The sequence below is a fragment of the Aquimarina sp. genome, from assembly GCF_977115655.1.
Map to the genome: position 1 here is coordinate 1 of NZ_CDSBKO010000015.1, position 93,949 is coordinate 93,949.

Annotated in this window: 84 protein-coding genes and 1 tRNA gene; 31 read left to right on the forward strand and 54 right to left on the reverse strand. The window is 33.2% G+C overall.

Features of this window, described 5'->3' with window-relative positions:
- Positions 1–163 precede the first annotated feature (163 nt).
- From ACZIYX_RS08320 to ACZIYX_RS08335, 4 genes are all read right to left on the reverse strand, one after another.
- Positions 164–1,174 carry a 4-hydroxyproline epimerase gene (locus ACZIYX_RS08320; RefSeq protein ID WP_462681754.1) on the reverse strand — a complete coding sequence of 337 codons (1,011 nt, stop codon included), beginning with the start codon at positions 1,172–1,174 and terminating at the stop codon, positions 164–166.
- Complete coding sequence (locus tag ACZIYX_RS08325) at positions 1,155–2,909, reverse strand: DUF885 domain-containing protein (protein ID WP_462681755.1); 1,755 nt, start codon at positions 2,907–2,909, stop codon at positions 1,155–1,157. The genes ACZIYX_RS08320 and ACZIYX_RS08325 overlap by 20 nt, the downstream gene beginning before the upstream one ends.
- An 89-nt stretch (positions 2,910–2,998) precedes the next feature.
- Positions 2,999–4,582, reverse strand: coding sequence for an aldehyde dehydrogenase (NADP(+)) (locus ACZIYX_RS08330; protein WP_462681756.1), 1,584 nt, complete (start codon positions 4,580–4,582; stop codon positions 2,999–3,001).
- Positions 4,583–4,754: 172 nt separating this feature from the next.
- Positions 4,755–5,684 (reverse strand): dihydrodipicolinate synthase family protein, encoded by a 930-nt coding sequence (locus ACZIYX_RS08335; RefSeq protein WP_462681757.1) that lies wholly within the window; start codon positions 5,682–5,684, stop codon positions 4,755–4,757.
- Positions 5,685–5,906: 222 nt separating this feature from the next.
- Here ACZIYX_RS08335 and ACZIYX_RS08340 point away from each other — a divergent pair, with 222 nt between their 5' ends.
- Positions 5,907–6,767 (forward strand): AraC family transcriptional regulator, encoded by an 861-nt coding sequence (locus ACZIYX_RS08340; RefSeq protein ID WP_462681758.1) that lies wholly within the window; start codon positions 5,907–5,909, stop codon positions 6,765–6,767.
- A 45-nt stretch (positions 6,768–6,812) separates the two neighbouring features.
- Here the strand turns inward: ACZIYX_RS08340 and ACZIYX_RS08345 are convergent, their stop codons facing one another.
- The 4 genes from ACZIYX_RS08345 to ACZIYX_RS08360 form a co-directional block, all read right to left on the reverse strand.
- On the reverse strand, positions 6,813–8,024 hold the full coding sequence (locus ACZIYX_RS08345; protein WP_462681759.1) for a phytanoyl-CoA dioxygenase family protein: 1,212 nt from the start codon (positions 8,022–8,024) through the stop codon (positions 6,813–6,815).
- A gap of 155 nt (positions 8,025–8,179) precedes the next feature.
- A complete protein-coding gene (locus tag ACZIYX_RS08350) occupies positions 8,180–8,656 on the reverse strand; it encodes a DinB family protein (RefSeq protein ID WP_462681760.1) in 477 nt (158 codons plus the stop codon).
- 81 nt (positions 8,657–8,737) lie between these two features.
- Positions 8,738–9,496 carry a LytR/AlgR family response regulator transcription factor gene (locus ACZIYX_RS08355; protein ID WP_462681761.1) on the reverse strand — a complete coding sequence of 253 codons (759 nt, stop codon included), beginning with the start codon at positions 9,494–9,496 and terminating at the stop codon, positions 8,738–8,740.
- Entirely contained in the window at positions 9,486–11,444 is a 1,959-nt protein-coding gene (locus ACZIYX_RS08360; protein WP_462681762.1) for a sensor histidine kinase, read from the reverse strand. The genes ACZIYX_RS08355 and ACZIYX_RS08360 overlap by 11 nt, the downstream gene beginning before the upstream one ends.
- A 593-nt stretch (positions 11,445–12,037) precedes the next feature.
- On the opposite strand from ACZIYX_RS08360, the gene ACZIYX_RS08365 reads away from it, so the two are divergent.
- Positions 12,038–12,325 carry a hypothetical protein gene (locus ACZIYX_RS08365; protein WP_462681763.1) on the forward strand — a complete coding sequence of 96 codons (288 nt, stop codon included), beginning with the start codon at positions 12,038–12,040 and terminating at the stop codon, positions 12,323–12,325.
- A gap of 196 nt (positions 12,326–12,521) precedes the next feature.
- On the opposite strand, the gene ACZIYX_RS08370 is transcribed toward ACZIYX_RS08365, so the two are convergent.
- From ACZIYX_RS08370 to ACZIYX_RS08425, 12 genes are all read right to left on the reverse strand, one after another.
- On the reverse strand, positions 12,522–13,070 hold the full coding sequence (locus tag ACZIYX_RS08370) for a DinB family protein (protein ID WP_462681764.1): 549 nt from the start codon (positions 13,068–13,070) through the stop codon (positions 12,522–12,524).
- 51 nt (positions 13,071–13,121) lie between these two features.
- The gene (locus ACZIYX_RS08375; RefSeq protein WP_462681765.1) at positions 13,122–13,658 is read right to left on the reverse strand and encodes a Crp/Fnr family transcriptional regulator; all 537 of its coding nucleotides are present in this window, start codon (positions 13,656–13,658) and stop codon (positions 13,122–13,124) included.
- Between the two features lie 30 nt (positions 13,659–13,688).
- Complete coding sequence (locus ACZIYX_RS08380) at positions 13,689–14,654, reverse strand: T9SS type B sorting domain-containing protein (protein ID WP_462681766.1); 966 nt, start codon at positions 14,652–14,654, stop codon at positions 13,689–13,691.
- Between the two features lie 356 nt (positions 14,655–15,010).
- Positions 15,011–16,780, reverse strand: coding sequence for a MutS-related protein (locus tag ACZIYX_RS08385; RefSeq protein WP_462681767.1), 1,770 nt, complete (start codon positions 16,778–16,780; stop codon positions 15,011–15,013).
- Positions 16,781–16,896: 116 nt separating this feature from the next.
- The gene (locus ACZIYX_RS08390; protein WP_462681768.1) at positions 16,897–17,253 is read right to left on the reverse strand and encodes an MmcQ/YjbR family DNA-binding protein; all 357 of its coding nucleotides are present in this window, start codon (positions 17,251–17,253) and stop codon (positions 16,897–16,899) included.
- Positions 17,254–17,256: 3 nt separating this feature from the next.
- Positions 17,257–17,664 (reverse strand): GNAT family N-acetyltransferase, encoded by a 408-nt coding sequence (locus ACZIYX_RS08395; protein WP_462681769.1) that lies wholly within the window; start codon positions 17,662–17,664, stop codon positions 17,257–17,259.
- A 6-nt stretch (positions 17,665–17,670) separates the two neighbouring features.
- Positions 17,671–18,288, reverse strand: a complete 618-nt coding sequence (locus ACZIYX_RS08400) for a DUF4230 domain-containing protein (protein WP_462681770.1) — start codon at positions 18,286–18,288, stop codon at positions 17,671–17,673.
- Between the two features lies 1 nt (position 18,289).
- Positions 18,290–18,646, reverse strand: coding sequence for a DUF4260 domain-containing protein (locus ACZIYX_RS08405; protein WP_462681771.1), 357 nt, complete (start codon positions 18,644–18,646; stop codon positions 18,290–18,292).
- A 2-nt stretch (positions 18,647–18,648) separates the two neighbouring features.
- Positions 18,649–19,395 (reverse strand): cyclase family protein, encoded by a 747-nt coding sequence (locus tag ACZIYX_RS08410; protein ID WP_462681772.1) that lies wholly within the window; start codon positions 19,393–19,395, stop codon positions 18,649–18,651.
- Between the two features lie 102 nt (positions 19,396–19,497).
- A complete protein-coding gene (hemW, locus tag ACZIYX_RS08415; protein ID WP_462681834.1) occupies positions 19,498–20,634 on the reverse strand; it encodes a radical SAM family heme chaperone HemW in 1,137 nt (378 codons plus the stop codon).
- A 24-nt stretch (positions 20,635–20,658) separates the two neighbouring features.
- Positions 20,659–21,216: a crossover junction endodeoxyribonuclease RuvC gene (ruvC, locus tag ACZIYX_RS08420; RefSeq protein WP_462681773.1), complete on the reverse strand. Its 558-nt coding sequence runs from the start codon at positions 21,214–21,216 to the stop codon at positions 20,659–20,661.
- Positions 21,217–21,265: 49 nt separating this feature from the next.
- Positions 21,266–21,745, reverse strand: coding sequence for a hypothetical protein (locus ACZIYX_RS08425; RefSeq protein WP_462681774.1), 480 nt, complete (start codon positions 21,743–21,745; stop codon positions 21,266–21,268).
- Positions 21,746–21,997: 252 nt separating this feature from the next.
- Here ACZIYX_RS08425 and ACZIYX_RS08430 point away from each other — a divergent pair, with 252 nt between their 5' ends.
- Positions 21,998–22,390 (forward strand): hypothetical protein, encoded by a 393-nt coding sequence (locus ACZIYX_RS08430; RefSeq protein ID WP_462681775.1) that lies wholly within the window; start codon positions 21,998–22,000, stop codon positions 22,388–22,390.
- A 147-nt stretch (positions 22,391–22,537) separates the two neighbouring features.
- Here the strand turns inward: ACZIYX_RS08430 and ACZIYX_RS08435 are convergent, their stop codons facing one another.
- The 3 genes from ACZIYX_RS08435 to ACZIYX_RS08445 form a co-directional block, all read right to left on the reverse strand.
- A complete protein-coding gene (locus tag ACZIYX_RS08435) occupies positions 22,538–24,250 on the reverse strand; it encodes a M56 family metallopeptidase (RefSeq protein ID WP_462681776.1) in 1,713 nt (570 codons plus the stop codon).
- A 5-nt stretch (positions 24,251–24,255) separates the two neighbouring features.
- Positions 24,256–24,615, reverse strand: a complete 360-nt coding sequence (locus ACZIYX_RS08440) for a BlaI/MecI/CopY family transcriptional regulator (protein ID WP_462681777.1) — start codon at positions 24,613–24,615, stop codon at positions 24,256–24,258.
- A 300-nt stretch (positions 24,616–24,915) separates the two neighbouring features.
- The gene (locus tag ACZIYX_RS08445; RefSeq protein WP_462681778.1) at positions 24,916–25,365 is read right to left on the reverse strand and encodes a hypothetical protein; all 450 of its coding nucleotides are present in this window, start codon (positions 25,363–25,365) and stop codon (positions 24,916–24,918) included.
- Positions 25,366–25,535: 170 nt separating this feature from the next.
- Here ACZIYX_RS08445 and ACZIYX_RS08450 point away from each other — a divergent pair, with 170 nt between their 5' ends.
- The 3 genes from ACZIYX_RS08450 (at position 25,536) to ACZIYX_RS08460 (ending at position 28,915) form a co-directional block, all read left to right on the forward strand.
- Positions 25,536–26,036, forward strand: a complete 501-nt coding sequence (locus tag ACZIYX_RS08450; protein ID WP_462681779.1) for a DUF456 domain-containing protein — start codon at positions 25,536–25,538, stop codon at positions 26,034–26,036.
- 539 nt (positions 26,037–26,575) lie between these two features.
- Complete coding sequence (locus ACZIYX_RS08455; RefSeq protein WP_462681780.1) at positions 26,576–27,652, forward strand: helix-turn-helix domain-containing protein; 1,077 nt, start codon at positions 26,576–26,578, stop codon at positions 27,650–27,652.
- 402 nt (positions 27,653–28,054) lie between these two features.
- Entirely contained in the window at positions 28,055–28,915 is an 861-nt protein-coding gene (locus tag ACZIYX_RS08460) for a helix-turn-helix domain-containing protein (protein WP_462681781.1), read from the forward strand.
- A gap of 218 nt (positions 28,916–29,133) precedes the next feature.
- Here ACZIYX_RS08460 and ACZIYX_RS08465 read toward each other — a convergent pair whose 3' ends face one another.
- A complete protein-coding gene (locus ACZIYX_RS08465) occupies positions 29,134–31,992 on the reverse strand; it encodes a M4 family metallopeptidase (protein ID WP_462681782.1) in 2,859 nt (952 codons plus the stop codon).
- A gap of 494 nt (positions 31,993–32,486) precedes the next feature.
- Between ACZIYX_RS08465 and ACZIYX_RS08470 the strand changes: the two genes are divergently transcribed.
- A complete protein-coding gene (locus tag ACZIYX_RS08470; RefSeq protein ID WP_462681783.1) occupies positions 32,487–33,188 on the forward strand; it encodes a hypothetical protein in 702 nt (233 codons plus the stop codon).
- A gap of 419 nt (positions 33,189–33,607) precedes the next feature.
- Here the strand turns inward: ACZIYX_RS08470 and ACZIYX_RS08475 are convergent.
- From ACZIYX_RS08475 to ACZIYX_RS08495, 5 genes are all read right to left on the reverse strand, one after another.
- Positions 33,608–33,681: transfer RNA gene (locus ACZIYX_RS08475), tRNA-Asp, on the reverse strand.
- Positions 33,682–33,767: 86 nt separating this feature from the next.
- The gene (locus ACZIYX_RS08480; protein WP_462681784.1) at positions 33,768–34,697 is read right to left on the reverse strand and encodes a DUF58 domain-containing protein; all 930 of its coding nucleotides are present in this window, start codon (positions 34,695–34,697) and stop codon (positions 33,768–33,770) included.
- 293 nt (positions 34,698–34,990) lie between these two features.
- Positions 34,991–35,308 carry a thioredoxin gene (gene trxA / locus ACZIYX_RS08485; protein WP_462681785.1) on the reverse strand — a complete coding sequence of 106 codons (318 nt, stop codon included), beginning with the start codon at positions 35,306–35,308 and terminating at the stop codon, positions 34,991–34,993.
- A 255-nt stretch (positions 35,309–35,563) separates the two neighbouring features.
- A complete protein-coding gene (gene dnaE, locus ACZIYX_RS08490; RefSeq protein ID WP_462681786.1) occupies positions 35,564–39,949 on the reverse strand; it encodes a DNA polymerase III subunit alpha in 4,386 nt (1,461 codons plus the stop codon).
- Between the two features lie 307 nt (positions 39,950–40,256).
- Positions 40,257–41,096, reverse strand: a complete 840-nt coding sequence (locus ACZIYX_RS08495) for a DUF6252 domain-containing protein (RefSeq protein WP_462681787.1) — start codon at positions 41,094–41,096, stop codon at positions 40,257–40,259.
- Positions 41,097–41,535: 439 nt separating this feature from the next.
- Between ACZIYX_RS08495 and ACZIYX_RS08500 the strand changes: the two genes are divergently transcribed.
- The 3 genes from ACZIYX_RS08500 to ACZIYX_RS08510 are packed head-to-tail and all read left to right on the forward strand — an operon-like array spanning position 41,536 to position 43,363.
- On the forward strand, positions 41,536–42,054 hold the full coding sequence (locus ACZIYX_RS08500) for a 30S ribosomal protein S16 (RefSeq protein ID WP_462681788.1): 519 nt from the start codon (positions 41,536–41,538) through the stop codon (positions 42,052–42,054).
- A 14-nt stretch (positions 42,055–42,068) separates the two neighbouring features.
- Complete coding sequence (gene rimM / locus ACZIYX_RS08505; RefSeq protein WP_462681789.1) at positions 42,069–42,593, forward strand: ribosome maturation factor RimM; 525 nt, start codon at positions 42,069–42,071, stop codon at positions 42,591–42,593.
- 56 nt (positions 42,594–42,649) lie between these two features.
- Complete coding sequence (locus tag ACZIYX_RS08510) at positions 42,650–43,363, forward strand: tRNA1(Val) (adenine(37)-N6)-methyltransferase (protein ID WP_462681790.1); 714 nt, start codon at positions 42,650–42,652, stop codon at positions 43,361–43,363.
- A 142-nt stretch (positions 43,364–43,505) separates the two neighbouring features.
- Here the strand turns inward: ACZIYX_RS08510 and ACZIYX_RS08515 are convergent, their stop codons facing one another.
- Positions 43,506–43,820, reverse strand: a complete 315-nt coding sequence (locus ACZIYX_RS08515; RefSeq protein ID WP_462681791.1) for a hypothetical protein — start codon at positions 43,818–43,820, stop codon at positions 43,506–43,508.
- Between the two features lie 623 nt (positions 43,821–44,443).
- On the opposite strand from ACZIYX_RS08515, the gene ACZIYX_RS08520 reads away from it, so the two are divergent.
- Positions 44,444–45,622, forward strand: coding sequence for an acyl-CoA dehydrogenase family protein (locus ACZIYX_RS08520; protein ID WP_462681792.1), 1,179 nt, complete (start codon positions 44,444–44,446; stop codon positions 45,620–45,622).
- 215 nt (positions 45,623–45,837) lie between these two features.
- On the opposite strand, the gene ACZIYX_RS08525 is transcribed toward ACZIYX_RS08520, so the two are convergent.
- Positions 45,838–46,077, reverse strand: a complete 240-nt coding sequence (locus tag ACZIYX_RS08525) for a hypothetical protein (RefSeq protein WP_462681793.1) — start codon at positions 46,075–46,077, stop codon at positions 45,838–45,840.
- Between the two features lie 340 nt (positions 46,078–46,417).
- Between ACZIYX_RS08525 and ACZIYX_RS08530 the strand changes: the two genes are divergently transcribed.
- A complete protein-coding gene (locus ACZIYX_RS08530) occupies positions 46,418–47,002 on the forward strand; it encodes a hypothetical protein (RefSeq protein WP_462681794.1) in 585 nt (194 codons plus the stop codon).
- Between the two features lie 156 nt (positions 47,003–47,158).
- Here ACZIYX_RS08530 and ACZIYX_RS08535 read toward each other — a convergent pair whose 3' ends face one another.
- Both ACZIYX_RS08535 and ACZIYX_RS08540 read right to left on the reverse strand, forming a co-directional pair.
- Entirely contained in the window at positions 47,159–47,911 is a 753-nt protein-coding gene (locus ACZIYX_RS08535; RefSeq protein ID WP_462681795.1) for a hypothetical protein, read from the reverse strand.
- 4 nt (positions 47,912–47,915) lie between these two features.
- Entirely contained in the window at positions 47,916–48,500 is a 585-nt protein-coding gene (locus tag ACZIYX_RS08540) for an RNA polymerase sigma factor (RefSeq protein WP_462681796.1), read from the reverse strand.
- 989 nt (positions 48,501–49,489) lie between these two features.
- Between ACZIYX_RS08540 and ACZIYX_RS08545 the strand changes: the two genes are divergently transcribed.
- The 5 genes from ACZIYX_RS08545 to ACZIYX_RS08565 all read left to right on the forward strand — a co-directional run bounded on the left by ACZIYX_RS08545 (position 49,490) and on the right by ACZIYX_RS08565 (position 57,148).
- Complete coding sequence (locus tag ACZIYX_RS08545) at positions 49,490–52,993, forward strand: tetratricopeptide repeat protein (RefSeq protein WP_462681797.1); 3,504 nt, start codon at positions 49,490–49,492, stop codon at positions 52,991–52,993.
- Between the two features lie 612 nt (positions 52,994–53,605).
- Positions 53,606–54,283, forward strand: a complete 678-nt coding sequence (locus tag ACZIYX_RS08550; RefSeq protein ID WP_462681798.1) for a glycerophosphodiester phosphodiesterase — start codon at positions 53,606–53,608, stop codon at positions 54,281–54,283.
- Positions 54,280–55,494, forward strand: coding sequence for a BaiN/RdsA family NAD(P)/FAD-dependent oxidoreductase (locus ACZIYX_RS08555; protein ID WP_462681835.1), 1,215 nt, complete (start codon positions 54,280–54,282; stop codon positions 55,492–55,494). Before ACZIYX_RS08550 ends, ACZIYX_RS08555 begins: the two co-directional genes overlap by 4 nt.
- Before the next feature lie 232 nt (positions 55,495–55,726).
- Complete coding sequence (locus tag ACZIYX_RS08560; protein WP_462681799.1) at positions 55,727–56,281, forward strand: DUF1697 domain-containing protein; 555 nt, start codon at positions 55,727–55,729, stop codon at positions 56,279–56,281.
- Between the two features lie 78 nt (positions 56,282–56,359).
- Positions 56,360–57,148 carry a hypothetical protein gene (locus ACZIYX_RS08565; protein WP_462681800.1) on the forward strand — a complete coding sequence of 263 codons (789 nt, stop codon included), beginning with the start codon at positions 56,360–56,362 and terminating at the stop codon, positions 57,146–57,148.
- A 301-nt stretch (positions 57,149–57,449) separates the two neighbouring features.
- Here ACZIYX_RS08565 and ACZIYX_RS08570 read toward each other — a convergent pair whose 3' ends face one another.
- Together ACZIYX_RS08570 and ACZIYX_RS08575 are read right to left on the reverse strand one after the other, a co-directional pair.
- Positions 57,450–58,019 carry a TetR/AcrR family transcriptional regulator gene (locus ACZIYX_RS08570; protein WP_462681801.1) on the reverse strand — a complete coding sequence of 190 codons (570 nt, stop codon included), beginning with the start codon at positions 58,017–58,019 and terminating at the stop codon, positions 57,450–57,452.
- A 27-nt stretch (positions 58,020–58,046) separates the two neighbouring features.
- A complete protein-coding gene (locus ACZIYX_RS08575) occupies positions 58,047–58,520 on the reverse strand; it encodes a TspO/MBR family protein (RefSeq protein WP_462681802.1) in 474 nt (157 codons plus the stop codon).
- A 99-nt stretch (positions 58,521–58,619) separates the two neighbouring features.
- Between ACZIYX_RS08575 and ACZIYX_RS08580 the strand changes: the two genes are divergently transcribed.
- The 3 genes from ACZIYX_RS08580 to ACZIYX_RS08590 are packed head-to-tail and all read left to right on the forward strand — an operon-like array spanning position 58,620 to position 61,610.
- Positions 58,620–59,705, forward strand: coding sequence for a diphosphomevalonate decarboxylase (locus ACZIYX_RS08580; protein WP_462681803.1), 1,086 nt, complete (start codon positions 58,620–58,622; stop codon positions 59,703–59,705).
- A gap of 45 nt (positions 59,706–59,750) precedes the next feature.
- The gene (locus ACZIYX_RS08585) at positions 59,751–60,686 is read left to right on the forward strand and encodes a mevalonate kinase family protein (protein ID WP_462681804.1); all 936 of its coding nucleotides are present in this window, start codon (positions 59,751–59,753) and stop codon (positions 60,684–60,686) included.
- Between the two features lie 15 nt (positions 60,687–60,701).
- Positions 60,702–61,610, forward strand: a complete 909-nt coding sequence (locus ACZIYX_RS08590) for a geranylgeranylglycerol-phosphate geranylgeranyltransferase (protein WP_462681805.1) — start codon at positions 60,702–60,704, stop codon at positions 61,608–61,610.
- Between the two features lie 55 nt (positions 61,611–61,665).
- On the opposite strand, the gene ACZIYX_RS08595 is transcribed toward ACZIYX_RS08590, so the two are convergent.
- Positions 61,666–62,019, reverse strand: coding sequence for a hypothetical protein (locus ACZIYX_RS08595; RefSeq protein WP_462681806.1), 354 nt, complete (start codon positions 62,017–62,019; stop codon positions 61,666–61,668).
- A gap of 535 nt (positions 62,020–62,554) precedes the next feature.
- On the opposite strand from ACZIYX_RS08595, the gene ACZIYX_RS08600 reads away from it, so the two are divergent.
- Together ACZIYX_RS08600 and ACZIYX_RS08605 are read left to right on the forward strand one after the other, a co-directional pair.
- A complete protein-coding gene (locus tag ACZIYX_RS08600; protein ID WP_462681807.1) occupies positions 62,555–63,511 on the forward strand; it encodes a carbon-nitrogen hydrolase family protein in 957 nt (318 codons plus the stop codon).
- Positions 63,512–63,559: 48 nt separating this feature from the next.
- Positions 63,560–64,474 (forward strand): pseudouridine synthase, encoded by a 915-nt coding sequence (locus tag ACZIYX_RS08605; RefSeq protein ID WP_462681808.1) that lies wholly within the window; start codon positions 63,560–63,562, stop codon positions 64,472–64,474.
- A gap of 732 nt (positions 64,475–65,206) precedes the next feature.
- On the opposite strand, the gene ACZIYX_RS08610 is transcribed toward ACZIYX_RS08605, so the two are convergent.
- From ACZIYX_RS08610 to ACZIYX_RS08630, 5 genes are all read right to left on the reverse strand, one after another.
- Positions 65,207–66,031, reverse strand: a complete 825-nt coding sequence (locus ACZIYX_RS08610) for an alpha/beta hydrolase (RefSeq protein WP_462681809.1) — start codon at positions 66,029–66,031, stop codon at positions 65,207–65,209.
- A 189-nt stretch (positions 66,032–66,220) separates the two neighbouring features.
- A complete protein-coding gene (locus ACZIYX_RS08615) occupies positions 66,221–67,411 on the reverse strand; it encodes a mannosyltransferase (RefSeq protein ID WP_462681810.1) in 1,191 nt (396 codons plus the stop codon).
- On the reverse strand, positions 67,411–68,883 hold the full coding sequence (locus tag ACZIYX_RS08620; protein ID WP_462681811.1) for a cellulose synthase family protein: 1,473 nt from the start codon (positions 68,881–68,883) through the stop codon (positions 67,411–67,413). The genes ACZIYX_RS08615 and ACZIYX_RS08620 overlap by 1 nt, the downstream gene beginning before the upstream one ends.
- Entirely contained in the window at positions 68,884–69,576 is a 693-nt protein-coding gene (locus tag ACZIYX_RS08625; protein ID WP_462681812.1) for a glycosyltransferase family 2 protein, read from the reverse strand.
- Positions 69,577–70,059 (reverse strand): toxin-antitoxin system YwqK family antitoxin, encoded by a 483-nt coding sequence (locus ACZIYX_RS08630; RefSeq protein ID WP_462681813.1) that lies wholly within the window; start codon positions 70,057–70,059, stop codon positions 69,577–69,579.
- Positions 70,060–70,267: 208 nt separating this feature from the next.
- Between ACZIYX_RS08630 and ACZIYX_RS08635 the strand changes: the two genes are divergently transcribed.
- Positions 70,268–71,533 (forward strand): sensor histidine kinase, encoded by a 1,266-nt coding sequence (locus tag ACZIYX_RS08635; RefSeq protein ID WP_462681814.1) that lies wholly within the window; start codon positions 70,268–70,270, stop codon positions 71,531–71,533.
- Positions 71,534–71,624: 91 nt separating this feature from the next.
- Here ACZIYX_RS08635 and ACZIYX_RS08640 read toward each other — a convergent pair whose 3' ends face one another.
- Positions 71,625–73,223 (reverse strand): 4Fe-4S binding protein, encoded by a 1,599-nt coding sequence (locus ACZIYX_RS08640; RefSeq protein ID WP_462681815.1) that lies wholly within the window; start codon positions 73,221–73,223, stop codon positions 71,625–71,627.
- Between the two features lie 59 nt (positions 73,224–73,282).
- Positions 73,283–74,584, reverse strand: coding sequence for an NAD(P)/FAD-dependent oxidoreductase (locus ACZIYX_RS08645; protein ID WP_462681816.1), 1,302 nt, complete (start codon positions 74,582–74,584; stop codon positions 73,283–73,285).
- 278 nt (positions 74,585–74,862) lie between these two features.
- On the opposite strand from ACZIYX_RS08645, the gene ACZIYX_RS08650 reads away from it, so the two are divergent.
- Genes ACZIYX_RS08650 through ACZIYX_RS08665 form a run of 4 tightly spaced genes read left to right on the forward strand, consistent with a single transcriptional unit; the run spans position 74,863 to position 78,862 of the window.
- Entirely contained in the window at positions 74,863–75,579 is a 717-nt protein-coding gene (locus ACZIYX_RS08650; protein WP_462681817.1) for a DUF547 domain-containing protein, read from the forward strand.
- Between the two features lie 57 nt (positions 75,580–75,636).
- Positions 75,637–76,554, forward strand: coding sequence for a hypothetical protein (locus tag ACZIYX_RS08655; protein WP_462681818.1), 918 nt, complete (start codon positions 75,637–75,639; stop codon positions 76,552–76,554).
- Between the two features lie 50 nt (positions 76,555–76,604).
- Positions 76,605–77,606: a glycoside hydrolase family 113 gene (locus tag ACZIYX_RS08660; RefSeq protein WP_462681819.1), complete on the forward strand. Its 1,002-nt coding sequence runs from the start codon at positions 76,605–76,607 to the stop codon at positions 77,604–77,606.
- On the forward strand, positions 77,603–78,862 hold the full coding sequence (locus tag ACZIYX_RS08665) for a POTRA domain-containing protein (protein ID WP_462681820.1): 1,260 nt from the start codon (positions 77,603–77,605) through the stop codon (positions 78,860–78,862). The genes ACZIYX_RS08660 and ACZIYX_RS08665 overlap by 4 nt, the downstream gene beginning before the upstream one ends.
- A 570-nt stretch (positions 78,863–79,432) precedes the next feature.
- Here ACZIYX_RS08665 and ACZIYX_RS08670 read toward each other — a convergent pair.
- Positions 79,433–79,855, reverse strand: coding sequence for a MoaF-related domain-containing protein (locus tag ACZIYX_RS08670; protein ID WP_462681821.1), 423 nt, complete (start codon positions 79,853–79,855; stop codon positions 79,433–79,435).
- Positions 79,856–80,305: 450 nt separating this feature from the next.
- Between ACZIYX_RS08670 and ACZIYX_RS08675 the strand changes: the two genes are divergently transcribed.
- The gene (locus ACZIYX_RS08675) at positions 80,306–80,473 is read left to right on the forward strand and encodes a hypothetical protein (protein WP_462681836.1); all 168 of its coding nucleotides are present in this window, start codon (positions 80,306–80,308) and stop codon (positions 80,471–80,473) included.
- 113 nt (positions 80,474–80,586) lie between these two features.
- Positions 80,587–80,862 carry a group II intron maturase-specific domain-containing protein gene (locus tag ACZIYX_RS08680; RefSeq protein WP_462681837.1) on the forward strand — a complete coding sequence of 92 codons (276 nt, stop codon included), beginning with the start codon at positions 80,587–80,589 and terminating at the stop codon, positions 80,860–80,862.
- Positions 80,863–81,147: 285 nt separating this feature from the next.
- On the opposite strand, the gene ACZIYX_RS08685 is transcribed toward ACZIYX_RS08680, so the two are convergent.
- The 10 genes from ACZIYX_RS08685 to ACZIYX_RS08730 form a co-directional block, all read right to left on the reverse strand.
- The gene (locus tag ACZIYX_RS08685; protein ID WP_462681822.1) at positions 81,148–82,551 is read right to left on the reverse strand and encodes a Fic family protein; all 1,404 of its coding nucleotides are present in this window, start codon (positions 82,549–82,551) and stop codon (positions 81,148–81,150) included.
- 513 nt (positions 82,552–83,064) lie between these two features.
- The gene (locus tag ACZIYX_RS08690; RefSeq protein WP_462681823.1) at positions 83,065–83,775 is read right to left on the reverse strand and encodes a TIGR04283 family arsenosugar biosynthesis glycosyltransferase; all 711 of its coding nucleotides are present in this window, start codon (positions 83,773–83,775) and stop codon (positions 83,065–83,067) included.
- Positions 83,776–83,808: 33 nt separating this feature from the next.
- Entirely contained in the window at positions 83,809–84,522 is a 714-nt protein-coding gene (locus ACZIYX_RS08695) for a DUF547 domain-containing protein (protein WP_462681824.1), read from the reverse strand.
- A 402-nt stretch (positions 84,523–84,924) separates the two neighbouring features.
- Positions 84,925–85,812, reverse strand: a complete 888-nt coding sequence (locus ACZIYX_RS08700) for a DUF547 domain-containing protein (protein WP_462681825.1) — start codon at positions 85,810–85,812, stop codon at positions 84,925–84,927.
- A gap of 216 nt (positions 85,813–86,028) precedes the next feature.
- Entirely contained in the window at positions 86,029–86,997 is a 969-nt protein-coding gene (arsM, locus tag ACZIYX_RS08705; RefSeq protein ID WP_462681826.1) for an arsenosugar biosynthesis arsenite methyltransferase ArsM, read from the reverse strand.
- A gap of 57 nt (positions 86,998–87,054) precedes the next feature.
- Positions 87,055–87,867 carry a purine-nucleoside phosphorylase gene (locus ACZIYX_RS08710; RefSeq protein ID WP_462681827.1) on the reverse strand — a complete coding sequence of 271 codons (813 nt, stop codon included), beginning with the start codon at positions 87,865–87,867 and terminating at the stop codon, positions 87,055–87,057.
- Positions 87,864–88,484 (reverse strand): TIGR04282 family arsenosugar biosynthesis glycosyltransferase, encoded by a 621-nt coding sequence (locus ACZIYX_RS08715; RefSeq protein WP_462681828.1) that lies wholly within the window; start codon positions 88,482–88,484, stop codon positions 87,864–87,866. The genes ACZIYX_RS08710 and ACZIYX_RS08715 overlap by 4 nt, the downstream gene beginning before the upstream one ends.
- Positions 88,481–88,978 carry a rhodanese-like domain-containing protein gene (locus ACZIYX_RS08720; RefSeq protein WP_462681829.1) on the reverse strand — a complete coding sequence of 166 codons (498 nt, stop codon included), beginning with the start codon at positions 88,976–88,978 and terminating at the stop codon, positions 88,481–88,483. The genes ACZIYX_RS08715 and ACZIYX_RS08720 overlap by 4 nt, the downstream gene beginning before the upstream one ends.
- An 18-nt stretch (positions 88,979–88,996) precedes the next feature.
- Positions 88,997–90,058 (reverse strand): arsenosugar biosynthesis radical SAM (seleno)protein ArsS, encoded by a 1,062-nt coding sequence (gene arsS, locus ACZIYX_RS08725; RefSeq protein ID WP_462681830.1) that lies wholly within the window; start codon positions 90,056–90,058, stop codon positions 88,997–88,999.
- A 124-nt stretch (positions 90,059–90,182) separates the two neighbouring features.
- Entirely contained in the window at positions 90,183–90,518 is a 336-nt protein-coding gene (locus tag ACZIYX_RS08730; RefSeq protein WP_462681831.1) for an arsenosugar biosynthesis-associated peroxidase-like protein, read from the reverse strand.
- 270 nt (positions 90,519–90,788) lie between these two features.
- On the opposite strand from ACZIYX_RS08730, the gene ACZIYX_RS08735 reads away from it, so the two are divergent.
- Together ACZIYX_RS08735 and ACZIYX_RS08740 are read left to right on the forward strand one after the other, a co-directional pair.
- Positions 90,789–91,799 (forward strand): LacI family DNA-binding transcriptional regulator, encoded by a 1,011-nt coding sequence (locus ACZIYX_RS08735; protein WP_462681832.1) that lies wholly within the window; start codon positions 90,789–90,791, stop codon positions 91,797–91,799.
- 135 nt (positions 91,800–91,934) lie between these two features.
- Complete coding sequence (locus ACZIYX_RS08740; RefSeq protein ID WP_462681833.1) at positions 91,935–93,638, forward strand: glycerol-3-phosphate dehydrogenase/oxidase; 1,704 nt, start codon at positions 91,935–91,937, stop codon at positions 93,636–93,638.
- Positions 93,639–93,949: the final 311 nt, after the last annotated feature.

The following is a 93,949-nucleotide window of genomic DNA, read 5'->3' on the forward strand; positions in this document are numbered from 1 at the left end:
TTTAAGTTATTGAATCTTTCCTTCCTTCTTTCATTAGATCATTAAATCCTTTTTTTCTTTAAGTTATTGAATCTTTCCTTCCTTCTTTCATTAGATCATTAAATCCTTTTTTCCTTCTTTCATTAAATCCTTTTTTCTTTAAATCATGTCCTGCAAACAATATCTAAATAACCTGAAAACCATGTGCATAAGGGTCATCATCTTCGTCTATGATAATAGTATTATACCCATACACCTTTGCCCATCCCTGTATACTTGGTATTATGGCTTTTATACCGGCTAATTCTGTTTCTTCTTCAATTCTACCTATAAATGTACTGCCTATATAACTTTCATGAATAAATTCCTCTCCTTTTTTTAGTTTTCCTTTGGCATGTAGTTGCGCAATTCTGGCAGAAGTTCCTGTTCCGCATGGAGAGCGATCAATAGCTTTATCTCCATAAAAAACCGCATTTCTGCCAGAAGAGGAGGGATCGATTGGATCTCCTGTCCACAGTATATGCGTTACATTTTTGATGGTATCGTTTTCTGGGTGTATAAAAGTATTTGGATACTTTTGCCCAATACGTTCCCTTACTACCTGAGAGTATTGTATTAATTTACTTGCAGTATAATTGTGTACCCCGCTAAAGTTTTTTTGCGGATCAATGATTGCATAAAAATTACCACCATAAGCAACATCAAAAGTAAGCTCTCCCAGTTCCGGGCAATCTATAGTCAATCCTTCTGCTGCCAGATAAGATTTTACGTTTTTAAGTTTTACCCAATCCACTTTTTTACCAGTTTGTTGGTACTCTATTTCTACCAGACCTGCGGGGGCTTCCATTCTAATTCTACCCGGGGTTTTTGGTACGACTAATTCTTCTTCGATAGCGATGGTTATTGTTCCTATAGTGCCATGACCACACATGGGTAAACAACCGGAGGTTTCTATAAATAATATAGCAAAATCATTATCGGGATGATGGGGTTCAAAAAGAAAACTACCACTCATCATATCGTGTCCCCGGGGTTCAAACATTAATCCTTTTCTGATCCAATCATATTCGGCAAGAAAATGCTGCCGTTTTTCACTCATTGTTTTTCCAACCAGATTGGGTCTTCCTGTGGTAACTACCCGTACCGGGTTTCCACAGGTATGTGCATCAATACATTTATAGAGATTTCTTGCCATTTTTTGTCTTTTCAATATATCTGTTAATTCTATTTTCTAAAATAGAAAGTGTTACGGTTCCTTGTTCTAAGATTGTTTCATGAAACTCTCTGATGTCAAATTTATCTTTTAGCTCTGTTTCTGCTTTTTTACGAAGCTCTCTTATTTTTAATTCTCCGATTTTATAAGATAAAGCTTGACCGGGCCAAGAAATATACCGGTCTGTTTCTGTATGTATTTCATGTATGGATAATGCGGTATTGGATGCCATAAATTCGATAACCTGTTCTCTGGTCCAGTTTTTGGCATGAATACCGGTATCCACAACTAATCTGCAGGCTCGCCACATTTCATAGGTTAATTTTCCAAAATGCTCATAAGGAGTAGTATACATCCCCATTTCTTCTGCCAAAAATTCTGAATATAATCCCCAGCCTTCTCCATAAGCAGACAAGTACAAATCTTTTCTAAATTGAGGTATGCTATCCCCAAGCTCGTTATTTAAACTGCCTTGCAGGTGATGCCCGGGTACGGCCTCATGTACGGTTAGTGCGGGTAATGTGTATAGCATTCTGCTTGGTAAATCATACGTGTTTACCCAATAATAACCGGGTTCTGTACTATTAGCTTCTGTATCTATGTACCTGCCACTGGTATATTTTGGAGCAATAGCATCAGGAACAGCGGCTACGCCATACGGTTTTCTTGGTAGTGTTTTAAAAAAACGGGGGAGCTGCTCATCTGCTCTTTTTGCTATATCCCTGGCAATCCTAAGTAATTCTTGGGGGGTTTTTGCATAAAATTGTTTATCGGTACGCAAAAATGTAAAAAAGTCAGAGAAACTGCCTTCAAAATTTAGATCTTCTATGACTTGTTCCATTTGTGCCTTTATTCGGGCAACTTCTTTTAAACCTATGTTATGAATATCTTCTGCGGTATATTTTGTACTTGTAGTATAAAAGTCTATTCTGTTTTGATAGTATGCTTTACCATTAGGGGTTTTGGATATTCCCAGAGTAGTTCTGGTCTTAGGGAGATATTCTGTTTCAAAAAATGTTTTTATGGTTTTAAACTCAGGAATAACTTTGTTTTTAATAACTTCCTTTGCTGCATGTAGTATAGAATCTTTTTGATTTTGATTTAAGGATTGTGGTAGATTTTTAAAGGGAGAATAGAAATAACTTTCTTCTGCATTTTCAACAATATGATCGTTATAAGTAGATTCATATCCATTAAAAATAACTCTGGGTTGCGAAACTCCTTTTTCAAGACCTTCTCGCAAATTTTTATAATGTTGCTCTGCAAATTCTGGTATTGCATCAAGAGTGTTCAGGTACTCTTTGACCTGTGTGTAATTAGTAAGCGGTTTAACAATGTAATTAAGATTGTTATGAAATCCAGAATCGGATAGCAGGGGATTTAAATAGCTTTCGAAAGTATAAAAATCGCTGCTTTGTTGTAAAGTGAATTTTAATAACTCCAGAGATATTTTATCTGTTTCTTTAAGCAGGGTGGTATCAATATTTTTAAGTTCTGTTATTTTTTCTTGTGCAAACTCTGCTTCTTTTTTAAAATATGCTTTGGTAAAAAGTCCAAGAGGGTATATTTTTTTATCATAGCCTTCTCTTTCTTCAATTTCAGTTATGATAGTATGTAATTTGGCTTCTTCAGGGATGTTCTTTATTTCTTGTTTGGGATTGTTACAACTACTATTAATAAACAAAAATAGTATCCCTGAAATTTTTAAAATTTTCATATCACATACATATTATAAATACCAGTTCTTATATCATTTGACTATAAAAGAATAAGAACTGGTATATTTTTGAGGATTAAGATAGAAAATTATATTTTTTTATCGGTATGTTTACCGTCTATTACTCTCAAAATCCCTAATGGATTTTCATTTTTAAGTTGGTCTGGCAATAAGTCATTAGGCCAGCTTTGATAACTAAAGGGGCGCACCCATCGTTTGATTGCATGAATACCAACTGCGGTAAACCTGCTGTCTGTAGAGGCAGGATATGGTCCCCCGTGTAACATAGCAGAGCATACTTCTACCCCTGTAGGAACACCATTAAAGATAATACGCCCAACTCTGTTTTGAAGGGCATTTATGATATTGTCTAATTTGGAATAATCAGATTTTTCAGCCAGAATGGTTCCTGTTAATTGCCCTTCCAGATTATTGATTATTTCTACAAGCTCTGCTTCGTCTTTACTTTTTACCACTAGCGAAAATGGACCAAAAACTTCTTGGTGCATTTTTGGGTTTGTTAAAAAATCAGCTCCAGAAACTGCCGAAATCTGAGTTGGAGCATAATTAGGTTCTACTTTTTCTTGTATAGCAGCAACTACTTCTACTCCGGATTGTTCTGATACAGAAGCTCTGTTCTTTATAAAATCTTTTTTGATATTTGGGTGCAGCATACATTGGGGGTCAATGGCGGTGGTTTTTTGACCCAGATCTTTGATAAAGTTTCTGGTTTCAGGACTATCTATAGTAAGTATAAGTCCGGGGCTAGTACAAAATTGACCTGTTCCCATTGTAATTGATCCTGCATATATGCCGGCTATCTCATTAGCCCTTTTAGCAATAGCTGCCGGAGTAATAATAACAGGGTTGATACTACCCATTTCTGCAAATACAGGAATTGGTTCTTCCCTGCTTGCAGCAAGGTTAAATAAGGCTCTTCCTCCTGTAATACTACCTGTAAATCCAACAGCTTTTACTTTTGGGTGTTTTACCAGGGCACTGCCAACAACTCTACCGCTTCCTGCAATATTAGAAAATACCCCATTAGGCATTCCTGTTTTTTGTGCAGCTTTAATAATGGCTGAAGCAACCAGTTCTCCTGTCCCGGCATGCATAGAATGTGATTTTACAATTACAGGGCACCCTGAAGCTAATGCGCTTGCCGTGTCTCCACCGGCGGTTGAATATGCCAAAGGAAAATTACTTGCAGCAAATACAACTACAGGACCCAACGGGATATTGGTTTTTCTAATATCTGGTTTGGGTGCTGGTTCCCGATTTATATTTTCTGTGTCGATTATATTTTCTCTCCAAGCGTCATCAAAAACTAATTCTGCAAAGGATCTTAATTGAAATATTGTTCTTCCCCTTTCGCCTATAGCTCTTCCTTCTGGCAATCCGGATTCTGTACAGTACATTTTGATTAATTCGTCATCAAGTGCCAGAATTTCGTCTGCTATTGCATTTAAAAATTTTGCTCTTTTGACTCCCGAAATATTTCGGTACTCTTTAAAAGCCTGATCGGCTAATGATACTGCTTCATCTACTTCTTCAAGAGTTGCTTCATAAAAATCACAGTCATTCTCTGTATTAAGTTTCGGATTGAATGTTCTATGAGAAACAGTTCCTGATGCGGATAATTTATTTCCTATATAGTTTTTGCCTGTTATCATGGTTTTTAAATGATTTAATTCCTCATCGAGGGTTTTAATTCTCCAGAGCTTGCTTCAAAAACGAAATATGCTTTTGAAAACATATCCGGTTAGCATGCTACGAGGTTATTGATTATAAAATGAGTACTTGTAAAAATACATAATGTATAACATTATGTATTGTGTTTAACATTTAATTTGTTACCACATTAAGTTCTTTGTAATCGGGCAAAACAGGTCTTGTTTCCAAGCCTTTTTTAATAATATCCAAAACTCTTTTACGTTCTTCGCCAACAAGAGGTAATCTTGGGGCGCGAACATTTTCTGTACCTATACCAGTAGCTACTTCTGCCAGTTTTATATTTTGTACTAATTTGGCATTTATGTCTAACTCTAGTAGTGGTAAAAACCAACGATAAATAGCTATAGCTTCTTTAATTCTTCCTGCTTTTTGAAGTTCATAGATTGCCACGGTTTCTGCCGGAAAAGCATCTACCAGCCCTGCAACCCATCCATCTGCACCCATTATTAAGCTTTCAAGTGCTAATGTATCTACACCGCTAAGAATTTTTAACCGATCCCCAAATCTGTTTTTAATTCGGGTAACGTTAGAAATATCTCTGGTAGATTCTTTTACAGCCTGTATATTGTCCAGTTTTAGCAACTCTTCAAACATATCCAGGGTAACTTCAATTTTATAATCTACAGGGTTGTTATATACCATTATTGGCAGGTCTGTACTTTGGGCAACTTCTTTAAAATATACCAAAGTTTCATAATCTCCTGCGTTATATCGCATAGGAGGGAGCATCATTAAACCGCTTGCACCATCTTCTTTTGCTTTTTGAGCGGCTTCTATAGCTCCTTTTGTGGTTTGTTCGGCAATATTGATAATAACCGGAACTTTGTTTTTAACGATGTCTACCGTGGTTCTTACCAAAATCCTTTTTTCGTCATCACTTAATGTACTGGCTTCTCCCAGGGTTCCTCCAAGTATAATGCCATGAACACCTGCTTCTAATTGTGCATCGATGTTAACTTCGAACATTTTTAAGTCTAAAGTATCTTCTTTTGTGAACTTTGTGGTCACTGCGGGCATTACACCTTTCCAATCTATTGTCATAATGATTTTTTTTTGCCAAAGATATTAGTAAACCCATGAAAGGGATATTGCAAAATTATCCAATACTGATACAATATTACCCTACATTAGTATCTTCTGATTATAAAATGAATAATATTGGTTATTTTCGATGCAGTAAAATAGCTAAGGGTGTATTTTACTTATATAAGTCAGGCATACAAATTTGATATATAAATAAACAGTTAAACAAAATGTGTATTGATGAAAGTTTTGCCTTTTAAAATACCTAAAACATCTACAGATACACTTATCGTTCAGGAGGATAGGGGTTTGATGTTTTATGATACTCTTCATCAGCATGAAGAGATTCAAATGTCTCTTATTGTTTCTGGAGAGGGGAGTTTGATAGTTGGGGATACTATTACAAATTATAAAGGAGGAGATATTTTGGTCTTTGGCAGTAAGGTTCCCCATGTTTTAAAAAGTGTTGCCTCTACTACGGATTCTTATATGATTTCTGTTTTTTTTACAGAAAAATCTTTTGGTTCCGGTTTTTTCGAACTTTCTGAGTTTAATGATATCTCTGATTTTTTTAATAGTTTATCTTATGGTGTTAGAGCTGTTTCTAAAAAGGAAGAATTAAAGGCACAATTTTTAGCAATTCAAAAAAAGAAATACCGGTTAGATCGTTTTGTGATATTTCTACAAATTTTAAAACTTTTTAGTAAAGCAGAGATACAGACGATATCGTCGTCTATTACCAGAAAAAAATATACCGATAATGAAGGAAAACGAATGGCTACTGTTTTTCAGTTTGTGATGAACAATTTTTATCGCGATATGAGTTTGCAGGAGGTATCTGGTATAGCCAGTATGACTCCCAATGCTTTTTGCAGGTATTTTAAACAGCGTACCAACAAGACTTTTTTTCAGTTTTTGACAGAGGTACGAATAGAGAACGCTTGCAGGATTATTTCTAAAAGACCAGATATTTCTATTACCGAAGTATCTTTTGAAAGTGGTTTTAAAAACCTTTCTAATTTTAACAGAAAGTTTAAATCTATTAAGGGAATTACCCCATCTAAGTACAGAAAAAAACTACAGGAATCTAATCTTGTTTAATCTTTGAATTGATGGTTAATTTGGGATAACTAAGTGTGATCGGTTTTATTTTGCAGGGTATTTTGCTATATTATTATTGGTTTTTGGGTGTTTTGGGTTACCACAAACAGGAATAGATGGTTCTTTGGTGATACTGTACGGCAGGTTGCCTTTTTTGGTGGGTAATTTTGAAATGGTTTCGTGCTTAAATATATGAACGTCTGATCGGGTATATCTTCCTGCCAAAGCTAAACGCACACAATCCTTTGATGTATTTGCATAAGATGCATGTGTGTTTAAAGAAGTAAAGATGATTGCTTCTCCTGCTTTCATTTCCAGATCTCTAACGATAACATTCTCAAAAAGGGAAGGAACTTCTTTTTTTATTTTTTCAAATACCAATTGTGCTTTTTTGAAATTACCAGTGGTATACCATATAGTTTTTAGGGATTTGATAATTTCAGAATAGGATAGCGACATTAAGTATCCAAAGAGATCATTTTGGATATTGGTAACAATCCTTTCAAAACGCCCATCTTTAAATGACCCTTCGATCATTCGTAAACATCCTGTTTCTTTGTTGGTATCTCTAAGTGCAATCCAGACAGATAATTGTGCTATTGCAGGGTGTGTAGGGGTGGTTGGTTCTAATTTTGGTTTTGCATCAGACTCTCTAAAAGTGCCTGTTTGATGCCAAAATGTCCCTTCTTGACCTGGTTTTTTTTCAAAAAATTGAGATCTCCAGCATAATATATCATCTCCCAAAATACTTTGTAAAGGTTGTGCTATTTTGGGATGAACCAAAACATCCCAAATCTTTCGGTATTTTGATCCCTGAAAAAATCCCAGATAATTAATAGAATAATCACCAGATGCTTTTAAAGAGTTTAAAATATCGTCCCCAAAAGCAGTGGTTTTATGAAAATGATTTTGAAAAAGAGTATCACTTTCATTAGCCAGATTTTCTGCCTCGTTTGTTGTTAATACTCTAAACGGGCCATGAATACCACTTTTTAAAAATTGTTGTATTTCTAATTCTGTAAGATAGTTTTCTCCAAACCCCTCTTTTCGTTTATTTCCTAAAGCATCAAAATTGCCTAAATTTTCATCGGTATTTGCCAATAAATCAAAACTGTTATTAAATACAGCTCTAACAGGTTTAAAAACAAACTTTAGGATTGTTATTGTAATGGCAGTACAATGTGTTTTTATAATTTGCAGGGTACTTAATTTTGTTCTTGCCCAGTAACTATTAAGGCTTTCATAGCAATCTGTCATATTAATATTTTATGTTTTTAATCTCTGATTGAAGGTTTGATTCTCGAAGGCTTGCTTCAAAAAAGAAATATAGTTTCGAAAGCATATCTGGCGAACTTACTACGAGGTTGTTTATTTTAACCTTCATTATAAGGTGAACTATTCAATCCATCCTTTTATTTTTCAGATTGTAATACCATTTTTTTAATTAAAGTAATTTGTCCTAAATGATAGTAACTGTGTTCTATCATTGCCTCGATATTTCTTTGGTATGTCCCATATTTTTTGTCTACAAATACTTTATCTAAATCTTCGTCGGGCATATCTTCAATACTATCCGCAAATTTTTCAGCATTATTCCACATAATATTTAGTAACTCTTCCCAATTTTTTTGTGAGGTAACAGGCGGCATATCAAAGCTGTATTTGTCCCTAATTTCCAGTGTACCTCCTTCAAACACGTTCAAAATACCGGCAATATAATAGTTGATATGAAAAGTAAGTGCTGCAATGGTGTTTAAAGATTCTATTTTGGTTGTTGCCTGACACCAGGTTATGTTGGTTAATTGATCCTTGTAATTAGTGTTGGCAATCCATACGCCATTTAAAATTACTTCTCTAAATCTATTTGCTATTTGTTTTGTTCGTTTCATGCTTTACTTTTTTATACAACAAAGGTGCAGGATAATGTGTTTGATATCTGCTATTCAATTTTTTTGGCAAGTAAAATATGGTTATAAAATATTTATTTTTTGGTACAAATCTTTTTTAAGGTTTTTAGAAATAGGTAAAGAATCATTATTAAGCATTACTACAGACCCTCCTTGTTCTTTACACAGGTAACTTACATGGTTTATATTGATTAGGTATGATTTATGGATTCTTGTAAAACCATAATCGCTTAATTTTTCTTCAAAATATTTGAGGTTTTTAGAAATAACTATTTCTTTTTTATCTTTTAATATAAAACTAGTATAATTTCGATTGCTCAAACAATATATAATAGAGTCTATGTCTATAACGTGTATTCCTTTAGAATCGGTAACAGATATTTTTGTTTTTATAGAGTTTATTTTTTTTTGAAAATCATTGTTTTCAATAATATTGATATTTCTTTTTTGTAAGTAAACTTTTTTTGATACTCTTATTACCGTTTTTATAAGTTTTTGTATTTCAATAGGTTTAAGGATGTAGTCAAATGCTTCATATTCATATCCTTTGATAGCATATTTATCATGAGCAGATACAAAAACAATTTCAAAAGGGATACTGTCCAGGGCATTAAGAATTTCAAAAGCTGTAAATTCTCCCATCTTGATATCCATAAATACCAAATCAGGGGACTGTTCGGATAATATATTGATAACCGATTTTTTATCATTAGCTTCTCCTATAATTTTTACTTGAGGGCAATAGCTCTCTAATAAAAGACGAATGTTCTCTCTGTCTTTTTTTGCATCGTCAAAGATTACACAACTTAATTTATTTCTCATATAGATTTAGATTGCTAATTATTGGTAATGTAACCTCAATTTTTGTGCCTTTTGATTTTCCTGAAGCAGGTGTGAGGTCGGTGATATTGATTTTGGCGTTTTTATATCCTAGTCGTTTTAAAATCATTAACCTTTCATTGGTGTTTTTGGTTGCAATAGAAAGGTGTTTTTGGTTAAAAGCTTTTTCTTTTTTATGGTTTATTCCTACACCATTATCTTTTATTTCGCAGTACACTGCGTTTTTGTCCTTTTTAAAGCTGATTTCTAACTTTTTATCCTTATCAGAATTTGTAAGCCCGTGAATGATTGCATTTTCTACAAAGGGTTGTATAATCATAGAAGGGATCATAGGATTGGTTTCAGTTAATTTAGAGTCAATAGTATAGCTTACTTCAATAGTATTGTCTAATTTTTCTAGTTCTAATTTGATATACGATTGGATGATTTTTAATTCATCTTTAAAACTGATATATACACTATTCGAATTATATAAAACATTTCTGATCAGTAATGATAATTCTGTCATATAATCATTTGCTTTTAGGTGCTCTTTTTTTAAGATAAAATTTTGTAATGTACTAAAAGAGTTAAACAAAAAATGAGGGTTCATGATAGCTCTTAGGGACTGTAACCTCATAAATGCCAGTTTATTCTCCAGCTTATAAAATTTCACTTTATTAGAGTGATTTCTAAGAATAATAAGGATGGTTGCTATCAACATAATGATACTAAGTATATAAAAGGAAAGTTGGGAATTAAAAACAGAGTTTTCCATTTCTTGATTCTTAAGTATCGATGCAGATAATTTTTTTTCCTTTTTTTTTAATTGTTTATTGATTTCTAAAACAGCTAATTTTTTTTTGAGTTTTTCATTGTGTAATATTGGATAAAAATGTTTGTAACTATCTAATAAACCAATTAGTTTTTCTTTTTCCCCAGTTTTTTTATACACCGTGTGTAAATCATTTAAAGTCAATAAAATATCCTCTGGGGCAGCTTCTTTTTGAAACTCTATTAATGCATTTTCATAATATTTTGCGGATTTAGAATAATCTGATAATTGAAAATAAATGGTCCCCATAGTATGAAGGATGGCACCATAATCATTTCGATAAAGCTCTATTTTATCAAAGTCTATATTTTTTTGCATTATCTCTAAAGCTTTTACAGGCATATTTTTTTCTACATAATACCATGCAATATTGTTGTGCAAGGAAAAATCATCAGCCTTGATTTTGTCTTGAGAATATGATTTTGCTTTCTGTAAATAATATAAAGAAGAGTCTGATGAAAAATAATTACTTAAGTTAATATATATGGATTTTCGAGATAAAGAGTCTACAGGCTTTGTCATCTTTAGTGCTTCTAGAAGCTTTTTTTTTGCAGAATCAAATTCTCCTATAGAATGAAGGAAAATTGATTTTGATATATGGATATCAATTATACTAAGCGTATCTTTTATTGTTTTTGAAAACAAATGCATGTCCTCATAAATTAGAAAGGCTTTTAAGTAGTGATACTTTCTTTTTTCTAAATCTGCGGAAATTAATTTTAGCCTGATGTAACAACTGGTATCTTTTTTTTGTTTACATAGCCCCATTAAATAACGGTTTATTTTTTCGGCTTTATCATATTCTTTTAAGCGGGCTCTGTAAATAAATTCCATTCGATATATTATTTTTTTAATGGATTGAAAATCATTATAATTTTTAGATAATTCGAGTGCCTTTTCTAAAGTGCTTGCCGTTTTTAAAAAGTCCTTGTTCTCTTCAAAAATCGATGCTTGGTTTTGTAAAAGCTGAACAGAATCAACAGCAGAGAAAGGAATTTTAAAAGAAGTATTATTGATCTCTTTTTGTGCATGGGTTTGTAGTATCCCAAACACAAAGAGCAAAAAGCTTATTCGTATACCACGATTAAGGATGGGGGAGATTAATCTTGTGTGCAAAATAATAAGGATTAGGTTTTTTGAGTATATAATTTGAAAGTCTTATAAAATTGAATTTTACATATATTATACGGAAGTTAGGTTATACTTTTAATATTTATGATTTTTTAAAATGGGTTTTATATAAACAGCAACAATTTTTTTCTTGAAAATAGATTAAATATTTTAAGGGTTTGTGATTACTATGTAAAATTTTGACAGATGTTACTTTAAATAAATATTCAAAAGAAAAAATAAGAAATTACTTTTACTTACCATAACAATACGTTTATGTTTTCTGTAATTTAACTTTTTATAAAGGATTTAACTCTTCGGGAAGATCTGGAAATTATTGGTTTTCAATAATCTGGTGTATTAATTATTTTTTAGTTGCAAAGCTTGGTATATTTTAATCCTTTATAGGGATTTAATCCCGGGGTTTGCCTTTTTGATGTTGATTTTTCTTTTAAATAAGCTTTTTTTGAAAATAAACATCTTTCTCATACAATCTGATATGCTTAATGTACGATTCTATATGCCTTTTGTACAAACGACATGATTGTTTTTTTGTTGTTTCTATACTTTAGCACCATTATTAATCTAAAAAAAACAATATGAAAACCAAACTTTTAACATTCGTTATGGCTGTAGCTTTTACAACAATAGCACAAGCCGATTGCACATTAACTACTGATTGTGATACAAGAACATATCAAGTAGACAGTATTAGTGTTAATAATGACGGAAAAACTATTACTGTTAAGGATGGAACAGGAAATGTAATTGATTCTTTTAGTTGTGAAGGAAGTAGCGTTAGTTCTAGCTGCTCATCAGGACCTGGAGGAGATTATGATTTCTGTGATACATTGCCAGACTTCTTAAAACCATTTTTTGGCTGCTAATATAGAGGCAAATTAATTTTTTCAAACATCTATTGATATCTTAATCAATAGATGTTTGTACATATATAAAATGACCAATGATAGTTTTTGATATCTTGTTTGGTCATAAATAATATCCCCATCCACAGATTTTCTTATTTATCTGAAGTAAAAGGAAATGATTTTTAGCAGTTAATTTCATTTAAGAAATTGTAGATTAATGATAATGCAGTATTTTATTTGCCTGTACTATATGTCTTTCATTATGATAAATAATAACCCTAAAGGTGTCGCCTAACTTTAATTTTATCCATTTAGAAATGCTTATGGAAGTTTTAATTGTATTTAGATTTTTATCTTTTGCGATGTTTAACAACTCTAAAGTTTTTTGCTGTTGTTGAATAAACCGATCGATATGGGTTTTATTTAAAACACTGTGAATAGGGTTTTTGTCTTTAAAAGTTTTCATTGTATTTAATTTTTCTTTTGGAAGCATGCTTTTTGCGAAGTAGTTCCCCAAAAAACCAGAAGTAAATATGGTAGCACTTTCAGTAGTAGAAGTTTCCATTCTTTTTTCTATTTCCAGAAGATAAAAATCTCCATATAAATTTAAATGCTCAAGACACTCTAAAATACTCCAACTCTCTGGGCTATTTCTTTTGTTTAGTGTAGCTATGGGTAGCAGATTAAATTTTTCTGCCTCCATTATGTTTTGTTTCGTTCTTTCTATTAAATTCTGAAGTAAATCTTTGGATGCTATTTTCATTGTTTTTTTTACAAATCTCTACATTTTAGCACATTAAAACATTGATTGAAATTAAGATTTTTTGATTCTTGAAAGTGTTTCCGGAGTCATTCTTAAATAGGATGCGATATATTTATTTGGTATTTCCTGAAAGAGTTGAGGGCTGCGTTGTAAAACCCGATAATATCTCTCTATGGGCGAATTGGTTAAGAGATCCCGTTCTCTTTCCATTTGCTGTATAACAAAATTTTCTAAAATTTTGTTCCATAGTTGTATATTTTCTGGCGAAGAGTTTATGAGTTTCATATACTCAGTTTTGTCAATTACTTTTAGCGTCGTTTTTTTTAGGGCTTGTATGTACAAATCTGTTGGGCTTTCTTGTATAAAAGAATCCAGAGCGGCGATAAGATTATCCTTATATCCAAACCGAATGATCTGTTCTTCGGACTTATCTACAATATAAATCCGTAAGCTGCCTTCTGTAACCAAATAGAGATTGGTATCTATGTTTCCTTTTAACGTTAGGTATTCGTTTCGATGTAACTTTAATTCACTACTCCACAAATTTTGCCTGCTTATTTGATCAATTAGATTTACAATTGGATGCATAAATAGAAAGTCTATAATGAGACAATAGTATTACAGTTTATAACAAGCTGGATTTTCTTCTGAATCCGTATCACTATTATAGCCATTAGTACTATCAAATTGTGTAGAGAAAGTACAATCCTGAAAATTATACATATTTATAGTTGGATTGGAACTATCACATGGTAAAGAGCATACAGATCCTTTAAATACTTCTGAAATATTATCTTTTGAGGTTACTGTTATTTCATAGTTAAAAGATTTTGCAACTATTCTGTCAGACACTTTTCCATCAAACCCATTTTCAGGGATTATATTACTAATATCATTCTTTAAAAATAAAGTTTCTCCTGTGTATTTATCAAACACTAAAAATTTATTAATCTTTAAAATATTAGAATCCGTAGATATCTGAAAAAAATCATTAATACCATCATTATCCGGAGTAAATGCTGTTGGAATGTATACTCTTCCTATTCCTAGTTTTGTATTTACAGGATCTGAAATGCAACAATTATTAGGAAATTGATTTCTTTCATCATAATCATCATCCTCCTTAGAAGTAGCTATAAAAGATATTGAAGATATTGTTAATAAGGAGTATGTAGCCAGCTTTTTCATTATATGACTGTTTAGTATAATCTCAAATTTTTTAACATTATCCAGTACATACTTTGTTAAAGGGATAACTAAAAAAGCTATGAAATCTGTATAATCAATTACTCTATTGATTTTAAATATTCCTATTTCATTAAAATAATTTATGAAAGGCTGTGAAAAGGCAGATTTCCAAAAAATAAAAAATGATACTGAAATCATAATTGCTTTTTTTGTGTTGAAAGGAAAAATGAACTTTAAAAACATAGGAAGTATTAATATACCTGCAAAATCTGATATTTTTCCAGTTATCCAGTTTCCAAAAATTGATTTTAAAACATGGTCATTGATAATTAGAATAACTAAGCCTATTACAAATACATAATTAAATATGTATTTTGTTTTTATCTCATTTCTCATTTTGTTTTTTTCGTATTTCTGATCAATTATATGAGTAGTCAAATTTACAGCTATTCTTTATTTTAAAATTAATAACACAAGAAAATGACATTCTTTTTTAAAAATAATAGATGTTTTTACCCTTTATGATAATCAATAGTATTGCATCTGGAAAGCTATAAAATCATCAAAAATTGAGAGTGCCTTTTTTAGTTTCTTTACAGATGTTATGCTTCCTAAGTATAACTTTATACTCCCCGTATAAGATATAGTTATCCCAGACTAAAAGTGATGGGTAAAGATGCGAGGAGGTCAAAAGTATCAAGTAGTTTCATCTTCTCTCACAAAATATTTTGTAGTATGCAAGATAGTATGTGTTACACAATCCCCATCTTTTTTAATAAAAACGAGGCATTCATGTTCTGGCAAACTCCATCCTTAAATTTATAGTCAAAATATAGTTCGTCGTTTATGATTTGTGCATCAAAAAAGCGGTTTTTTACTTGTGGTAGTTCTGTCGCTATTTCGCAAAGGCTTAAGTCGTGTGTTGCAATAATACCTGTTGCCTTGGCTTTAACCATTTTTTCTACAAACTTGCGGGATCCTTCTGCTTTATCTTTACTGTTGGTGCCTTTTAGGATCTCGTCCAGAATGATAAAATATTCATCGGTTTCCAGAGCGGTCACAATCTTTTTAAGTTGTGTTAATTCTGAAAAGAAATACGAGGCATCATCACTTAATGAATCTGACGTTCGCATACTGCTTATTAATTTAACAGGTCGATACTCACATCTGGTTGCGCAGATTGGTAATCCTATATTAGATAGTACAATTTGCAGGGCTACGGTGCGTAAAAAAGTACTTTTACCTGCCATATTAGCTCCTGTAATGATTAAAAATTGTTCTTTGTCGATAACCATATCATTATCTACTCTTTTGGCAGGATTAAGCATAGGGTGCCCTAATTGTTTTGCATTAAGTATGGTCGTGTTTTTGGTTATGGTTGGATATATATACTTGGGATTATTAAAAGCAAAATTGCCCAAAGAGTTATAGGCATCAAAAAAAGCAATTACCTCGAACCACTGTGCTACTTTATCGTGATTTTTGGTAATCCATTTTTCTATGCGGTAGCTTTGCAATAGATCCCAAAGGAACAATCCGTTGGCAAGAACTCCAAACAGCATATTGTTGCGTTGATCAAAAGCATTAAGGATGTCTGCAAATTGTTTTAGGATTAAGGAAGCTTTTTGTTTTTGGTCAATAACCAATTGTTGTTTTTCTTGTAATAGAGCAGCTTCAAATTTGGTGTTCTCTATTTTGTCTACGAGCTTGTAATATTGCTCAAAAGTATCTTTTGCCTGATTAGAGTTGCTGTATAAGGTGTTGATTTTTTTAAGTTGTGTTCCTGTAACACCAAGTCCAACAAAAAACCAGATTACGAACATATTAAAGGTAATAATTTCGACAAATAGCAATACTAATAGTAGTACTGAGATAGCAGAGACTATAGCAGGTAATATGCGCATGATTTTTGGTATCACCATAGTGTAGTTTTGCAGCCATTTTTGAATTACTGAAACAGAAGTGCTTACTTCTGCCAAAGAAGCAATGGCACTAAACTCTTGTCGCCACTTTGGTAGTATCGACATGTTTTTTATAGCCTCTTGCTTTTTCTCGATAGTATCGATAGTATTTGCGGTTAGTATTTTTGCCAGTTTATTTTTTCCTGCCAAGGTAGTTGTACGGTTGGTGTATTGAAAAAAAGAATGCTCCCCAAACAGATCGATATCGTGGCTATAAAAATGGGTTGGATCGGTATACTCACTGCCAGAGGATAATTTGCTTATATCGCCTTTAAAAACATCCAGTTCTAATTGATTGATGTTTAAAAGCTTTTCTAGCTTGTTTTTGATATAGGTAAGGTTAGAATGCCGGGTGACCAAATAAATAAAACCTATAGCTCCAATAACAATACTGCCAATAATAATCTGAGTATTAGGATATCCATAATATACCCCTGCGATTATGGCAAGAAAAACAGATAGTCGTATACTACTAGAAATTGCAAGTTGTTTTTTTACTTTTTTTAAAGATTGGCTATGTATTAAAATTTGGCTTTTATAAAACTCTTGTGGATTGTTCATATATGTCGTCGAAAAAACAGAGATTTTTATGTAGATAAAACGATTGTCTGCTTACAGAAGGTTTTTGTCTGCAAATTTGCCTTAAAAAAGGTTATGTTATTTCTGTTTTTTTAATTTTAAAGGTTATCTAATTCTTGTTTTAATTTTTTAGTTAGACCATTTACAATTAAGTCGTAAGAGTGGTCTATCAATTCCTGTTTAAGATTAGTCGATAAACTTCCGGAAAAGTTAACAGTATTCCAATGTTTTTTATTCATGTGGTATCCGGGAGCAACTTCGGGATGAGATTCTCTAAGTTCCAGAGCGCGATCCGGATCACATTTTAAATTTACACTAAAAGGGGTTTTTTCTAGCCCTGTTAAAGCAAACATTTTACCCATTACTTTAAAAACAAGCGTGCTTTTATCAAAAGGAAATCCTTCTGTAACTCCTTTTTTGGACAAGCAATATTCTCTAAACGTTTCTATATCCATTTTTTAATTAGTTATAAGTTTTACCATAATCTTGCCAGGGTCGGGGAGGGCTGTAAAACCAAATTGAGCGTATAGTTTGTGAGCGTCACTGGTTGCCAGCATCCATCTGCTAATATTTTGTAAATCCGGATGCTCCATAATGGCTTTCATTAACCGTTTAGCATATCCGTTTCCTCGTTGTTCTTCTATAATAAATACATCCATCAAATATCCAAATACGGCATAATCTGTTAATACTCTTGCAAAGCCAATTTGTTTGCTGTCCAGATATATCCCGAAACACACCGAATGTTCGATAGTGGTTTTTATTTGTTCTTTAGTTCTTCCTGTTGCCCAATATGAGCGGGTTAAAAATTCATGGATAAAGTCGATATCTAATTTTTCTTTATCGGTAGAAATAACTATACTCATTGTTCTTTATTCTAACTTTTTAATATCGGTATTATTGTTGTTCAAATATAAAGCAGAATAGTCTAATTGCCATCCTATAGATTCTGCAAGCGTTTCCATAAGGGAGATAGCGTCCAGGGCTTCTTTTTTTGCAGATTCCATTAATCCGCTTTGCGGAACTTTATCTTTGATAAATTGTTTAGCTTCTATATTGATTTCTGTAAGGTCGCCAGAGGTAAAAGGGTTTAACCAACCTTCTTTTTTATCATAAAATTTAAAATCGGTTTCTATGGTAAGAAGCGTTGGTTGTGGAAATTGACTAATGATAATCTTTTTGTTTTTTATATCACTTTCTATATTTATTTTAGAAAGGTCAAAGCCTACATGTGCTTTAGCATCGATTAGGATAAGTGCTTTTTTTCTTCCGGTTAGTAGTTTAAAAAATTTGTCTTTTACACTTTCGTAGTGGTAGATTTCTGCAAAATCCCCTTCGACAGTAACCAGTTTACAAACCCTTTTTATTTTTTCCATAAGAACAACGGATTGTATTTTTACAGAGGATTTGTTTTTTGCGGCATTAAATTTTGCAAAAATAAAGTAGGCAAGGATACAACCTGCGATAAGACCAATAAATAATAACTCCATTCTAATTCTTTTTTCCTAGATGTCCTAAGTGTGTAAATTTAAAACCTTTTTCGTATTTTAAACCATATCCAAAAATTCTATCGAACGAAGCGTGCGAAAAAAGCAGGATTCCTGCTAGTTGCAGCATTGTATTCGTATAAAAACCCCCGATACCATATATAGCAATTGCAAGTCCTTTATGATGAAATATGTTATAGAGTAATGCTCCTGCTTTAGAATTAACCAGATACCCTAGCATGCCAATGTCGGGGGCGAGAAACAGAGCTAAAAATAACCACCAAGGATAGGGTAATGCGCTGTATAGATATATTCCTAATACCAACATTGCAATTTCTTCTAATTGTAGTGTTGTTTTCATTTTTATAGTATTTTATATAAGATTGGTTTGCTGGGCGAAGCATCATTTTCAAACGAAGCAATTTGTAAATTAAGCAGGTACATGCCATCTGTGATGGTGTTTTTTACATAAATCATTTCTGTGATGGTTGCTTGATGGCGGGTTGCTTGCGGGTAGTTCCAGAAGGCTTTATGTGCTACTAGTTTCCCTTCATCTTTTTCTTTGTCTACCGATGGCAGGTCGATAAGCAGGTGTTTGACCCCTAATGTCCTGATGTAAACAGCGGCTTCTTCTGTAAGATATGGCCAATTGGTATGGGAGTATTGGGTATTGTTTTTTTCTTCGGTATTGGGTAGTGTTCTTATTATCAATGCTTCAGGCGAGGCAGAGGTTACTGCCGTTGCAATATGTTGTTTGGTGATGATGGTGTCTTCTCCTTGTTTTTGCGGGGTTACTGAAATGACTTCGGCAATAAAAAAAAACTGTGTTAGTGCGTTATTAATACTATAAAACTCTGGGGTAATGTGTCCGACACATTCTGTATGAGTGCCATGCCCATGGGGATTAAAGTATATGTTGTTAAAATTGGTAGAAGCTCCTTTGGATACTTTTCCTACCCATTTGCCATCGGTAACGGGTTCGATATTGGGTGCGCCGATATACCATGCGTTTACATTGTTTTTGGATGCTCTTAAAAGGATAGATATATCTAATGGTTTAGAAAGATCTACGGTATAGGATGTATGGTTGTGTGTTATGGTTGTAATCATAGTGTTTTGCGTTAGGGATAGAAGTGATATCCTTTTTTGTTTTTGTAAAAAACAAGAAAGATATAACGGATAGCCCGCTCGAACGCCCTAATTATTTATAAATCACCCTAAATTTAGTAAGAAAAGATCACTTGCTATACCATCGCTTAAAAACTTTCCTTTTTTGGTTACCAACAGGGTGTTGTTATCTATATATAACAGGTGTTGCTCTATGTGTTTTTTGGCTTGCTGCAGGAGGTAATCTGTATGTTTTTTACCAAACTCTTTTTCTACTTTTTGTAAAGATACTCCCCACTGAGTTCGCAGTCCGGTCATAATATATTCATTATATCTATCGGTAATGGTTAAGGTTTCTGTTTCACTGGGCAATTTGTTTTGTTGTAGTGCTTTTATATATTTTGTGTTATTGTTTATATTCCAACTTCTTTGGGATCCGTTATAGGAATGTGCAGATGGCCCGATGCCCAGATAGCTTTTTCCTTGCCAGTATGCGGTATTGTTTTTACTATAAAATCCGGGTTTTCCAAAATTAGAGAGTTCGTAATGCTCAAAACCATTGTTTTCTAACATCTCTATCAGGATTTCGAAATGTTTTTGAGCCAGATCATCGTTTACGGGGGCGATTTTTCCTTTTTCAATTAGTTTTGGCAATGCGGTGTTTGGCTCAACGGTAAGTGCGTAACAGGAGATATGGGGTACTCCAAAATCCAAAGCGGTTTGTATGTTTTGTTTCCATGCATCGATAGACATATTGGGGATCCCGTAAATTAAATCTATGGATATGTTATCAAAATATTGTGTTGCCAATGCCAGGCTTTCTTTTGCTTCTTCGGCATTATGAGCGCGGTTCATTATTTTAAGATCTTCTTCAAAAAAAGATTGTATGCCTATACTTAACCGGTTGATGTTGCTTTTGGCTAGTTGTTCTGTTTTTTGTTTGGTAAGATCATCGGGGTTGGCTTCGATAGTAATTTCTGCCTCTTTTGCAACCGTATAATGTGTATAAATAATATCGATAATATGTTGTAGCTCTTGTATAGATAATACAGATGGTGTGCCGCCACCAAAGTATATGGTTTGTATGGGCTCGCCTGTATGGATCTCTGGTTGGCGAAGTATGATTTCGTTACAAATTGCAGCTACCATTTGTTCTTTTTTCTGCATAGAGGTAGAAAAATGAAAATCGCAATAGTGACAAGCTTGCTTACAAAAAGGAATATGTATATAGATACCGCTGATGTTGTTAAGGTTTTGGAGTTATAGTTATTTTTTCACTCGTTTTTCATTTTGTTGTACAAAGGCAGCCCAACCGGTATAACTTTTGCCTACAATATCTGCACGACCCATATTATAAAAATGACATACGGCAGCTGCAAGCCCATCGGTAGAATCCAGATTTTTTGGTAACGTTTTGAGTTGTAAAAGGCTTTGTAACATTTTTGCAACCTGCTCTTTACTGGCATTACCATTACCGGTGATTGCCATTTTTATTTTTTTTGGGGAATACTCGGTTATAGGTATTTCCCGACTAAGCCCTGCCGCCATTGCTACTCCTTGTGCCCGACCTAGTTTTAGCATAGATTGCACGTTTTTACCAAAAAAAGGAGCTTCTATAGCTATTTCATCCGGGTGATAGGTGTCTATAAGCTCTATGGTTCGCTCAAAAATGAGTTTTAATTTTAAGTAATGATCGTCATATTTACTTAATTGTAGCTCGTTTAATTGTAAGAAATACATTTTTTTCTTCTGGACTTTGATAAGTCCAAATCCCATAATGGTTGTTCCCGGGTCGATCCCTAATATAATTTTTTCGTTTTCCAATGAGATATAGGATTTTTACAAAACTACGTAATTAAGAATAAGTAATGATCTATTCGGCATGTATAACCAAAGGAAGTTTGTATAATGTGGTAACAGGAGTGCTTCGGGTATGTGCTGGTTTAACATTTGGCAAAGAGGTAATGCTTTTTTTTAGTGTATCTTTTAAATCAGGGATTTGTTCTAGAATTTTAGATGGTAAACTGAAGTCTTCGAGGGTGATTTTACCGTCTTTAGTAATAAGCAATGGTATCCAAATAGTATCTTTAATGGTTTCTTTTACGGTAACAGGGTGTTCTGTAAGATATGTGTATATGTGTTGGGTAATGGTTTGTTGAAAGCAAGATTCCAGCTCTTCGGTAGACTTTTCTTTACACAGATCAAATAAGGGGGGTTGCTCTACTTCGTTCCAATTAAGTTTTTCCAGACTTTCTTTTATAATGTCTTTTTTGTTCTCTTTTTTGAGTACAAAATTATCGCATGAGAATAACGTAAAAACCAAGAAGCCTATGTACCAATTTTTTACATTCATTATCCGTATAACTTTTTTGGATAGCCAAACTACATAAAATTTTTAAGAGAACGAAGTATTCGTTGTATTCGCAGATAATAAAAGATCTTTAAATCCGGGGTCGAATATTAAAAGTGCTTTTCATTTTATTTTTTTGAGGTTTTCAGGATATATTGGTTTTAGTGTTTTTTTAACATAATCTGTTTAGGGCAATTTGTTTCGAGCCTGTTGTATGTGATATAAATGTTTAACAAATAAAACAAAAACACACAAATGAAAAGTTTTTCAAAAATTTTAATTGCATCGGTAGTATTTGCAGGAGTATCTTTAACCTCATTAAACGCACAGTGCACGGTAACTACTCCATGTGGTGAGTACACGGTACCAAATTGTGTACAATCCACATCAAAAATAGTTGTTTCTGGTAATTCAACAGCTACAACCAGTTCTAGTTCGTCTGCTGTTTCTGTTTCTTCATCAACATCTAATGGGGTAACTACAACACAGATTTATGTAAATGGAAAACTGTATAAAAATGTTACCTGTGAGGCAAAAGAAAGCGCACCTATTGCAATAAAACCATTGAAACTTCCAAGTTTTAGAGACTTTTTTAAAGGATTTTCGTTCCCTTCATTCCCTTCTTTTTCATCATTTTTATCTTTTTAGCTAAGTTTTTTTGAAAGGTTTCTATCACTTATTGATAAGTGATAGAAACTGCAAAAAAAAGAGTTCGATACAGGATGTATCGAACTCTTTTATGTTTTAACCCGGATTATAAAGTTTTTGTTTTTATGGGTATGAACGAGTATTTTGTTATTCTATCATAAATGCTATTGGTAAAAAGTATTTAACAGCTACTCGTTTACCCTGATGTTCTCCCGGAATCATTTGCGGCATAGATAGCACTACTCTTTTTGCTTCTTGTTCTAATTCTGGTGCAGATCCTTTTGCCTCTGCCTCTATAATTTTACCGGTATTGTCAATCTTAAAACTAACATCGATTTTATTGATTCCTTTTTGAGCAAAGTCCTTAGTTGCTTTTACATTAAAATTGGTATTTATAAATTTTTTGATCTCATTAGAGACACACTCTTTTCGTTGTGAATTATCTGTTATGTCTTTACAATTAATAGTGGTTGGAACTTTATCTATTTTTGTAAAAGGAATTTCAATAAGACTAAGATCTTTGTTTTTAGAAAGATCTTTATCAATAGATAGTCTGTATGAAGGTACATTTACCCCTTTTTTTGTGGTTACGGTATGCATGTCCAGAATATGTTCACTAACCTCAGATATGTTTTCATTTTTAAAGTAAGCTGTACATACACCATTTACTGTTTTTTCGGCGTAATTTTCTCCATAGGTTATGTGTAAATTATATTTGTCCTCGGGAATATTTTTGATTTTATATACTTTATTAGGGGTTAAATGTATTGTTCGAACAGTTTTTGAGGTTTTTACAGATACTAAATTTATGATTGCTTCAAAATTTTTGTCTGATGTAATTTGTATGAAATTCTCCAGATTTTTATCGTATTCAGAATTTTTATTAGGACATTCTGGTTCCTCACTACTTACTGTTGATAAATTGTTTTTTACTTTTTTGTTTTCGAAATTATTAATTTCAGATATGATTTCTGATTTTGATGTTTCATTACAAGAAGTATATGTTAATATACCAATAAGTAAAGGCAAGATTAGCAGGTATTTTAATTTTGAAATACCTTTGGATTTGTCTTTTTGTAACATAAGTATTCGTTTTTTGATTAATGAATAATTGAAAAATTGATTGATGAATTTTATTTTTTCAGTGCCAAAAACGGTATTTAACAACTGCTCGTAATATTTTTTTTTGCCTATTATTTTAATGCTTTTTGCGTCTGCGATAAATTCGTGTACTATCTGTATTCTGGATTGATACACATAGATTAAGGGATTAAACCAAAAAAATATTTTAAGAAACTCAAACCATAAAAGGTCATAAGAGTGTTTTTCGCGCAGATGAACAATTTCGTGCATAATAACTTGTTCTTTTTCCAGATCGGTTAATTGATCTCCAAGGTACATGGTGTTCAAAAAAGAGAAGGCATCTTTACTGTTAGATAAAATGTATGTTTTGTAATTATAATTATAAGTATAGATAGCGTCTTTTTTAAGAGTTTTAATAGCGATGATTTTTCTTATAAATAGAATAAGCATAGTTATGGCTCCAAGGCTATACAATACTGCTCCCCAATGGATATCCTTATTTTGGGTAGATGGATATAATAAAAATAAACTCTCTAAAAATGTTTCAGATGCTATTGGTTGTTCTATAAATACCGTTGGCAGGTTAATTATGTACTCATTTGGGATACTTTTTCGAATACTTTCTATTTTTATAAAAGGTAAAAAAAAAGAAAAGGCAGAGGTAAAAAGCAAGTATAGCCTGTTTAAAGAAAAGAAAGTATCTTTTTTATGCAGCAAGTCATAAGCTGCTAAAAATAACATTTGAAAAATGATAATATGAAGTATATACTGCATCATAAAAACTAATTTTCTTTATCTAATTCTTTTAAAATATTTTCCAGATCTTTAATATCCATATCATTTTTTTTAACAAAAAAGGATACCATGTTTCTAAAAGATCCATTAAAATAATTATTGACTAGTTTGTTAAGTGACTGGTTGCTGTATTCTTCTTTTTTTACCAAAGGAAAATATATATATCCTTTTCCTTCTTTGCGGTGGGATACAAATTTTTTGGTTTCTAGAATCCTTATAATAGTAGAAATAGTGTTATAAGCAGGTTTTGGGTCAGGCATTTGTTCTATTACAGAAGCTACATTGGCTTCTTGTAGCTGCCATAATTGCTGCATTACTTCTTCTTCGGCTTTTGTAAGTTGTTTCATATATATTGTAACTAAATAATTAGTTTAAACTAATTATTTAGTTATAAAATTTATTATTTCTTACTTTAAAGCTAAAAATGAATTGTTTAGGTTTAATACCATTTTAACTTTGAAATAGCACTAATAAATTATTTCTTTTTCATCTGTTCTTCATTAAAAAAGATAACCGTAACTACAGTTATGCTTGATACCAGATCAAGTCTGGTACAAGCTTTTTGCCTTGAATACTTAAAAAATAAATTCAATTTCTATACGCTCTATTTCAAAGTTAAAATGGTATAAGAAAGTAATGATTAAAAATTAATCATTACCTGTTATTCTTTTTTGAGAGGACAGATCTATTTCTATAGCGTCAACCTGAAATGTAATAGGAAGGGTATATGTGTCTTCAAAAATTTCATTTTCATTGCCAGAAATATTCATTGTAGGGATAGTATACGGAAAAGATTGCAGGACTCTTATGGCTTCTAGTTCTAATTCTAAAGAAGATGCTTTTGCTTGTATATCTGTTATATTACCTGCTTCATTAACGTTAAATCTGGTATAAATTCGATTAGTTCCGGGTTTTGCATATATTGCTATTGCTTCAACATTATAATTTGCATCTACAAATTCTTGTATTACCGTAGTAATACAATTTTTTCTAATACGCTCGTTTGTTTCTTTATTACATTTTAGTGTAGTAGAGGTTCCTTGAGAATAAGATACAAAACAGATCATTAATCCGAATAATACTAAAAAATATCGCATAATTTTGGGGTAGCTTTAAACTATGTTTTGGTTTATTTGTATTTGCGGTTGCAAATAAAAGAAATAAAAACAATCTTGATAAATGACAGGGGAATTAATAACCTAAAGTTATGGTTAATTCATGTTATCGTAACAAACACGAAACATTTGCGTCATATAGGTAAAAAGGCATGGACATTGCATTAATGGTTATAGGGTTTTTATTTTGCCTCCTAGGCATATTAGGAAGTTTTCTTCCTGTATTGCCAGGACCATTTACTTCGTGGATAGGATTGCTTATTCTTCATTTTACAGATGCGATTCCTCAAAACTGGATGTTTTTAGGGATTACCTTGGCAATATCTATTGTGGTTTGGGTCTTGGATTATATCGTTCCTGCCATAGGTACAAAACGATTTGGAGGCACAAAATATGGTATGATAGGCAGCTCGATTGGTCTTGTTATTGGTATTATATTTATGGGGCCTTTAGGGATCATTATTGGTCCTTTTATTGGTGCTTTTTTAGGAGAGCTTATAAAAGATAGCAGGGAGTCTTCAAAGGCATTAAAAGCAGCTTTTGGTTCGTTTATAGGTTTTTTGGCGGGTACTTTTCTTAAATTTATTGTTTCTATTGGTTTTGTGGTGTTTTATATTATTAAAGTATGGGAAAATTGGGGGCAATTGTTTTAATCTTTTATTAAGAGAGCCAATACTAATTTTATTTTCTAATACATAAAACGGATTACAATATTTTACTGTAATTATATTTCAGCTTAACTCAATATAAGTCCTGTTCTTGATACCAGATCAAGTTTGGTACAAGTATTTTGCCTTAATCTTCAAAAAATAATTTAATCGTACATCATCAAAAAATTAAATTGGATAATTCCCGGAGACTTGTTTTGAAAACAAAATATATTTTTGAAAATACAATCCAAGCTTACCTTAATACTGATTTTCTAACATTATAATACCGTTTTTAATATATGGGTACGTTTTTTTGTTTATAGAAATTTTCCTGTTCTTTCTATAAAGTTTTTTTCCTTAAAACAAGTAAATTCTTTGTCAAGAGTGTTATAAGCCTATCTTTTTGCATAATAATATTTATATATACAGGTTATTTATATGGTATGTGCAGAAACTATGTTGTGAGTTTTGTTGCATACTTGGTATAAAATTTGTGAAAAAAATAGGTATTTTGCAAAAACACACACAAAACTCAACTTTTTATGGATACGATATTTGTTTTCTACTTAGCCTTGGGGATACAATCCCTGATAGTTGCTTTAATTTTACTTTTTTATAAATCTAAAAAACAAAAGGTAAATAAATATTTAGGTTTTTTTTTCATTTTTCTTAGTATTGAGTTATTCAGTTATACTTTAATGCAAGATGTTGATCCATATATAGCATCATATAACCCTTTTAGGTTTAATTTTTTGAATATGGTTTTTATTTATCTCTATGCTATAAAGACTTCGGGTATTGAAATCAGGAACAAGTATTGGTATTATATTCCGGGCATACTAGAGTTCTGTATTTTGTCCTTGTTTTTTATTAAAGTAAATGAAACCCCGGATTTAGTATATTCTTATAATAGCATAATGTTTTTGTACTCTTATATAATTTCTTGCTCAATTTTTATTGTGTATATGTGTATCAAAACACTATTGGTTATTAGAAGCCATACTACTTTTTTGCCCTTTTTTTATACGGATACAAAATATAAATCTTTGTTATGGTTAACTATATTCTGTATTGTATTTATTGCTTATCATATAATAGCAGTATTGTCTGTGATCGTTTTACCGGATACTACATATATAACAACGGCATCTGATAGTTTATCTTTATTGTTGTTATATTATTTTACCATAGGAAGTTTGATGCAAATCAATATTGTTAACATCACGTCCAAAAGCAAGGTAGAATCATCAAAACGTAAACAAGAAGAAAATAAGGAAATCTATAAACGGGTTTCTAAAGCAATAGAGCAATGTATGTTAGGGGAAAAAGCTTTTTTGGATCCGGATATGACGTTAAAAGCTTTTGCGAAAAAAGTGGGAGAACCGAGCCGTCTTATTTCTAAAACTATTAATGAGATGGAGTATAAAAACTTTAACATGTACCTTAATCACTATAGAGTTGAAGAATTTAAAATGCTTATAGAATCAGGGAAATATCAAAAATACAGCAATACGGCATTAGCTAAGGAGGCCGGATTTAATTCGAGAGCTTCTTTTTATAAAAACTTTAAAGATATTGCAGGGATTTCTCCTTCAGATTATTTTGAGAGTTTAAATTAGGGCACCCGTTAGGCTTCATAGCGGCATTAAAGTGCTTCTAAAAATAATATTGATCAATATATCGTGCATTCTTTCGTTTAATGTACAAGGCATAAATGTGAAAAAAAACAAAAAAGCATATATATTTAGGAGTTTTTTAACTTTAGAAAATCATTTTTTAACGCATCAATATTTTTACTTTTTATAATGGATACTTTATATATATTCTATTTGGCTTTAGGAATACAATCCTTGATTGTTGCCTTGATTTTATTTTTTTATAAATCCAAAAAACCAAAAATAAATAGGTATCTGGGGTTTTTCTTTGCTTCTATTTGTGTTGAATTGTTGAGTTTTGTGTTGTTGTGGGATATGGAAGAAACAATTAAGAGTTATAATCCCTTCTCCTTCAATTTTTTGAATATGGTTTTCATTTTTTTTTATGTTACAAAGACTACCGGTATTGAGATTAAAAATAAATATAGCTACTATATCCCGGCAATATTTGAGTTTTGTGTGTTTTCTGTAATCTTTATTAAGGTATTTAGAAGCCCTAATATTATACTTCCTATAGAATATGAATTGCTTTTACTTTTTGATTTATTTTCTTCTGTTATTTTTATACTTTATATGTGTGCAAGAACGATACTGGTTGTCAAAGATCATAATAAGTTTTTGCCTTTTTTTTATACAGATGTAAAATATAAATCTTTAGTATGGATGACTATATTTTGTGTAGTATTTATTGTTTACCATTTAATTGCATTAGGCACTATGATCACTTCGTTTCAAGGGGATAATATACGATTTGTGCTTGATGGTCTTGGTTTGTTGCTGCTGTATTATTGTACCATAGGAAGTTTGATGCAAATTAACATTGTTAATATAACATCAGAAAAGGAAGTAAAGTTATCCAAACGCAAACAAGAAGAAAATAAGGAAATTTATGAGCGGGTTTCCAAAGCAATAGAACGATGTATGGTAGAGGAAAAAGCTTTTCTGGACCCGGATATGACGTTAAAAACTTTTGCAAAAAGAGTGGGAGAGTCGAGCCGTCTTATTTCTAAAGCTATCAATAAGATGGAGTATAAAAACTTTAACATGTATCTTAATCATTACAGAGTTGAAGAATTTAAAATGCTTATAGAATCAGAGAAATATCAAAAATACAGCAATACGGCATTAGCTAAGGAGGCTGGATTTAATTCGAGAGCTTCTTTTTATAAAAACTTTAAAGATGTTGTAGGGATCTCTCCTTCAGATTATTTGGAGAGTTTAAATTAGGATGCTATCTAATTTTAAAGAGAGTTGGCGATAGGTTATAGAATATAGATTCATGGCCGTTTTTGATGTTCTTATTTTAAATTTTTAGGGTATCTGGGATAATTTATTAAGGAATTAAAATAAAACCGCCCGGGAAAATATTCCCAAGCGGTTTCTTTCTGCTAAAGTCTAAGTTGAGTTAGAGAGTTAGCTTAAATATTAACTACACAAATAACTTACTATTTAATAATCACCTTTTTCACATCTTGATTTCCTCTCTTCACAAAGTAAATTCCAGGATTTAATCTCGATACATCTACCTTTACGGTATTGTTTCCTAAAGTTGATTTCACTTCTTGGTTATATACTATTTCTCCTAGTATATTAACAATTCTGATCTCAGAAACAGTATCTAAAGAATTAAAAGATATGTTAAGATCGTTTGATGCTGGATTTGGATATACATTAAATCCAGTAGAGTTTCCTGACACATTTCTGAATGCTGAAGCAAAAAAGAAAGAATCACAAGAACCAATAACTACCCAACCTGAAGCGGTTAACTGGTATATGGTACCAAAATATTTTACTTTGGCTCCAATAGTGTAGTTGCCTCCCGGTTGATACTCCGGAATGGTATCACAGTTATTGCCATTTGTGTCTTCTAGTGTGGTAAAACTTATTACAGCAGAGTAAGGTGCATCTACCTGATTACCACCAGTCGCTCCACATCGGCCAAGTTGTTTCCAGCCAGAGCTTGTTCTCTCAAATAAATATCCCTGGTACGTAACTTTATCACCTACTTGGTATGGATTACCTGCCTGATGTGCTGGTACCCCGGCACAAGGATCTGTACCACCGTCTGTAGAACAGGTGTATTTTACTCGCGCTTCATATTTGGTGTTTGCTGCTAAGCCTGTTAGGTTAGTAGTAACTCCAGAAACTGTAGAAGCTGTATATGAAGCATCTGCGGCTTTTTTATACTCAAAAGTATAGTTGGATACACCACTTACACCTGTCCAGCTTACTGTTGCAGAGTTTATGGTAATGTTAGATGAGTTAACGCCTGTAACAGCATTACAATTACCGCCACCATCTGTTGCAGTAGTAAATTTTACTATAGTTGAGTATGGCGCAGTTTCACCATTGGTACAAGCATATTTTAAACGTACTTCGTATGCAGTATTTTCTGTTAACCCGTCTAATGTTTTGCTGGTACCTGTTACAGAAGATGCTGTATAAGATGCATCTGCAGCTTTTTTGTACTCAAAAGTGTATGTAGAGATACCTGTAACGGCATTCCAGTTAATTGTAGCACCGTTTTTAGTAACATTAGATGTTGCTACCCCACTTACAGCAGAGCAATCACCGCCGCCGCCACAGTTGGCATTACCGGTAAACTTAGCACCAACACCTACAGCATTCATAGCGTTAGTTACAACTTTTATTTCACAAGAATTGGCACCGTATAAATCTTTAGCGGCATTAATTACTGCATTTCGGGCATCAGCGTATTTCGAACTTCTTGTTAAATAATTCGTTAGAGAGCGATATGCAATTTTTCCTGCTTTTTCGATACCAATACCTTCTACATCATAATTAGTTCCGCTATCATTAGATCCTTTTGCTCCTTGAGATACGATATAGAACCAATGGTTCATTACACCACTGTTGGTATGCACTCCTCCATTATCTGCAGAACCTTGTGAAGTTGGTGCCCAGTTGGTACCATTATACGTATCAGGTTGTCTATGCAGTTTAGGGTTAGAAAGGTCTCTTTTTAGTTTTGAATCTTCGTGTTTATCGGCTAATTTCCAAACCTTAGCATCTACTACTTTGTTAAAGGTATAATACTCTACCAAAGACCCAAATATATCACTATACGATTCATTAAGCGCTCCGGATTCTCCTTGATATACCATGGCTCCGGATTCCTGAGTAACACCATGTGTCATCTCATGACCTACAACATCTAATGGGGTAATAGGTGAGCCTTGAAAATAATCCTTAGGATTTCCATAATGCATCCAGGTACCAGACCAAAAAGCATTATCATTAGCATGTCGTCCGCCTCCGTTTACATATATGTTAATATTGCTTCCTCTATTGTCATAACTAGAACGGTTAAACTCGTTTTTAAACATATCCCAGGTTTTCTCTGCTCCCCAATATGCAGCTGTTCTGTAGTTTTGCGCTCCACCAATTCTAAAATCTTTAGTTTGGCTAGAGTAAATTGGAGAACCTGTAGGCTCAATAGCTGATCCTTGAAAATTTACTCTAATTTCTGCCCCCTGCATATCATACAAAGCAAGCTTTCTATCACCAGATTGTCTCATTTCAAAACGGTTGCCATTTTGTGTAACCGTAATGTTTTGAGGACCATAGAACCCTGTGTCTGTAGTGCCATCTACATGGTGTATTTTTTCCTCAATAAAAAGAATATCGCCATTTGAGGCATCTACAAAAACTTCTTTACGCCCAAAAGGCTCTACAGAATACATGTCGAATTTGTATGCTAATCTCAATGCATCGGCATTCATTGCATTGTTTTTAGTGATGTATACCAACTCTCCTTCATCACCAACTTTTTCGCCTCTGAAGGTTTCGTTTTTAGTTCTGGGAACTCTGGCTTCCCAAACATATTGCTTAGCTTTTATTACATCTTTTGCTTTTTGTAATGCCTGGGCAGAAGATAAACTACTGCTTTTTGCAAAAGATTTAGCAGGAGTTGCTGTAAACCACTCTCCGTTGGCAGAAGTTACCTGCCCGTTTTTAACGTGGATCAAATACATAGAACTCTCTACAGGAATCCCATTAATAGATTGTTGTAAGCGGTAATGTGTAAACCCTAACTCATCTTTGATAACATCTGAAACAATAACCCCTTGTCCTGATACTGTACCAAAGTGTTCTGTCATAAAATTTTCTGGAGAAGAAAAAGATGAAGATTTTTTGGCTATATTTTGAGTAGCTTCAAAATCGATAGCTCTTGGAGCCATTCCGTTGCCTCCGTTTTGAATAATGTTATACTTTTCTTGCCCATAAGAAGAAAGTATAAACATCATTGTTAATAAAATTAAACTGTTTAATTTTTTTTTCATGATTGTTGATTTTGTGTTTATTTAAGTCAACGAAAGTATCCAGAACAAGCAGAGAATTCAAGGAATACCTGTCTTAAATCATGATTAAGACGGCTTACACGTAGTTTTGAGACGGTTTAATCGCTTGTTTTTTAGGTGTATAAGTGTTTTGTGTAAATAACCTGAATTATAGAGTGTTTTTATAACGAAAAGATTGCCTGAACTTAAAGTGTTGGCTTTTTTTTAATAGAAATAAGAGTGTTGCACAAGTTTTTATAATTTCTCACTAGTATTTTTGTGTAATAATTAATAAGTCAAAATGTAATGTGTTGATTTTTAGAGATATTGAATGGTGCTTTTTTTTTGAATATTTTGAGTGTTAATTGAGGTGAAACCACATTAAATTGTAGAGACAAATAAGTAGCTTTAAATATGAATTTATAACTCTTTAAAAGGCATAAAAAGATTTATGCCAAAGAAAAATTAACCAACAATTTATATTAAACATAGCTATTATGAAAACAACATTCAGAGAAAAGTATTTTAATTACTTACCAAAATTGGCATTATTTATTTTTGTTTTTATTACTTCGTGCCAGTCAAATGTAGATGACGAACTATATGAACCAAATAAAGAAGTATCAAAAACCGCGAGTGGGGCAAATAGAGATATAAAACTTAAGTTTTATTTAGGAGACCGGGGTATAGGGAATGATATAGGGAATGTTGAAGCTCCAGGATGGGTTGCCGATAAACAAAATCAGTGGTCAGAATGGGGAGGAGATTCAGATAACTATGATCCAGATTGGATTGTGTTAGAGTTATTGACCAGAACAGTGAAAAATCTGAAGAATCTAGATTTTAGAATAGCTATCCAATTATCAGATGGAGGAAGTTCTGGAAATGGAGCTGGTAGGGTTAGATATACTCCATGGGCTAGTCAAGGGGGAGGATGGTCTTCTTGGGCAACAGATTCAGACTCCTATGATTTTGATGCTGTTCGGTTTAAGATAGAAACAAGACCATTTAATGGTTTGACTGTAGAAGACGTTCGATTTGGAGTACAATTAACCGATAATGGAACTAATTCTTCACATAAAGGAGTTGCTAAGTATACACCATGGTTATCACAAGGAGGAGGCTCTACAGGTTATGCAGGAGATTCAGACTTTTATGATCCAGATGCTATTAGAGTTAAATTAGATATTATTAGGTAACCATAGATTAGAGATATCTTTATTATAGAATATGTTGTATCATTCCATAAAATTGAGTTATAAATCATATTGGTCATAGATTTTTTCGATCAACTAAACTATATAAAAAAGATAGCACTAAAATCAATAATCTCAAAGCAAGCTCAGGAGGTATACTTCTGAAAATATATATCTAAGTAAAAATCTGGTAATGAGTATCTTAATAAGGGATTCGAAATAAAGAATTGAGTTAAAAAATGTAAAGACCTTTCATAAATTTGGAGGGTCTTTTTTATAATCATTAAAAAAAGCCTCTCCAAATTTATGGAAAAGCTTCTCATCGGTTTTCTACAAAACCATCCCGAATATGCTCGGGAACAACACAACATTTTCTTGCTAAAAAAAAGCTTCAATATACATTGAAGCTTTTAGCAATTTTGCGGTCTGGACGGGACTCGAACCCGCGACCCCCTGCGTGACAGGCAGGTATTCTAACCAACTGAACTACCAGACCAAGGCCGTATTGCGGATGCAAATATACACCTCATTTTGATTCTCACAAATGTTTTTTCATTTTTTTTTCATTTTATTTTGCTTGGGTTATCCAAATTTCTGTCTTTCAACAAAGTATGTGGTCAATATTTTATTAAAATCTTTTGTAGTATCTGCTTCTACATACTTTATGCCGTACTGTGTGCATTTCATTTTTAAATCATAAAAGTATGAAGACACTGCTTTTTGGTAATTTTCTTTAATGTTATCGGCATATAGATTAATAAAATCACCAGTTTCAATATCTACAAACCGGGTAGGTTGGTTACTAAAGTTAAATCTTAATTCTTTTTCACTGTCAAAAGTGTGAAAAAGTATAACTTCATGCTTATTATATTTGAGATGTCTAAGGGCTTCAAATAATTTTTCCGGATCAGAAGTTGCCTGTAGCATATCTGTAAATAAAAAAATCAAAGATCTGCGATGTATTTTTTCGGCAATTAAATGCAAGAATTTAAAGGTGTCTGTATCTTTATTTTCAGAGGGGTTAATAATAGTTTCATTTAACTTACTAAGCAACATTTGATGATGCCTTTCACTACCTTTTTCGGGGGCATAATAGTCATATTCATTACTGTAGATGCTTAATCCTATGGCGTCCCGTTGTTTTTTTAAAATGTTCATTAAACATGCAGTTGCCAAAACAGAAAAGCTAATCTTGTTTAAAGACTTTAAATGATGTTCTTTTACTTTTGGGTAGTGCATAGAAGATGAATTATCAATGATAATGTGACATCTTAGATTGGTTTCTTCTTCATATCGTTTGGTAAAAAGTTTGTCTGTTTTGGCAAAAAGTTTCCAGTCTATGTGCTTCGTGCTTTCTCCGTTATTATACACTTTATGTTCTGCAAACTCTGCAGAAAAACCATGAAAAGGACTTTTGTGCATACCCGAAATAAAACCTTCTACAACTTGTTTTGCAAGGAGTTCCAGATTGGTAAATCCTCCTGTTTTATTTATCTCTTGTTGAATATTCATGTCAGAGTTTTTTTTAAGTGAAGGTTTTTTTGATATGTTATACCATTTGTGGTTTGAGTTTACTGGAAAAGAAAATTAAGATTTTTTTGTTTCAGTAAAGAAAAAAAATCAAGCATAGCAGGGCTACGGTTTATTTTTATTCTGAAACTGAGATAAAAAAAGAACATTTTATTATGGTAAATTCAAATTGTAAATGGTATTAACGATACCAATATACATATACAAAATTAGTATTCATAAAAAAAGGCTTGACTTTGATGTCAAACCTTATGTTTATTATAAGTAATGTTTTTTTATAATAGAGAATCTAATGCTTCTGCATATACACTTTTAGGAGAGACACCTACTTGACGCCCAACTACTTCTCCATTTTGGAAAACCAATACTGTAGGAATATTTCTTACACCATATTTGGCGGCAAATTCCTGATTAGTATCAACATCTACTTTGCCAACAATAGCTTTTCCGTCATATTCTTCGCTAATTTGTTCTATGATAGGACCTACCATTCTACATGGACCACACCAAGCTGCCCAAAAATCCACCAATACTGGTTTTTCGCTTTTAAGTACTACCTCATCAAAAGTTGCATCTGTTATTTCTAGTGCCATAGTATTTTTTTTTTAATCTTAAAAATATTTAATGTTTACAAAATTAGTCAATAATTCGACCAAAGCTTACACATAGTGTGCATAATATATGTAAAATTAGTCAATAATTCTACGAAAGCCTATATATCTAATATTTCTTTTGGTTATAGGGTTATTGTATTTACTGATACCGAATATAATATTAATAAGGTATACCATCTTTAAAAAAGATCCATATTTGGATATATTTATAGATCAGAGATTGTTGTTTTATTTTTAATTGAGTTTATAATATATAGATTCATCTTCTAAAGCTGTAAGTAAGTCGGGCGAAATGTTTACTTTTTGTTTTCTGCTGGGCATGTGTAGTTTTAATTGTTCTGCCATTTCATAAATAACAAAGTTTAGGGTATGGTCTCCGTTATGCTCGGTCAATAATTCTTTCAAACCATCAATTCTGGAGTCAGACAGCTCATTAATATCTAATTGTATGGTTAGCTTTCTGGCATAGCTTTCCATAACATCATGCAGTAGTTGAAAACTATTAAACTGTATCCTTGGGTCACCTTTTTTACCGGTATCCCGATTTACCCATCCTTCTTTTATAAAAGCTTTGACATATACAAAGGTGCTTTTTACCAAAAATGGACGATGTTTTAGATATTCTTCCCCAAAAACTCTGAATTCGTGTGCTGTATTATAGTCTTCAATTATAAATGTAGCCCATCCTTTACCGTTTTTTGATGTGCGGTGCTCTACCGTAGTAATTACACCTCCGAAAGAAATTTCGCGATTAAGGTTGTTTTCCAGATCTGCAAAGTTATGCAGGGTGCCATTGCAAAAGTATTTCATTTCATATTTAAAGTCGTCTAATGGGTGACCAGAAATGTATATTCCTACTACTTCTTTTTCTCGTGCTAATTTTTCCATGGTTCCCCATTCTTCACAGGGAGGAACGATGGGTTCAGGGATTTGTACATCACTGGCTTCTCCAAATAAGCTAACTTGTGATGAGTTTTCGCTTTCCTGAAATTTTGATCCGTACCGCATGGCTTTTTCCAGAAAAGTAACCCCGTCTCCTTCTTCATGAAAATACTGGCCTCTGTGTGTGTCTGCAAAAGAATCAAAACCTCCTGCCAAAGCTAAGCTTTCAAAAGCTTTTTTGTTTGCGGCACGAAGATCAATACGCTTTGCCAGATCAAAAATAGATCTATAAGGACCGCTTTCTTTTCTGTTTTCTACTATAGTAGCTACAGCACCAGTTCCTACACCTTTAACGGCTCCCATTCCAAAGCGAACAGCACCATCTTTATTTACCGAAAATTTATGGTAAGATTCGTTTACGTCCGGGCCAAGTACATCTAGTTTCATACGTTTGCATTCTTCCATAAAGAACGTAACTTGTTTAATGTCGTTCATGTTATTGGAAAGAACGGCTGCCATATATTCTGCGGGGTAGTGTGCTTTAAGATATGCTGTTTGGTATGCAATCCAGGCATAACAAGTAGAGTGGGATTTGTTAAATGCATACGCTGCAAATGCTTCCCAGTCCTTCCATATTTTTTCTAATTTATCTTCGGCATGCCCTTTTTCAGAAGCTTGTAGGATAAATTTAGGTTTCATTTTATCCAAAACCGCTTTTTGTTTTTTCCCCATTGCTTTACGCAAAACGTCGGCCTCACCTTTGGTAAAATCGGCAAGTTTTTGAGAAAGAAGCATTACTTGCTCCTGATACACTGTGATTCCGTAGGTTTCTTTTAGATACTCTTCACACGCTTCAAGGTCATATATAATCTCTTCTGTACCATGTTTTCTGTTAATAAAGCTAGGGATGTACTCCAGAGGACCAGGGCGGTATAAAGCATTCATTGCAATAAGATCAGCAAAAACAGTTGGTTTAAGCTCTTTCATATATTTTTGCATCCCGGGGGATTCGTATTGAAACACCCCTACAGTTTCTCCTCTTTGGAAAAGAGCATACGTTTTTTCATCATCCAGAGGAAAATTTTCAGGATCGAGCTCAATATTATGCTTTGCTTTTACAATTTTAACAGTGTCTTTGATTAGGGTTAGTGTTTTTAACCCCAAAAAATCCATTTTTAGCAGACCCGCACTTTCTACCACAGAGTTATCAAACTGGGTGCAGTACATATCAGAATCCTTGGCTAGTGCTACAGGAACAAATTTGGTAATATCATCTGGGGTGATAATTACTCCACACGCGTGGATTCCTGTATTTCTAACAGATCCTTCCAGTATTCTGGCTTGATTTAGCGCTTCAGCTTCGAGATCATTGCCTTCTGCGATATTAAGAAGTTCATTAACTTTTTCAAGCTCTTCGCTTCTGAATTTTTGTTTTAGAGTTGCTTCGTCTACCCCAAAAATCTTTCCTAATTTGGACATATTGGGGATAAGTTTTGCAATACGATCTGCATCACTAAGGGGCAGGTCTAGTACTCTTGCTGTATCCCGTATCGAGGATTTGGCAGCCATAGTACCATAGGTAATGATTTGGGCAACTTGGTTAGCGCCATATTTATTAATCACGTAATCCATAACGCGTCCTCGGCCTTCATCATCAAAATCGATATCGATATCGGGCATGCTTACACGATCCGGATTAAGAAAACGCTCAAAAAGTAAATCATATTTAATGGGATCCAGATTTGTAATCCACAAACAATAGGCTACTGCTGATCCTGCGGCAGATCCCCGACCAGGACCTACAGACACATCCATATTTCTGGCGGCACGAATGAAGTCTTCAACAATTAAAAAATATCCGGGATATCCTGTTTTTTCGATTACTTTTAGTTCAAAATCCAAACGCTCATCGATCTCGGGGGTTATCTCTGCATATCTTTTTTTGGCACCTTCATAAGTTATATGCCTTAAATATTTATTTTCGCCACGTTTACCTCCGTCAATCTTGTCTTCGTTATCCTGAAACTCTTTTGGGATATCAAATGCGGGTAACAACACGTCTCTGGCAAGCTCGTAAGGTTCTATTTTGTCTACGATCTCCTGAATATTTATAATACTTTCAGGAATATCTTTGAAGAGGTTTTTCATCTCTTCCTGAGACTTAAAATAGTATTCCTGGTTTGGTAGCCCGTATCTATATCCTCTGCCACGACCAATTGGGGTTGCTTGTTTTTCACCGTCTTTTACACACAAAAGAATGTCATGTGCATTAGCATCTTTTTTTTCACAATAATATGTATTATTGGTTGCTACAGTTTTGATATTGTGTTTTTTGGCAAGTTCCAGTAGTACAGGGTTAACTCTGTTTTCATCCTCTTGGTTATGGCGCATGATCTCAATATATAAATCATCACCAAATTCTTTATGCCACCACAGTAAAGCTTCTTCTGCTTGTTTTTCACCTATATTAAGTATCTTGCTTGGGACTTCTCCATATAAATTTCCGGTAAGAACAATAATATCTTTTTTGTACTGCTGGATTACTTTTTTGTCGATACGGGGAAGATAATAAAACCCGTTTACAAATCCGGTAGAAGACATTTTTGCTAAATTGTGATACCCATTTTTGTTTTTGGCCAGCATAACTATTTGATATCCATTGTCTTTTCTGGATTTATCGGTGTGGTTTTCACAGACAAAAAACTCACAACCTACTATTGGTTTTATTTCAATACCTTCAGGCAGTTGTGCATTTTCTATTGCTTCAGTATTAGCGGCAATTACACTTTTGTTATGGTTAGAAATTGCTTGTACAAAATGAAAAGCCCCCATCATGTTTGCATGATCTGTCATAGCAACCGCATTCATTTTATGTTGTGCAGTTACTTTTATCAGGTCAGGAATACTAGTCGTAGATTGAAGGATAGAAAACTGAGTATGATTATGCAAATGAACAAAATTAACTTCGTCCAGAGCAGCAACATTATCATTGATCTCTTTTTGAGATAAATCAGAAGAGTCTTTTTGAGCAAGCGCTTCTCTTATTTTTTTAGAAGCTTTTTTGAGATTGATATGTTTTAACCCTATTAACTGAATGGTTTCGGGATTAGCCTCAGAAAAATCCTGAAAATACCCTGGTTTTACATCCAGTTCTTCTGCAGTAAAAACCTGTTTTCTGATCAATTCCAGAAAACATCTGGTGGTGGCTTCTACGTCGGCGGTAGCATTATGCGCTTCACCAAATGCAACCCCAAAAAGATACTGGTGCAACTCGGTAAGCGTTGGTAGTTTAAATTTACCTCCACGGCCTCCGGGGATCTGGCATAACTGTGCTGTAGTTTCTGTACAGGTGTCCAGTACAGGAAGATCTTGTAATATGTTTTTTACACCAAGGCGATAAAACTCTGCCCCCATGATGTTAACATCAAAACCTACATTTTGCCCTACAATAAATTTTGTTTTGGAAAGGGCAATATTAAATTTTTCAAGAGCTTCTTTTAGAGGTATTCCATCTTTTTCTGCCAACTCGGTAGAAATACCATGAATTTTTTCGGCATCGTACGGGATATTAAATCCTTCGGGTTTTACCAAATAGTCTTGATGTTCTATACAGTTTCCCATAGCGTCATGTAACTGCCATGCTATTTGAATACATCTTGGCCAATTATCGGTGTCACTAATTGGGGCATCCCATCGTTTTGGTAACCCTGTGGTTTCAGTATCAAAGACTAAGTACATAAAAAGAGGTGTTTTTTTTCAGAAATCATCCTTATGCAAAGGACTTTCAAAAATAGCCAAAATACTAATTCATTCTTTTAAAAAGTTATTCAGAATTATTAACGAGCAATTTCGCAGGTAATTTTTAAAGTAAAAACATAAAAAAAGCGATCATTTTAATAATGATCGCTTTTTACAGGCAAAGTTGAGCTAGCATAATTTTTTGGCAACCTTAATTCCTTATTTAAGGTTTAATTTCTGGGGCTTGCCTCAAAACAAAATATACTTTTGGGGGCATACCTCGTGAGCTTGCTCTGGGATTATTGATTTAATAACCAAATTCGAAGAAACCTTCTGATATTTGAGCATTACTTCGGGTATTAAATTCAAAACTTCCGCTTATACATTTGGTATTGATGTCGTGATTAGTAATAATAATTTGTCCCGATAAAGCAGAAGATTTATCGTTATTTAGCGCATAAGAGGCACTAAAATCTCCGGATCCTGTAAGGGAATATTGTCCCGGGGTTACATCTGCCTTAAATACTATGATAATCTCTTGATTTTCGTTTGCTGCTTTAATTAATATAGATGCATTATCTACTCCATAAAGGCTGGCACTGTGATTGTCAGTGATCATTTCAGAACCATTGACCATTGCTGTTAAAGATGCATTGAGTAAGCATGGATTAATTTGTTCTGTTGTTTCTTCTTCGATTATTCCATTTTCCAAAGGTAGTCTGTAAAACCATCCATCGCTAAAATTGGATATGTTGCCATTTTCGTCTTTAAGGTTTTTGAAATTAAATTTTCCAGAAATTTCATTATTGTAAACCTCTGTAATAGTTACTTCACCTTCGGTTTCTTGATTTTTAGAAACAAATTGTAGTTTATCGTTTTTAAAACTTATCTCGTCTATAGTATTTTGGGATATCATATAAGTTCCTACTTTGGTAGAAGTAGTGGTAAAACTTATAGATTTATCTCCTGAGCTTCCTGATATAACCAAAGTACCGTCATCATAGATAACAGCTTTTTTAAAGGAAGACCTAAACAGTTCTCCATCAATTTTTGCTTGCAAGGCAGGATCATTGATTTCTATATCTGTAGAACAAGAAATTAAAAATAAGCAGATAAGTATAAATAGTAGAGTAATTTTTTTGGTCATAGGCTTTGGGGTTTTGTCATAATTTTTTATGGCTTAACCATAACGTATTCATTCTTACAAAGATAGAGAGAAAAAACCTATAAAGCAATTTTTTTATCGAAAAAACGCATATTTTATCGACGAAATACACAAAACATAATAAATTACTTGTAAAAAGTATTTTGTTCAGATGGTAGATTTTATAAAATCAGACAGATGTTTAGTTTTAATTCCTCGGGACTTTCCCCCAAAACAAAATATATTTTGCTAATCTGAAGGAGAACTTGTTCTGGTAGGATATTGTTTTTTTTCTTCTGGTTATATATCTATGCAAGGAAGGGGGGAGTGAATAATATTTGTGAAGTAATAAACTTTTGATTCATAGGCTTTTTTTGATTAAAAAGAACTATATTTGCGCCCTTAATTATGAATAGGGTCGCGTACCCAAAAATTAATTTTTATGCCTGTTAAAATTAGATTACAGAGACATGGTAAAAAAGGGAAACCTTTTTACTGGATCGTAGCAGCAGATGCTAGAGCAAAAAGAGATGGTAGATTTCTTGAAAAATTAGGTACTTACAATCCAACCGCAAACCCTGCACAAATCGATTTAAACGTTGATGGAGCTGTAAAATGGTTGCAAAATGGAGCGCAACCTACCGATACAGCAAAAGCTATCCTGTCTTATAAAGGAGCTTTATTGAAAAACCACCTTGCTGGTGGTGTAAAAAAAGGAGCTTTAACAGAAGAGCAAGCAGAAGAGAAATTTAATGCTTGGTTATCTAAGAAAGAAGGATCGGTTAGTGCTAAGAAAGATGAGTTGGCAAAAGCAGAAGCAGATGCTAAAGCAAAAGCCTTAGAAGCTGAAAAAGAAGTAAATGCTAAACGTGAAGCAGAAGCAAAAGCCTTAGAAGCTGCTGCCGCTGCTGAAGCTGAAGCACAAGAAGTAACAGAAGAAGCTGGCAACGAGGAAGAATAGTTGCATTATTAACGATGAAGAAAGAAGAATGCTTCTATCTAGGAAAAATCGTAAGTAAATTTAGTTTTAAAGGGGAGGTATTGATTAAATTAGATACCGATGAGCCCGAAAGTTATTTAAAAATGGAATCAGTTTTTGTTGATTATAACAACAATCTGGTTCCTTTTTTTATAGATAAAAGCTCACTACATAAAAGTGATTTACTACGAGTAAAATTTGAGGATGTAGATTCAGAAGAAGATGCAGACGACCTCATGAAAGCAGATATTTACCTTCCACTTACATTATTGCCAAAACTGGAAGGAAATCAGTTTTACTATCATGAAGTTATTGGATTTACGATCCGGGATATTAATTTTGGAAAAGTAGGGGTTATCAAGGCCGTTAACGATTCAACAGCTCAAGCTTTGTTTGAGGTGGATCGGGATGGTGTAGAAATTCTTATTCCTATGAATGATGAATTTATAGGCAAAATAGATAGAGGATCCAAGATCATTTATGTAGAAACCCCTGAAGGATTAATTGATTTATATCTCTAGCCAATTGCAAATCCTGATAAAAAAGTATAAAAACATGTTTAGGATATGTTATTGCTATGAATAAGCCTTTTCAATTCAAAGAATTTACCGTTCAGCAGGATCGTTGTGCAATGAAAATTGGCACAGATGGCGTACTACTTGGTGCCTGGGTACCAATCAAAGAATCTGTAATTTCTGTTTTAGATATAGGAACGGGAACAGGGGTGATTGCATTAATGGCAGCACAACGTTGCCATGCAGAGATTATTGATGCTCTGGAAATAGATGCAGATGCTTATGAACAGGCAGTCGAAAATTTTGAAGAATCTTTTTGGGGAGACCGGTTGTTTTGCTACCATGCATCATTTCAGGAATTTGTAGAAGAAATAGAGGATACATACGATTTATTGATTAGTAATCCTCCTTTTTATGTAGAAGAGTATAAATCTTCTGACCTAAAAAGAGATATAGCCAGATTTGAAGATGCTTTGCCTTTTGAACATTTGTTAACAGGAGGAGCAAAATTGTTGTCGGATAAAGGGCAATTTGCATTAATCTTACCATATAAAGAAGAAGAAAGGATTCTTACTATAGCTGAACAAGCAGGTTTGTTTCCTCAAAAAATTACCCGTGTAAAAGGAACGCCATCTTCTGAAATTAAAAGAAGTTTGTTGTTATTAGGGAAAGAACGACAATATTTTGAACCAGATGAGTTAATTATAGAAAACTCCAGACACCAATATACCCAGGCATATATTAACCTTACCAAAGATTTTTATGTAAAAATGTAAAAAACTATTTCTAATATAAAATACTGTAAAACAAGCATATAAAAAAAGGAAGATATATTGCAACCTTCCTTTTCTAAATTCAATCACTCTACAAAGTTTAACTTTTTTGTCATAAAGTAAAACTCTTAATTTTCAATGAAGTTTATTTTTTAGAAACCCAGTTTCCATCTGCATCGCAGTAAACTTCCATCTCTTTATCACCTTGCTTTATTATCAATTTGAATTCTGATGCATCTTCTTTAGCACCGGCACTTTCAATTGTAGCTCCTGCATAATCTTTTGCTACAGCATCCAGAACTGGTTGAGGTAGGTTTTCAACGGCAAGATCAATATATTTATCTTGCATAGGTATAATTATCTCTGCATTGTCATTAAACGCTACTTCTTGAGCATTTATAGTTTGAGTTCCTGCAAATAATCCAAAAGCTAATACTGGTAATACAAATAAATTTTTCATTTTTATAAATTTAAGTTTTAATATTCTTTGTATATATACTGTTATGCTTTTATCTAAAGGAATAATTATGCCACTTGGACAACGGAGTATTGAATTGTTTTTAAATAATTGTTGCTCAGTTATTTGTATGTTACACTGAAGCTTTATTGTGTTTTTTGGAAACAAGGTTTTGTGTAGAAAAAAACTATAAGTTGCGGAATTTGTACACGAATTTCAGTGTAATCTTTAGGACTAAAAAAAGGATAAGCATAAAAAAGAACAAATCAGGTTTGCTTTTTTTCAAATAGAATAGATTGCAATAATTTTTGTTTTACAAAAAAAATCAAATTGACCTTTTTTTAAAGAAAAAATACATATAATGGTTATGTATTAAGTCTTTTTTGATTCAAATAGATTAAATTTATCATAATAATGATCTGTTGGTTTTAAAAATGACAAAAAAATTGGTTGCTTTTTTTTCATTACCTACATTTGTTTAGCACTAGTGTACAGTGCCTTTTGAAAATATTTGAAAAGATTACGTAATAGGACATGACAAAATTTTTGATCTATGATAGTATAGAGCAAAATAATGATTATGTATATTATATCTTGCTGTTGAAAAACAATAAATAAAAAAACAGATGAAACCAGACTTATTCCAGGCGCCAGATTATTACCAGCTAGACGAATTGTTAAGCGAGGAACATAAAATGGTTAGAGATGCTGCTCGTAGTTGGGTAAAACGCGAAGTGTCTCCTATTATAGAAGATTTTGCACAACGAGCAGAGTTTCCTAAGCAAATTATTAGCGGGCTTGCAGAAATTGGAGCTTTTGGTCCTTATATACCAGAGGAATATGGCGGAGCTGGATTAGACCAGATAAGTTATGGTTTGATTATGCAAGAAATAGAACGAGGAGACTCTGGTGTGCGGTCTACATCTTCTGTACAATCCTCATTAGTAATGTATCCTATTTGGAAGTATGGCTCTGAAGAACAACGAAAAAAATATTTGCCTAAATTGGCATCGGGAGAGTTTATAGGGTGTTTTGGCCTTACAGAGCCGGATCATGGATCTAATCCGGGAGGGATGACTACTAATTTTAAAGATATGGGAGATCATTACCTTTTAAATGGAGCTAAACTTTGGATATCTAATGCTCCATTTGCAGATATTGCAGTAGTATGGGCAAAAAATGAAGAAGGAAGGATTTATGGGTTAGTAGTAGAAAGGGGTATGGAAGGGTTTACCACTCCAGAAACACATAATAAATGGTCACTGCGAGCATCTGCAACAGGAGAGTTGATATTTGATAATGTAAAAGTTCCAAAAGAAAATTTATTGCCTAATAAAAGCGGGCTTGGAGCACCGTTGGGATGTTTGGATTCTGCTCGATATGGTATCGCATGGGGAGCCATTGGTGCCGCTATGGATTGTTATGATACCGCATTACGATACGCAAAAGAGCGTATACAATTTGATAAACCTATTGGGGCAACACAATTGCAACAAAAGAAACTTGCCGAAATGATTACCGAAATAACCAAAGCACAATTACTGGCTTGGCGATTAGGAGTGCTAAGAAATGAAGGTAAAGCTACTAGTGCGCAAATTTCTATGGCAAAACGTAACAATGTAGAAATGGCAATAAAAATAGCAAGAGAAGCCAGACAAATTCTGGGAGGAATGGGGATTACAGGCGAATATAGTATTATGCGCCACATGATGAACCTGGAAAGTGTTATTACTTATGAAGGAACACATGATATCCATTTATTGATAACAGGAATGGATATTACCGGGATGTCTGCCTTTAAATAATATACTACCATAAAATAGTAGGATAACCAAAACTTTTGAAAATCAATATTTTACTTTTCAAAAGTTTTGGTTAACACATCTTTTTAAATCCGGAGAATACCATGTTTAAGGTTAAAACAATACTAATAAATTATTCCTTTTTCAAAGTTAAACATGGTATTAAATGGAATAAAAAATATTCCTCAGTAGGTTTTGAATCTAAGACAGATTAGAGTTTACCCTGGCAAAAAAGTATGATTCTCTTTTCTTTCTTTAGTAAAAAAGCCAAACTTAAACCCTACTGTTTTAACATATATATAGCTTTGCATGCTACAATCATATTCTAAAGGAGCATTTAAAGCTTTCATAGTTTTGATGGTTCTATAAAGCTTTGTTTTTGAAATACCTAATCGTTTAGCTAATTCTACAGGGTTTCCTGTGGCTTTCATACGAACCAGTTGATCGATTCGTTCCATAAGCTCAATGTTTTTCATGATAACGTTCATAACTATTTATTTAAAGACTGAATTATTTTATTAATCAATATTTATCTTTGGGGATTTTATAAGTGTATGTCTTTACAACAGGTTATGTTACCATGATATGGTGTTTTTAACATAAAAAAAAGAATATGAGGTTTTTATTAAATCAATGTTGAAGTGTAAAAGAAGATTAGTTTTTTATTAATACGATCAACAATAAACAATATTAGGGCAAACCATAAAACTAAATAAAAGCCTCATATTCAGTGAGTTTACTAATTAACTGGCTATAATAATAAATAGTGATTTTTGTAGCAGAAAAATACTTTATAATATGAAAGATGATTTTAAAAAAAATTATGATTTTGAATTACGCCTAGCTTCTGAAACTGAAATAATGTCTCTTGTTGGGTATTTGGCAAGAAAGAATTGGGAAAGATCCCAAAAAAATGAAAATGATATAGAATTATATGCTAATGAACCCGAAACGCTGGATATAATAGCCAAAGAAGAAAAGATAATTCTTGATTTAATAAAAAATAAGGTTCTAGTACAGGATTATAAAAAATATAACGCTTCTATTTTTGTTTACAACTATATAAGGGAGCAAAGCAAAGGTGTTATAGCTACGATTACCCTTCGGGTTATTAAAACAAAAGAAGGAATGAGGTCTTTGGATCATGAAGAGGTTATTTTGGACTTGAAGAATTTAAAGAAAATAATGCAGGACGAAAAACTACATGGTAAAGGGCGTCCTAAGGGGCCAGGCCAAAGAGCTTTTCAAAAAACAATCGAAGTAGATAAATATTTGGAGGATAACCCTAAAAAAGATATGGAAGATATTTGTAAAAAATTTGGCATTTCCAAATCCACTTATTACAGAACCAAATTGTGGTTAAAAGGAAAAGCAGTTTTGTAGATGTTAACCCCTTATCAAGGGTTTAATTCCTAACGGATTACCTCAAAATAAAATATATTTTTAAAGGCATACCTTGGAGCTCGCTTTGAGAAATAGTTTGGGAAATACTAAAACCTTAATAAAGTAATATTAAAAAAGGAAATACGGTAATCTTAATTATTTTTCCATTGCCATAAGCAATCGATGTGCTTTATTTTTATAGGCACCGTTATATTGTATGATTTCTTTAAGCAGGGTTTTAGTTTTTCCGGACTTGTTTAATTTTAAGTAAGTTAGCGATAAGTACCATTGGGCAATTTCGTAGTATTTTCCTTTGCCGGTTATGGTTTTAAATTCTTTAGCGGCTTTTTCTTCTTGATTTGTATTTAGATAGCTATTGCCCAAATATATTTGTAAAGCTTGATGTTCTTTTAACCCGGGATGTTTTTCTAGTGTATAGACCACAGAGTCATAAGATCCGTTGTTGTAATGTTTAACAACTTTTTCTGCATCTTTGTTGACTTTTCCCCTAATTATATCTTCAACGGGATAAGGTTCATAATAGGCGCTATACAAGTCCAAATCCCGTGTTTGATTTTTGGTGTATACTATATGCCATAATAAAACCCCTACTCCCGATAACACAACTATAGAAGCAGCAATCTTAAATAAAGAAAACCTATTGGTTAACAAAGCAGTATTGGCAGTTTCTTCTTGTTTTATTTTAGCACTAATACTTATTAATTTTTCTTTAAAAGCAAGAGTGTCCTGATCTGCAAGAATAGTGTGCATTATCCTGTGTTTTTCTACCTCTTGTTGTAACTCTGTATTGGCGGTTAGTTCTTGTTCAAAAGCAATAGAATCCTCTGTGGACAACGAATTGCTGAGGTACGCTTCTATTTTTTCAAATATTTCCGGGGTTCTTTCCATAAATCTATTCTTTTACAGGGTTATCTTGTAACTCTGGATATACAGGGTCTTTTTCTATCATTTCTATCAAATGCCGCTTACATTCAAACTTTTTCTTTCGGGTATACCCTTCAGAATACCCTGTTATTTTTGCAATTTCCTTCATGCTCATTCCTTGAAAAAGTAAGCAAAGTACCTCACGGCAAGTATTGCTTAGTCTTAAAAAATACTTATAATATATATATTCCTGTTCTTTGCATTCTAAATCTTTAAGAACAGCAGGACTTATAATTTTAATATCCTCGGGTAAATATTCTGTAAGTACCAGTCTTTTATTTTTTCTTACTTTGTTTCGCCAAATATTTTTACACACACCATAAAAATAAGTGCGAATAGACGAATGTATCTCCAGAGAATCTGTTTTTAATTTCTGATAGATAAAAATCATCGCGTCTTGAAAAACATCCTCTACATCCTCTTCATTACCAAGATTTTGTAGTATATACTTTCGTACATAAGGCAGGTTTTTTTTATAAAATTTTGTTATGGTCATTTCATCTCCTGCAACGATACCTTCCAAAATTTTCTGCTCTTCGGTAGTATTACTCATAAGTATATGTTCTATAGTTGAGGATTGTTACCTTTTAAATAAATTAATCGGACAGTAAAAGTAACAAATTTAGTTTCTTTGCTATTAATCTTAAAGAGAAATCATTACTGAAAACCTTATTTTTATAATCGATTTTGAGGAGTACTTATAAAATTGAGCACCCTTCGAGTACCTCACCCTTCGGTTCTGGTGGGCAGAGGCACTCGAAGCGCATCCTTCGAGTACCTCAGGGTTCGGTTCTGGTGGGCTAAGGCATTCGAAATTAACCCTTCGAGTACCTCAGGGTTCGGTTCTGGTGGGCTGAGGCATTCGAAATTAATCCTTCGAGTACCTCAGGGTTCGGTTCTGGTGGGCTGAGGCACTCGAAGCGCATCCTTCGAGTACCTCAGGGTTCGTGGTTGCAGTGGGCAGAGGCACTCGAAGCGCACCCTTCGAGTAACCTCACTCTTCGGTTCTGGTGGGCAGAGGCATTCGAAATTAACCCTTCGAGTACCTCAGGGTTCGTGGTTGCAGTGGGCAGAGGCACTCGAAGCGCATCCTTCGAGCATCTCAGGGTTCGTGGTTGCAGTGGGCAGAGGCACTCGAAGCGCATCCTTCGAGAACCTCAGGGTTCGTGGTTGCAGTGGGCAGAGGCACTCGAAGCGCATCCTTCGAGTAACCTCAGGGTTCGGTTCTGGTGGGCAGAGGCACTCGAAGCGCATTCTTCGAGAACCTCAGGGTTCGGTTCTGGTGGGCTGAGGCATTCGAAGCGCACCCTTCGAGTAACCTCAGGGTTCGGTTCTGGTGGGCAGAGGCACTCGAAGCGCATCCTTCGAGTAATCTCAGGGTTCGGTTCTGGTGGGCTGAGGCTCTCGAAGTCCACCCATTCGAGCACCTTCAGGATTCGTGGTTGCAGTGGGCAGAGGCTCTCGAAGCCCGGAAAACACAAAAAGAAAATAAAAAATAAGAAAAGAATATAAATGGGAATACCGATACTACCACATAAAACAATGGTATATTTTATAAGGGGTTTAGTTTTTTTATGTACCATTTTTGGATATAGCCAAAAAGCAACCGATACTATTGTTGCGGCCCAATATTTTACAAAAGCGGACTCGCTTTTAACACAGACGAGGTATACACAATCGGTAGCGCTTTTTAAAGAAGCACTACCTATCTATCAAAAAGCAAAAGCATGGGAAAGAGTAGCACGATGTTATAATAAAATAGCCGAAAGCTATATCCTAGATTCTAAATATGAAGAATCTTTAAAGAATGCTAATAAGGCATTAGAGATTAGTACAACATACTTAAGCAGAAATAAAAGAGAAAAGGCGTATACATATTACAATTTAGGGAAATACCATGCTTTACATCATTCAGATTATAAAACAGCTTTAGATTTTTTTCAAAAAACACTACAAATTCGATTAGCCATTTTACCAAAAAATCACCCGCTTATTGCAAATGCATATAGTAATTTTAGTTGGATATATCAGCTAATGAGAGAATATGATAAAGCAATGCAGTACGAACAAAAAGCTTTGGATTTGAGGATTAAAATTTTTGGAGAAAATCATCATAGCACCTCAGGTTCTTATTATACTATAGGTGCTATCCATTTTTATTTGCAAGAATATGATACTGCATTGCAGTACTTTTTTAAAACATTAAATATTCAAAAAAAAGTATTGGATAGTAATCATGTTGAAATAGGTAATTCTATATTCAGTATAGGTCTAACATATTATAGAAAAGAAGAGTTTGATAACGCCTTACTATATTTTAAAGAGTCCCTAGTTGTAAGAAGTAAAATATTAGATGAAAATCACACAGAAATTGCAAATAATAATGATCACATTGGACGAGTGTATAGAAAAAAAGGAGAATATGATAAAGCACTTTTTTACTTTAAAAAAAGATTATTTATTTTAAGGAATATTTATGGAGAAGAACATTCTTTGATTGCGAGCGCCTTCAATTTAATAGGAATTTGTTATAAACAAAAAGGGGAATATGATAAAGCATTGATATATTATAATAAAGCGGTTGCTATTAGAAATAATTTATCTGAACAGGATAAGAAAAAGTCCTACACAGTTTATAATAATATAGGGGTTATATACAAATATAGAGGAGAATATGATAAAGCCTTAAAGTATTATAAAAAAGCACTTCATGCTAATGTTAAAAGAGGAAAGAAATATGATTACTTAGTAGCTCTTAATTATAATAATATAGGGAATATATACCGGTTAAAAGGGGATTATAAGCAATCACTATTATATTATAAAAGAGCCTTAGGTATACGAACAAAGTTATTTGATAAAAATAATTCTGAAATAGCAGAAACATATAATGATATAGGAGCGTTATATCATGCTAAAAAGCAATACGATTCTGCACTATATTATTATAACAAGTCCTTAAAGATCAGGACTTACGTATTTAAGGAGAAGCATCCGGATGTAGCAAGTTCGTATGAAACTCTTGCAAATACGTATTTTGAAATAAAGGATTATACCACAGCAAAAGAGAACTACCAAAAAGTATTAGAAATACGGCGCAGTATATTTGGAGAATACCACCCCAAAGTAGCCCTTACCTATACTCATATAGCAAACGTATATGTTGCACAAAAAGACGTTGCCAAAGGTTTGGAGTATTATCAAAAAGCAATACAATCTAATTATATTCCAAAAGATGCCATTGCTAAAAACAAACTCAATATAGAGCAATATCGGGATCCGAATATCTTGTTAACCACCCTGAAAGATCAGGCAGCAGCGTATGTATATAGTTATGAGAAAAATAAGAAGGTAGAGGATCTTAAAAAAGCAAATAGTATCTATCAAAAAGCAGATACCGTAATTAATTATATTAGGCAAACCTATACCAATTATCAGGATAAAGTAGCTTTTGCCCAAAAAGCAAAAAAAGTATACCAAGGAGCAATAAAAGGACAGCTTTTACAGTATGCTTTACAAAAAGATCCCAAATATCTGGAGCAAGCCTTTTATTTTGCCGAAAAAAGCAAGGCGAATACCTTACAAGAAATCTTAACAGAATCTAATGCTAAAAAATTTACGGGATTGCCTGCAAATCTGGCAGCTTTAGAAAAACAGTTGCGTATCGATAGATCCTTTTACCAATCTAAAATTACAGAGGAGCGTACCGGGATCAAGATAGACTCCTCAAAAATCACTACTTATGAAAACCAGCTTTTTGCCATTGCCAGACAGCAGGATTCCATAACAGAAGTGTTAGAAAAAAAATATCCAAAATACTACCGGTTAAAACATCAAAAAAACAGCAACAGTATTGGGGATATACAACGTAATTTAGGGGAGCATACCTCTCTTTTAGAATTTTTTACAACAGATAGTACTACCTATGTATTCACGATATCCAAAAATAAAAACACCGTACACGAGTTAAAAACACCACATCTTACTACTATGGTAGAAAAACTGCGAGAGGCAATTATCGGTCAGGAGATAAGCGAATATAAAAAGGCAGCACATACCTTATATACCCAACTTATTGCCCCTGTAGCAGACCAATGCACAGGCGATCAACTCCTTATTATACCCGATGGGCCTTTATGGCATCTTAATTTTGAGTTGTTGCTTACTAAAAATGATACTTCTAACGATCCTGCAAAGTTGTCCTATTTACTTAGGGATTTTGCGATATCGTATGCAAATTCGGCAAACGTATTATTTTCAAGAGACAATAAAAATATATCTTCAAAAAAGAAACAGGAGTGTTTGGCATTTTCATTTTCAGATAGTGTGCAAGCGACCAAAACCAATACGATGCGTCTTGCAGCATTAAGAGATGCAGGAGAGGATCTGCCCGGCACACGCAAAGAGATCAGGGCAATATCGTCTATCATCGATGGGCAGTATTATTTTGGGGCAGAGGCAGTAGAAAAAAACTTTAAGAAAAACGCAAATGCATATTCGATATTGCATCTTGCTTTGCATGGCGAGGTAGATAATGAGCGACCAGAAAACTCTAAGTTGTATTTTACCAAAAGTACCGATACGATCGAAGATAATATGCTGTATAGTCACGAGTTATTTGCATTGGATATTCCAGCAGAGCTTACCGTACTTAGTGCATGTAATACCGGTACAGGTAAAGTAGCCAAGGGTGAGGGGATTATGAGTTTGGGTACAGCTTTTCAATACGCAGGTACCAAAAGTTTGGTGCTAACCAGTTGGGAGGTATCGGATCAAACCACTCCAGAGATTATGCAACATTTTTATACCAATTTAAAAGCGGGAATGAATAAAGCAAAAGCATTACAGCAAGCAAAATTACAATATCTGGCAACCGCAAATATACACCGAACCCAACCTTTTTATTGGGCAGGATTTTATCTGGTAGGCGATGCAGCACCAATCCCTTTTAGTAATAACACACTTTTATATTGGATTCTGGGATTGGGAATATTAAGTATTATAATCTTGATTCTGTTTTGGTATCGCAAAAGAATAAAAACGTAGAGGGATACTCAAAAATTGGGCACCCTTCGAGAACCTCAGGGTTCGTAGTGGTTATATATCGTGGGCTGAGGCTCTCGAAGTCCACCCATTCGAGCACCTTCAGGGTTCGTGGTTGCAGTGGGCAGAGGCTCTCGAAGCCCATCCAGAGCTGGTGGTTATACGTTGCAGGCAGAGGTTCTCGAAACCCAGCACTATATTTACCATTCCCGTAACTTATTTTATGTCCCCAGCTATACAGAACCCTTTCCCGGCAATAAAAAATGCTTCCCGTAGGTATGTTTACCATTCCCGTAAGTACAATAACTCTCCCCAGCAGTTAGCAATGCTCTCCCGGCACTATAAAACCCTTTCCCAGCGGTGTAGTACCTCTTCCCGGCAATCAAAAGTATCGTCCCAGTTGCTGGGGTCAAGTATACTAAGGGTTGGAGTACTCAAAACTCACTCTTTGAGTACCTCAGGATTCGTGGTTGCAGTGGGCTGAGGCACTCGAAGCCCAGAAGATACAAAACGAGAAAAAAAATACAACTTCCAAATCCTTACAAACTATATATTATAATAATATAATATAACAAAAGATATAGTAACTTGGCAGAAAAGAAAAAGTATACTCTCATGAAAATATTTGGGCATCGCGGAGCAGCAGGTTTAGCTGCAGAAAATACATTAGAGTCTATTGCAGTTGCTTTACAACATAAGGTAGATGGTATCGAGATAGATGTGCATTGTTGTAAAAGCGGGGAGCTAGTAGTTATTCATGACGAAACATTAGACAGAACCACCAGTGGTAAAGGAAGCGTAGCAAACTATACTTTGCAAGAACTACAGCAGTTTACTACCAGCGAGGGGTTTTTAATCCCTACTCTGGATCAGGTTTTGGATCTTATAGATGCAAAATGTGTACTTAATGTAGAATTAAAAGGAGAAAATACAGCCGCTCCTGCTATAACTTTATTAGAAAAACACATAAAAAATAGCAATTGGCGGTACGAAGATTTTATATTATCCAGTTTTGATCCTCCGCAGTTATTTGAAGTAAAAATGATTACTGCTAATTTTAGGGTAGGAGTGCTAACCGAGCAAAATATAGCCAATGCGTTACATATAGCAAGAGAGCTGAATGCATTTTCGGTACACCCTCCTATAGCTTTCTTAACCCGGGATGCCGTAAAACGAGCAAAAGAGCAAGGATACAAAGTGTATGTTTGGACAGTAAATACAAAAACACAAATCGAGCAATCAAAAATCTGGAAAGTAGATGGTATCATTACAGATTTTCCGAATTTTGTATAATGATGTATGATGTAATAATTGTTGGTGGCGGTGCTGCCGGGTTTTTTACAGCTATTAATGTAGCAGAAAATAATCCAAAACTAAAGATCGCTATCTTAGAACGAGGCAAAGAAGTATTGTCCAAAGTTCGTGTTTCTGGCGGAGGGCGATGCAATGTAACCCATGCAGAGTTTATACCAAATGAATTAAGTAAAAACTATCCCAGAGGAGAAAAAGAACTTAAAGGGCCTTTTCATACCTTTATGACAGGCGATACTATGGATTGGTTCGATCGACGGGGAGTAGCACTTAAGATCGAGGAGGACGGAAGGGTGTTTCCGGTTTCAGACTCTTCTTTAACCATTATCGAATGTTTTTTGTCGGAAGCAAAACGACTTGGAATTGAAATTTTAAAAAACCATGCGGTTAAAGATTTTTATTTAAAAGATGACGAATGGGTAGTACAAACCAGTCAGGGTAATTTTGTAACCACAAAGCTAATGATTGCTACAGGCAGTAACCCCAAAATATGGAAACACTTGCAGGATCTAGGACATGAAATCCTGGATGCGGTGCCATCCTTATTTACCTTTAATAGCAAAGATCCCAGAATCAAAGATTTGCCAGGAGTGGTAACCAATGCTGCTATAAAAGTTAAAGACTCAAAATTATCTAGCGAGGGACCTTTGTTAATTACCCACTGGGGAATGAGTGGTCCTGCAATACTCAAACTTTCAGCTTGGGGCGCTATAGAACTTCATGCAAAAGAGTATAATTTTGAAATCGTAGTAAACTGGTTGCAACACCAGACACAGCAAGAAGCTTTGGATATGTTGGGGACCCTTAAAGAAACCTGTCCAAAACAACAAATATATACCTATACACAATTCGAATTACCAAAAAGATTATGGCAAAGCTTAGTTCTGGCTTCAGATATAGAAAAAGATACCCGATGGGCAGATGCCAATAAATCCCAATTAAATGCTTTATCTCAACAACTAACACAAGGAGTGTTTAAAATAAAAGGAAAAAGTACTTTTAAAGAAGAATTTGTAACTGCAGGGGGGATTGATCTTAAAGAGGTAAACTTTAAAACCTTTGAAAGTAAAAAATATAAGAATTTGTATTTTGCAGGAGAAGTATTGAATATTGATGCAATTACAGGAGGGTTTAATTTTCAAAACGCATGGACAGGAGCTTTTATAGCTGCACAAGCAATATCATCAAGCTAATTTTGTAGCGATAAAAAATGTTTGTTATATTAGTTATATCAACCTAAGTTAGTATCTGATTAAGTTTATATTGAAGCAGAAAAGGAAAAGGCTTTTTATTACTGTAAAATCAATAAACAGAGAGTAAGAATATAAGGTATACTTCTGGGAATGAGACCGCGAATAAGGGACTCAAAGTATAAATGGTATTGTATTATGTTTGTTGAAGAATAATAAATTCAGAAAAAATTATATGAAAACATATATTGCTTTATTAAGAGGGATCAATGTAAGTGGACAAAAAATAATAAAGATGACAGATCTTAAATCCATGTTCGAAGATTTAGGCTTTACCTCTGTACTTACATATATACAGAGTGGAAATGTGATTTTTAAGAATGAAGAAATAAACTCAAAAGAGATAAGTGCAATTATAGAACAGGAAATCCTTAAAAAATTTGGCTTTGAGGTCTCAGTTTTGGTACTAACCAAGGAGGAGTTGGCAGATATTCATGATAATAACCCATATTCAGAAAAACTAAAAACTGAAAAAATCGACAGTAAAAACATGTATTTTACTCTTCTCTCTACTATGCCAAATCCTCAAGGAGTACAAGAACTAATATCTAATTCATACAAACCAGAAGAATTTATCATAAAAAGCAATGTGATATACTTTTATGCAGCAAATAGTTATGGAAAAACAAAGCTGACTAACAATTTCTTTGAAAAAAAACTGAAATCTGCTGCAACCACCCGGAACTTGAAAACTATAATCAAATTATTGGATTTGAGTAATTTGATATAGACAGTTACTATATAAACATTAGTTATTCTGTGTAATTTTTTGTACCTTAATAAGGTATAACCAATCCCCAAATTTAATATGAAAAAAATTACACTTGTATTAACCGTCATTTTTTTATTTAATGGTTTTGTAAAGGGATATGCATTTAATGAAGAGGATCCTGTAAAAAAAATATTGGTAGATTATATCAATAGGATGAATGCATTAACTCAAGGAACCCTAAAAGAAGACGTATTGAATTTATTTGATGATAAGTATAGAGGAAATACCGTTTATGTAAACTTATCAGGAGCCTTAGTGAGAAAAAATTATGAAAAAAAAGATATTTCTTCTCAATTAGATGATATTGTCAATGATAACAATTATAAGTTTAAACTAACACTGGACAAAATTGTTTTTCAAAACCAAAAAGAAAAAGCAGGAACCGTTTCTGCTGTGATAAATTATGAATCCTATATAAATAAAAAAATTGCCGAAAAAGGAACTATGCTAATGGATATAGTTGCAGTAAGATCTAATGGCAGTTGGAGGATTGTTCAAAATAATATGATTAGGATTTCTGAAGCAAAAGATATAGGAGAGTGTGTCTGCTATGTATATGAAAAAGGAACAACCAAATTTGTAACCGAAATATATTACCCTTCAGGAATTGAGTATAGCCAGGAACTTAATTCTTTTATGATAATGACCAAAAACAATAAACGTATTATTAAATCCAGTAATACAGAGTTTTATTGGGATAAATATACCGGAAAAATAGCCTTAAAAGGAGAAGGAATCGGAAAAGCAAACGATTCCAGAAAAGCGGTAGAACTTGTTTTAAAAAAACTGTATAAAGATTCCTGCGTGAATATTATGTTTAATTAATACTTGTTTCAAGATTAAATTGAAATTACTATTTTGAGAATCCAATTTTAATGGATTCTCAAAATAGTAATATACCAACCTAATACCATTTTAACTTTGAAATAGTGCGTATAGAAATTGAATTTATTTTTTAAGTATTCAAGGCAAAAAATTTGTACCAGACTTGATCTGGTATCAAGCATAGCTGTAGTTACGGTTATATTTTTTAACGAAGAATAGAGGAAAAAGAAATAATTTATTAGTGCTATTTCAAAGTTAAAATACCATTAGATATTCATCAAAAAACAAACAATAAATAGTGTTAGATAATTGTTTGGTCCTTTAAGAATCCCCTCCAGGATATTTCAATAGCTTGATTGATATGTTTTTCTTGTAATTTTATCTGTTCATTTTCATGAATTTTAACCAAGGATACTACATTTCCAAAAAATAATTCTTCCATTACCAAAGTATTATAAGACTTAAATACTTTTTGCTTAATTCCGTTCTTAAAATATTCTTCGAGTTCAATATAATATTGCCTTGCTTTGTCTTTTAACGATTGAGGGATTTCGGGAGAACGTGCAATCTGTTCAGAAAAGATAAAGGCAAGAGGATTGTTTATAAAATAATAAAAAAGGTTAAGCCACATAATAGTAAACTGTTTTTTTATATCATCTTCGGGGATATTACGCATAACAACAGTGCCAAAATCCTGTGCCAACATTATATAAAGCTCGGTTATAATTTCCTCTTTATTTTTAAAATGGTGGTAAACAGTCCCATTGGCAACTCCCGATTCTTTGATGATTTGAGATAGAGAAGTAGCACTAATCCCTTGTTTTGTTATTAATTCCAGAGTAGTCTGTAAGACTATTGCTTTTTTGCTCATATATAATCCTATTCCTTATTCTTTGTTTTAATTTAGTTGCCATATTCCAAAATTTAATGCAGTTGCAAAAGCAACCCAAACAATATAAGGGATAAGTAGGTAAGCCGCAGCAGAATTAACTACTGTAAACCATTTGATCGTAAACAATAGCAGGATAAACAGGGCTATTATATCCAGTAATGCGATCAAAGGGTTTTGTAATCCAAAGAAAAAAATGGACCACGCAGCATTGAGCAACAATTGAAACCCAAAGTGGTATAACGCAGTTTTTACCCATTTATGATAAAAACCTTTGCTCCAGACAATTCCGGCAGCGATTCCCATCATAACATACAGTAAGGTCCATACCGGTCCAAAAATCCAATTAGGAGGAGTAAAAGAAGGTTTGTTTAAGGTAGTATACCACGTATCAATAGAAGTTCGGGTAGCTATACTACTTAAAAATCCTATCAAAAAACATAATAGTACCGAGATACCGATACGAATTAACTTTTTCTTCATTTTTATTAGTTAGTATAGTACTAAAATAGCAATTTTTTACCACGAATACCCTTAAAATATACTATTGCACTTATCTTTGTTTAAAATTAATTGTAAGTTATGACAGATTACCCTGAGTTCGCCTCTTTAATAGTTTCAGAATTACCTGAATCGGGAGTAATAACCTGTACTTCCCCAAGTAACATTGCTTTGGTAAAATATTGGGGAAAAAGACCAGTGCAGATTCCTGAAAATGCATCTATTAGTTTTACCTTGGATAATTGTAAAACAACTACTGGTCTGCATTATAAAAAAAGAAATGTAGCGGGGGATAATTTTGATTTTGATCTTTTTTTTGAAGGAAAACCAAAACCAGATTTTAAACCCAAAATTCAAAGTTTTTTTGAAAGAACATATAAATACCTGCCTTTTTTAAAAGAATATACTTTTACAATCAAAACAACAAACACTTTTCCTCATAGTAGTGGTATTGCCTCTTCTGCTAGTGGTATGAGTGCCTTATCATATTGCCTGATGCAACTGGAGCAAAGTATAAACCCGAATATCTCTGAAGCAGAAATTTTAAGAAAATCTTCTTTTTTGGCCCGTTTAGGTTCTGGTAGTGCTTGCAGGAGCATCCAGGGGCCCGTTACTGTTTGGGGCAAACATCCGGACATTAAAGGAAGTAATGATGCCTATGCTGTGCCGTTTCCATTTTCAATTCATCAAAATTTTGATAACTATCAGGATACTATTTTATTGATAGATAAAGAAGAAAAACAAGTAAGCAGTACTGTAGGCCATGATTTAATGCACGGACATCCTTTTGCTGCCAAACGGTTCGAACAAGCTTCTGGAAATATTGTTTTATTAAAAGAAATATTGCAATCCGGAGATTTGGATGATTTTGTTAGAGTAGTAGAAAGTGAAGCATTAACATTACACGCTATGATGATGACTTCTTTGCCATATTTTATCCTAATGAAACCAAATACGTTGTCTGTAATTCAAAAAATTTGGGAATATCGTAATGCAACAGGATCTAAAGTTTGTTTTACATTAGATGCCGGGGCAAATGTGCATGTTTTATACCCGGATTCTGAAAAAAATCAAGTTTTAAGATTCATTACTAGCGAGTTAGTTGCGTATTGTCAAAATGGGCAGTATATTTGCGACAAAATAGGATGGGGAGCAAAAAAAATGTAACTTTATCCTTAGTAGGGAAACAAATTAGATATAATTACAAAAATAATGAAGGGACCGTTATTTTATTCTAAAATACTTTTGTTTGGTGAATATGGTATAATCAAAGATTCTAAAGGACTTTCTATACCCTATAATTTTTTTAAAGGAGCGCTTAAAGTCTCTGAAAACCCAAATCAGGAGGCTATACAATCAAATAAAAATCTTAAAAATTTTGCAGCGTATCTCGAAGATATCCAGAATAAAGGAGTTGTGCAGTTTGATTTAAAAAAGCTGCATCTCGATATTCAATCAGGAATGTATTTTGACAGTAGTATCCCCCAAGGATATGGAGTAGGGAGCAGTGGTGCTTTGGTAGCAGCTATTTATGATAAATATGCAGCCAATAAAATAACCGTATTAGAAAACCTTACCAGGGACAAACTATTAAAACTTAAAGAGATTTTTGGGTTGATGGAATCTTTTTTTCATGGTAGCAGTTCGGGCTTAGATCCATTAAACAGTTACCTTAGTTTACCTATCTTGATTCACTCTAAAGATAATATAGAACCAGCAGGTATACCTTCACAAAGCATAGAAAGTAAAAAAGGAGCAGTTTTTTTACTAGACAGTGGCATTGTGGGAGAAACAGCACCTATGGTTAGTATTTTTATGGAGAGTATGAAACAGGAAGGTTTTAGAAATATGCTTAAAAACCAGTTTGTTAAATATACAGATGCATGTGTTGACGATTTTTTAAAAGGAGATGTAAAATCTTTGTTTTTAAATATTAAAGAGCTTTCTCATGTGGTTTTGGATAATTTTAAACCTATGATTCCTAAACAGTTTCATAATTTATGGAAAAAAGGTATCGATACAAACGATTACTACCTTAAATTATGTGGTTCTGGAGGAGGAGGATATATTTTAGGATTTACGCAAGATTTTGATAAAGCACAAGCCTCTCTTAAGGATTATAAGCTAGAAGTAGTTTATACTTTTTAATAAGCGTTACAATATATGCTTTCCAGAAAAAACAAACTAGTTCTTCTTAAACTTTTAAGTTTGTTTTCTGTAGTTAGAGGCTACAATATCCTGGTTATAGTACTTGCGCAATATCTTACTTCCATTTTTATTTTAGCACCCCACATTAGATTACGATATGTTGCTTTTGATCCTAACTTATTTGTAATTGTTCTGGCTTCTGCAGGAGTTATTGCAGCTGGATATATCATCAATAATTTTTATGACAGAGAGAAAGATCTGATTAATCGGCCACAAAAAACCATGTTGGATCGTTTGGTAAGCCAGCGTACCAAACTAACAGGATATTTTGTTCTTAATTTTTTATCTGTAGTATGTGCCAGTTATGTTTCTTTTAGAGCAGTTATTTTCTTTTCTTTATATATTTTCGGAATTTGGTTTTATTCACATAAGCTTAAAAAATCTCCAATAATAGGCAATATAACGGCCTCTTTATTGGCAATAACCCCATTTTTTGCCGTTTTTATTTATTATAAGAATTTTGATGAAGTGATTTTTGTTCATGCAACATTTTTGTTTTTAATACTGGTTATGAGAGAAATGATAAAAGACCTGGGAAATCTTAGAGGAGATCTCGCTCAAAATTATAAAACCATACCTATTGTTTATGGGGAGTTAATTTCAAAAAGAATTTTAAGCATATTAGTATTGGCATCCTGTATTCCGGTATATTTATTACTTACCCGATATGAAATTGGTTTTATGTACCTGTATTTTTATGCTTGTATTGTGCTTCTTTTTTCATTTTTGTTTGGATTATGGAAATCCAAAGGAAGGATACATTATATATGGTTGCATAATATTTTAAAACTAATCATTGTAACAGGAACATTCAGTATTATTCTGGTAGATCTAAATATGGTGATGGATAGGATTTTAAAGTAAAAAATAAAGCAGCTGTATCAGGTACAACTGCTTTATTGATCATAAGTGGTTAACTTTATGCTCCAATTGGCTTCTTGATTCGTAAAGAAATTTGGAATATTTTGTTTTTAAGATTTTGAGCTTTAAGAACATCTATTTTTTTATAGTTTAATCTTGATTTTACATAAGATTGTATTAATTCTTTTTCAGCATCTACATTTAGTACCACGATTTCACCTTTAGTATTCAAAGTAAATTCGATGTTTGCAATTAATTCTTCTGTTTCTAATAATTTAATTTCAGGTTTGTCTAAAAGAACAGCAATTTGCTCTCTTATTTTTTGGTTAGAATCTTTTTCTGTACTGTTGTTAGCAAAGATTGAACTTGTTCCTAGTACGATTGCGAATAATAAAACGGTTAATTTTCTCATTTTTGTGTTTTTTAGATTGGAGTATTTTAATATTTATTTTGTTTCAATTTTACAGTACAAATGTATAACGGGATACTTCATTATTTTTCTTTTCGGCTTTATTAGAATGTATTACTATGATTACGTTTAGGTTAAAAGAGGTGTATTTTAACTTAAATTAAACTTTGAAGAATAAATACTTTTTATATGTTTACTTTTCGGATATAGATAAAAAATGTATTCTCTGATAAGAAATTCTTAATGCTGAGACTGTAAGTTTGTGGATTGCTAATTTTTTGGCAACAACCCAATGTTATCTTAATGTTAATTTATGGTTTTTCCATAAAGCCACAGAACAGGTATAATGGTTTGTGAATCAATTTTTTACGTGTTAACCGTTTGTTAATCAAATGTTTTTATTTTTTAAAAAAGGCAATATAAAAGGAGTTAATGTTATCTCTGTTATAATTTTTAAGGTATCCATAAAAAATTAAAATAAATTCAGCTATTTTTAAACTACTTCTTGTGCCAGTATCACAATAATTTAAAGAAATAAATGAAAGACTCATTATTAAAGGTTGCCTTGGCACAAATTGCACCAGTTTGGTTGGATAAAGCAAGTACGATCAAAAAAATAGAAGGCACTATAATTGAAGCCGCTTTTAAAAAGGCAGAGTTGGTTGTTTTTGGCGAAACTCTTTTGCCGGGGTATCCGTTTTGGATATCACTAACCGACGGGGCGCAGTTTAACAATACCATGCAAAAAGAGATTCATGCACATTATGCACAAAATGCAGTTGTAATTGAAAAAGGAGATTTGGATTCTATTTGCAATTTGGCAAAAAAAAACAGTATAGCGGTGTATTTGGGGATAATAGAACGCCCACAAGATAGAGGAGGGCATAGTTTGTATGCATCTTTGGTGTATATAGATCAAACAGGAGAAATTAAATCTGTACATCGCAAATTACAACCCACATACGAAGAACGGTTAAGTTGGTCACAAGGAGATGGGAACGGGCTTTTGGTACACTCTTTAAAGTGCTTTACTGTTGGAGGGTTAAATTGTTGGGAGAACTGGATGCCATTGCCCAGAGCAGCATTATATGGGCAAGGAGAAAATTTGCATGTATCTGTATGGCCAGGTAGTGATTATAATACTAAAGATATTACCCGTTTTATAGCCAGAGAATCACGTTCCTATGTAATATCGGTGTCTGGTTTGATGAAAAAAGAAGATTTTCCTGAAACAACCCCGCACTTGGATGAGATTTTAAAAAAAGCTCCCGATATTTTGGCAAATGGAGGATCATGCATAGCAGGACCAGATGGAGAATGGATATTAGAACCTGTCTTGCACAAAGAAGGTTTGCTTATCGAAACTTTGGACTTTAACAAAGTATTGCAAGAACGCCAAAACTTTGATCCCGTAGGGCACTATTCAAGACCAGATGTAACACAGTTACAAATAAATAGAGAGAGACAAAGTACGGTTAGGTTTGCCAAAGAATAGTTGTTGAACCTATGCTTTAAACAATTATCTTTGCAAAAAAATTAAGATATGAGTCGTGGAGATAATTCTGGTAAAGAAAGAGCTAGCAGAAAACAGGAAGGGAAAACGAGAAATAAATCGAATGAAAAAGATATACCAAAAGCAAGAGATAACTCAAAGGATAACAAGAAACCAAGTTTTGCGAATAAGCCGTATGTAAAAGGTAAAACACTTGCAAAAAAAACAAATACTACTGCACCAAAAAAGATTTCAGATTCTGATGAATTGAGGCTGAATAAGTTTGTAGGTAATTCTGGGGTGTGCTCCAGAAGAGAAGCAGATTTATATATTCAAACAGGTAGCGTATGGGTTAATGGAAAACCAGTAACCGAGATGGGGTACAAAGTAAAATTAACCGATGAGGTTAAGTTTGATGGCAGACTTATAACACCCTACAAAAAAGAATATGTACTACTTAATAAACCTAAAGGTTTTGTTACCAGTACAAGCCCCGAAAAAACCAGAACAGTTATGGATTTGGTCGCCAATGCTTCAAAATCGGTATTAAAACCAATAGGTAGGTTAGAACGAAATACCACAGGATTACTTTTGTTTACTAATGATGTAGATTTAGAAAAAAAACTAACACATCATAAAAGCGGGGTTCGTAAAATATTTCATGTAGAGCTAGAACGTAACCTTAAGTTTGAAGATTTTCAAAAAATAGAGAAAGGGATTAAGCTGGAAGAAGGTTTTATAAATGTAGATGAGATTTCTTATATAGAAGGAGCAGGTAAAAATGAAATAGGGATTCAGTTACAATCTTCCAAAAACGGAATTATACACAAGCTATTTGAACACCTTAACTATAGCGTAGTAAAATTAGATAGAGTAATTTTTGCAGGATTGACCAAAAAAGATTTACCTCGCGGGCATTGGAGAATACTTACCGAGCAAGAGGTCATTAATTTAAAAATGATGTAAAAAATATTTTTGTAAATTAATATAAAGAGGTTTTCTCAATACTAGAGAAAACCTCTTTTTTTATTTATTTCCTGACTGTTTTCTTGTTTATGTGTTACATAACAGAGATCTTGACTATTTAGATTGTAAAATTATATTAGATTGTTTTTTTATAGCAATTGTAGGTTCAAAAGGGGGACAAAAAAAGACAATTTTATATGGTCATCTAAATAAAAAGATTGAATAAAAGAAAATAAATAATTTTGTTATATAAGAACTTTAAATAGCCTTAAGTGAAATTCAAATATGAAAAAAGAAATAGCTATTCAAGTAAATATAAGAATGTTGTTGTAATGTAAAGAAATGCATAATTAAGTAGGTTTTAATTTGTTTGGCGCGCAAAACTAAGATCTTTTTTAGTTTAACAATACATAAAGATGGAAATTAACGATTTATTAGGTTTTCGTTAAGGGTTTTTAAAAAAAGAGCAGAGTGATTTAATTCGAATTATGTAATAAAACTTAATCATAAATATAAAAAACGTAGTAAAACGTAATATTTTATTGGTTTTTTATGAAATCATTATATTTACAAAGATATAAGGAGCATTGGTATTTGAAATAGTTTAACCAGATATAATAGATTTTTGCCTTATATTTTAGGTATAATTTTTCATTATAAAGAGGATAATTTCTTCAAAAACTAAATGGATTTTTATAAGGTTATAGATTAAGAATGTATATGATTTGTTTATTAGCTCCTCAATAATTCTTTTATCTCATCATAGTATTGTTTTGTAATATATATACCATTATGCCCAGCACCTTTGATCATGGTATGTTTTATTTTATTTGGATATAAGGCTTCTAATTGCTTAGAGTTTTCTTCGGGGGTGATTAAAAAGTCATTAGAGCCATGAAAAATATATATAGGGCATGTTACTTTTGCTAAGAATTTATAAGAAGGAATCTCATAGTTGATGAGCATTTTTGGTACAGGAGCTATGCTAGCTATAAATTTGTCCCAGGCATAGTACGGTGCTTCCAGGATCAAGAGCTTCGGGTTGTTTTTTGCAGCAATATAAGACGCAAACCCTGTTCCTAATGAAAACCCCAGAACAATAATGTTCTTTTCGTTATATCTTGTTTTTACATAATCATATACCTTTTGTGCATCATGATATAGCTCGGTCTCTTTTTTATAAAAACCATCACTTTTACCATAACCTCTGTAGTCAAAAAACAGTATGTCAAACTTATTTTCTGTATATAAAGGAGCACGCTCTCCCCATTCATGGATTGCTCCCGCATTGCCATGAAAATATAGAATAACACCTTTAGAAATATTACTTGTTTTAAAAAGTAATGCATTCAAAGCTACATCTTTTTCTACAGGAATAGTAACCTCTTCAAAAGGCTGTTCAAAAGTATATACATAATCTTTTTCTAAAACTTTAGGGTTAAAGAAAAAATGCTCTTGTCTTATATATAAATATATGTAGGCAAAAAGAATTAGGAGTACAATGATTGCTGTAATCCTGAGTAGTCGCCTGCCGATTTTTTTAAAATTAATCTTCAATAGATATTGATTGTGGTGTTTTAGTTTTATTATATATTTCAAAAATAAAAATACCAAATACAATTAGATATTCTAGTCCTACCATCCATAGATTTTCTTTAAAATCAGGGTGTATATAGGCTGTGTAACTAAAAATTACTACAAATGACCATATTATAGGGTACTTATAGTTGGTAAAAACACAAAGAGCTAGTGGTCGGCAATATACCATGGATGCACGGTTGTGGATAAAAAATAATAGAAACAAATCCCTAAAAGCATTCCTTCAATAAGTTGTGATGTGCTTTTATTGTTTTTTATAAATGTTAGCCCCAAAAGTATCAAAATTACTATCATTGGTAATACTTTGCCTGCAGTTTCAATAACATTCCACCCTACAATTTGATACCCTGCCCAGCGTATAATAAAATAGATGCTAGCATTAAATTCAAAGTTTTGAAACCAAAGACTAATTGTTTTACTAAAATTAACCAGAAATTGCTGAGACAAAAATGGAGCAAATGTGAGTAATGTGGTAAGAATAACAATTAAGTAAAACCCAATTAGATTTGGGATACTTTTTACTACGCTTTGTGCAGTGGGGATATTCTTGTTTTGAGATGTAAATTTTTGAAAGAATAGAGGTAAAAAGAGCAAAGGAATCAATTTTACCGAAACAGAAAGTCCCAACGCAATTGCAGCCCAATACCAATACCCTTTATGCAAAAGATATAGCGAGCTTATTAAAAAAAAGACCATCACAGCTTCAAAATGAAGGTTACCGGTAAGTTCTATAAGTATAAAGGGGTTAAGGGTGTACCAAAAGACCCTGTTTTCAGGGAGCTTAAGGGATTTTAATAATTTTCTTCCTATAAAAAAGGTACCAATATCTGCAAGTATAATAAGAGTTCTAAATACTATTGCAGAACCCAGGATACTTTTACTGGCAAATAATGCCGCTATAACATAACAAAATTGACTTACAGGAGGGTAATTGGTATAATGGCTGCCATTAAGCTCTCCCATGCCATTGTACAATTCTTGTGCCTGTTCTATGGGGGCATTTCCTTGTGCTACCCATACTTTTGGAAGGGACAAATATGGATTAAAACCTTCCAGAAGCATTCTGCCATCCCATATAAATCTATAAAAATCTTGGGATAAGTTGGGGATAGCAAATATAAAAACAACTCTAAAAAGTAGTGCAGCAACCGCTAAAATCTTCCAGTTACCGGGGTTAATCTGTATGATTTTATAGGAAACAAAGAACAATGCAGCCCAAAGACTAAGCATTTTAACAAAATCAGTCCTTTGCAAAGTATATGCAAAACTCCAGTAAAAGAGAATGCCAATGACAATAAATAATACAGAAGTTTTATTGTATTTCCATTGTTGTAGCATTACAGCTTAGATGTTACAGATTTGAAGAATACAAAACCAAATCCCATAAATAACATTATATGAAATAAAAATAACCCAAAATCCTGAAGCTTAAAAGCACTATATAAAGCAAAACCAAAATATCCCATAAGTAATGCTTCTATAATGGTATTTCCGGATATATTTTTGTTTATGTATTTATTTCCTTTCCAGGAGTCCTTGATGTTATTTATATTAAATTTTGGAGTACGCACAAATTCACTTTTCTTTCCAAAATGACCTTCAAGAACTGCCATAGAGTTATGAACAGAAAAGCCCATTGCGACAGAGAAAAAAGTAAAAAACATTTTGATATACTCCATGAATTTCCAGAATCCTTTACCGTGGATCTTTTTGAAAGTATGCCAATAGCAAAAGAAAAATATAACAGTACTCATTGCAAAAAAGGCAATTACATTAAAATACCAACTAAACAGCGGGTTACTGTTTTTTATATACATTACAGGTACACTAAGTATAGCAACCAGTAATACAAGCAAAAACATGCTACTGTTTAATAAATGAAAAAAGCTATGAAACTTAGTTTTAAAAGGTACTGTTTTGTCTTTAAGCAGTTTCCAGTATAATTTCTGAAAGTTTTCTGCAGCACCTTTGTTCCATCTAAATTGTTGTGATCGCGCAGCACTAATAACAACAGGTAGTTCTGCAGGAGTTTCTACTTCTTCCAGATACTTAAATTTCCATTTTTTGAGCTGTGCCCTGTAGCTTAAATCCAAATCCTCTGTTAGCGTATCCCCTTGCCAGTTGCCTGCATCTTCAATACAAGTTTTTCTCCATACACCTGCGGTACCATTAAAATTAATGAAATGGTCTTTGTAATTACGACCAACTTGCTCCATTGTAAAATGAAAATCTAATGCAAATGCCTGGATTTTGGTAAGCAAAGAGTAATCTCTGTTTATATGGCTCCACCGGGTTTGTACCACCCCAATATTTGTATCTTTAAAATAAGGGATTGTTTGTAAGAGCCAGTTCTTTGCAGGTAAAAAGTCGGCATCAAAAATAGCAATAAATTCTCCTTTGGCTATTTTAAGACCTTCTTTTAAAGCTCCTGCTTTAAATCCACTTCGATCCTTACGACAAATATGTTTTATGTCAAGACCCGTTTTTTGTAGTTTTTGAATATGTTTGGCTGTAGAAATTATAGATTCATCGGTAGAGTCGTCTAATACTTGTATTTCCAACTTGTCTTTTGGGTAATCCAGTTCTGCAATATTATCCAGCAAACGATCCATAACATACAATTCGTTAAATACTGGTAACTGAACCGTGATATATGGGATTTCTTCTTCTATAGAAAAATCAAACATAGGGGAACTATCTGTCTGCTTTCTGGATTTTAAATAATTAAAAAGCAGATTTAATTGTGCCAAACTATATAAAAAAATTATTAGTAATGCTAGTGTGTATATTATTATTATGGCAATATCCATTTACCTAAAACTATATTTAAAAATCCAACTTAAAATCTTAACGCCTGCAAATATAGCACCTTTTATGGTTCCTGAAACTTTTGAGACACCAATTCTCTTTTTGTATTGCACAGGTACTTCTATATAACTATAACGTTTTTTTAACACTTTTAGTTGCATTTCTACGGTCCAACCGTAGGTTTTGTCTACCATTTTGAGTGCTAGTAGTTTATTGTATTTAATCGCTCTAAAAGGTCCTAGATCTGTATAATTTGCTCTAAAAAAAACTTTCATTAATGTTGTTGCAAGCCAGTTTCCAAAAATTTGTGGAAACGTCATAGAACCCGGTTCACGAAGCCTTTTTACTCTTGAACCTATAACAAAGTCAATATCTTTATCTATAATAGGGGATACTATATAAGTAAGTTCAGATGGATAATCACTATAATCCCCGTCTAAAAACACTACGATATCGGGTTTTATATCTTTTGAAGCAATATATTCCATACCTTTTAAACAGGCATAACCATAACCTTTTCGTTCTTCTCTTAATACCGTTGCACCTGCATTTTGGGCAACACAATCGGTATTATCTGTAGAGTTATTGCTAACAACGATAACCTCAGACACTATATCCGGAATTTCATGGATTACATGTGCTATAGAATCTTCTTCGTTAAAGGCAGGTATAATAACGTTTATTATTTGGGACATTTATAGGGAAGCATTTGGATTATCTCTTTTAAAACTAATAATATCGGTCCATTCACCAGTTTTTTTATCATTGATGAAACGTTCAGCTTTAAAAAGCCTATTGTTTTTATATAATAAACAATATCCTTGTTTTTTATTATTTTTGTATTGATACTTTCGTGTTATTCCGGCTGCAATATCGTAAATAATCCACCATTTTTCGGCTTTATCATTTATAAAATGTCCTTCTTTTAATAACTTATTGTCTTCAGTATAAAAATACCAATATCCATTTTTGCTGTTATTTTGATAGTGCCCTTCATGAGAGACTTTTCCATTTGGATAGTAAAAATGCCAAAAATCTACTTTAATTTCTCCTGTTTTCCATCCTTCAGCTTTAAGTTTTCCATTTGCATAATATTCATAATGATATTCTTTTTGAGAAACCGTTTGAGAAACCAAAACCGGATAAATAAGTATAAATATAAAAAGTTTAAATGCCATAATTAATTACTTTATTATACTTAGACGAAAAGTATTTGTAAAACCAACATGACTCTTTGAAGATGAAATTACAAGAGGACTAATTTATATAGAACTCATTACTTGTTTAACATTTTTTTGGTATCTTGAACGTACATAGTAAAGAAAATATTTTCAAATCATCTTCATTTTAATACTAAACTGTTTGTGACAGAATAGATGTTTATTTATGAGTAAAAAAGCAAAAAACAAGTCTTTATATAGCAGGTTTGATATATTACTAACACCTGTTTTTCTTATTTTTACAGGAACTATTATTCATGGTCTTATAGAGTATGGAAAAGGAGGATACGGGTTGTATTTTTTTAGAAATGCAACCGTTTTTTTTAGTATTGTTATTTGTTTTGCCTTGTATAAAGCATCTGTTGTTGGTAAATCTTTTGTTCTAATCTTTTCTGTGTATGCTATAGTAGCAGCAATTTTGGTCTCTTTTCTGTTTGGTTATTACGATACTAATTTTGATTTTGAACCATTATTTCTCAAAACAGAATTGATATTTGTACTACTTATTTTTACGATTGGCATATTAGTCCATTTCAAACATATTCTTTTTTTGATAGCAGTTAATATTGGCTTAGCTCTTATATGTTGTTTTACAGTAGCAAGAAATTATCCTATAGTAAACCTTTTATTTTTTACTTTACTCGTATCCGGCGCAGGTTTAATTGTATACATCTTTCAAAAACGAAATATCGAATTAAAACGAAAAATTAAAAGGACCAATAAACTTCTTTTGGTTCAAAACGAACAGTTAAAAACTATTAATCAATCCAAAGATCATATCTTTAGGATAATAGGGCATGATTTAAGAACACCTTTTCATCAACTTAAATCATTAGCAGAAATGATTAAAGAAGTAAAAAACGAAAAAGAAAGATTAGAAATAGAAGAACTTATAAAAGAATCGGCAGAAAAAGGATATCAATTGTTGGAAGATCTGTTAAGTTGGAGTATTTATGAAGATCAATCCAAAATATTTTTAGAAAAACTATCCCTGTATGTAATTGTAGAACGTGTATTCAAATTTTCAGAACAGGAAATAAAATCTAAAGAAATTGATATGATAAATAATGTGCCAAAAAGCCTTGAGCTTATGCTTAATTCTACCATGATGGAAACAATTTTAAGAAACTTAATATCCAATGCTATTAAGTTTTCGAATGTGCAATCAAAAATCGAAGTATCTTGTGAACAATCAGATAAAAAAGTAAAAATTTCAATTACAGATAATGGTATTGGGATGACAAAAGAATATATAGATAAACTTTTTTTAGAAGATCAAAATATTTCTATGCCAGGAACCAATAATGAAGCAGGAACAGGTTTTGGATTAAGCATAGTAAAACGATTAGTCGAAAAACAGAATGGGGAATTAAAGATAGAAAGTAATCTTAATCAAGGTACAGCAGTACATATATATTTTGGTATAAATTAAAAATTTTAAAAAGTAGGTTTTTAGTATCTGGTTTTGAGTGTAACTACAATGAGACACCTAATTTTGCTCAAAACCAGATACCAAAAACATTTTATTTTTTATTTACATAATCCATTAGATCCACATCATTGCCTAATAAAATTTGATTAGGGTTAATACGACCATCTAATTTGTCGTTCTCTAATTTTAGAACTCCTCGCGGGCAAACAGCAGAGCATATACCACAACCTACACAACTGGATCTTACTATGTTTTCGCCTTTTTGAGCATACGCGCGCACATCGATCCCCATTTCGCAATAGGTAGAACAGTTACCACATGATATACATTGCCCCCCATTGGTAGTTATCCTGAATTTGGAAAATAATCGTTGCTGAAACCCAAGAATAGCTGCCATAGGACACCCAAATCTGCACCAGGCTCTATTACCTAAAATAGGATAAAAACCTGTACCAATTACTCCAGAAAATATAGAGCCAATTGCAAAACCATACGAAGATCTTAAAGTTTCGGCTTTTATAAAGAAGATTTTACCACCATCCCCAAATACATGAATACCAATTAGCAAGGCAATTACAGCAAAGTACCCTATTGCACCATATCTGGCATCTTTACCTAGTTCTTTTCTTTTAAAAATCATGACCCCTGCAAATATCAGAGTCAAAAATCCGGTTACACAGGCAAGAAATACATCTTTGGTTAACCAATATTTTTTGGGATCATACCCTAAATAGGTATAAACAACCGCAGTGGTCATTACCACAACAAATACCAGTATGGTATGAATTAACCATCGCTCCAGTTTCCATGCGTTCAATTTTTTGCTGGATAATTGCCTGAAGGAATCTCCCGCAGTTTCTGCCAATCCGCCACATCCGCATACCCAGGAGCAATACCATCTTTTTCCAAATTTATAAGTTAACACAGGAGTAATAACAAAAACAGAAGCTATTCCAAAAATCAACAATGCCAACCCTATGTTACCGGCATTAACAAATTCGTCAATCCTGTATTGTTCAAAATTATAGTAATTAAGAGGCCAAACATTTTTTAAATCATAATACGGTAATTTAAAGGAATCAGAATTTAATCTTGCCATAAACTCTGGTATTAGAAAAGCAAACCCTAATTGAAAGAACATTACAGAAACGGTGCGTATTTGTTGGTAACGGTTATGTCTGTATTTTAAAATAAACTTATAGCCAAATGCAATAATGGCGATAGTATACAAAGTTCCATAAACAAACCATTGGCTAGCAGGATTACCACTCAACAGTTTACTCAAAGGATCAAATAAAGCAACCAAACCAGTATTGGCTTTTCCGTCTGTTCCCAGTCCCAATAATTCGGCATAAAAGTACAATACGATATAAAATGATGTTAATCCAACCCCGGTTAACCATCCCAAAATACCCCTCGAAGAAATGGACATAAACCATACACCATCATTTTTGATCCCTTCTAATTTGGTTAAATATGCATCATTGGCAAACAGGATGGTTCCCACTGTTATTAAAACAAGCGACATGGTTAAAAATACACTTTGGTTTGGAAAATTAGTATTGAACAGGGTAAGGATTAAAAGAAACAGCCCTATAAGCCCTGTAGCAGATGCTATTTTTTGTTTTATAGATAATCCTTTTGGGTCAGGACTGGCAAGTGACATGCTGTGATTTAATTTATTACTCATTGTTTCGTGTTTTTATATTTCGCAGGCTTTCAAAGTTTGCGAGGTGTTATATTATTTTTTTATGTAGTTTGAAGCGTTGTTTTATTATAAGCAGCAAGAATTTCAGGTTCATGTGTTTTGTAAAACTCAGGGTCAAAATTGGCTTCGGCAAGATGTTGTATTACATAATTCACCTCTCTTTTTTCGGTTAGCCATCGGTCAAAAACTTCGTGACGCATCCGGATCCCGAATGTATTTATACCCAAAAATTCTTTGGTTTCTTTATGATACGATACTGTAATGCATTTTGTATCATCTTTATGTATCCAATGAAACTGCTGTTCATATTCTTTGGGTTTTCCAAACACCCAACCGTAGGTTTGGTATTCGATATCCAAAAATTTGGCGCTATTAAACCAGTGTCCTGGTTTGTATTGGGTTCTGTTTCCGCAAATAGTTTGTGCCAGAGTTTCCCCCATCATACGTCCCGTATACCAAACCGCTTCTATTGTACGGCGATTACCTATAGCTTCGTGTTGCTCTGCACAATCTCCTATCGCATAAATATTAGGGATATTGGTTTCCAGAAATCGATTTACTTTTATACCCCGACCGAGCTCTATACCAGAATCTTTCAAAAAATCTATATTTGGGGATACTCCTGCGGTTAAACCTACTACATTACAATCAATGACTTCTCCGGTTTCTTGTATGACAACAGATTTTACTTTGCCATGATCGTCTGCAATTATTTCTTTTAAATTAGTCCCCAGTCTTAAGTCTATATGGTGGTTAAGAATATGCCTGTTTATCATTTTGCTTTCCCCGGCAGGTAGTACACCATTCCAAAAACTATCTTCTCTAACCAAAAATGTTACCGGTATATCCCGGGAGCGAAGCATTTCGGCTAATTCTATCCCAATTAACCCCCCCCCAACAATTACAGCCCGTTTGCATACTTTATTATTTGGGGCATGATTTTCTAGTTTTTCCAGATCTTGTTTATGATACATCCCCATAACACCATCTAAATCCTGGCCTGGCCAACCAAATTTATTGGGTTTAGAACCCACTGCAATTATAAGTTTGTCATAACTCATAGTTTCGCCATTGGCAAACACAAGTTCATTGGTTGGGTGATTTATTTTGGAAACAAATCCACTTTTAAGATCTATTTTGTTCTTTTTCCAAAACCAATTTTCATAAGGTTGTGTGTGCTCAAACCTCATGTGCCCCATATATATGTACATGAGTGCAGTGCGAGAATAAAAATAATCGGTCTCTCCAGAAATGATAGTAATTCTTTTGTTAGATATTTTACGGATATGTCTGGCAGCGGTAACCCCTGAAATTCCATTTCCGATAATTACAATGTGTTCCATAAAGATAAGTATAGGTTGTCCATATTTAGAAAGAAGTGAATACTTCGGTAAAGTAAGTCGAACATAAATATAAGAACTTAAGCAACCGGATTAATTTAGAATCAATCTAAAAATCAAAGTAATTGTAAGGTTTTTAAGTTTTGGGTAGCAAGAGGTGTTTTTTTAAACATTGCTTTTTATTGAGCAATAAAATTATATATCATTTGTAAGTACATGATTTACGATTCGACTCAATGCACAATACCAATGATAGATTTTTTAAAATAAAATGGTAAAAGATGAAAAAAACACTAATTGTATTATTTGTTCTCTCTATCCAATTTGGGTTTTCGCAAACCACAGCAGATTTTTTTAATAAAACAGATAGTTTTTTAAAAGCGTATGTTGTTAATGGCAGGGTGAATTATAAAAGTATTAAAAAAAATCCTTTGGCATTAGACGAGTTATTGCACATAGCTTCTACAATAAAGGTGGATAAAAATGAAGTTACGACCTATCAGGCATTTTATATCAATGCATATAATCTGGCAGTAATAAAGGGGGTTGTAGATAATTATCCTACAAAATCGCCTTTGGATATAAAAGGTTTTTTTGATAAAAACACCTATATTATAGCGGGAGACAATATCACCCTTAATGATTTGGAAAATAATTTTTTACGTAAAAATTTCCCTAACGAAGCCAGATTTCATTTTGTATTAGTATGCGCAGGTCTGGGCTGCCCCCCAATCATTGCTTCGGCGTATATGCCTTCGACTTTAGAAAAGCAATTGCAGGAACAAACAATAAAAGCTCTTAACAATCCTGATTTTATAAAGATAAAAGGAAAAAAAGTGCAGATTTCACAGCTTTTTGAATGGTATAAGGTAGATTTTACACACCATGGTTCTGCAATAGATTACATAAATACTTTTAGAAAAGAAAAAATCCCGAAAGACACTAAGATTTCTTACTATCCTTATGATTGGAGCTTAAATCAAATCAAATTAAATTAAATAAAATAGGGTAATCATAAACTAAACTGTTTTTAATACTAATAATCAATAAAAATTATGAAATTCAGCAAAAATATAGGAGCAATACTTTTAATTATAGCAACTGTTAGCTCTGTTTTTTCTCAAGAAGAAAATTCTGTAAAATCTAATATTCAAGAATTTACACCTTCAAAATTATTAAAAAAAGGGCAATGGGATGTTAAGTTTTTTAATAGCATTTATACACAAACAGAACAAACCGATGCAAAATCAAAATCCCAAACCATAGACAGGCAAACCTTTTTTACCAATACCACAGAGATATATACGGGAGTAAGTAATGCCTCAAGAGTAAATGTAGGGCTGATTTTTCAAGTTCGGGCCAATACGTATGGTGGAGCAGGTGCTTTTGAAGTATTAAATTTTAAAGATAACACTACAGATGCGCGAAGTGGGATAACCACCATTGCTCCGTCTATACGAGTGCAACCTTTTAAAAATATCAGTAATTTTTCTTTTACCAGTTCTTTTTATATTCCTGTTTTTGAAGATGTGCCTAATGCACCATATCTGGATAAGAGAAGTTTTTTTTGGGAAACTAAATTTTTCTATGACAAAACATTTGGAGGAGATAAATGGCAAATTTTTACCGAAGCAGATTTAGGATTTAATTTCGGGGAAAAATCTACAGATGCTAATGCAGCAGATTCTAATATAAGGGAGCGTTTTGCAAATAACAGTATGTTTTTGCCACTAAGTGCCTTTTTAAGCTATTTTCCATCTTCAAAATCTACCATTTTTGTAAACACACAACAAGCTTTTTTGATAGATTTGGGAAATGATTTTTCTCAAAATTATACCCAAGTAGGTTTGGGAGGAAAATACCAACTCACAAAAGTGTTTAATATAGAAGCATCTTTTGGTAAAATAGTGCGGGGAAGTAATTTTCAGGGATTAGGACAAACATTTAGCCTGGGGATTAGGGCTATATTTTAAATAAATATAAAATTGTACTTTTCAGTAGTAAAATGAACTGAAAAATTGCTATGAAAAAGTTTTTGATACTACTGTTAAGTACTGTTTTTGCTAATTGCACAGGGCAACGCCCAAAAATAAACGGAGTTAGCTTTGTGGCTTCTCCACAACAAATTACTTCGGCAGAAATTGATCCGGTAACAAACGTTAATGCAAATTGGGCTGCGGTAATGCCTTTTGGGTTTATAAAAAACTTAGAAACACCAACGGTAGTTTTTAATACAGAAAGACAATGGTGGGGAGAGCGAAGAGATGGTGCCAAAAGAACGATAGAACTGCTAAATGATAAGAAAATAAAAGTAATGTTAAAGCCTCAAATTTGGGTTTGGAAAGGAGAGTTTACTGGTAATATAGAAATGAAATCCGAAAAAGACTGGCAAGCATTAGAGGCATCCTATGAGGGTTTTATCCTGTTGTATGCAAAATTAGGAGAAGAAATGAAAGTCCCTGTATTATGTATAGGCACAGAGTTGCACACATTTGTGCAAAAAAGACCTGAGTTTTGGGTACAACTAATCGCAAAAGTAAAATCGGTATACAAAGGCAAACTTACCTATGCCGAAAACTGGGACCAATACTATAAAGTGCCATTTTGGAAACAATTGGATTATATAGGTATAGACGCTTATTTTCCGGTTTCTGAAAAGCGTACCCCAACAATAGAAGAATTTAAAAAAGGCTGGCAAAATCACAAAAAAGATATTATAGCATTACAATCAAAAATCGAAATCCCTGTTTTGTTTACAGAATATGGATACCGAAGCGTAAACTATACAGGCAAAGAACCCTGGGATTCTGCTCATATAGATGGAAACATTAACATGGAAGCTCAGAGTAATGCTTTGACAGCGCTATATCAAGAATTTTGGAACGAGCCCTGGTTTGCAGGAGGGTTTCTTTGGAAATGGTACCATAATCATAACGAAGAAGGGGGAGAAAAAAATAACAGGTTTACTGTGCAAAATAAACCATCAGAAAAATTAATTCAAAAATTTTATTCCGATAGCAAATGAATTTATATCGTATAATTTATATCGTTTTTTTTATTACATGCATAAGTTTTGGGCAGGATAAAGTAATTTCTGAAATACGTATTCAAGGAAATAATAAAACCAAAACATCCTCTATACAAAAACTTACCACAATCAAGCAAGGAAATGTTCTGGACTCCGTACAGATACAAAAAGATATTACAAGATTAAAGAGGCTGCCATCTATAGCACATGCATATTACCAGATAATCGAAAAAGAAGAAGGATACGAGGTGGTTTACGGGGTTGAAGAAAATTTTACTATAATCCCTTCGGTTAATGTTTATACTACCAATAATAACGAATTTGCTTTTAAGCTGGGTCTTTATGAGTTTAATTTACTAGGGCGTAATATTACTCTGGGAGCGATATATCAAAATGATATTTACAGCTCTTATGGAGCCAATCTTAGAGCCCCGTTTTTGTTTGGTAAAAATCTTGGAGTAGCGCTCAACTATAGTAACCTTACTACTCAGGAACCCGTTTTTTTAAAGAACGGAACAGCAGATTATAAATACAACAACACATCGTACGAGATTTTAGGACTATACCAGTTTAATTTCCAAAACAGGATAGAGCTGGGGGTTAACTATTTTAATGAAGAATACACCTATAAGCAAGGAGCTACAGCAGATGGGGTTCCTTTAGATTTTGATGTAAATAAGCTACTGTATAAACTAATATACGAATACGATAATTTGGATTACGATTACCAATATGTATCTGGGTTTAAAAGTGTATTTAATATACAATATGTGATTAGTACCGAGGATATTTTGCCGGATTTTACTATAGGGTGGAACGATTTTTTGTACTATAAAAGAATCGGTCAAAAAGGAAACTGGGCATCCAGATTGCGATTGGGGCTTGCCACCAATGATGACACTCCTTTTGCTCCTTTTGCAGTAGATAACAATCTTAATATTAGAGGAGTTGGTAATACTATTGACAGAGGTACCGGGGTTGTTGTTTTGAATACAGAATACAGGCATACTTTGTATGAAAAAGATTGGTTTGTATTACAAACCAATGTATTTATAGATAGTGGTAGTTGGCGTAATCCTGGTGGCGATTTTGGCGATTTTGGCGACTCTCAAAACTTTAGAATATATCCGGGAGCAGGTTTACGATTTATGCATAAACGTATTTTTAATGCTATTTTTAGAATCGATTACGGGTATGGAGTTACAGAAAATGCTACCAATGGGTTTGTATTTGGTATAGGGCAGTATTTTTGATCTCACTCTTCGAGTTACAGTGGGCTGAGGTTACTCGAATGCCCAGGATTCGGGATTTGATATACTAGAGAGCAGAGGCTCTCGAAGCTCACGACTCGACAACATAGCTAATAGTTTCCTGATAGACTACTTAAATAAAAAGCAAACTTCGATTTGATGAACCATCTTTTACGAGATTCGTATGGCAGGTGGTATTTCGATAAACTCAGTAGAGCTGTGTGAGCCTCAACACGGTAAATTAATTTACCGTGTTGGACTACTCGATTGTGTGTAGTTCTATTTTTCATCAATAATAATTTTTTCAACTTCTTCAACCTCGTATCGATCAAAATCTATTTCGTCCCAATATTTATTATTTTCGAATAATTCAAGTACGCGAATTGTCTTTGGAATATTAGTATAATCTTTTAAAACAAAATTGAAATAAAAATAACAATCACAACTCGTTATAGGATATTCTCTATCTATTAATTGTGGTTTATCTAATTCAATAAGTAATATGTCATTTTGTTCGGTAATATTTTTTAAATATGCTTTTCTCCAAGAACAGTTTACTATATAACCTAATTACTATAGTTCACGTATTGTTCCATTCAGAGGAATTATTTCTTTGTCGATTTTTAAAAAGCAATTTATAGTATTGTCTTTCAAATTAATTACTTGGCTAACACCTAATCCGTCTTGTTCAATCCAAGAAACAAAGAGAGTATAGTTGTTCAGTCGTTGTGTAAAATAGGTTTCGTCTGCTTCTTTTCCTTTTTCATCTCCTTTTACACATTTCCAATGTAGTTTATTTTCTGATTTGAAATTTAATTCATAAACATAATCGCCATAATTATATTCAAGTGTTTTTCCAGGTAAGGAAATAATTTTTTCTGAACCATTTTTTTCCACTTGAGTTATTTCAGTATTTTTTGTCTCTATTTTTTTTGTTTCATTTTTACAAGATATGATTGTTGTTAAAATCATAATTGCGAAGATTGTGTTTTTCATAATTGTTTTTTTTTGAATTTTAAATTTTAGTTATTCATCTTTTGTTTTTTTTATGCTTGCAGGTAACGCCAAATATATGAAACGGAGCAAGCCAGAACCAATCGATCTATCTGCGCATTTTTATTTCTTATTCAATTTATAAAAATTTAGCGCCATTGCAAAAAGGAAAATACCTTTCGATCTAGCACCAAACTTTACTCTTATTTCATATATAGTGTGTGTGCCTTGAATGGTAAATATAGTTCACTTAGATGAACGTCCCAAAGGGTTAAAGTCCCGTATGCACGGAGTCGTGTCCGTAAGCAAAGTAAGTGGTAAGGTGGTTGGGCAGTAGCTCAAAGTCCTATACCAGGCACTACTGTTACCATATCCAGACTTAAGAGAAAAGCAATAGATAAGTGGTTTGCAAAACAGTATTCGGAGATTAAGATGGTTCGTTATACAGATGATATGATTATTCATTGCCGTACCCAATTGGAGGCAGATCACTTGCTGGCAAAGGTAAGGGATCGATTCTTACAATGTGGATTAGAATTGCATCCACAAAAGACAAAAATTGTGTATTGCAAGAAGGAGGGGAGAAATCACAAGGGATTCCTGTGCAATTCGATTTCTTAGGATTTAGTTTCCGTCCTATGAGGATTAGATTAAAGAAAGGAGGATGTTTTTTACAGTATGATTGTAAAATGAGTCGAAAATCTAAGAAGCGTATTCTAGAAGATTTGAGAGATATGAAACTTCATACTAAAACCCAATGTAATCTACAAAACTTGGCATTTTTGCTAAACCCTAAAATTAGGGGTTGGATACATTACTATGGTAAAATAAAGCGTAACTCCCTAAAACCTGTCTTTTATTACCTCCATCATCGAATTTTTAAATGGATTTTGAACAAGTATAAACGCTTCAAAAGAAGTCGGGTTTTAGCCGTAAAATGGCTAAGACGTATTACGAGACCTTATCCAAATATGTTTTATCACTGGGAGTTAGGTTATCAATTAACGTAACGATTGGTTACATAATAAAAGCCGTATAAGATACTGGTGTAGCCTGTCCTGAGCTTGACGAAGGATGCGGTTCTGAGAGAGGTTTAGGGGTGAAATTCCCCTTTTCCTACACGATTGGCATACGTTTTTTTATTGCTATGTTTTTAATTTCGCAATAGGAGTTCCTTTAAGACTCTCTATTACTAAATTGGAAATAAAAATAGTAAATGACTCAATATCACCTTCAACACTTGCTTTTTCTAATGAATTCATATATGCTTTTCGTTCTTCTACTGGAATCACTGTCTAGGGATATCCGCCTGATGCGAGCATTAAATTCATTAAAAATCTAGCCATTCTTCCATTGCCATCCATATATGGATGAATGTATACAAAGATAAAATGGCAAAGTACAGCCCGGACTCCTGCATTACTTTCGTTTTCCAACAATTCGAAAAGGATTGGCATTGCATCTCTTACAGCTTCTTTATTCAAGGGAACATGTTGTGATTGTGAAATATATACTTGATTTGTTCTATATCCAGCCAAATCTGAGGTCTTTAAAATTCCAACTGTAACACTAGGAGCGAATAATTCTTGGTACCATTTGGTATGGTCCTGATCCGTAACAGTCCCTGAATTGGTGCCATTTAGAATTTTTTTAATACTACTTTTTATTGATTGGGTGGCTTGCCAATAACCTCTGGCAGCCATTGTGTCTCGTTGATTTCTGTCTTCATTATTTTCTTCAATATTCCAATTACCACTTACTTTTTCAATTAGGTCCACAGATACGGTGTATCTTTCAATAGATAAAGAATGGTATGCATCAGTCAAATATATTTGGTCCACCGAGTTTAAATATTCTTCATGATTTTTGGCAAGTCCTGGACCTTCTGGAAAATATTTAATTACAACTTTTCTGTATTCTTCCCACATGATTTTTAATCTATTTGCATATGGAGACTTTTCTCTAAAGGATAGTCGAATAGGTAGTTTGTTTTCAAAAGGGTCTATTTCTCTCACATCGAAATCTGCCATTTTCATTGTAGAAACAATTTCGTCAGCTATTCGAATTTGACCAATATTCCGAAAAGCTCCAGCCAATCTGCCGGCAATTACTGAATGGGAGCCATCTAATAGTTCTTTAAGTAATTCAGATGAGTCAGGAATTAATGCCAAAACAGTTCTCATGTCGGTCGGATTTTTTTCGAACATTGTTAGCGAACAATTAATTAACGCAGAAGTAATAGTTAACATTCTTATTCCGTTTACTTCTATTATTTCCGCTGTATTTGGTAATGGAGATTTCATTTCAAATAATGAGGTATTATGTAAAAGGGGGATGTTCTTATTTGGTGCTTTAGGGCTACGAATAATTAATTGACTTGGAACTGTGTTATTGCCTGAATGCATTAAAATAGATTGCTCTGCAGAAATACAATAAGCATTGTTATATTTATCTTTTAAATATCTTGAACAAAATTGCCAGTATGATGTGTACCAAGACGTACTATCCCCTAAATTCTCATTTGGATTTGCTGCTATATACCAACCTTTGGCGACTTCTTTTAAAAATCCATTTTTGGTAAGTCGTTCGCGATGTGTTCTGTTTATTTCAGATGTTTTTATTGCTACAATGTTTTGTTCTTTTTGAATTTCACGAAGAATCTGAAGTGATGCTGCGAGTTTTTCTCCTGGTGTAGCCATATGAATAAATACTGTTTTAAAATTTAATTGCAGTTCTATTTTTTGTGCTAAATCTAGCCTAGTGAGTTGTGCTTTAATTAGCCTTACATGCTGAATGTAAATTAGCCTTACATGACGTGTTAAAATTAGCCTTGCATGCAAATACACTAAAACTTATTCAAAATAAATGATTTATAACTGAATTGTTCAAATGTATGCCAACAACGTTATATAATTACCAAGGTACTCATATCTCTTCATTATTAAAAATATAGTTACCTCTATATTTTTAAAACCCTAAAGTAAGTTACTTTTCAGAAATGGGATTACAGACATCCGTATCGAGGGGTTATTTTCTAAAAAAAAAAGAAGCAACGACCTTTCAGGACTTAAGGTTATAGAGAGCTGAGGTTCTCGAAGTCCACCCTTCGAGAACCTCAGGATTCGTAATGCTTACATAGTGGGCTGAGGCTACTCGAAGCTCCATGTCGTTAATAATAGTATAAAACAGCCAAAAGCTTTTTTTGATAAAAATCAAGAGGCAACTTTATCTTTATAATATTGATATAACTCTTGCGAAGAGGCCCCCATCCATCTGCGCAAATGAATATTTAAAAAGTGATATTGTAAACGCCACACACCAACCTCGTTATAACGCCGTGCAGAGGTAATCACATTTTTTGGGATGATAACAAATGTATTTATTGCAAAAAGGCGATCTACCAGATCATTATCTTCATAAACAATATACGACTCGTCGTACCCGTCGATTTTTTTAAAAAGAGAGGTAGTAATAAACTGGCTTTGATCTCCTCCCCGGCATCGCTTACTTTTAAATTGGGTTAACCAACCAAGAAAACGTAACCACCAGTGATTAGAATCAAATTTCATTCTAAAACAACCGGCCTCATTGCCCTTTTGTACTTCTTCAATAATAAACTTATCAAAACTTTGCGGCGGAAAAGAATCTGCATGCAAAAAATATAAGATATCTCCTATAGCAATAGCCGCGCCAGCATTTAATTGCCTGGCACGACCTTTATTAGAAGAAATAATACGAATCGGAATTTTTTTATCCTTTGAAAAAGCGGTAACTATATCTACAGAACCATCTGTACTACCCCCGTCTACAACAATAATTTCTTCTATATTTTTTGTAGAATTAAAGGAATTAATTAAATGAGAAATCAGATTATTAATAGTTTCTGCTTCATTTAAAATTGGGATAACGATAGATATTTTCAATTTTATATAAAATTCTATTAAACAGCTATAAATTTACTCATTTAAGCTCCAATCATATTCTTTATATCCTTTTTTTGGTTGGTTTGCTATTTTTACGTTGGCATATCGGTTTATAAAATCTGTAACATCACCCCCATTTACCTTAAAATCTTTTTTGTACCATGTGAAAATTTTAGAAACATTAACTTCCTCTTGGGTAATTATATTTCTGGCAGGATCATTTATAAATTTTTTGGTTTGTACATCTAGTGCATTATTAAGATTATCTGCTGTATAGGCTCTGTTCCAAACTACAGGACAGGAAAAAGAAGCACAATTAATGGCAAAATGAATCCTTGGATCTCCAAATTTTCTAAGGATTTTGTGTTCTAACTCCCCCAGACTATACCATTCTCCATCTATTTTAAAGAATTTTTTATCCCAGGGATCCTCCAGATCTTTAATACTTTTAATTGGGTAACTATCAATCACAAGCTTAATAGTATATGCATTATATGCATTGATCCAGTAGGCCAGTTTTTCTTCTCTGGTCCAGTTTTCTTTTGGGGTGTTTTCAGAAAGTCGGGCAAAATAGGCATATAATTGTGAGCTATCCCTCATAAAACCATTGTAATCTACTTTTCCATCTTCAGATACATTTAATAAAAGGGCTTGATCCCATACATTATGGTCAAAATTGTTTTGTCCTGTAATAATGTTAAAAAACAATGTAAGTATTGCTAGTGCTATAAATTTTGGAGCTTTCATTTTTATAATTGTTTATAAACCGTTTTGGTGTGTTTTTTCTTACCAAAAGTGATTGTTTTTAGTATCATTTTTAGTAGTAGATTGAACCAAAAACTTACAGTAAAGGCATATTTTTTATGAGTAAAAAGAATATTGTATATTAAAACAACACATACTGCATTTGTATTGTGACACAAATATTTTTGCAAATAATAAATTGATTATAAGTATTTTAAATGATTTTTAAAATACTTAAGCATGAATCAAAATCTAAAGAGAGCAGATAGTTTTTTAAGGTAACTTTAACCTTTTTGAAGTGTAATTAGGATACTTGTTTTTGGTTAAGTTCTAAAAAGGATATTAAACCTTCAAGGTTTCCAAAAAACCTTGAAGGTTTAGAGGTGTTGCTATAGATACCAAAAGTTATTCATTAAGCTTCCAATTATATTTTTTAAAGCTTTTTTGAGCATTATTATGGATACTGATTTTTGAATATGTGTTTAGAAAATCGATTAAAGTCCCTTTGGTTTTAAAATCTTTGGCAAACCATGTAAATATTTTAGAAATTTCAACCTTATTTGCAGAGATGGTATTTTTTTCGGGATTATTAATAAAATCAATGGTTAGATTCTCTAGTTCCTTATCTACATTTTGGGCAGTAAAAGCTTTGTTTAGTAACTTAGGACAAGATACAGAAGCGCAGTTGATTCCAAAATGGATTCTGGGGTCTTCTATTTTTCTTAAGATATTATGTTCTATATCATTAAGGGAGTACCATTTTGTGCCAAGTTTAAAAAAACGTAAATCCCAGGGGTTTTTGATATCTTTTATGCTGTTTACAGGATAATTGTCTAGTATTAATGCAACAGTAAAGGCATTATATACATTTATCCAATATGCTAATGTATCATATCTGCTCCATTGTTCTGTAGGGATATGTTTTGCTAAGGTATTTAAGTATATTTTTAATTTGGATCCGTCTTTTTTAAAGCCTTTATAGTTTACTGCTCCATTTTGGGAAACATGTTTTTGTAGTAATGTATTCCATATTTCATGATCAAAAGCTTCAGGAGGGATAACAGGTTGAGTTTTTGGTGTAGCAGATTTTTCTTCAGGGGATCCTGTTTTTTCAACTAGCAAATCTGTGGCTTTTTCTTCTATAGGTTTGGTTATTTTGAGGGTGTCTTTTTCTGTCGTCGTATCTGCGGTACTATTTGTTTTCTGAACTATTTTTTTAATTCCGCCACAGGCGAGAAATAATGCTAAAGACAAGACGAAAACTACTTTTTTTAGATTTGCAAATAGTGCCATACGGTACAGAATATAAATATCTGAGTTAGATTAATTTGAAATGCTGGTTTTTGATACAAAATTCTTAGCAGAGTTTCATTACCATTAGACGTATTTCAGATTAATTAAACCCGGGTTAAACGGTATTATACTTTTATAAATAAAAGCAAAAAAGAAGCCAAAAACAAAAATGAGTTTTTGACTTCCTGGGTTTACAAATAGTTAGTCATCCTTTTTTTAACAGCATCCGCCTCCATCATAATGGTAGGTAGATTCGCTAATAAATATATCATTTCTGCCCAAACTTGTCAATGCACCAGCAGTTTTATCACATATTGCGATAGGTTGGTTTTTGAGTAGAACGTGTCCTTTTTTATCATCAAAATAATCCTGATCGCCATAGTATATAGCTGCTTTACCGGTAAATACACAAGGACCATCTGCGGGCATAGGATCTTTAATTGCGGCAACTTCTATAGATTCTATATAAATAAGTTCGTTGGTATCATAATGGTTGGGATCCAGAATTCTGTATGGTTTTCGGGCTCTTATTTCTATAGTTCCAAAACCAACATCGGTTAATGCTTTTACATATTCGGCGATTGGCAAACTACCACTTAGGCAAAGAGCTCTTAAACGTTCGTCATTACGTAAATTATCGTTCATTGGTTGCTCACAGGTAGGATCGCTCATTACTAATCTGCCATGTGGTTTTAATACCCGATACATTTCTTCGATTGCTTTTCGCAGGTCTTCTGCTTTAAAGATATTGAACAGGCAGTTTTGTGCTGCCACGTCTATACTGTTATCGTCTACAGGCAGATGTAGTGCGTCTCCATGTCTTAGATCCACAAATTCACTTTTAAACCAGTCATTTTGTTCTTCGGCTTCTTTAAAATTTTTACGAGAGGCTTCTAGCATTTCCTTAACGACATCTACCCCAATAACACCACTTTTTTGACGAGAAAAGTAGGCAAATTGCAGCAATTCCATTCCACCACCAACACCTACATATAAAATTTTAGGGGTATTGGTTAAATCTCTGGCATTAACCGTACTGCCGCACCCATAATTCATTTCTTGCATGATTTTAGGTATTTTAAGACCGGGTAGTTCCCAAATAGGATTTGTAGTACAGCACAAGCCGACATCCGGGGTTAATGCTGCTTCTTTATACACATCGTGAGTGGTATCTAAATAACTCATAAATATAAATTTAGTATGTTTTTATGGTAAAAAACCATATAATGTTTATGGGTATTATTATAAAGATTTTATTAGTTCTTTAAATAATAAAATCATGTTTGGTTCTGCTTTTTCTGCCATTGCTATGATCTCATTAATATTAACCGGTTTTAGGTTATCGGGATCACACTCATCGGTTAGTACAGATACAGCAGCAACAGGTAACTCTAAATGGTTAGCTACGATTACCTCTGGTACTGTGCTCATTCCTACAGCATCGGCTCCTATGGTTTTAAGATATCGATATTCTGCACGGGTTTCTAATTGTGGCCCTACTACAGAGGCATATACTCCTTTATGAAGGGTAATATTATTATTTTTGGCAATAGATTCGATTTTAGAGTTAATATCCCGATGATAAGGTGCGCTCATGTCTGTAAAACGGCTACCCAGTTTTTCTACGCCTTTAAAAGCCAAAGGAGAACCTCCTTGTAAATTAATATGGTCGTCGATAAGCATTAACTCTCCCTTTTTAAAATGTAAGTTAATCGCCCCGGATGCATTAGAAACCAGTAATGTTTTAATGCCCAGTTTTTCCATGATTCTAACAGGATAGGTTACATCTTGCAGGGTATATCCTTCATATAAATGAAAACGCCCTTGCATGATAATAACGTTTTTACCTTCTAGTTTTCCGTATATTAATTTCCCCTTATGAAACTCTACTGTTGCGGTCGGAAAATTAGGAATGTGATTATAGCTTACTTCGTTAATAATTTCGATTTCATCGATCAATTGTCCTAATCCTGTTCCTAGTATGATTCCTACTTCCGGGTTTTCGAATCCTCTTTTTTGAAGGAATTCTGTGGTTTCTTCGATAAATTTGGTCATGATTTATGGTATTGGTCTATAAATTTCTGAAAAACGGCAATGTCTTTAATGTCCTCATAATAATCAATATCATTGCGCTCTTCTAATACTTTTAGGTTTTTTTCTTTAATATCTTTTAAGGTGTCTTTAAGAACAGTTTCTGTTCCCCAGGCTTTATTTTTAAATACTTGTGAATTTAAGGATTTCATTCCAAACAAATAGTATCCTCCGTCTTCTGCAGGACCAATAACATACTCATGGGTATCTAAAGCAAGAAATGCATTTTCAATATCTTTTTGGCTAAGATCATACATATCACTGCCTATAATAATGATATTTTCATATCCTTGTTCAAACCCTTTTGCAAAAGCATATTCCATTCTTTGTCCTAAATCATCTCCATATTGTTGTTTTTTAGAATAAATATTGGGGTTCCATAAGTCATTATCTCTGATTTGTACAGAATAATGCACTTCTTTTTTAACGTTTATATCCTTGGTTATCGCAACTGTATGTTGTAACAAGAATATATAAATATGTAATGCAGCTTCTTCCCCAATAGTATCTGCTAATCGGGTTTTGCATTTACCAAGTTCCGGATTTCGGGTAAATATTAAGAGTAGATTTTTTTCTTTCAATTCGTATATATTTTTATTCCTTTATGTAGCCAGATACCCCATTCTTTTGAGTACGTATGTACCTCATCTGTTTCTTCGTTTTTAGGGTTTATTACAGAATAATTTTGGTTTTTCCATTCAAAAATGCCACCGTATAAGTTATAAACCTTGGTATATCCAGCTTTTTTAAGTTTTTCTGAAACATCTTCAGACCGAATCCCTAAGCTACAATACACAACAATAGGAGAATCTTTGGGAATATTTTGTTTTATAACAGAATCGATCTTAAAATTGGTATACCCAACATGAATAGCATCTTGTAGATGGCTTATTTGATATTCTTTTTTTTCTCTGGCATCCAAAACAAATACCGTATCCTTAATTTTTTGCAGTTCTGAAACAGAAATGTATGGTATACTATGGGTATTATACTTTTTTAAAAGATCATCTAATGAATTTTGACCACTTGCAGTAGTAATATAAAGTAATGTAATCAGAAGGGTAAAAATTTTCATCCGGATTCTTATAATTAGTTAAGCAACGGTTCCCTGGCAGCTACTTCCTGCACCTGCAGTACAGCCATAGCAATGTTGTGAGATAATAATGTTTCGGTTTTGAAGCAACTCTTCGTTATACTCGCTTATGTGCTTTACTTTACTGGCTACTTTAAGATCTAGCATTTGGTTAAAATCACAATCATACAGCCAACCATCCCAGCTTACAGATATGGTATTGGTACACATTACATTTGCTACTGCCGATGGATTGTATGCCTCTACAAGGGCATACATATAATCTTCATAATTTTCGGAAGCAATTAAGTAATCTAAAAACCGACTAATAGGCAAGTTGGTAATAGCAAAAAGATTATGAAATTGAATATTAAAATCTTCGAGTAGTGCTTTTTTAAAATCTTTTTCCATAGCCACCTGATCTCCTGGTAAAAATGCTCCGGAAGGGTTATATACTAAATCGAGTCTTAAATCACTATCAGGCATACCGTACCCTCTATCATTAAGCTCTTGTAGTGCTTTTATAGATGCATCAAAAACACCATCACCCCTTTGTTTATCTGTTTTTCCTCTGGTCCAATGTGGCATAGAAGAAACCACATGTACATTATGTTTTTTAAAGAAATCAGGAAGATCGTAATACTTTTTGTTCGCTCTTATTATAGTTAGATTACTACGAACGATAAAATCTTTGATTCCGGCTTTACTAGCTTCTTCTACAAACCATCTAAAATTGGGGTTCATTTCTGGCGCTCCACCTGTTAAATCCAGAGTATGTGCTCCTGTTTTTTTAATAACCTCCAGACATTGTAGCATAGTCTCTTTTGTCATAATCTCTTTACGATCGGGACCAGCATCTACATGGCAATGTTCGCAAACCTGATTGCACATATATCCAACATTTATTTGAAGGATTTCTAATGTGTTAGGACGTAAAGGAGAGTGTCCTATTTCTGCAATTTTATCTGCAAATTTAGGGAGTTCACCATTAGCAAAGATTCCATTATTTAAAATCTCTAACTGCCTGTTTACATTTGCTAATTGGTCGTTTCGTTTATGTAAAGATTGTTTTGTTTCTGGCATCTTCTTTTCTTGGGTTATCTAATTAATTTGAAAAGAAATAAAACTCTTTCTTTTCGATACATTTCAGTTTATTTTAGGACGAGAAATGTGAGCGACTTTATGTACAAAAAACTACGTTGTACGATTACATCGAAAGTTTTTCGTATTTATTCATCATTTGTACACCATGTACTAACGTAGCACCACTTTCTATAGCAGCACCAACATGCACAGCTTCCATCATTTCTTCTTTTGTGATTCCTTTTTGCAGCCCGTCTTTGGTATAAGCATCAATACAGTAAGGGCATTTTACTACATGCGAAACGGCTAAGGCGATTAATGATTTTTCTCTGGCACTTAAAGCACCTTCTTCAAAAACTTTACCATAATAGTCAAAGAATTTAGCACCTAATTCTTCGCTCCATTCTGTTATTTTTCCAAATTTTCTTAAGTCGGCAGGGTCATAGTATGTTTTTGACATATTTTTTTTTTGAGTTACTGACATATTTTATATATGTCGTGAATATTATACAAATACTTACATTACAAATTATTTATTCCTTAATAAAAGGGCTAAAAAAATAAAGATAGGTAAGATAAAAAACCCGTATTAATAAACGAATTATTTTTTTACTAAAAATACAGGGGCGACATTATAAACTAATAATACAAGTAATATTACATTAAGAAAAAAGCTTAATTTAGGACCAAATTCCTTAAAAAACTACGGGGATTTGAAAAAATTGAGGTTATGAGGAAAAAAGTCACACTTAAACAGCTTGCAAGAGAATTAAATTTATCTATTTCTACAGTTTCTAAATCTTTAAAAAACGATTCAGAGATTAGTCAAAAAACAATTACCCGTGTACACGAACTAGCAGCTTTTTATAATTATAAACCAAATGCTCTGGCAGTAAGCTTAAAAAATAATAAGACTAAAACTATAGGGATTATCCTACCCGAAATTTTAAATCACTTTTTTGCAAAAGTATTATTTGGGATAGAAAAAGAAGCTTCAAAAAGCGGATATAAAATTGTGACATGTATAACCAACGAATCTTATGATAAAGAGGTGGGATATATAGAAATGCTAAACTATAGCAGCGTAGACGGTTTTATTGTAGCTTTAAGTAGAGAAACCCAGATAATTAATAAACTGGATCATTTTCAAGTTTTAAAAAGAGATCATGTACCTGTTGTTTTGTTTGACAGGGTTAGTGATGAGATTGATTGTGATAAAGTTATTGTAGATGATAAAGAGGCTTCTAAAAATGCATTTGAGTATCTGGTGCAAACAGGATGTAAAAAAATAGCAATAATTACCACGATTAGTAACTTGAGTGTAGCAAAATTACGATTTGAAGGAGCAAGAGAGGCTGCGACAAAAAACAATCAGGTTTCAAAAATAGAACTATCGGTTAAGGATTCGGATAACTTTGAGGCAGAAATAGAAAAATTCATCAAAAATAATGACATAGATGGCGTTCTTGGTTTAGACGAAACCGCTGCAGCTATAAGTATAAATATGTCTCATAAGTTAGGGCGCAAGATTCCTGAAGATATTTCTGTAGTAGGGTTTACAGATGGGTTATTGTCCAGACATACCTATCCAAAACTTACTACGGTCTCCCAACATGCAGAGGACTTAGGGGCAAAGACAGTTCAGATTTTAATTGACCGATTAGATAATCCAGACGAAAATTACAAGGCAAAAACAGAGGTTGTAAAAACATCTTTAATTATAAGAGAGTCTACTAATTAACGCATGTTTTGCTCCAAATTAAATTATATATTCAACATATAACTTTTAAGTAATAAATTACAACCATACCTGTTTCAATTAGGGTTTATGTTGCATAAAATATCGAGAAAGTTACAACTATCTAATAACTGTTCTATGAATAAAAATGTGCTTGCTACCCAAAAAAGCGATAGTATACGTTTTTCTGTTTTGGATCGGGATGTTCAACTACAAAATGCTATTGACAACAAATTTGACCTGATAGTTATAGGAGGAGGAGTTACCGGTGCAGGAATTGCTTTGGATGCATCCTCAAGAGGGTTAAAAGTTTGCCTTATAGAAAAAAATGATTTTGCATCGGGAACCAGTAATAAATCCACAAAGCTTATTCATGGCGGGCTTCGATATCTTAAACAAATGGAAATTGGTCTGGTAAAAGAATCCGGAAGTGAAAGAGCTTTGGTTCATAAACTAGCGCCACATCTTGTAGTACCCGAAAAAATGTTATTACCATTAATTGAAGGAGGAACTTATGGTAAAATCATGGCATCCATTGGCTTAAAGGTCTATGATTTTTTGGCTAATGTAGAAGGAGATGATAAAAGAAAAATGCTTTCTGCGCAAGAAACTCTGGATAAAGAACCTTTGCTTAACAAACAAGGGCTTACAGGAGGTGGTTACTATGCAGAGTACAGAACAGATGATGCCCGACTTACTATCGAACTACTAAAAAAAGCAGCTTCTTTTGGTGCAAATAGTATTAATTATTGCGAAATGACTTCTTTTAATTACGATCCGGATGGTAAAATCAAAAGCTTACAATGTCTGGATCATAACACCAACAAAAGTTTTACTGTTAGAGCCAGAAATTATGTTTCGGCAACAGGGCCATGGGCAGATCTTTTAAGAGAAAAAGACCATTCTGTTAACAACAAACATTTGCGCCTAACCAAAGGAGTACACCTTGTTTTTTCCAGAGAACGATTTCCTCTTACACAATCTGTTTATTTTGATGTACCAGACGGAAGAATGATTTTTGCTATACCCAGAGGTAGGGCAACGTATGTAGGTACTACAGATACAAACTATAATGCTAATTTGAACAGGGTGGTAGCTTTGCAAAAAGATGCAGAGTATTTGCTTACTGCAGTAAACCACATGTTTACTGGTTTACATCTTACACAAAAAGATATAGAGTCTAATTGGGCAGGATTGCGCCCTCTTATTCATGAAGATGGTAAAAACCCATCAGAACTATCCAGGAAAGATGAAATTTTTGTTTCAAAATCAGGACTCATTTCTATTGCAGGAGGAAAACTTACCGGATATCGTAAAATGGCACAAAGAACATTAGATGTGGTAATTAAAACCATGAGTGATAAAAGAAAAGATAGGTTTTCTAAGCCCTATACCGAAAAAATACCTCTAACCAGTTCGCCATTGGCAGATACTAAAGCTGTAAAATCATATTTGAATCAAATAACCAAAAAACTTAATGAACTAGGGATAAAAGATCCACATTGTGGTTGGTATTTAACATCAACCTATGGCAAACAAGCTGATATTATTATTCATAAAATGAACAGTTTTTTGGATACAGAAATCGCATACCGATTAATCAGGGCAGAACTATGGTATTGTATACATTATGAAATGGCAAATGGTATTGCAGATTTTTTTGTAAGAAGAACAGGAAGATTGTATTTTGACATCTATAGTGTATATAAGTACAGAGAATTAGTACAAAAAGATTTTGTAGAGTATTTGGGTTGGGACAAAACACGTTTGCAATCTGAAAACGATTATATGGATCTCCTAATTAAGGACGCTACTACATATTACCAAAAGGAAATAGATTAAACCCAGATTATCAATGTCGTTAAGTTAAGAATTTAAACTATTGATTTAAAATTTGTTAATGGTGGATTCCGTTCTTCAACGGAATGACAAAATAACCAAAACACAATGCTTTCTGCTTGTCATTCCAACGTAGGTTGGAATCCATGATGGAAGTAAAGCAGTATTTTGCTTTTACAGATGTTTAATCCTCAAAAAGATACAACTTAACTTAACGACATTGCCCAGATTATGCAATAGAAAATCTATTTCATCTGTGATCTACTGCAAACACTGTCGCCTTGCTTTGTTTTTCACTTTAACCATAGCCCTTC

Bases quoted from the DNA above. Each gene is read 5' to 3' on its own strand.
- ACZIYX_RS08320 (WP_462681754.1), bottom strand. From the start codon at position 1,174: ATGGCAAGAAATCTCTATAAATGTATTGATGCACATACCTGTGGAAAC.
- ACZIYX_RS08325 (WP_462681755.1), bottom strand. From the start codon at position 2,909: ATGAAAATTTTAAAAATTTCAGGGATACTATTTTTGTTTATTAATAGT.
- ACZIYX_RS08330 (WP_462681756.1), bottom strand. From the start codon at position 4,582: ATGATAACAGGCAAAAACTATATAGGAAATAAATTATCCGCATCAGGA.
- ACZIYX_RS08335 (WP_462681757.1), bottom strand. From the start codon at position 5,684: ATGACAATAGATTGGAAAGGTGTAATGCCCGCAGTGACCACAAAGTTC.
- ACZIYX_RS08340 (WP_462681758.1), top strand. From the start codon at position 5,907: ATGAAAGTTTTGCCTTTTAAAATACCTAAAACATCTACAGATACACTT.
- ACZIYX_RS08345 (WP_462681759.1), bottom strand. From the start codon at position 8,024: ATGACAGATTGCTATGAAAGCCTTAATAGTTACTGGGCAAGAACAAAA.
- ACZIYX_RS08350 (WP_462681760.1), bottom strand. From the start codon at position 8,656: ATGAAACGAACAAAACAAATAGCAAATAGATTTAGAGAAGTAATTTTA.
- ACZIYX_RS08355 (WP_462681761.1), bottom strand. From the start codon at position 9,496: ATGAGAAATAAATTAAGTTGTGTAATCTTTGACGATGCAAAAAAAGAC.
- ACZIYX_RS08365 (WP_462681763.1), top strand. From the start codon at position 12,038: ATGAAAACCAAACTTTTAACATTCGTTATGGCTGTAGCTTTTACAACA.
- ACZIYX_RS08370 (WP_462681764.1), bottom strand. From the start codon at position 13,070: ATGAAAATAGCATCCAAAGATTTACTTCAGAATTTAATAGAAAGAACG.
- ACZIYX_RS08375 (WP_462681765.1), bottom strand. From the start codon at position 13,658: ATGCATCCAATTGTAAATCTAATTGATCAAATAAGCAGGCAAAATTTG.
- ACZIYX_RS08380 (WP_462681766.1), bottom strand. From the start codon at position 14,654: ATGAGAAATGAGATAAAAACAAAATACATATTTAATTATGTATTTGTA.
- ACZIYX_RS08385 (WP_462681767.1), bottom strand. From the start codon at position 16,780: ATGAACAATCCACAAGAGTTTTATAAAAGCCAAATTTTAATACATAGC.
- ACZIYX_RS08390 (WP_462681768.1), bottom strand. From the start codon at position 17,253: ATGGATATAGAAACGTTTAGAGAATATTGCTTGTCCAAAAAAGGAGTT.
- ACZIYX_RS08395 (WP_462681769.1), bottom strand. From the start codon at position 17,664: ATGAGTATAGTTATTTCTACCGATAAAGAAAAATTAGATATCGACTTT.
- ACZIYX_RS08400 (WP_462681770.1), bottom strand. From the start codon at position 18,288: ATGGAGTTATTATTTATTGGTCTTATCGCAGGTTGTATCCTTGCCTAC.
- ACZIYX_RS08405 (WP_462681771.1), bottom strand. From the start codon at position 18,646: ATGAAAACAACACTACAATTAGAAGAAATTGCAATGTTGGTATTAGGA.
- ACZIYX_RS08410 (WP_462681772.1), bottom strand. From the start codon at position 19,395: ATGATTACAACCATAACACACAACCATACATCCTATACCGTAGATCTT.
- ACZIYX_RS08425 (WP_462681774.1), bottom strand. From the start codon at position 21,745: ATGAATGTAAAAAATTGGTACATAGGCTTCTTGGTTTTTACGTTATTC.
- ACZIYX_RS08430 (WP_462681775.1), top strand. From the start codon at position 21,998: ATGAAAAGTTTTTCAAAAATTTTAATTGCATCGGTAGTATTTGCAGGA.
- ACZIYX_RS08435 (WP_462681776.1), bottom strand. From the start codon at position 24,250: ATGATGCAGTATATACTTCATATTATCATTTTTCAAATGTTATTTTTA.
- ACZIYX_RS08440 (WP_462681777.1), bottom strand. From the start codon at position 24,615: ATGAAACAACTTACAAAAGCCGAAGAAGAAGTAATGCAGCAATTATGG.
- ACZIYX_RS08445 (WP_462681778.1), bottom strand. From the start codon at position 25,365: ATGCGATATTTTTTAGTATTATTCGGATTAATGATCTGTTTTGTATCT.
- ACZIYX_RS08450 (WP_462681779.1), top strand. From the start codon at position 25,536: ATGGACATTGCATTAATGGTTATAGGGTTTTTATTTTGCCTCCTAGGC.
- ACZIYX_RS08455 (WP_462681780.1), top strand. From the start codon at position 26,576: ATGGATACGATATTTGTTTTCTACTTAGCCTTGGGGATACAATCCCTG.
- ACZIYX_RS08460 (WP_462681781.1), top strand. From the start codon at position 28,055: ATGGTTTTCATTTTTTTTTATGTTACAAAGACTACCGGTATTGAGATT.
- ACZIYX_RS08465 (WP_462681782.1), bottom strand. From the start codon at position 31,992: ATGAAAAAAAAATTAAACAGTTTAATTTTATTAACAATGATGTTTATA.
- ACZIYX_RS08470 (WP_462681783.1), top strand. From the start codon at position 32,487: ATGAAAACAACATTCAGAGAAAAGTATTTTAATTACTTACCAAAATTG.
- ACZIYX_RS08480 (WP_462681784.1), bottom strand. From the start codon at position 34,697: ATGAATATTCAACAAGAGATAAATAAAACAGGAGGATTTACCAATCTG.
- trxA (WP_462681785.1), bottom strand. From the start codon at position 35,308: ATGGCACTAGAAATAACAGATGCAACTTTTGATGAGGTAGTACTTAAA.
- dnaE (WP_462681786.1), bottom strand. From the start codon at position 39,949: ATGTACTTAGTCTTTGATACTGAAACCACAGGGTTACCAAAACGATGG.
- ACZIYX_RS08495 (WP_462681787.1), bottom strand. From the start codon at position 41,096: ATGACCAAAAAAATTACTCTACTATTTATACTTATCTGCTTATTTTTA.
- ACZIYX_RS08500 (WP_462681788.1), top strand. From the start codon at position 41,536: ATGCCTGTTAAAATTAGATTACAGAGACATGGTAAAAAAGGGAAACCT.
- rimM (WP_462681789.1), top strand. From the start codon at position 42,069: ATGAAGAAAGAAGAATGCTTCTATCTAGGAAAAATCGTAAGTAAATTT.
- ACZIYX_RS08510 (WP_462681790.1), top strand. From the start codon at position 42,650: ATGAATAAGCCTTTTCAATTCAAAGAATTTACCGTTCAGCAGGATCGT.
- ACZIYX_RS08515 (WP_462681791.1), bottom strand. From the start codon at position 43,820: ATGAAAAATTTATTTGTATTACCAGTATTAGCTTTTGGATTATTTGCA.
- ACZIYX_RS08520 (WP_462681792.1), top strand. From the start codon at position 44,444: ATGAAACCAGACTTATTCCAGGCGCCAGATTATTACCAGCTAGACGAA.
- ACZIYX_RS08525 (WP_462681793.1), bottom strand. From the start codon at position 46,077: ATGGAACGAATCGATCAACTGGTTCGTATGAAAGCCACAGGAAACCCT.
- ACZIYX_RS08530 (WP_462681794.1), top strand. From the start codon at position 46,418: ATGAAAGATGATTTTAAAAAAAATTATGATTTTGAATTACGCCTAGCT.
- ACZIYX_RS08535 (WP_462681795.1), bottom strand. From the start codon at position 47,911: ATGGAAAGAACCCCGGAAATATTTGAAAAAATAGAAGCGTACCTCAGC.
- ACZIYX_RS08540 (WP_462681796.1), bottom strand. From the start codon at position 48,500: ATGAGTAATACTACCGAAGAGCAGAAAATTTTGGAAGGTATCGTTGCA.
- ACZIYX_RS08545 (WP_462681797.1), top strand. From the start codon at position 49,490: ATGGTATATTTTATAAGGGGTTTAGTTTTTTTATGTACCATTTTTGGA.
- ACZIYX_RS08550 (WP_462681798.1), top strand. From the start codon at position 53,606: ATGAAAATATTTGGGCATCGCGGAGCAGCAGGTTTAGCTGCAGAAAAT.
- ACZIYX_RS08560 (WP_462681799.1), top strand. From the start codon at position 55,727: ATGAAAACATATATTGCTTTATTAAGAGGGATCAATGTAAGTGGACAA.
- ACZIYX_RS08565 (WP_462681800.1), top strand. From the start codon at position 56,360: ATGAAAAAAATTACACTTGTATTAACCGTCATTTTTTTATTTAATGGT.
- ACZIYX_RS08570 (WP_462681801.1), bottom strand. From the start codon at position 58,019: ATGAGCAAAAAAGCAATAGTCTTACAGACTACTCTGGAATTAATAACA.
- ACZIYX_RS08575 (WP_462681802.1), bottom strand. From the start codon at position 58,520: ATGAAGAAAAAGTTAATTCGTATCGGTATCTCGGTACTATTATGTTTT.
- ACZIYX_RS08580 (WP_462681803.1), top strand. From the start codon at position 58,620: ATGACAGATTACCCTGAGTTCGCCTCTTTAATAGTTTCAGAATTACCT.
- ACZIYX_RS08585 (WP_462681804.1), top strand. From the start codon at position 59,751: ATGAAGGGACCGTTATTTTATTCTAAAATACTTTTGTTTGGTGAATAT.
- ACZIYX_RS08590 (WP_462681805.1), top strand. From the start codon at position 60,702: ATGCTTTCCAGAAAAAACAAACTAGTTCTTCTTAAACTTTTAAGTTTG.
- ACZIYX_RS08595 (WP_462681806.1), bottom strand. From the start codon at position 62,019: ATGAGAAAATTAACCGTTTTATTATTCGCAATCGTACTAGGAACAAGT.
- ACZIYX_RS08600 (WP_462681807.1), top strand. From the start codon at position 62,555: ATGAAAGACTCATTATTAAAGGTTGCCTTGGCACAAATTGCACCAGTT.
- ACZIYX_RS08605 (WP_462681808.1), top strand. From the start codon at position 63,560: ATGAGTCGTGGAGATAATTCTGGTAAAGAAAGAGCTAGCAGAAAACAG.
- ACZIYX_RS08615 (WP_462681810.1), bottom strand. From the start codon at position 67,411: ATGCTACAACAATGGAAATACAATAAAACTTCTGTATTATTTATTGTC.
- ACZIYX_RS08620 (WP_462681811.1), bottom strand. From the start codon at position 68,883: ATGGATATTGCCATAATAATAATATACACACTAGCATTACTAATAATT.
- ACZIYX_RS08625 (WP_462681812.1), bottom strand. From the start codon at position 69,576: ATGTCCCAAATAATAAACGTTATTATACCTGCCTTTAACGAAGAAGAT.
- ACZIYX_RS08630 (WP_462681813.1), bottom strand. From the start codon at position 70,059: ATGGCATTTAAACTTTTTATATTTATACTTATTTATCCGGTTTTGGTT.
- ACZIYX_RS08635 (WP_462681814.1), top strand. From the start codon at position 70,268: ATGAGTAAAAAAGCAAAAAACAAGTCTTTATATAGCAGGTTTGATATA.
- ACZIYX_RS08640 (WP_462681815.1), bottom strand. From the start codon at position 73,223: ATGAGTAATAAATTAAATCACAGCATGTCACTTGCCAGTCCTGACCCA.
- ACZIYX_RS08645 (WP_462681816.1), bottom strand. From the start codon at position 74,584: ATGGAACACATTGTAATTATCGGAAATGGAATTTCAGGGGTTACCGCT.
- ACZIYX_RS08650 (WP_462681817.1), top strand. From the start codon at position 74,863: ATGAAAAAAACACTAATTGTATTATTTGTTCTCTCTATCCAATTTGGG.
- ACZIYX_RS08655 (WP_462681818.1), top strand. From the start codon at position 75,637: ATGAAATTCAGCAAAAATATAGGAGCAATACTTTTAATTATAGCAACT.
- ACZIYX_RS08660 (WP_462681819.1), top strand. From the start codon at position 76,605: ATGAAAAAGTTTTTGATACTACTGTTAAGTACTGTTTTTGCTAATTGC.
- ACZIYX_RS08665 (WP_462681820.1), top strand. From the start codon at position 77,603: ATGAATTTATATCGTATAATTTATATCGTTTTTTTTATTACATGCATA.
- ACZIYX_RS08670 (WP_462681821.1), bottom strand. From the start codon at position 79,855: ATGAAAAACACAATCTTCGCAATTATGATTTTAACAACAATCATATCT.
- ACZIYX_RS08675 (WP_462681836.1), top strand. From the start codon at position 80,306: ATGATTATTCATTGCCGTACCCAATTGGAGGCAGATCACTTGCTGGCA.
- ACZIYX_RS08680 (WP_462681837.1), top strand. From the start codon at position 80,587: ATGAAACTTCATACTAAAACCCAATGTAATCTACAAAACTTGGCATTT.
- ACZIYX_RS08685 (WP_462681822.1), bottom strand. From the start codon at position 82,551: ATGGCTACACCAGGAGAAAAACTCGCAGCATCACTTCAGATTCTTCGT.
- ACZIYX_RS08695 (WP_462681824.1), bottom strand. From the start codon at position 84,522: ATGAAAGCTCCAAAATTTATAGCACTAGCAATACTTACATTGTTTTTT.
- ACZIYX_RS08700 (WP_462681825.1), bottom strand. From the start codon at position 85,812: ATGGCACTATTTGCAAATCTAAAAAAAGTAGTTTTCGTCTTGTCTTTA.
- arsM (WP_462681826.1), bottom strand. From the start codon at position 86,997: ATGAGTTATTTAGATACCACTCACGATGTGTATAAAGAAGCAGCATTA.
- ACZIYX_RS08710 (WP_462681827.1), bottom strand. From the start codon at position 87,867: ATGACCAAATTTATCGAAGAAACCACAGAATTCCTTCAAAAAAGAGGA.
- ACZIYX_RS08720 (WP_462681829.1), bottom strand. From the start codon at position 88,978: ATGAAAATTTTTACCCTTCTGATTACATTACTTTATATTACTACTGCA.
- arsS (WP_462681830.1), bottom strand. From the start codon at position 90,058: ATGCCAGAAACAAAACAATCTTTACATAAACGAAACGACCAATTAGCA.
- ACZIYX_RS08730 (WP_462681831.1), bottom strand. From the start codon at position 90,518: ATGTCAAAAACATACTATGACCCTGCCGACTTAAGAAAATTTGGAAAA.
- ACZIYX_RS08735 (WP_462681832.1), top strand. From the start codon at position 90,789: ATGAGGAAAAAAGTCACACTTAAACAGCTTGCAAGAGAATTAAATTTA.
- ACZIYX_RS08740 (WP_462681833.1), top strand. From the start codon at position 91,935: ATGAATAAAAATGTGCTTGCTACCCAAAAAAGCGATAGTATACGTTTT.